Source organism: Comamonas sp. SY3 (assembly GCF_041730275.1).
In the GTDB taxonomy this organism is placed as follows: Bacteria; Pseudomonadota; Gammaproteobacteria; order Burkholderiales; family Burkholderiaceae_C; genus Comamonas; species Comamonas sediminis.
This window is the reverse complement of the sequence record NZ_JBGTYN010000005.1, coordinates 171,444-285,085: the sequence shown is the minus strand read 5'-3', so window position 1 is coordinate 285,085 and position 113,642 is coordinate 171,444. Positions and strand designations below refer to the sequence as shown.

The following is a 113,642-nucleotide window of genomic DNA, read 5'->3' as shown; positions in this document are numbered from 1 at the left end:
TCTTGCATGCACACCCTCCTCAAACTGATTGGACTATTTCTAGACTTGTGCCAGCGGTATGACCCGGTTCTTGGCCATGCGCTCCGCCGCTTTGGTGCGGTCTTTCACATCGCCAGCGAGCTGGCCACAGGCCGCATCGATGTCATCGCCCCGGGTCTTGCGCACGGTGGTCACGACACCGGCATCCGAGAGCATCTTGGCGAATTCGGTCACCCGGTTGGCAGGTGATCGTAACAGACCCGATGCCGGAAAAGGGTTGAATGGAATCAAATTGAACTTGCACCATGCCCCGCCGTTGCCCGCATACTCTCGCACCAGTGCTATCAATTGCTGGGCATGCTCGGGTTGGTCGTTGACGCCATCGAGCATGCAGTACTCAAAGGTGATGAAGTCACGCGGCGCAAACTCCAGGTAGCGGCGGCAGGACTGCATCAGCTCGTCGAGCGGGTATTTCTTGTTCAGCGGCACCAGGGCATCGCGCAGGGGATCGTTGGGCGCATGCAGCGAGACCGCCAGAGCCACCGCACAGTCCTGCGACAGGCGATCCATCATCGGCACCACACCTGAGGTGGAAACGGTGACGCGGCGGCGCGACAGGCCATAGCCATGGTCATCCAGCATCGTGCGCAGCGCGGGCACCAGGGCCGTGTAATTTTGCAGGGGCTCGCCCATGCCCATCATCACCACATTGGAGATGATGCGCTCATCGCGCCCCAGGCGCTTGCGCAGCGCGTGTTCGGCAAACCACAGCTGCGCCATGATTTCGCCGGTGGTCAGGTTGCGGCTGAAGCCCTGGTGCCCTGTCGAGCAAAAGCGGCATCCCACCGCGCAACCTGCCTGCGAAGAGACGCACAAGGTGCCACGGTCATCTTCGGGAATGAATACGGATTCGACGGCATTGCCGTCACCCACGTCGAACAGCCACTTGACCGTTCCGTCGGAGGACACATGCTCGGTAATCACGGGCAAGGCCGTGACATGGGCCGTGCCCTTGAGTTTTTCGCGCAGGGACTTGGCCAGATCGGTCATCTGGTCGAAATCGGCTGCACCGCGCTGGTGGATCCAGCGAAAAAGCTGCGTGGCCCGGAAGCGCTTCTCTCCCAGCCCTTCGCAAAAGGCGGTCAAACCAGCCAAATCAAAATCAAGCAAATTGGTGGTCATGGATATACGCTCGGGCCACTTACCTATGCCACGCGGCCTGAAGGCCGCGCACAAGTCAATTAACGGGAGTAAACGTTCATGCCGGGGAAGAAGAACGCCACTTCCACAGCAGCGGTCTCAGCGGCGTCGGAGCCGTGCACGGCGTTGGCGTCGATGCTGTCAGCGAAGTCAGCGCGGATCGTGCCCTTGTCGGCCTTCTTGGGATCGGTAGCGCCCATCAGCTCACGGTTCTTCAGGATGGCGTTTTCGCCTTCCAGAGCCTGGATCATCACAGGACCGGAGATCATGAAGTCCACCAGATCCTTGAAGAAAGGACGGGCAGCGTGCACAGCATAGAACTGCTCAGCGTCTTGACGCGACAGTTGCACCAGCTTGGCGGCCACGATCTTCAGGCCAGCAGCTTCAAAGCGGGCGTAGATTTGACCGATAACATTCTTAGCCACTGCATCGGGCTTGATGATCGAGAGGGTACGTTCGATTGCCATAATAAATTTCCTGTTGATGGTTTTTTTTGCTCTGAAAGCAAACCTTTGATTGTACGGTGTCCTGGAAGTCAGCGGCGTGACTACGACCTTCCACCGCGCTTGAATCCGCCACCGCTCTTGCGTTGGCCCTGGCGCTGACGCGTCAGGCTGTCATGACCGATGTAGCCCAGCGAGGTCTTCATCGGATCGGGCTGGGTATTGCGCTTCTCGGGTGCCTTGCGCAAGCCGCCACCGCGGGTGTTCTTGGCCGGGCCGACCGATGGGCGCGGGCCGTTGTGCTGGGGACGGTTGTCACTGCGCCCTCCCCGGCCAGCCGCATTCTGCTCACGGGGCTTGCGCTCGACCACACCGCCGGCAGCCACCGTCAGCGCCTGGATGTCGCGCTGATCGAGCTCCACCCAGGAGCCCCGGCGCAAGCCACGCGGCAGCACCATGGCACCGTAGCGGATACGGATCAGGCGGCTGACCGCGTGACCGACCGACTCGAACATGCGGCGCACTTCGCGGTTGCGGCCTTCGGAGATGGTGACCCGGTACCAGCAGTTGGCGCCCTCGCCACCGCCATCGTCGATGGAGCCGAAGCTGGCCACGCCGTCTTCCAGGTTCACACCGGCCAGCAGCAAGGCCTTTTCTTCATTGGTCAGCGCGCCCAGCACGCGCACCGCGTACTCACGCTCCAGACCGAAGCGCGGGTGCATCAGGTTGTTGGCCAGCTCACCGGAGTTGGTGAACAGCAGCAGACCTTCGGTATTCAGATCAAGACGGCCAATGGACTGCCACTTGCCGTGCGAGACGCGCGGCAGCTTGCGGAACACCGTTGGGCGGTTCTGCGGATCGTCATGCGTCACCACCTCGCCCACTGGCTTGTGGTAGGCCAGCACGCGCGCTGGCGGCTGCTCGATGCGGAACGTGATCAGCTTGCCGTTCACACGGATCTTGTCACTGTGCAAAATGCGCTGACCCACGTGGGCCGGCTCATTGTTGACGGAGATGCGGCCTTCCAGAATCAGGCGCTCCATCTCCAGGCGCGAGCCCATGCCGGCCTGCGCCAGCAGCTTGTGCAGCTTGGGCGCTTCCACATGGGGCTGGAGCACGCGCTTGACCGGAGCCGGTGCATCCGAGTCTTCCGCCGCCTCCAGCGCGCCAGCCACCACGTCCTCGAATGCATAGCCTTCCGGCTCGGCATGGCGTTGCGGACGGCCCGCCGGACCACGGCCACGGGCGGCAGGCGCATCGCCTTCTGCGCCCTGCGCATCACGCGGCTGTCCATCACGCTCACGGAAACGGCGAGCCCGGGCCGGGTAACGGCTCACGCGCTGTTCGCCATCACGGCGTGCACGAGGCTCGGCAGCCGGCTGCGCCGACCCTTCACCCTCGCCGTCGTGGGCCGCTGCCGCGTCGGCCGTATCTGCCGGCACGGCTTGCGCCGGCGCGGCACGCTTGCGCGTTGCACGGCGCTTTTCAGACGGCGCGGCACCTTCTTGCAAGACCTTATCTCCATCCTGGGGCGCATTCATATCGCTGGTATCACTCATCATCTTTTTGCTTTTCTACCCCGCCTGCTGCGGAATTATGTGCATCGTCATCACGGACCAAAGGATCCGCATCTTTGTCTTCAACCCCGGCAGTGGCGGCATCTGCACCACCACCTGCCTGCGGGGACTCTGCCGCCCTCACGGCGGCCGCATCTTCCTCATCAGCAGACCCAGCCTCAGGCAAAGTCTGCGCATCCTCTGCGTCTTCCAACGCCTCGCCATCGGCAACCGGCGCTGCCATGGCCATGGCCTCGCCCACCAGCTCGAATGCCTCGGCATCCGCTGGCCCGGCATCCTGCTGCTCGGCCTCGCCTTGCGGCGCCTCCAGCGGCAGGCTGTCAAACATCGCCTGCGTCTGGTTGCTGCTGTCCAGCTCGGGCAACTGGTCCAGCGACTGCAGGCCCAGATCATCCAAAAACTGCCGGGTGGTTGCCAGCAGCGCAGGCCGCCCGACGGTCTCCCGGTAGCCAATCACTTCCACCCAACCCCGGTCTTCCAGCTGCTTGATGATCAAACTGTTGACCGTCACACCCCGGATATCTTCGATATCGCCACGGGTCACCGGCTGCCGATAGGCAATGATGGCCAAGGTCTCCAGAGTCGCACGCGAGTACTTGGGCGGTTTTTCCGGGTGCAGGCGATCGAGGTATTCGCGCATCTCCGGCCGGCTCTGAAAGCGCCAGCCCGATGCCACCTGCACCAGTTCCACCCCCCGGTGCGCCCAGTCCAGTTGCAGCTCCTGCAACAGCACCTTGAGCGTGTCCGTTCCCAGATCATCCGCAAACAATCCCCGCAGCTCACGCACGGTGATGGGCTGGGGCGCGCAGATCAGCGCAGTCTCCAGCACCCGTTTTGCTTCCAAAGTATGCATGCGATAAATCCCTGTTTTCACGCCAGCGCGCAGCTGCGTGTTGAGACAAAGGAATGCGTATCAAGAGGGCCGCGTTTGCATGGCCAAGATCACGGCGCAGGCATAAGCGCCCATAGCCGCCGGCACTGGGCGCCACCGATGCAGTGTGCAAACCGGGTGTTTGCGCTGGCTGAAAAACCAGACCTGCAGGGGCAGCGCTTAGGCCAATTCCGCCAAATTATACCGAAGATCCCAATTTTCCATCGCCGAGGTGATATCGGCGGGCGGCATCGCGAACCAGGACATGCTCTGGCCCGTGACCGGATGGACAAAGGCCAGCCGCAGCGCATGCAGGGCCTGGCGCTCCATGCCAGCCGCAGGCGTGCCGCCATAGAGCGTGTCGGCCAGCAGTGGGTGCTGGAGCGAAGCCATATGCACGCGGATCTGGTGGGTGCGCCCGGTATGCAGGCTGCAGAACACCGCGCAACCTTGCTGGCCATTGACCAGCAGGCGGATATCGGTACGCGCCGGTTTGCCTGGGTGCTGGGCCAGATCGACCGCCGCCATGCGCAGGCGGTTGCGCGGATCGCGGCCAATGGGCAGGCTGACCGAGGTCTGCGCCGCGCCCTGCCAGGGCTTGTGGCCCAGCGCCAGGTAGTTGCGGCGCACATCGCGTGCAGCGATCAGCTTGACCAGCGCGTCCATCGTCTGGCGCTCGCGCGCCACCACCATCAGGCCGCTGGTGTCCTTGTCCAGCCGGTGCACGATGCCTGCGCGCGGCAGCTGAGCCGCCTTCGCGTCGTAGGCCAGCAGCGCATTGAGCAAGGTACCGCTCCAGTTACCCGGCGCCGGGTGCACCACCATGCCGGCAGGCTTGTTGATGATGAGCAGGTGCTCATCCTGGTAGACCACGTCCAGTGGAATATCCTGCGGCAAGAACGCCTGGCTTTGCTGTGTGGGGCGCAGCTCGACCACCGCCTGGTCACCGGCCTTGACCTTGGCACTGGGCTTGAGACCGGATTTGCCATTGACCAGCACCGCGCCTTGCAGCAGCAAGGCCTGCAGATAGCTGCGCGAGAACTCTGGCACCCACAGCGCCAGCGCCTTGTCCAGGCGCATGCCGTGCGCATCCACGCCAGCGGTGACCGTCCGGCTTTCCCAGCTCTGCGACTCGACCTCCGCCGGCTCTTCATCCCCTTCCGGCGACACCAGGGCAGTGTCCTCCAAATGGGAAAAGCCGACATCGTCGGCGGGCGGCGATGTCGGCTTCAATGAAGGACCTGGCATCAGCGGGAAGGCAGGTAGCGCGATGGATCGACCGGCTTGCCCTGGCGGCGCACCTCGAAGTGCAGCTTCACGCGGTCGGCGTCGGAGCTGCCCATCTCGGCAATCTTCTGGCCCTTCTTGACGACCTGGTCGTCCTTGACCAGCAAGGTTTGGTTGTGGGCGTAGGCGGTCAGGTAGGTGTTGTTGTGCTTGATCAGAATCAGGTTGCCGTAGCCGCGCAGGCCGGCCCCCGAGTAGATCACGCGGCCATCGGCGGCTGCCACGACGGGGTCACCCGCCTTGCCACCGATGTCCAGACCCTTGTTGCGCGCGTCGTCAAAGCCCGCAATCACGGCTCCCGACGAGGGCCAGATAAAGCCCAGGTTGCCATCGGCTGCAGCGGGTGCAGACGCTGCAGCAGCAGGCGCCGGGGCCGGTGCAGGCGTCGCCGCTGGCGTGTTGGCGCCGGTTACCGCAGGTGCAGTAGCTGCCGGGGCAGCGGTGGCGGTGGCCGTGACCGGTGGCACCACGCGCAGCACCTGACCCACTTCGATGACATTCGGATTTTCCAGATTGCTCCAGCGCGCGATGTCACGCCAGTTCTGGCCGTTGTCGGCGGCAATGCGCATCAAGGTCTCGCCGGGCTTGACGGTGTAGTAACCAGGCTTGCCCGCGTTTTCGGCACCCGGCAGGGTTGCTGGATCAATGCGGTTCGGGGTGGCCGTGGTCGACGTCGGTGCGCGACCTGCCGACAAGCCCCGATCTTCCACGGGCGCCTGGTTCAGCGATGTACTACCGCATCCTGCCAGCACCATGGCTGCCACCACACTGGCACCCCACGTCAAAACACCACGTGAATCCAACATACCTATCCTTCTTAACCAAGCCCCGATTTTAGGGGCACGAAATGAACATGCTCCAGAACCGTGCGCTGAAACCCATCAGCACTGCGGTCCACGACGAGCAAAACCTGTTGCTGGCCCGGTCCCATCACCGGGGCCACGAGCCGGCCGCCTTCCGCCAGCTGGTCGCACCATGCCTGCGGGACGGAATCCCCACCAGCCGCTGCGATGATCCCGGCGTAAGGCGCACCCTTCTCAAAACCCAGCATGCCATCGCCCAGGATCAGGTGCACATTGGCCAGCCGCAAAGGCCGCAGGTTGACCCGCGCCTTTTCATGCAACGCACGCAGCCGCTCAATGGTATACACCTCCTTGGCCATCAGGCTCAAAACCGCCGCCTGGTAGCCGCAGCCGGTGCCAATCTCCAAAATGCGCCCCAGCCCCATTTTGCCTGCCGGAGATTGCAGCAGCAGCTCGCACATCCGTGCCACCACGCTAGGCTTGGAGATGGTCTGCCCCAATCCTATAGGCAAACTGGTGTCTTCATAGGCTTGAACGGCCAGTGCACTGTCAACAAACTGGTGGCGCAGCACCGAATTCATCACCTTCAGCACCCGGATGTGCTCCACCCCCGATGCGGCCAGGCGCTGCACCATGCGCAAGCGTGCCGATGTGAAATCCACGCTTTCGGGGCCGAGCGATTCACGCACGGCCATCGGCACCGGTGACAGCTCCGCCGGCAGCCTGGCCCATTGCCGGTGCACGCTGCTCGCCTGGGGCTTGGTGCTCACAGGCAGGGCACCACGGGCAGGAAAGCCGGGCTTGCGCAAGGTCACCCTGGCACCTCCAGGTCGTTGCTGCGCAAGGTGGTGGCCGTCTGCGCCCAATAGGCCAGGCTCTCATGGTCGGTCAAATCCACCTTCAGCGGTGTCACCGCCATATGGCCCGCAGCCGTCGCATGGAAGTCGGTGCCCTCTGCATCATCCATGGCCAGGCCGGCATTGCCGATCCAGTACATGGTCTCGCCCCGGGGGCTGGTCTGGGTGATGACTTTCTCTGCCGCATGCCTGCGCCCCAGGCGGCACAGCTTGAGGGGCTTGATCTGCGCAAACGGCAGATTGGGAATATTGATATTGAGCAGCCAGGGCTTGAGCGTGACGAGCTTGGAGGCCTCGAACTGCTGCACCAGCTCGCAGGCCTTTTTGGCGGCTGACTCCAGCTCGCCCCAACCCTTGTCGATCTGGGAGAAGGCCATCGCCGGGATGCCGAACAGATAGCCTTCCATCGCAGCGCCCACGGTGCCCGAGTAGATGGTGTCATCGCCCATATTGGCACCGTTATTGATGCCGGAGATGACCAGATCGGGCCTATAACCTAACAGCCCCGTCAGCGCGATATGCACGCAGTCCGCCGGCGTACCATTGACGTAGCGAAAGCCATTGGCGGCACGCTGCACGTACAACGGCGAATGCAAGGTCAGTGCATTGGATTTGGCACTGTTGTTGTGTTCCGGTGCGACCACCTCGACATCGGCCACTGCCTGCAATGCATCATGCAACGCCACGATGCCGGGCGCTTGATAACCATCGTCGTTACAAAGCAGTATCTTCATGTCATTGAACCAGTTGCACTGCATTGTAGGGGTGCCAACACAGAACCCGAGCGGAGTGTGGCAGCAAAGCGACCTGCAGGCCCTTCGGCGCCCGCAGCCCATGGCGCGCAAGGGCGCCTTGTCAAGCCTCCGCATTGTAGTGAGCGCGGCGGCACTGACTCCGTGCAGCAGTGCATTTGCTACACAAATTTACGATGAAGCGCCTAGGCCAGCGGCTCACCTGCAGCATTCGCAGCCAGTTCGGCCTTTTTGCACACCTCGGTGGCCAGTTCATGCAGCACAGCAGCTGTGCAGCGCAGCAACGGTGTGGCCTTGCGCTTGGCCGATTGGGCCATGAACAAAGGGATCATCACCGCAGGCGTCTCGATCGGTGCCACGACAAGTTGGTCACCCACTTCATGCCCGTCAAGGGCGCTGCGCGTCAACGCAGCATACCCATAGCCGCCGCGCACCAGGTCCAAAATGGCAGGAACACTGGACACCTCCCAGACAACATTGAGTTTGACTTGGGAGAGCCTGGCCTGTGCTTCCATCAGCTTGCGGAAGATTTGGCCGTACTGGGGCATGATCAGCGGAAACGCAGACAGTCCCTCAAAGCCCAGCGTCCCCAGCCCTCCCAGCGCGGAGGCGGGGCCCACCAAACACAGCCGCTCCTGCAGCACTGGCGTGGTTTCAATATGAGGATGGGGCTCCGGTGCATAGACCAGACCCAGATCCATGCGCCCGGAGGCCAGCCATTCGGCCATCTGCACCGAGAAGCCTTCGACGATGGCGATGCGCGCCTTGGGCATCGTGCAGCTGAAGGCATCGATCAGTGGCAAGGTCAAACGCCGGGCCAGGCTCGGGGGCAGGCCCACGACGATGCGGCCTACCGGTTCATTGCGCTCGCAACCCAGATCCTCCTTGGCTTGGGCCACATGCTGCAAGATCGCATGGCTATGTTCGAGCAACCGGCGCCCTGCCTCCGTCAAGGTCACACCCCGCCCGGTACGGATCAGCAGCGTCTCGCGCAGTTCCATCTCGAGCGCCCGCACCTGACGGCTCAGTGCCGGCTGCGCTGAATCGGACAACATCGCCGCTTTGCTGAAACTGCCGGTCTCGGCAACAGCGACAAAAGTTTCGATTTGCTGCAAATTCATAGCCACCCTCTTTAGTGCATTGAATATTAATAATTTTTAGCTATTATTATGCCATTTTGCTATAGCTGCTAGCTATACGGGCACCTAGGTCGTTGGGGACATCTTCCACAGAATGAAGTTTCACATCCCCCACACATAGAGCCAAGGAGACCCTGCATGCCGTTCCCCCCCACCACCGCCTGGCCAGGCATTGCGTCTCCGCGCTGTCTCAGTCGGAGTTGGACGCGCAAACCTGACAGACACCCCTCCCCCCGACAGTGACGGCAGCGTCTTCGGCTGCCCTGCCCCCCGCTCTCCGGTGACCTTCATCAGTCCGGGCTGCATCCGCTTGGCGCCATCGCCAGCCTTGCCCTCTTTCCATTTCCTATTCCGCTATTCAAGGAGCACAACCATGGTCGAAAAAGCCAGCAGCGAGTTTTGGCAAAGCCTCAGCCCCATCGCCAACCCCTTCATGCCCGATGCACTGCCAGAGGTGTACACCCCCAACGCCGTGCCCGAAGACGAACGCCTGTATGTGCCGTTCACCGACACCGTGTTCTCGCGGCCTCTCTGGATCTCGCCATCCCAGAACAAGTGGTGCGACATCCTGATGGCCAAGCAAGCCGGCCTGGTCAACCGCCACTACCACCCCCATGAAGTCTTTGCCTACACGATCTCCGGCAAATGGGGCTATCTGGAGCATGACTGGACAGCGACCAAGGGCGACTTCGTCTACGAGACCCCCGGAGAAGGCCATACCTTGGTGGCGTTCGACCATCCCGAACCCATGCGGGCCTTCTTCATCGTCAAGGGTCCGCTGATCTGGCTGGACGAGCAGGGCAAACCGGACGGCTACTTTGATGTCCATTCCTACATCGCCATGTGCAAGGCCCATTACGAAAAAGTGGGTCTGGGCGCCGAGGCCGTGGAAAAGCTCTTCCGCTAACGGCCACCGACTCTGGAGAACACCATGCACCCAACCCCCTCTCGCTCCTTGTGGACCTACGAGAATCGGCTGTTGCTGATCCTCTTCCTGACCTTTGGCTTTGTCTTCTTTGACCGCCTGGCCCTGTCGTTTCTGTTCCCGTTCATGCAGGATGAGCTCGACCTGAGCCAAACCCAGCTGGGCATGATCTCATCGGCCCTGGCGCTGACTTGGGCCATCTCCGGGGCCATCGCAGGTGCCTGGTCCGATTCGCGCTCCAAGCGCAAGGCGCTGCTGGTGGTGTCCGTGCTGGGGTTTTCCATCTGCTCGGCCATGTCCGGGCTGGTGGGCGGCTTCGTCAGCCTGTTGGTGTTCCGTGCGCTGATGGGCCTGGCTGAAGGGCCGGTGCTGCCCATTGCCCAGTCCTTGATGATCCAAAGCTCCACCCCAGCGCGGCGCGGCCTGAATATGGGTCTGCTGCAAGGCTCGTCTGCAGGTCTGATCGGCGCAATGATTGGGCCGCCCGTCGTCATTGGTCTGGCAACGAATTTCGGCTGGCGCGTTGCCTTCTATGTCACCGTCATCCCCGGCATTCTGATTGCCCTGGCCATCTGGCGCTGGGTGCATGAGCACCCCGGTCAGGCCCCAGCAGTTGCGCAGGCCAAGCCAGCACCCATCAACCGCTGGGCCCTACTGCGCGAACGCAATGTGCTGCTGTGCATGCTGATCAGCTGCTTTTTCCTCACCTGGTTCATCATCATCATCTCGTTTGCGCCCACCTTCCTCGTCAAGTACCGCGAGTTCTCGGCCGCCGACATGGGCTTTGTGATGAGCTGCCTGGGCGCCGCCTGGGTATTCTGGGGCTTTGCGGTGCCAGCCATCTCCGACCGCATCGGACGCAAACCCACCCTGGTCATCTTTGCGCCGATTGCGGCACTGTGCCCCATCGCCTTGATCTACGGTGACTCCGTCCTCGCACTGGGTATGGTGGTGTTCTTCACCTATACCGGCCTGGGCTGTTTCACGCTCTTCATGGCCACCGTCCCCGCAGAAACCGTTCCGCCCCAAGTGCTGACGGGCGCGCTCGGTCTCATCATGGGCGCGGGCGAACTGGTAGGCGGCTTCCTCGCCCCCACGATTGCGGGCTTTGCGGCAGACCATTACGGCCTGCCCGTCGCAATGTGGATGTCGGCAGGCGGCGCATTGATCGCCGGTGCGCTTGCGCTGGGTTTGAAGGAAACCGCACCGCTGGTGCTGCAACGCCGTGCGGCGGCAGGAGCAACGCCATGATGCGCGCACTGCGCTGGCACAGCGCCCAGGACCTGCGCGTGGAGCAGATCCCGACCCCGAAGCCCGGACCTCAGGAAGTACGCATCGCCGTGCAATACTGCGGCATCTGCGGCAGCGATCTGCACGAATACGAATCGGGGCCGCATGCCATCCCCGTTGGCACCCCCCACGCAGTCTCAGGCCGTACCGCGCCACTGACCTTGGGCCACGAGTTCTGTGGCACGGTGGTCGAGCTGGGGAGCGCGGTCAGCAGCCTGCAGGTGGGCGACCGCGTCGCGGTGGAACCCGAATACCGCTGCAGCCACTGCGCCTACTGCCGCAGCGGCGCCTACAACCTCTGCGCCGATATGGGCTTCGCCGGGCTGATGGGCGATGGCGGCATGGCCGACTTTGCCGTGGTGCCCAGTTATATGCTGCACCGCCTGCCCGAAGGGGTAAGCCTGGAGCAGGCTGCCGTGATGGAGCCCGCCGCCGTCGCACTGCATGCGCTGCGCCGCAGCCAGCTGCCGGCTGGCGGCAGCTGCGCCATCTTTGGGCTGGGCCCCATCGGATTGCTGCTGGTCCAGCTCGCCAAACTGCAGGGAGCAGGCACCATCATTGCGGTGGATGTATCGCCGCAGCGCCTTGAAATGGCACGACAGGCAGGTGCCAGCCTGGTCATCGACGGCAAGGGCCTCACCCCTCGCGCGTTGCGGCACACCATTGCCTCGGCCACCGACGGCTTGGGCGTGGACACCAGCTTTGAGGCCGCAGGTCTGCAAGCCACCTTTGAAGGGGCGTTGCGCGCACTGCGCAAAGGCGGAAACATGGTCATGGTCGGCCTGATGTCCGAGGCCCGCCTCGACGCATTCGACGCTGTCAACCGCGAGTTGAGCCTGGTCGCCAGCGTCGGTTACCGCGATGTCTACCAAGAGCTGATGGGCCTCATCGAAGCGGGCCGCTTCGACCCCACCTCGATCATCACGAAGACAGTTCCGCTGGAGCACGCAGTCAGCGAAGGCTTTGCAGCACTGGTGCAGGACCGTTCGCAGATCAAGATTCTGGTCAGCCCGCCGATGGGCCGCAACCACAAGCGTTAGGACACCGCAATGAACAACTCCCAGGAACAAAGAACCATCCTCGTAACTGGAGGCACTTCCGGCATCGGTGCAAGCACGGCGCTGCATTTTGCCGAGGCCGGCGCCTCCGTGCTTGCGCTGGGGCTGGATGCGCAGGGGCGGCATGCCCCGCGCCATCCCCGCATCCGGTGCATCGAGCTGGATGTCTGCGACAGCGGCCAACTGCAGCAGACCATCGCCGCGCTACCCCGACTCGATGCGCTGATCAACGCAGCAGGCATCAGCCGGCATGCGCAGGAGTACGAACCGGAGGCCTTCCTGCAAGTGCTGCACACCAACCTCACTGCGGTCATGCGGGCATCGATGGCCGCAGCCCCGCAGCTGTTGCAAAGCAGCGGCTGCATTGTCAACGTGGCCTCGATGTACAGCTATTTCGGCAGCAAGGACCGCCCCGCTTACAGCGCCAGCAAGGGTGGCATCATGCAACTGACGCGCTCCCTTGCACAAACCTGGGCGCATGAAGGCGTGCGCGTCAATGCGGTAGCGCCCGGCTGGATCGCTACGCCGCTGAGCGAGGGGCTGATGGCCGACCCAGCCGCCTCGGCAACGATTCTGTCCCGCACACCGCTGCAGCGCTGGGGCCAGGCCGCCGAAGTGGCGGCAGTCATCGGGTTTCTGTGCTCGCCAGCGGCATCTTTTGTCAACGGTGCCGTCATCCCCGTCGATGGTGGTTATCTGACCGTGTAACAGCAGTCCAGGATGGGCTACAGGCAGCCAAAGATGGCAGAGCCTGCAGGCAGCGTGATCTGCCTCAGGCTCTGCGTGCGCTACCAGCCGCCTATCAGCCTGGCATCAGCGCTGCTCAAACGCGTATTTCTCGGTATCCACCTCGCGCTGCGAGGCCAGCGCATAGCGGTCACCACGGATCGCCTCGGGTGCGAACAGCGCGTCAAGCTCGGCCAGCAACGCAGCATCCAAGGCCACCCGGCTACCGCGCAGGTTTTCATGCAGGTGATCGATACGGGTGGTGCCTGGCAATGCCACCACATGCTCGCCCTGGTGCAGCACCCAGGCAATGGCCAGTTCGGCCAGGCTGCAGTCTGCGCGCTCCGCAATGGCTTGCATGGGGGCCAGCAGCCGCAGATTCGCTGCATAGGCCTCGGGCTGAAAGCGTGGCATGCCGGCACGGATGTCTCCTGGCACCCAGGTGGTGCCGGCGGGCAATTTGCCCGACAGAAAAGCCCGGCCCATCGGACTGAAGGCCACATAGGCAATGCCCAGTTCGCGGCTGGCCTGCAAGGTGCCCAGCTCGGCATTGCGCGACCACAGCGAATACTCGCTCTGCAAGGCTGCAATCGGGTAAGTGGCATGGGCACGGCGCAAGGTATCGACACCGACTTCTGACAAACCCAGCGCCCGCACCTTGCCCTCCTCCACCAGGCGTGACATTTCACCGACCGACTCCTCGATCGGCACCCGGGGATCCCAGCGGTGCAGGTAATACAGGTCGATGACATCGGTCCCCAGGCGCTTCAGGCTGTCTTCGCAGTTGCGGCGCAATGTTCTGGGATGGCCATCGATCACACGGCGCATGACGCCATCGTCCCCCCGCACGCCTGCCATGCCGCCCTTGCTGGCCAGCGTGATCCGGCTGCGGTGGGGCCTGAGGATCGGCCCCACCAACGACTCATTGGCGCCAAAGCCATACAGCGCTGCGGTATCGAACAGGTCGACGCCAGCATCCAGCGCTGCATGCAGCAGCGCCTGGGATTGCTCGGCCGTGGCCGGGTGGCCATAGGCATGGCTCAGGTTCATGCATCCCAGCGCGACGGGACCAACCTGGAAGGGGCCTATAGAACGCTCACTCATCATCTCTCCTCAAAAACCAAACCGCCCGCTGAAACGTGTGCGGGCGGTCAGCGGCGGCTTGGGTGGATATTACTGCAGCTGCTGCTCCAATGCATGCAGAACCTGGTAGCAAGGCAGTACCTGGGAGATGCTCGAGCGCGGTTGGCGGCCCTCCCGGATCGCCGCAAAAAACTCACGGTCCTGCAGTTCAATGCCATTCATCGATACATCCACCCCGGATACATCGATGGCCTCATCCTTGCCATTGACCAGCCCATCGTAGCGGGCCACATAGGTCCCTGTATCGCCGATATAGCGAAAGAAGGTTCCCAAAGGACCATCGTTGTTGAACGACAGGCTCAACGTGCAGATGGCGCCGTTGGCGGCTTTAAGCACGATGCCCATGTCCATCGCAATGCCCAGCTCCGGGTGCAGCGGCCCCTGCACCGCATGGGCCTGGACAATGGGACTGCCTGCCTGGTGGGCGAACAGATCCACGGTGTGGGCCGCATGGTGCCAAAGCAGATGGTCCGTCCAACTGCGCGGCTGGCCCAACGCATTCATATTGCTGCGCCGGAAGAAGTAGGTCTGCACATCCAATTGCTGGAGCTTGAACCTGCCCGCCTGCACCCGTTGCTGAACCCACTGGTGGCTGGGGTTGAAGCGGCGGGTGTGCCCGCACATGGCCACCAATCCACTGGATTTTTGCAGGGCCACCACGGCCAGCGCATCCTCGAGCCGGTCGGCTAGCGGAATTTCGACCTGCACATGCTTGCCGGCCAGCAGACACTGGCGGGCCTGGCTGGCGTGCATCTGCGTGGGCGTGCACAGAATGACCGCATCCACCTCCGGTCGCGCCAGGCTGTCCTGCAGATTGGTGGCCACATGCCCAATCCCATACTGCTCGGCCAGCTCGCGCGCCTTGGACAGATCCGGGTCGACGAGAGAGACGACTTCCGCCCCGGGGATCTGGCGGATGCCCTCAAGGTGTTTGAGGCCGAAGGCGCCCGCTCCTGCGAGCGCCACTTTGAGCTTGCGAAGTGTCATGACATCCTCCAGAAAGTCTGGGTGCCCCAGAGAGCGCCGGGGCGATACATACCGAAAATCAGCGACATAAGTGTTTTTCAACCGTTCTCTAGAATCAGGTGACCCACAGCGGTGTTGGAGGCCGGCACGTGGTAGAAGCGGTGTTTGACCGTCGGCGTTCTCGCCGGGTCATCGACATCCGCCATGGCACCCCGCGCAATCAGCCACATGACCAGCTCGATGCCTTCCGAGCCTGCTTCACGTACATAGTCGATATGGGGTACCTTGGCCAAGGTCGCAGGGTGATGGACGAGCTGGTCCAGAAAGCAGTTGTCCCATTCCTGGTTGATCAGCCCCGCGCGTGCACCTTGCAGTTGGTGGCTCATGCCTCCCGTCCCCCAGATCTGAACATTGAGGTCCTCGTCAAAGCTCTCCACGGCTTTGCGGATCGAACGGCCCAGGTTGAAGCAGCGTTGGCCCGACGGCACCGGGTACTGCACCACATTCACCGCAAAGGGAATCACCGGACAAGGCCAGGCTCCGTCCACCGGCTGCTCTCCGCACATCAAGGACAGCGGAACCGTCAGCCCATGGTCCACCTCCAGTTGGTTGACGATGGTCAGGTCAAAGTCCTGCTGGATCACCGACTGCGCAATATGGGATGCCAACTGGGGATGCCCCACCACCTTGGGCACGCGGCGCGGCCCCCAGCCTTCATCGGCGGGGAAGTACTCGGCCCCGGTCCCTATCGCAAAGGTGGGAATGAGATCCAGGCTGAAAGCCGTGGCGTGGTCGTTGTAAATCAGAAAAATGACATCGGGCCGGTTATCGCGCATCCACTGGCGCGAGTATTCATAACCTTTGAAAAGCGGCTGCCAATAAGCCTCCTGGGTCTTGCCCTGGTCGATGGCCACGCCAATGGCGGGCACGTGCGACGTAAATACTGATGCGCTGATGCGTGCCATGTCAGACACCCTCCTTGCCGGCGCCTGCGCCTGTGGGCTGGGCGGGTGTGCCCGCTGCCTCATGCATGAACCGGTTCCCCTCCACCGACCGGCCACCGGCCACCATCATCGCGCGGTAGGCCTCCTCGCTCATCCCCGTCATGGATCCGGCCATCTGCTGAAAGCTCTTGCCGTCGGTGGCGCCAATCTTGGCGAGGAAATAGATATTGCCCCCGGTGCGTATGCACCAGTTCAGGTCCCGGGCCATCACCGCCTGCCTTTGCTCCTCGCTCATCTCCCATTCGTCCAGATAGGCGCGCTCGTCCGCTTTGAAACGCGCGCGGTTTTCAGGCTTCATCAAGGACATGCAAAACTGGTTGAGCCAGTACCCTTTGCGTGACTGGTCGGCATCAAAAATAACGGTGCCGGGCACATCGAGATAGGGTTTTTCCAATGCCATATTTATCTTTCCAAGTTTGTTATTGATTCCTGGCCTGCACGGAGGCAGCCAACCCAAGACAAGTGCATCTCTGGATTTACGCGTCCTCGGGCCAATACAAGCGCAGCGGGTTGTCCACCAGCAACTGCTGCCGCAGGGCGGGCGTGGGGGCGATCTGGCTGATGAAATCCACCAGCAGACCGTCATCGGGCATGTGGTCCTTCAGATTGGGATGGGGCCAGTCGGTGCCCCAAAGCACGCGGGTGGGAAAGGCCTCGACCACGCGGCGCGCAAAAGGCACGACATCCTGGTAGGCGCGCTGTTCACCCTGCAGCGCCTGCGGGCCCGTCAGCGACAGCCGCTCCGGGCAGCTGACCTTGCACCAGACGTTGTCATGCGCCTGCATCAGTTGCAGAAACAGACCGAACTCGGGCCCATGCGCGGGCTTGCTGACATCGGGCCGCCCCATGTGGTCGACCACTACAGGGGTGGGCAGGCGGCTGAAGAAGTGCCACAAATCTGGCAGATCTTCCGCTTCAAAATAGACCACCACATGCCAGCCCAGATCAGCGATGCGCTCGGCAATCTCCTGCAACTCATCTTGCGGCGTCACGTCTACCAGCCTTTTGACGAAATTGAAGCGCACGCCCCGCACGCCAGCCAGGTGCAGCGCTTCCAGCTCCCGGTCGCTGACGTCGCGCCTGACCGTGGCCACGCCCCGGGCCCTGCCTTCCGAGGCCTTGCAGGCATCGACCATCGCCCGGTTGTCCGCACCATGGCAGGTGGCTTGCACGATCACATTGCGCGAGAAGCCCAGATGGTCGCGCAACGCAAAAAGCTGCTGCTTGCTCGCGTCGCAAGGGGTGTACTTGCGCTCTGCGGCAAAGGGGAACTCTGCCGCCGGGCCAAACACATGGCAATGCGCATCCACCGCACCTGGCGGCAATACCAAGCGCGGCTTCGCGGGCTTGGGATGCCAGTCCAGCCAGCCGGGGGTTTTAGGGGGGAGTGACTGCATGCTGCGCTCCTCAGTCGATGTAGCGCAAGCCGGAGCCGGCCAGCGGGCCGCGCATCTGGTACAGGTCCAGACCCAGTACCCCGGCAGCGAGCTGGGCCCGTTTGCTGCGCTCGAGCCGCTCACGCTCCAAGCCGGTCTCCAACGTGGTAACGGCCCTGTCCGCAGGGACGCAGACCACCCCATCGTCATCGGCGACAATCACATCCCCAGGGGTCACCCACATGCCGGCACACACAATCGGGATATTGACGGAGCCTAACGTCGCCTTGATCGTGCCCTTGGACGACACGGTACGGCTCCAAACAGGAAAGCCCATGTCCTGCAAGGTCTTGGTATCGCGCACCCCCGCGTCAATGACCAGGCCCCGCGCGCCGCGCGCCTGGAAGCTGGTGGCCAGCAGATCGCCAAAATAGCCATCGCTGCATGGGGAGGTCACCGCCGCTACGACGATGTCGCCAGGCTGGATTTGCTCGGCGGCGACATGCAGCATCCAGTTGTCGCCCGGCTGCAGCAACACGGTGACGGCCGTCCCGGAAACTTGCTGACCCGTTGCGATGGGGCGCAGCGCTGGCTGCAGCAGCCCCACCCGCCCCAAGGCCTCGTGCACGGTAGCCGATCCCAAACAGGCCAGCCCGTCGGCAGCCGCACGATCCGCACGCTGGATATGGCGGTACACAACGCCGAGTTCATACATAAGCATTTCCTTGTCTGTGGGCGGGCGCTTTACCGCCCTTGGTTGCGAAGTACGGCATCCAGACGCGGAAACACGCGGCGCGCGTTGCCCTCGTACACCTGGCGACGGTCTTCCTCACTGAGGTAAGGCGTGGCCTCGATATAGCGTTTGGTGTCGTCGAAGTGGTGGCCGGTCAGCGGATCCATGCCGCGCACCGCGCCGACCATCTCGCTGGCAAACAAGATGTTCTTCGTCGGAATGACACGGGTCAGCAGGTCAATGCCGGCCTGGTGGTAAACGCAGGTATCGAAAAACAGGTTGTTCAGCAGATGGGTCTCCAGCGGTGGCGTGTTCAGCGCCTGCGCCAAACCCCGAAACCGCCCCCAGTGGTAGGGCACGGCCCCGCCGCCATGGGGAATCACGAACCGCAGCGTCGGAAAGTCCTGGAACAGTGCGCTGTTCAGGCACTGCATGAAAGCCGTGGTGTCGGCATTCAGGTAATGGGCGCCAGTGGTGTGAAAGCAGGCGTTGCAACTGGTGGAGACATGCACCATCGCAGGAATGTCGTACTCCACCATCTTTTCGTAGATCGGGTACCAGAAGCGGTCGGACAGCGGCGGGGCCGTCCAGTGCCCGCCGGAGGGATCAGGGTTCAGGTTGATCGCCACATTGCCGTAGTGCTCGACGCAGCGGACCAGCTCGGTGATGCAGCTGCGGGGATCGACGCCGGGGGACTGCGGCAGCATCGCTGCAGGCACGAAGTGCTCGGGGAACAGTTCGCTGACGCGAAAGCACAGCTCATTGCAGACCTCGGCCCAGGCACTTGAAGTGTCGAAATCCCCGATGTGGTGGGCCATGAAGCTGGCACGTGGACTGAAAACGGTCAGGTCCAGCCCCCGCTCCCGCATCAGCCTGAGCTGGTTGTTCTCGATCGTCTCGCGGATTTCGTCGTCGCTGATGCGCAGATCGGTGGCCGCAGGTGCCTTGCGCGGGTCCCGCAGGCCGGCCATCTGCAGATCCCGCCACTGGCCCAAGGCTGCCGGTGCAGTGGTGTAATGGCCATGTACATCAATGATCATGCGGAATGTCTCCTTGCGTGTAGGGGGGTGTAGGCGCGGGCCGTTCGGCGGCGCCCGGTGCGAGCCGCCTCATGCGGGCCCTTTCCAGACGGTGCTGGGCACCATCACCTCGCCGCGCATCAGCACGCGGGCCGTGCGCAGCAGGGCCACCTTCGGCAACGCGGGGTTCTGCGCCGCTGCATCGCTGAGGTTCATCGCCAGCGCCCCGGAGGGATGCTCGATCGACAGCCGCTCGGTGCCTGGGCCTGGACAGCGCACCGCCAGTCCGTCGCAGACCGTACCGGGCAAGGTGATGGCCGTGGCAACGGTAACGGCGGCCAATACGCCAATGCTCTCGTGGCAGACATGGGGAATGAAGCTGCGGGTGGTCAGCGCGCCACCGTGGCGGGGCGGCGCGATCATCGTCATCTTGGGATAGCTCTTGGCGCTCACATCGCCCAGGCCCATCGCGACGGCGGCCTGCAGGCGAAGCGCTTCCACCCGGCGGCGCAGATCCATGTGGGCATCCAGCTCGGCGACCGTCTCATAGCCGGTCGCGCCGACATGGGCAGCCTCGAAGATGACCAGTGGCATGCCGTTGTCGATACAGGTCGCGTCGAGAATGAACGGCGCAAACCCCGCACCCCGGACGTTGAAGCGGTCGCGCGGATTGCCGGTCGGCAGCAAGCGCTTACAGACCGAGCCGGCCGTCTCCAGAAAACGGACCTCGATCGGTGCTGCGCTGCCGGGCACGCCATCGATATGCGCATCACCAAGCTCGGCGAGCTGGCCCTTGTCCAGCGGAACCGTGATCTCTGTACGCATGCCGGTATTGCGGCTCAGCACGCAGTAGGTGGCGCGATCGCCGCGGGGCTGCAGCATGCCGGTCTCCAGCGCAAATGGCACCGCTGCGGCCAGCATATTGCCGCAATTGGGGCGGGTATCGACGGCATCCTGGTCGGGCTGCACCTGGGCAAACAGAAATTCCAGGTCCACCCCGGGCTGCGTCGACAGGCTGACGATGCCGATCTTGCTGCTCAGCGGATGCGCCCCGCCCAGGCCATCGATCTGCCTGCGGTCGGGCGAGCCCAGCGCGGCCAGCAGCACCCGGTCGCGGGTGGCCACATCGTCGGGCAGATGGGCGGCGTTGAAGAACGGCCCCTTGGAGGTGCCGCCTCGCATCAGCAGACATGGAATGGCCGTTGGCATGCATTTCTCCCGGTGTGGTCTCGTGCCATCCATTCTGGAGAGAGACATGCCAAAGAGCCACGTACGCGCCCGCCTAGCAGCTATAACCTCTGAGCATATCTAAGCCAAGTCCCGGGGCCGCGCCAGAACACGCTGCCATCGGCGCCGGCAGGTACTTTGCGGGTCCCGGCTGCGGCGCAGCCATGAATACTGTCCCGTCCTACGGGCGCTGCAAGCGGGCACCTTCAATGCGGTGCAGACCGCGCCGATAGCATCGGAACCATGTTTATCCACCGTTTGAACACCGCCATTTTCCTGAGGGCCGGCACCATGGCGATCACGGCCGCAGCACTGACCACGGCCACCAGCGTCTCGGCGATGAGCGCCGAAGAGGCACGTGCAGAAACCCAGCGCATCGCGTTGCAGTATGAGCAGACGATGGCGCACTGCCGCACGCTGCAGGGCAATATGCGTGAGATATGCGAAGAGGATGCCAAGGGCAGCCGGCGCGTGGCGCAGGCCGAGCGCGATCTGAAGCTGCAAGGGGGCGCCGAGCACGAATACCAGGTGAGGCTCGCCCGGGCCCAGGCGGACTACCGCGTCGCCCATGAACGCTGCAACGACATGCGCGGAGAGGCGGTGAAGGTTTGCAAGCGAGACGCGGAACAGGCCTACCTGCGTGCGCAGCAGGATGCACGCATTCGCCAGGTGGAAGCGCCTCCTGCGGTCTCGACCGACTCCACGTTGGCACCCCTGCAGACACCTCCGCAGGCGCCGCTGGACAGCGCAGCACCGCTGCCGCCGACTGCACGCTGATGTACCGGCCGCGCAGCGGCGATGGTATGGGCGTAATGGATCAGATGACCATGTGAAAGAAAACCAAAAGCCCCTGGCTGATGCACCCCTTGAAGAGGGCACCGGCCAGAGGCCTTTGTTCTACACGCAGGGAAGCGCAATGGCCTCCGTCCGATCACTACGTACCGATCTAGCGCCGGCAGACTGCATAGCCCAGCACCACCCCGATGGCCAGGGCTGCGCCCGCAAACCGCCAGGGCTCATCATGCGCATATTTGTCCGTGCAGGCAGCAGTGTGTTTGGTCTGGGCAATCGCGCGGGCGGCCGAATCCTTGGCGATCCCCATCCCTTCGTCCATGCGCTCACGGATGCGCTTGATTTCAGGGATCGCGTCGAGCTCCTTGACCGACAGCAGCGACCGCACATCGTCAACCAGCTTGTCGACATCGCCCTTCACATCCGACAGGCTGACCTGGTGCTTTTTGAAGAACATGCTTTTTCCTTTCTTGTGCGCACGTCCACAACGTGCTTCGGTCATTACCTTATCCAAAGCCATGCACCGGCCATGTAGGAATGCGGCCCGCCTGCATGTGCTGACCGCAGCACAACGCAGCGCAAGATACAGTTGCCGCATTGCCGTACATGGACTGAGATAGGTTTTCCTACAGGGGAAGGAAGGCTGATGGGCGACGATGGTGGCACAGCGGCTCCGCTGTTGGAGGACCTATGAAAGACAAAGAACTGAAGAACCCCCCGCCCAGTGAAGAGACCCAGATCAACACCACCCGCAAGCAGCATCCCCAGGATCTGGGCGTCCACGCCAAGATGCCCCATGAACGGGACCAGTCGGTTGGAGAGGTGAATCCCGAGCCTTCCCCGCCGATTGAACAGGCGCACCAGGACCTGAAAGACGGTTTGGTGGACACCGATGAGCGGGCTGCTGACGGGCGTCCCCAGGGCAGCAAAAAACCCACTGCCTAGAGTTTCAGAGGAGAGAATGAAGCTCCAAAGAGGCGGCCCTGCGATCAAGCGCATGCGAAAACAGGCATCAAGCGGTAACAATATAGATTTATTGCCAAACCCTATAGGACAATTCCTGCATAACGGTTAACCTGACCATGTTGGTGCCCATGTACGTGGCACTGACAGGAAGGTATGCCGTGTTGCAGCGAAAGCAAGAGGATGCCGCCAGAGACGAGTACCTAGACCAGCTCAAAGCTGAGGGCGCCAGTCTCTTGATGCGCAATCCACAGGAAGGTACGCCCGAGCACGCCAAGATGATGCTGATTGATGCCAAGATTGACCAACTCACCAGTCCCATTACTGTCCCCCATTGGAAGGACACAGGCTCCTGAGACGCCGCCCGCTTCAAGCGGGCTTTTTATTGGCCCGAGCCATCGCAACGCACGGGCACCGCACTGCACAGCCGCCCCCGCAGACCGGGCATGATGGGGCGCCCTCCCGGTCTGCGTCCCTGCCGCCCGGCCTGGCGATGAGAGATCCAGCGCAGGCGCCCGCCGTTCATGCGCCGGTCTGCAGCGTCTCTTGCTGTTCCTGGGCGCTCGGCAGAGTTACCCAGCGGGCCAGCTTGGGCCGCAGCCAGTACTCGAAATCATCCATCACCGCGTAGACCACCGGCACCAGCACCAGTGACAGCGCCGTGGACGACACCAGCCCGCCGATGACAGCGACGGCGAGCGGCTGGCGGAACTCCGAACCGCTGCTCACGCCCAGCGCCGTCGGCAGCATGCCCATGGCCATCGCAATCGTCGTCATGATGATCGGCCGGGTCCGCACATGCGCGGCTTCCAGCAAGGCCTCCGTCTGGCTTTTGCCCATGCGCTCGGCCTCCACCGCATGCTCCACCAGCAGGATCGAGTTCTTGGCCGCCAGGCCCATCAGCATCAGCAAGCCAATCAGCACCGGCAGGTTCAGCTCCCCACCCGTTGCCAGCAAGGCCAGAAAGGCGCCTGCCAGTGACAGCGGCAGCGCCGCCAGGATGACCACCGGTTTGACAAAACTGCGGAACAGCAGGATCAGCACGCCAAAGATCAGCCCCACCCCCGCCATGATGGCCAGGCCAAAGCTGGCAAACAGCTCCTGCATGCCCTCGGCATCGCCATACAGCGGGCGCGATACCCCTGCGGGCAGGTTCTTCAGGAACGGCAGCGCATCCACCGCCGCATTGGCCTGGCCCAGCGACACGCCATTGACCTCCGCCTCCAAGGTGATGCGGCGCTCGCGGTCAAAGCGGTCGATGTGCGACTCGCCCACCTGGAAATGCATGTCCGCCACCGCCGACAGGGGCACCGTGCCGCCCTGCCCCGTGGGTACGCGCAGCGCGCCAATGCTGTCCAGATCGCGCAGCGCATCCTGCGGCAGGCGCACCCGCACCGACAGACGCTGGCGCCCGGTGTTGAATTTGGATGCCGTCGCATCCAGATCGCCCAGGCTGGCCATGCGTGCCACCTCGGCCACCACATCGGGGGTCACGCCCAGGCGGGCGGCTGCATCGGGCTTGAGCCGTATCACCAGCTCGGGGCCGGGGTTGGGCGCCACCTGGTGCACATTGGCCAGCATCGGCAGGCTGCGCAGCTGTCGCTCAGCATCGGCGGCCGTGCGCCGCAGCAGCTCGCCATCGTGGCCGCCCAGGATCACCTGCAGGTTCTGCGTGCCGCCGCCTTCGCTTTCGCTGTAGCTCAGCCGCACATCCGGCACCTGCAGCAGCAAGGGCCGCATATGGTCCTGGAAGGCCTTGGTCGTCATCGAGCGCGACGACTTCAGCTGCACAATCACCGAGCCCTTGCGCGGATCGCCATCGCGCTGGCTGCTGCCCACGCTGACAAACACGTCCTGCACATCACCTTGCTGGCGCAGCAAGCGGGTCAGGCTGGCGGCCGAGGCGCGCATGTCCTCGGTGGTGGCGCCCGGCGGGCCTTGCAGGCTGATCTGCACCGTGCCGCCATCCCCTTTGGGCGCAAAGCCGGTGGGCAGCAGCGAGGCCAGCATCAGCGAGCCGACAAAGATCAGCACACCGGCCGTCAGCGACAACCAGCGGTGCGCCAGCGCCCATTCCAGCAGCCGGCGGTAGCGGCCCACAAAGGGCTTGTGCGGATGGGGCTGCGCCGAGGGCTTGAGCAGATAGGCGCACATCAGCGGCGACAAGAGGCGCGCCACCAGCAGCGAGAACATCACCGACACGGCCACTGTCACCCCGAACTCGCGGAAATACGGCCCGGCATAGCCGCCCATGAATGCCACCGGCAAGAACACCACGGCAATCGCCAATGTGGTGGCCACCACCGCCAGACCAATGGCGTCCGCCCCTTCCATGGCGGCACGCCAGGGCGATGCCCCCGCCTGCACCCGCTTCTGGATGTTCTCCACCTCGACGATGGCGTCATCGACCAGCACCCCGATCACCAGGGTCAGCGCCAACAAGGACAGCATGTTGAGCGAATAGCCCAGCCAATGGATCACCGCAAATGTCGGGATCAGCGAGATCGGCATGGCCACGGCGGCAATCACCGTGGCGCGCCAGTCGCGCAAGAACATGAAGACGACCACCGCCGCCAGCAGCATGCCTTCGAGCAAGGTCGCCACCGTGGCGTCAAAGCTATCGCGGGTGTTCTTGGCGCCCGACGACACCAGCTGGAAGGAGACACCCGGCTGCTCCTTGGCCAGGGCCGCCACCGCCTTGGCCACCGCCCTCTCCACATCCACGTCCGATGCGGCCTTGGTCTTCATCACCTGAAAACCCACCACCGCCTCGCCATTCAAGGCCGCAAAGCCGCGCCGGTCGCTGGCGCCGCTGGCCACCGTGGCCACATCGCCCAGCCGCAGATGGCGGCCATCGCGCGTGGCAATCACCAGCTGCTCGAGCTCCTGCACCGAGGGGGCAGCAGCGAGGATACGCACCTGCTGCTCCTGCGCGCCAATCTGCGTGCGGCCGCCCGATGCATCCAGGTTGTGGGCGCGCAGCGCATCGTTCACGGCCACGGCCGTCAGGCCCAGCGCCTGCAAGCGGGCGGGGTCCAGGGTCACCGTGATATCACGCGCCACACCGCCCACCTGGGTGACCTGGCCCACCCCTGGCTGGGCCACCAGCTTGCGCGCCACCACATCCTCGATGAACCAGTTCAGTTCCACATCGTCCATGCCAGGCGCTGTGACCGCATAGGTCAGCAACGGCAGCGCATCAAAATCCAGCCGCTCCACAATCGGCGGCTCGATGCTGGCTGGCAGGTTGGCACGCACCCGGTCAATGGCGGCCCGCACCTCGTCCACGGCCCGCTGCGGGTCCAGCCCGATCTCGAACTCCACCACGGTCAGGGACATGCCCTGGGTGACGGTAGAGATCACATGCTTGACCCGGGCCACATTGGCCACGCCGTCTTCCACGACCCGGGTGACCTGGGTTTCCACCTCGGTGGCCGCCGCGCTGGGCAAGGCGACGGCCACCTGCACGATCGGAAAGGACACATCCGGGTAGAGCTTGATCGGCATGACCCGGTAGGCCATCAGGCCGGCCACCATGATGGCGATGAACAGCACCACCACGGGGATCGGGTTCTGGATGGACCAGGCGGAGATACGCAGCTTCATGGCTGGCCTCCGGCCCCTGCAGCACTGCCTGCGGCCTGAGCGGCTGGCGCTGCAGCGGGCTTAGCCGCCGGCTCGGCTGCTGTGCTGACCTGTACCCGGTCGCCATCCAGCACAAAGGCGCCGCCGCCCAAGGCCAGGCGGGTGCCCACCGGTGGGCCATCGCGCAAGGCCACCCAGCCCTGGGCGCGGGCGCCCAGGCTCACCGGCAGCTTGCGGATGCGGCTGTCCGCATCAATGGTGGCCAGTTGCGGGCCACCGGCTTCAAAGTGGATGGCTTTTTCCGGCACCGCCGCCACCGGGGCCGCGGCTTGGGCAAAACGCGCCTGCGCAAAGCCGCCCGGGCGCAGATCGGCCCGCACCGGCAGCACCACGCGCACCTGGGCCAGCTTGGTCTTGTCGTCCACGCGGCGCGACAGCAGGCGCACCTTCCCTTCCAGCTCCACGCCTGATGCCAGCGCCACGTCCACCTTGTCGCCGGGCTGGATGCGGTCCACCTGGTCCTCGGGCACCTCGGCGGCCAGCTCCACCATGCCGTCCCGCGCCAGGCGGAACATCGCTTCGCCGCCGGGGCTGGCCACATCGCCACGGCGCACATTGCGCTGCAGCACCACACCGGCCACCGGCGCGCGCAGCACCATGCGCTCGGCCTCCACGCGCAGCCCGGCCAGGTTGGCAGCGGCCACATCGGCATTCGCAGTGGCACTGGCTGCGGCCGTGCGGCGCTGCTGGATCTGCTCGTCCGACAGCACGCCCTGGCCGTCCAGCCCTTCGACCCGCGCCGATTCGGCCTGGGCCTGCTTGGCCTGCGCCCGGGCCTGCACCAGGCTGGCCTGCGCCTGGGCGATCTTGGCCTGCAGCAGGCCATCGTCCAGCCGCGCCAGCGCTTGGCCGGCGCGCACCGTATCGCCCTCATCGGCCAGCAATGCCGCCACGCGGTAGCCACCCAGCTCCGGGCCAATGGCGATCTCCTCGCGCGCCACCAAGAGGCCCGATGCCTGCTGCACCCCGCCCATGGGCCGCAGCTCCACCTGAGCCACGCTCACCGTGCGCACCACCTCGGCCACCGGCTTGGGGGCTTTGTTTGCACTGCCGTCGGAGCAGGCCACCAGCCCCAGCAGCGCGACCGACCCCAGGCCCAGCCTCACACCCACACGCCATCCGCTTTTCATTGATTGCCGCATTGCATCCCTCTCAATTCGTCTTCTGTGTGTCGGCGCCCAGCGCATCCCGGGGCCAACCGCCGCCCAGCGCCTGGAACACCTGCACCGCATGCGCCAGCGCCTCGGCGCGCGCCTGGGTCAGGCCACCGCGTGAGTCGCGGTAGACCTGCTCGGCATCGAGCACCACGACCAGGTCAAAAAAACCGGCCTCATAGCCTTTGCGTGCCGCTTCATAGGAGTTCTGCGCGCGTGCCTCAGCCTGCGCCAGCACCTGCAGCCTTTGCCGGTCCGGCGCCATGCGCAGCAGCGCCTGGTCCGTTTCGGAGAACGCACGCTGCACCACCTGCTCATAGGCGATCACCGCCTGCTCGGCGCGGGCGCCCTGGGCGCGGGCATTGGCCAGCAAACGCGGCCGGTCCAGCACCGGCATGGCCAGGTTGCCAGCCAGCGACCACAGCCCGGTGCTGAGCGACGCGCCCTGCTTTTGCCAGTTCAGCCCCAGCCCGGGGGTCAAAGTGATGCTGGGCAGCAGCGCCAGGCGCGACAGCTCCAGCCCGCCAGCGGCCGCATCCATCTGGGCCTGGGCCTGCAGCACATCGGGGCGCCGTGCCAGCAAATCCGCCGGCAAGGCTTGCGGCAGCGCTGGCGCCTTGGTCTGGCTGTCATCGAGCACCAGCGCGGACAAGGGCTGGTCGCCCTGCCCCACCAGCACCAGCAACGCGCGGCGCGCGGCATCCAGCTGCGACTGCAGCACCAGTGCATTGGCCTGGGCCGCCAGCAGGCTGGCATCGACCCGCGCCACATCGGCCAGCGCCACCAGGCCACGCTCGAGCTTGCGCGCCAGCACCTGCTGCAGCCGCGTCTGGATGGTGATCGTCGCCTGCGCATCGGCCAGCGCGGCGGTCAGGCGCTGCGCCTCAAACAGGCTGCGCGCTACTTCGGCGACCAAGGTGGCGCGCTCGCCATAGGCGCCATAGAGCGCCGCGCCGTAGTCGCCATCAGCCTGGCGCGCCAGCGCATCGCCCCGGCCCAGCACATCCAGTTCCCAGGACACCTGCAAGTCCAGCCCGGCGCTGCTTTGCCGGCCCAGGCCGGCGCCGCCCGCCGCTGCACCGCCCAGGCGCTGCACGTTGCGGTGGTCGCCACTGGCACGCAGCCCCCCTTGGGGCTGGTACTGCGTCAGCGCGGCCTCGCGCAGCGCACGGGCCTCGCGCACCCGCGCCAGGCCCATGCGCACCTCGGTGCTGGCGGCCAAGGCCTGGTCCACCAGGCGGTTGAGCAGCGGCTGCTCGAACAAGGTCCACCAGGTATCGAGTTGCGGCGCAGCCTGCGCAGCCTGCGCAGCCTGCGCAGCCTGGGGGCTGGCCGCAGAAGGCGCGACCGAAAACTGGGCGGCCACCACCGGCGCCGGCGCGCGCGCATCGGGCACCGAGGAGCAGCCCGACAAAGCCGCCAGGCACAGCGGCGCTGCCGCCCATAGAACGTGTTTCATTGCAGGGGCCTCAGTCTTTGGTGGTGCGGCGGGCTGCAGTGCTGCGCGCTTTGCGCGCTTTCGGTGCTGCCCCAGGGGCTGAGGCAGGAGCACCTGCCTTCCGCTTGGCCGGCACCGCTCGGGTGGCCGTCTGCGTTTGCCGATCGGCCAGTTTGCCCAGCAGCTCCTGCAAGGTCTGGGCCGTCACAGCGTGAAAATCCTGCGCCTGCTGCAGGCGCGCGGTGGCCTCGGCGGGCAGCGGGCTGGCTGCCAGCAACTCGTCCACATAGGTCGTAAAGCGCTGGCAATCGGCAATGCTCTGCTCCAGCACAATCAAGAAAGGGTTGGCCCGCAGACTGAAAAAATCCTGCCGCTCACCGCGCATCGCCACCCGCTCAATGATGCCCAGGCGCTCCAGCAGACGGGTATTGGTGCTGACGCTGGCCCGGCTGGCCTGCATGCGCTCGGCCAGTTCGGCAAAGCTGATGGGCCCGCCATCGAGCAAAAAAATGCCGATCAGGCGCCCCGCAATCCGGGGCAGACCGCTGGTCTCCGCCTGGATCGCATTGCGCTCGATGAACAGCTCGCGCGCCTCCAACGCCGCTTTCGCCTTGTCCTGCTGGGTCACAGCCACCATCCTTCATTCATATTGTTCAGTCACCGCTGAACAATATAAACGAATTCGGGTTGACCCTGGTTTTCAAAAGTAACGCTAAATTGGAAAAAGAGGCCGAGGTATACGGCCCTTCCGTTCGGAGAGTCAGGACTGGCGCAAAGCCAGCCGCGCGGTCAGCAGGGTGCGTCCCGGCTCGGAATCGATCTCCAGCACACCGCCGACCCGGCCCATACGCACGGCCATCGAGCGCATGCCAATGCCCAGACCCGAGGCATCCACCGCAGCCACATCAAAGCCTACGCCATCGTCCTCGATCTCCAGCACCAGGTCGTCAGCCTCGGGCTGCAGGAAGGACAGGCGCACATGGCGCGCCTGGCTGTGCTTGATCACATTGGTGAGCGCTTCCTCGACCAGGCGCGTCATCGCCAGGTACTGCAGCGCATCGGGTGGCGTACGCCAGGCGGGCGCGTACTGCCAGTCGCAGCGGATGTCGAGTGCATCGAACAGGTTGGCAAAGCGGTGGCGCAGCGGTGCCAGCCATTCCTGCGGAGAGCCAGGCACGCGCACCTGGGCCGAAGAATTGCTGTCGATGGTCTGGCGCAGGTCATCGCGGATGTGCTTGAGCATGGACAGCACCTGCGGCCGGGTCAGGCCGCCATCGCCGCCCTGCTCCACGGCGGCAATCATGTGTACCAAGGAGCCGCCCAGTCCGTCATGCAGGTCATGGGTCAGGTTCAGGCGCTCCTGCAGGCGCGCATTCGACAGCTTTTGCGCATCCAGCTCGGCGCGCAGTTGCTCGGCCTTCTTCTGCTCGCTGATGTCAAAGGTGAAACCGATCAGCCCCGTGGTCTCGCCCTGCGCATCGCAAAGCACATGCACCACCTCGCGCACCCAGACAAAGTTGCCATCGCTGGTCAATGCCCGGTACTCGGCTTCATGGTCAACCCCTGCCAGACACAGGTCCACGCAGCGGTTGACCGTGGTGTCGCGCTCGTCGGGGTGGATGCGCTCGGCCCAGTCGTTCACCGTCTGCCAGCTGTCCGGGGTCCAGCCCAGCAGCGCCTCGATCTGCGGCCCCACATAGGTGTACTTTTTGCTCGCCCAATCGATGCGGAACGGAATCGCCAAGGTGGACTCCAGCAGCGTCTGGTAGAGACCGTTGTGGGTGTCTGGCTCCAGGGTGCGTAGACGGGGCTGCGTATCGAGCATAGAGGTGTCAGCGTTACTTCAACAAAGGGTGAACCGTCGGCAATGCATTCCAGAACCAGTAGAAGTAGCCACTGTCCTTGGGCAGCAAGGTCAGGGTCTGCACGCTGGTTTGCGTGCCACCCCGCCAACAGGCCAGCGCGGAATTGCGATTGCCGTGCAGATCGATATAGGCCGCATGGGGATTTTTGGGCCTGGGCGGAATGTACAGGGCCATGCCTTGCGGCACCCAAAGATCGGCGAGAAAGATTTTAGCCCGCTGCGGCCAATAGCGCCCGACCGAAATCACCAGCGGGAGCTGGGGATCCACAGAAGAGAACACATGCGGAAAATCATGGTGCTCCAGATCGGTACACACCGTGGGCTGCAGCTGGTTGCGGTGCGCCTCGTCCAGATAGGGGCACTGCTGACCGGCAAACATGCCGTACTCGAACGGGGTGTTCTCCAGGTGGCGGATCGGGCTTTGCATGCGCAGCCCCTGCCCCGGCTCGATCAACGTGATGCCAAAGGCAGCTGCTGCGTCCCGCGTGGCCCACAGCGGCTCGTACACCACCTCGGTGGCGAGGAACTCCAGCTTGGTCTCCTCACCAAATTTTGTCGGCGGCTGGCTATGCGTGCCACTGACCTGGTAACCGCGCCCCCAGGAAGGCTCAAGCGTCCCGGCCACCGGGGTGCCGGCCACCGGAGTGCCGGCCACCGGACTGCCGGCCACAGGCTGCAGCTCCTTGACGCCTGCAGGAAGTGCTTCGTTGAATTGGGGCATGCCATCGATATTGCAGACATAAGGCGTCGTCTGCGTATCGACCCATGTGCCCATGCCGTCTCGAATCAGCAAAGGCGGATCAAAATAAGTGTGGGGCACGGTCAGTCACTCCAGATCGGATGGGCGGGCGATTACGGGGACAGCGAGACAGGGGTGCGCGCTGCGCGGCTCAATCCACCAGGCGGCGCCGGCGCGCTTCCTGCGCCGCCTGGGTGCGCGAGGACACCGACAGCTTGCGGTAGACATTCTTGATGTGCGACTCCACCGTGTAGCGCGACAAAAACAGCCGCTCGGCAATCTCGCGGTTGCTCAGGCCTTCGACCACCAGGTGCAGGATGGTGTGCTCACGGGCGCTCAAGCCGGGGTCATCTGCCGCCTGCACGGCAGGCGGGGCCTGTAGCGGCAGCTCCTCAATGATGCGCCGCGCAATAAAGGGGTCGATGGGCGCGCCGCCGCGCAGCACGCTGCGCAAGGCCATGGCCATTTCCATGTCATCGCGCTCCTTGAGCACATAACCCACGGCGCCAGCGCGCAACGCAGCCCAGATCATCTCCTGCGTGCTCCAGGCCGATACCACCAGCATCGGCAGGTTGGGCGCCTGGGCATGCAGCTCTTCGATCAGCTCCACACCACTGCCATCGGGCAGGCCCAGGTCCACCAGCACCAGCGATACCGTGTGCGCCTCGCCCGCCAGGTAAGCGCGCGCTTCGGCCAGCGATCCGGTCATCACCAGCGCATCGCTGCTGTAGCCCAGCTGCTGCAGCAGGCCCTGGAGCCGGTTGCGCACCAGCGGGTTGTCCTCCACCACCAGTACCGGTGCGGGCAGTGCGAGATCGGCGGTGAGCATCTGGGTGGGCATGGGGTCCGTTCATATTCCAAGTGCTGCAATTATTCCGCAAGCCCAGGCCCTTGCCCCTCACTGAAAATGGTGAATTTCAGCGCCATGACAGTTTCACGACCACCGCATGGCAGCGGGCAGCATGGAGCTATCAGGTAAAGCGCTTCTCCAGCGCATCCCAGGCGGGCTTGCCCACCAGGCGCTGGCGCTCGGCAAAGGTCGCCACCCAACCGCTGGACTCCTGCACCGCCTTCTGGTCGCGCAGCACGGTCAAGGTGTTCTGCATGCCGGCCACAGCGCCCTGCAGCGCCGCATTGGCATAGAGCACGATGCCGTAGCCCAGTTCGCCCAGCTGCTCCGCATCAAAAATGGGGGTCTTGCCGCCAATCACCATGTTCATCAGCTGCGGGGTGGCCAGCCGGGCCGGCAGTGCGCGGATCTCTTCGGCCGTGGTGACGGCCTCCACAAACAGAATATCGGCCCCGGCTTCGGCAAAGCGCTGGGCACGCTCCACGGCCGCCTCAAAACCATGGGTGGCCGCCGCGTCGGTGCGCGCCATGACCAACAGGTTCGGATCGCGCCGGGCATCAACGGCGGCCTTGATCTTGCTCACCGCCTCGTCGGTGGAGACCACCTCCTTGCCGTTGAAATGCCCGCAGCGCTTAGGCGCCACCTGATCCTCCAGCTGGATGCAATCCGCACCGGCGCGCTCCAGGGTGCGCACCGTGTGGTAGACATTGAGCGCATTGCCAAAGCCGGTATCGGCATCCACCAGCAAGGGCAGGCTGACGGCGTCGCGGATGCGCGCCGTGTGGTCGGCGATCTCGGCCAGCCCCATAAAGCCCTGGTCCGGCAGGCCCAACCACATATTGGTCACGCCCGCGCCGGTCACATAGATGGCCTCAAAGCCCAGGTCCTCGATTACCTTGGCCGACAGCGCATTGAAGGCCCCCGGCACCAGCACGCCCCGGCGGGCCGCCACCATGTCTTTCAGCCGTTGCTTGGTATCCATTCCACAGTCCCCCGTTCAAAAACAATCGCCCGGCACCCGCACAGTGCCTTCCATCAGAATGCGTGCGCTGCGGCTCATCAGCGCCTTGGCCACCACCCACTGGCCATCCTGCAGACGTGCCTCGGCGCCCACCCGCAGGCTGCCCGAAGGGTGGCCAAAGCGCACCGCGCTGCGCTCGCCCCCGCCGGCGGCCAGGTTGACCAGGGTGCCCGGCACCGCCGCTGCGGTGCCAATCGCCACCGCTGCCGTGCCCATCATCGCGTGGTGCAGCTGGCCCATCGACAGCGCACGCACCAGCAAGTCCACATCTTGGGCCTCCACCGCCTTGCCGCTTGATGCCGTGTAGCTGGCCGGCGGCGCCACAAAGGCAATCTTCGGTGTGTGCTGGCGGCTGGCGGCCTCGCTCAGGTCCTGGATCAGGCCCATCTTCAGCGCACCATGGGCACGAATGGTCTCCAGCCGCGCCAAGGCCTGGGCATCGCCGTTGATATCGCCCTGCAGCTCCCGGCCGCTGTAGCCCAGGTCGTGCGCGCTCAGAAAGATCGTCGGAATGCCCGCATTGATCAAGGTTGCGGCAAAACTGCCTACCCCGGGCACATCGAGCTGGTCCACCAGCTGGCCCGTGGGGAACATCGCACCACCATCCTCGCCCTCGTCGGCGGGGTCGATAAAGGCCAGCTGCACCTCGGCGGCCGGAAAGCCCACGCCGTCCAGCGCAAAGTCGCCGGTCTCCTGCACCTGTCCGTTGTGGATGGGCACCTGTGCAATGATGGTCTTGCCAATATTGGCTTGCCAGATGCGCACCGTGCAAATGCCGTCCTGCGGGATGCGGGCCGGGTCGACCAGGCCCATCGCGATGGCGCAAGGGCCCACCGCTGCCGACAGGTTGCCGCAGTTGCCACTCCAGTCCACAAAGGGCTTGTCGATAGCGACCTGGCCAAAGAGGTAGTCCACATCATGGTCACGCTGCGTGCTCCTGGCCAGCAGCACCGCCTTGCTGGTGCTGGACGACGCATTGCCCATGCCATCGATCTGCTTGCCATAGGGATCGGGGCTGCCCAGGGTGCGCAGCAAGATGGCATCGCGCGCCGCGCCGGGCTGCTGCGCGGGCAGCGGCAAATCCGGCACATGGAAGAACACCCCCTTGCTGGTGCCACCGCGCATATAGATGGCGGGGATCTTGATCTGGGGAGGATGGGCGGTCAGGGTTGTCATGGTCGTTCAGAAAAAGCGGGGGCAGTCACACCGGAGCAGCTTGCGCAGCGCGCGATGCCAGAAAGTCCTGCGCAAAGCGCTGCAGCACACCGCCTGCCTCGTAGACAGACACCTCCTCGCCGGTATCCAGGCGGCAGGTCACCGGCACGCGGTCGATCTGGCCATTGCGGCGCCGGGCCACCAGGCTCAGCGTGGCCAGCGGTGTGCGTTCACCTTCCACATCATAGGTCTCCGTGCCATCCAGTTGCAGCGTCTTGCGCGTGGTGCCGGGCCTGAACTCCAAAGGCAGCACGCCCATGCCGATCAGGTTGGTGCGGTGGATGCGCTCAAAGCCCTCGGCCACCACCGTCTCCACCCCGGCCAGGCGCACGCCCTTGGCGGCCCAGTCGCGGCTGGAGCCCTGGCCGTAGTCGGCGCCAGCAATGATGATCAGCGGCTGGCGGCGCGCCAGATAGGTCTCCATCGCCTCCCACATGCGCACCACCCGGCCCTCGGGCTCGATGCGGGCCAGCGAACCCTTTTGCACCTGGCCATCAACCACGGCCATCTCGTTGACGAGCTGGGGGTTGGCAAAGGTAGCGCGCATCGCCGTCAGGTGGTCGCCCCGGTGGGTGGCGTACGAGTTGAAGTCCTCCTCGGGCAGGCCCATCTTGGCCAGGTACTCCCCAGCGGCCGAGCTGGCCAAAATCGCGTTGGATGGCGACAGGTGGTCGGTGGTGATGTTGTCCGGCAACAGCGCCAGCGGCCGCATGCCCTGCAGGCTGCGCGGGTGGGCGGCTAGCGCGCCCACGCCTTCGGTGTCCCAGTAAGGCGGCCGGCGGATATAGGTGGACTCGGCGCGCCAGGCATACTGCGCCTCGGCCTGCTCGCCATCGTCCACGCGCAGCGCAAACATCGGCTCGTAGACCGCGCGGTACTGCGCTGGCTTCACAGCCTGGGCCACGACGGCATCGATCTCCGCATCGCTGGGCCAGAGGTCTTGCAGACGGATCTCCCGCCCATCGACGATGCCCAGCACATCCTTCTCGATATCAAAACGCACCGTGCCCGCAATCGCATAGGCCACCACCAGCGGGGGCGATGCCAGAAACGCCTGCTTGGCATAGGGGTGGATGCGGCCGTCGAAATTGCGGTTGCCCGAGAGCACGGCCGTGGCATACAGGTCGCGATCGATGATCTCCTGCTGAATCCGGGGATCGAGCGCGCCACTCATGCCATTGCAGGTGGTGCAGGCAAAGGCGACGATGCCAAAACCCAGCGCCTCCAGGTCCTCCAGCAGCCCCGCCTCTTGCAGGTACAGCTCCACCGCCTTGGAGCCGGGCGCGAGCGAGGTCTTCACCCAGGGCTTGCGCACCAGACCCAGGCGCCGGGCATTGCGCGCCAGCAGCGCTGCGGCCATCACATTGCGCGGGTTGCTGGTGTTGGTGCAGCTGGTGATGGCGGCGATGATGACGGCGCCATCGGGCAGCAGGCCCTGCGCCTCTTGGGCGCGCGCCAGCGCCAGGGGCTCGGCGCCGGCAATGCCGCGCTCGGCCAGCTGCGAAGTCGGCAGGCGGCGGTGCGGGTTGGAGGGGCCGGCCATATTGCGCACCACGGTCGACAGGTCAAACTGCAGCACCCGTTCATAGCTCACCTGGGCCAGGCTGTCGGCCCAGAAGCCGGCGGTCTTGGCATAGGTCTCGACCAGCTGCACCTGCTTTTCATCGCGGCCCGTCAGCCGCAGGTAGGCCAAGGTCTGCTCATCCACCGCAAACAGCGCGGCAGTGGCGCCGTACTCCGGGCACATATTGGCGATGGTGGCGCGGTCGCCAATCGAGAGGCTGCGCGCACCCTCGCCATAAAACTCCACATAAGCGCCCACCACCTTTTGCTGGCGCAAAAACTCCGTCAGCGCCAGCACGATGTCGGTCGCGGTGATGCCCGGCTGGGGCCGGCCGCTCAAGGCCACGCCGACAATGTCGGGCAAGCGCATCCACGAGGCCCGTCCCAGCATCACGTTCTCGGCCTCCAGGCCGCCCACGCCCACCGCAATCACGCCCAGCGCATCCACATGCGGGGTATGGCTGTCCGTGCCCACGCAGGTATCAGGAAAGGCCACACCATGCTGCACATAGACGACGGGCGACATCTTCTCCAGATTGATCTGGTGCATGATGCCGTTGCCCGCCGGGATCACGTCCACGTTCGCAAAGGCCTTCTTGCTCCATTCGATGAAATGGAAGCGGTCCTCGTTGCGGCGGTCTTCGATCGCACGGTTCTTCTCAAAGGCCTGGGGGTCAAACCCGCCGCATTCCACGGCCAGCGAATGGTCCACGATCAGCTGCACCGGCACCACCGGGTTGACGGCGGCCGGGTCACCGCCGGCCTGGGCAATCGCATCGCGCAGGCCGGCCAGGTCCACCAAGGCGGTCTGGCCCAGGATGTCATGGCAGACCACGCGCACCGGAAACCACGGAAAGTCGGTATCGCGCCTGCGCTCGATCAGCTGGCGCAGGTAGTCCGGCAACTGGGCCGGGTCGGCGCGGCGCACCAGGTTTTCGGCATGCACCCGCGCCGTGTACGACAGCCGGGCCCAGGCGCCAGGCGCCAGCGCATCGACCGCCGCCTGCGCATCAAAATAATCCAGGCCGGTGCCGGCCAGTGCTTGTCTGTAATCGGTGTTCATGGGGCAGTGCCAACCGGCGGGCAGGCCGCCCGCACGGTGTTGCTATTTCTATAGGGATCGGGAGAAGTCGGATCAGCCGGCAGTTGATCATCCGCGCTGGTCGATGGGCTGGAACACCTGGTCTTCCGGCCCCGTGTAATGCGCGCTGGGGCGGATGATCTTGTTGTCCACGCGCTGCTCGATCACATGCGCAGCCCAGCCGCTGGTGCGCGCAATCACAAACAGCGGCGTGAACATCGCAGTGGGCACGCCCATCATGTGGTAGCTCACAGCGCTGAACCAGTCGAGGTTGGGGAACATCTTCTTGACCTCCCACATCACCGTCTCCAGGCGCTCGGCAATGTCGTACATCTTCGTGGATCCGGCCTGCAGCGACAGCTCCTTGGCGACACCCTTGATGACGACGTTGCGCGGGTCGCTGACGGTGTAGACGGGGTGGCCAAAGCCGATCACCACCTCCTTGTTCTCCACCCGGCGGCGGATATCGGCCTCGGCAGCATCGGCGCTGTCGTAGCGCTTCTGAATCTCGAAGGCCACCTCGTTGGCACCGCCGTGCTTGGGGCCGCGCAGCGCGCCAATCGCGCCGGTGATCGACGAATACATGTCGCTGCCGGTACCGGCCACCACACGGGCGGTGAAGGTCGAGGCATTGAACTCGTGCTCGGCATACAGGTTGAGCGAGGTGTGCATGGCCCGCTCCCACAGCGCGCTGGGCTTCTTGCCATGCAGCAGGTGCAGAAAATGCGCGCCGATGGAATCGTCATCGGTCTCCACATTGATGCACTTGCCCGAGGTGCTGAAGTGGTACCAGTACAGCAGCATCGAGCCCAGCGAGGCCATCAGCCGGTCGGCAATGTCGCGGGCGCCGGGCAGGTTGTGGTCGTCCTTCTCAGGCAGGGTGCAGCCCAGCACCGATACGCCCGTGCGCATCACATCCATCGGGTGGCTGGCCGCCGGCAGCTGCTCCAGCGCCTGCTTGACGCTGGCGGGCAGGCCGCGCAGCGCCTTGAGCTTGTCCTTGTAGGCCCGCAGTTCTGCGCGGTTAGGCAGCTTGCCGTGTACCAGCAGGTGGGCAATTTCCTCAAACTCGCAGACCTGGGCCATGTCCAGAATGTCATAGCCCCGGTAGCGCAGGTCATTGCCGCTGCGGCCCACAGTGCACAACGCCGTGTTGCCCGCCGTCACGCCAGCGAGCGCTACCGATTTCTTGGGTTTGAAGGTCGAAGGCGTGCTGGGCGCAGTGGCCTCGGTGGTCGTGGTGGTCATAGCGGGATTTCCTGGTTCAAATATGCGCAATCAAGAGAGACGGGCCGGCCTTTGGCATCGACGACCACCATTTCAAACAAACCTTCAAGGACCTTCTGCTGAGCCCTCGCCGAATGGGATGGATGCGGATCGGGATGAGGCGCAAGGCGTCTTTCGCAGTCAATAGCCGTGGCTATTGACAAGGAAGACAACGCAGCGGATCGCCCGAGACCGCATTCAGAACACGGCAGGGAGCTCTGCAGAGGGTCCTTATGCACCTCTTCGGGCGGTGTACCGGGCAGGTCCGCCAGGCCGGTGACGCAGACGGTCATCGAGCTGCGCCCCACCCGGCTGACCCAGGCACGCAAGGTCAGCCCATGGCCTACCGGTGCCGGTGCCACAAAGTCCACCCGGCTGACTGCCGCCATCACCACCTCACGTTGCGCGAGGCTGCGGGCCGCCAGAAACGCGGCCTTGGCCATCAACTGCAGACCCTGGCCCGCAAACAGCGTGCCGTGGTGGTTGGCCAGCGCCGGCAGTACCAGTTCCTGCAGTTCAACAATGCCGATGGGTTGTGTCATGCTTCGCAATTTACGCAAAATGCCAGGCCGTGGATAGCACTGAAATGGCGAATTTCTGCGAATGAAAATAGCCATTTTGCGAATTTTGCGAATTGATAGAATCCGCAAAATTGGCAAACCCTCGCCGCGACTACTACCCCCGGATGAAACAAGAGATCTGGCTATGAAAAAAACCTTCATGGGCGTGAAGCTGCGCAAGCTGCGTGCCGAGCGCAACCTGTCGCAGATTGCGCTGGCCCATACGCTGGGCCTGTCGCCCAGCTACCTCAACCAGCTGGAGCAAAACCAGCGGCCCTTGACGGTGTCGGTGCTGCTCAAGCTGCACCGCAGCCTGGGGGTGGACATCCAGCAGTTTTCAGAAGACGAGGAAGCACGCCTGGTTGCGGGGCTGCGCGAAGCCCTGGCCGATGCACCCGAGGCCATCGCACTGCCCGAGTTGCAAGAGGTGGCTGCGCAAATGCCGGCGCTGGGCGCGGCGGTGGTGGCGCTGTACCGCCGCCATCTGGACACGATGGAGCGGCTCGAAGCGCTGTCGCTGCAGCTGGTCGACGACCGCAGCGATGAGCGCGCGCATGCCAAAGGGCCGGCCGCGATGCCGTTCGAGGTGGTGCGCGATTTCTTCTTCTCGCACCAGAACTATTTCGATGCGGTGGACCGCGCGGCCGAAGACCTGGCGATGCAGGCGCAGGCCCAGGGCGGCCCCTTGGTCGACTGGCTGGTGCAGCGCCTGGAGCGCCAGCACCAGGTCCAGGTGCAGCAGGTGCAAAGCGCAGGCGCCAGCAAGCGGCAGTTTGACCCAGCCTCGCGCCTGTTGCAGCTGTCATCCACGCTGGCGCCGGCGCAGCAGGCCTTCCAACTGGCCACGCAGCTGGCGCTGCTGGAGATCGGCCCCCAACTCGACAGCCTCATCCGCGTGCCCGCGCTGGAGGACGACCGGGCGGCGCAGCGCCTGGCACGCCTGGGCCTGGCCAACTACTTTGCCGGTGCGCTGCTGCTGCCCTATGGCCCGTTTTTGCAGGCCGCCCACGCGCTGCGCTACGACATCGACCTGCTGGGCCAGCGCTTTGCCGTCGGCTTTGAGACCGTCTGCCACCGGCTCAGCACCTTGCAGCGGCCCGGCAACCCCGGCGTGCCTTTTTTCTTGGTGCGCGTGGACCGGGCCGGCAATATCTCCAAGCGCCAGTCGGCCACGCATTTCCATTTCAGCCGCACCGGGGGCACCTGCCCGCTGTGGAATGTCTACGAGGCCTTTGGCCAGCCCGGCCAGGTACTCGCGCAGCTGGCTGCCATGCCCGATGGCCGGCGCTATCTGTGGATCGCCCGCAGCGTCTCCGGCGGGCAGCGCGGCTATGGCGCCCCCCGCAAAACCTTTTCCATCGGCCTGGGCTGCGACCTGCGCCATGCCTCCCAGCTGGTCTATGCCAAGGGCATCGCGCTGGAAGACCCGGAGGCCGCCACCCCCATCGGCATGGGCTGCAAGGTTTGCGAGCGCACGCAGTGTCCGCAGCGGGCTTTTCCGTATCTGGGCACCAAGCTGGCAGTCGATGAAAACACCAGCCACTCCACGCCCTACGGCTCGCACTAAATGGCCGCCAACAGCTGGCCAAAGCGCGCTTCCACATACTTCGCTGTCGGGCTGCGCTGCGCGCCCTGGCGCCAGAGCATGCGCACCGACAGCCGGGGCAGCGCCAGCGCCGGGCAAGGCACTTCACGCAGCGCCTGGCGGTTGCCCTCGTAGTGCGCAATATTGACCGGTAGCACCGCCCAGCCCAGGTTGTCGGCCACCATGTCTGCGATGTTGTAGAAGCTGTCCGAGCGCCAGACGCGCGGGCTGTAGGCGCGCTCATGCACGTCCTCAGTGTGCATCAGCAGCTGCCGGTGCTGGGCCAGCGCCTGCAGGCTCACGGCCTGGCCATCGGCCAGCGGGTGGTCGGCGGCCACAAACACGCCCTGGGCCACGGTGCCCAGGTGGCGCTGCTCAAAATGGTGCAGCACGGGCCCCCGGTCGATGTGGATGGCGATGCCGGCGCGCCCCTGGGCCACATAGTCGGCCACCTCGGTGGCGGTGCCGTTGAGCAGCAGCAACTCCAGGCTCGGAAACCGCTGCGCCATCTCGCGCAGCATGGTCGCCACGGCGGTATAGGGCAGCGCCTCGTCAATCGCCAGTGCCAGCTCGGCATCGGCCCCGCCGCTGAGCGCCTGCGCGCGCTGGTCCAGTTGCTCGGCCTGGCGCAGCAGCTCGCGCGCCTCCAGCAGCAGCACCCGGCCCGCATCGGTCAGTTGGGCATTGCGGTGCGAGCGGTCAAACAGCACCACGCCCAGGTCGACCTCCAGCATGCCCACCGCGGTGCTGACAGCAGATTGCGCCTTGCCCAGGCTGCGTGCAGCGGCTGAGAAAGAGCCGCTGTCGGCGGTGGCCACAAACTGCCGCAATTGTTCAATGGTCCATTCCATAGCCTGGCACTGTAACGCATCCATCTGTTTTATTGATGGATTCCAACTTTATCAATCTATTTTTATGGCGCAATATCCAGGCTATGCAATCGATCAACAAACAAGCACCCGCCCTGACGATGGCCTGGTGCCACGACCCCGCACAGTCGCCAGCGATCCTGGCGCTGTTCATGGGCCAGCTCAGTCCCCATTACATCTCCCATGGCGAGCTGCAGTCTCCGCGCGCCATCGCACCGGGCCAATGGAGCCCCCATCTCGCCGACAGCATGGCCCTGCAGATTGAGGCCACCCTCGCCGCGCCTGAGGCCAACGCGATGCAGCGCATCGCCACCGCCCACCAGGGCAGCGCGCTGGTTGGCATCGCCTTTGTCTCGCTCGACGAGGAGCAGCGCGCGCCCACCCCGTTTGCCACCCTGGATGACCTGGTCGTCAGCCCCGCCGCACGCGGCCAGGGCCTGGGCCAGGCGCTGTTTGGCTGGGTCTGCACGCAGCTGCAGGCCAAAGGGGTACAACGCCTGTTTCTGGAGAGCGGTATCGGCAACCAGGGCGCGCACCGGCTGTTCGAGCGCCTGGGCTGCCAGCCCGTGTCCGTCACGATGATGAAAGAACTGGGAGTCTGACCATGGCACTGCATTCCAGAAGATGGCTGGTGCTGGCCATCGTATCCATGGCCCTGCTGCTGATCGTCGTCGACATGACGGTGCTCTACACCGCCCTGCCCACACTCACCCATGACCTGGCCGCCTCCACCTCGATGAAGCTGTGGATCGTCAACGCCTATGCGCTGGTGGTGGCTGGCCTGCTGCTGAGCACCGGCGCCTTGGGCGACCGCCTGGGCTACCGGCGCATGTTCATGCTCGGCCTGGTCGTTTTTGGCATTGCCTCGCTGGCGGCCGCCTATTCGCCCAATGCAGGCATGTTGATTGCCGCCCGCGCGCTGCTGGGCGTGGGCGCGGCCATCATGATGCCCGCGACCCTGGCCATCATCCGCATGAGCTTTCCCGACCAGCGCGAGCGCTCAGTGGCCATTGGCATCTGGGCCTCGGTCGCCTCGGGCGGCGCAGCGCTGGGCCCCGTGGTCGGCGGCGTGCTGCTGGAGTACTTCTGGTGGGGCTCGGTGTTTCTGGTCAATGTGCCCATCGTGGCGCTGGCTCTGGTGCTGACCGTGTGGCTGATTCCCGTAGACCGCCTCCAGCACAAGGCCAGCCTGGCCGGCTGGGACTACACCAGCTCGCTGCAGGCCATGGTGGCCATGGTCAGCCTGGTGCTGAGCATCAAGGAGCTGGCCAAGCCTGCGCCATCACTGGGCTTTGCCGCGCTGATGGGCGTCCTCAGCGCCGTGGTGCTGGCCGTCTTTATCCGCCGCCAGCTCAGCCGTCCCCAGCCGCTGATCGAGCTGCGCCTGTTCCGCATTCCCACATTCTCGGGCGGTGTGATTGCCGCCGTGGTGGCCGCCGTCGCCTTGGTGGGCGTGGAGCTGGTGTTCAGCCAGCGCCTGCAACTGGTGCTGGGGCTGAGCCCGCTGCAAGCGGGGCTGGCGATCCTGCCGATCCCGGTGGCGGCCTTTGTGGCCGGCCCCATCGCCGGCTGGGCACTGTCGCGCCTGGGCACGCACCGGCTGATTCTGGCGGGGCTGTTGGTCAGCGCAGTGGCACTGTGTGCATTGACGATGAGCCTCAACACGGGCGCCCACAGCCTGCAGAAAATCGCCGTGCTGGCCGTCCTGGGCCTGGGCGTGGGCGCCACCATCACCGCCGCCTCCAATGCGGTGATGAACAGCGCGCCGCCCGAGCACGCGGGCATGGCCGCCTCGGTCGAAGAGGTCTCCTACGAGTTTGGCGGCGTGCTGGGCGTGGCGCTGTTGGGCAGTGTGCTGTCCTGGCGCTATACCAGCAGCCTGGTGCTGCCGGCCCAGCTGCAGGCCACCGGCGCCAGCGATGGCATCGACGCCGCGTTGCTGGCTGCAGAAAAGTTGCCGCCCGAGGCAGCGGCCCAGCTGCTGGGCCTGGCCCACGCAGCGTTTGACCAGGGCTTTATGGCGGTGATGGCCACTGCCGTGGTGCTGGTGTTGGCCGCAGCGCTGGCGGTGGCGCTGCTGCGCAGCCGTGGTCAGCAACAGGCCACCGTGGGGCACCGCAGCGGCGCGGTGGCCAGCGAAGGGCACTGACCTAGAAAAAGTCCTTGTCGGGCAGCGGCTCGCCATGCACGACCAGCTTGCCCAGCGCCAGCGCCTTGTACAGCGCCGGATTGTGCGATGCCACGGTGCGGGCATTGCGCCAGTGGCGGTCCAGGTTCTGCGTGCGCAACGTGGAGGAGGCGCCGCCCAGGTCAAACACTGCCGTGCCGGCCTGCAGCACCAGGCCATCGACGATGAGCTTGGCCTTGGCAGCCAGCACGGCGGCATGGTGGGCAGTGTCTTTCAGCGCGGGGTCGCCCTCCGCCGTGGCCAGCGAGGCATCCTGCGCATGGCTGGCCGCAGCCACCACTGCCTCAGCGGCAAACAGCTGGGCCGACAGATCGCCGACGATCTTCAGCAGCAACGGGTCTTCTGCCGGGGTATCGGCAGCGGCAAAGAAAAAGCCCTTGCGCGACCGCTTGTGCAGCATCGCCGACGCATCACGCACAATGGCCCGCAAGATGCCGGTGTTCACCGCCGTCAGGAACAGCTGGGGCAAGGTGCTTTTGTAGGGCCGGCTGTAGCCGGTGCCGGCGCTGTCCACGATGATCTCCTCGGGCTCCACCCGCACGCTGTCGAACAAGGTGGTGCCGCTGCCGGTCATGCGCTGGCCCATGGCATCCCAGTCATCGACCAGGTTCACGCCTTCGCGCCGCGTGGGGATGATGGCAGTGACATCGCGCTCCTGCGCGTCGCGTGCCCGCACGATGACGAAATCCGCATACAGGCTGCCGGTGCTGTAGAACTTGGCGCCGGTCATGCGAAAGTGGGCGCCGTCGGGCACCAGGCGTGTGAAGGTCTTCTCGCCGCTTCTGGCCTGTGCCAGCTCGGTGTTGGCGAGGCCGAAGATCGCCCCCTGGGCCACCTGATCGCGCCAGAAATGCGCCTGCGCACTGACCGGGTTGCGCGCGAAGCGCTCCACAAAGACAAAGTGGTTGCGCAAGATATGCGCAACGTTGGAATCGGCTGCGCCCAGCGCTATCACCTGCTCCATCAGCCCCGCCATGCTGGCCCCCGTGCCGCCATCGGCCACCGGCAGGCGGTAGGCGCCAAAGCGCTGGTCCTTCAAGACCTGGATCTGCGCAAACGGCAGAATGCGCTTTTCCTCGCGCTCGGCCGAGCCGGCGGCGATCTCGTCAAACAGCGCTTGCCAGTCGGTGCGGGCGGTTCCGCTGGCCGCGCTCTGTGCTGCGGGGGTCAGGGTCTGGGGAGGGTCGATTTTCATAAACGGTTCTGCAAAAAGCGCCGGGCTGGCCCGGCGGGTAGGTATGAAGAGGAGATCAAGCCGCAGCCAGCCCCAGGTTGCCGCGCAAAGTGCTGGCGTTATAGGTTTCGCGGTAGACCCCTGCCTTGCGCAGCAGCGGCACCACCTGGTCGACAAAGTCCTCCAGCCCCGAGGGCAGCACGTCATGCATCAGGTTGAAGCCATCGATGGCGCCACTGCGGAACCAGGTCAGCATGTAGTCAGCCACCTGCTCTGGCGTGCCGACGATGGTGTTGTGGTTGCTGCCGCCGCCGTTTTGCGCGCGGATCAGCTCGCGCACCGTCCAGCCATGGCTGCGCGCCTTGTCCAGCACATTCTTCGCAAAGGTGGTCATGCCGTTGCCTGGCAGTTGCAGGTCAGCGGGCAGCGGCTGGTCCAGGTCGGCATGGCCAAAGCGGGTCTGCAGCAGGTCGGACAGGTAGTTGAGCCCCTGCTCGATGGGCACCAGGTCGGCCAGCGCTTGGGCGCGCTGCTGCGCGGCCTGCTCGGTGCCGCCCAGCACGGTGACCAGGCCGGGGAACACCTTGACGGCGCTGGTGGCACGGCCCAGCGCCTTCAGCCGGGTATCCAGCGCCTGGCGGTAGCCTTGCGCCTGCGCCAGCGACGGCGCCAATGTAAACACCGCATCGGCATGCTGGGCGGCCAGGTCCAGGCCGGCATCCGAGCCGCCGGCCTGCACCACCAGCGGCCGGCCTTGCGGGCTGGGCGGCACGTTGATGGGCCCTTCGACCGAGAAGAACTCGCCGTGGTGGGCGATCGGACGGATCTGCGCCGGGTCAAAGTACTGGCCCGTTGCGCGGTCAGCCACAATGCCGCCGGGCCCCCAGCTGGCCCACAGGTCCTTGAGCACCTGGCTGAACTCCGCTGCGCGCCGGTAGCGGTCGGCATGCGCCAGCGGCGCGCTGCGGCCAAAGTTGCGCGCAGCCTCGACATCGGCCGAGGTGACGATGTTCACCCCCGAGCGCCCGCCACTGACCAGATCCAGCGATGCAAAGCGCCGCGCAATGTTGAAGGGCTCGTTGTACGACGAAGACACCGTCGCCAACAGGCCGATGTGCTGGGTCTTCGCGGCGATGAGGGTCAGCAGGATGCTGGGCTCGATGGCCGGAAACGGGCGGTGCAGACTGTTGCCGGGGAAGGCCGCGCGGTCCGAGAAGAACACCGCGTCAAAGCCGCCCCGCTCTGCCGTCTGGGCCAGGCGGACAAAATAGTCGGGCGTCACCGGCCACAGCGGGTCGTTCTGCGGCCACAGCCAGGCAGCGGCATGGGCGCCTGCACCATAGATATTGAGGTTGAGATGAAGTTGGGTGGGCAGGCTCATCGTGTTCTACACACTGTGGGAATCAAAAAGAAATCGGCGCAAGCACGGCGCGGCATCAGGCCACCCGGGCCAGCGCGGCGCCGGCCGGCGCAGCCGGGCGGTTCTTGAAGCGGCTGCGCGCCGGGTCGATGTCGAGCATCGCATCGAGCAGGCTGCGGGTGTAGGCGTGGCGCGGCGCGCCAAAGATCTGGTCACGAGGGCCGGCTTCCACCACCCGGCCCTTTTCCAGCACCACGATGTCGTCCGAGATCGCGTAGACGCTCTCAAGCCCATGGGCGATGAACACCATACTCAGCTGCAGCTCCTTCTTGAGCCGCTGCAGCAGCGCCAGGATTTCGGCCTGCACCGAGACATCGAGTGCGGAGACGGGCTCGTCGCAGACCAGCAACTGGGGCTTCACGCTCAGCGCCCGCGCAATGCAGACGCGCTGGCGCTGACCGCCCGACAGCTCATGGGCAAAGCGGTCCAGGGCCGAGGCCGGCAGGCCCACCATCTCCAGCAACCGGGCCGCTTGCGCACGCAGCTGCGCTGCGGTCCAGCCCGGTTGCTCGGCCAGCGGCTCGGTGATCAACTGGCCAATGCGCATGCGCGGGTTCAGCGATGCATACGGGTCCTGGAACACCATCTGGATACTGGCGCCTGCGCGCACTGCCGGGTCGCTCAGATCGGCGCCCTCAAAGCGAAGCTGCCCGCCATCGGCGTGCGCCAGGCCGGCAATGATGCGTGCCAACGATGACTTGCCGCTGCCCGACTCTCCCACCAGGCCCAGGGTGCGCCCCCGTTGCAACGAGAACGACACCTGGTCCAAGGCCAGGTGCTTGTGCGCCTTGAAGTGCCAGGCGCGGGGCTGTTGGTAGTACTTGCTCACGGCATCAAGTTGCAGAATCGCTGGCGCTTGCTGCGCAGCCTGCGGCGCTAGCAAGCCGGCCTCTGCCAGCGGCTGGCGCACCACCGCAGGGATGCGCGGCGCCAGCGCCAGCAACTGGCGCGTATAGGCGGCCTGCGGCCGGGCAAACAGCTGCTGCACCGGCGCAGACTCGACCATCTCGCCGTGGCGCATCACATGCACCTGGTCGGCCACCTGGGCGACGACCGACAGGTCATGGGTGATCAGCAGCACCCCCACATCGGACTGCTCGGCGGTGCGCACCATCAGCTCCAGCACCTGGGCCTGGACGGTGTTGTCCAGCGCGGTGGTGGGCTCGTCGGCAATCAGCAAGGCCGGCTCGCCCGCCATCGCAATGGCCAGCATCACACGCTGGCGCATGCCGCCCGAGAGCTGGAACGGGTAATCCTGCAGCAGCTGCGCCGGCCGGGGCAGGCCCATGCGCGCCAGCAGGTCAATGGCCTCGGCCCGGCGCTGGCGGCGCGTGAGCTGGCGCTTGTAGTACAGCACCTCTTCGATCTGGTCGCCGATGGTCAGCACCGGGTTCAGTGACGACAGCGGCTCCTGGAACACCATGCCCACGTCGGCCCCGCGCAGGCGGCGCCAATCGGCCTTGCCCAGCTGGCGCAGATCACGGCCATTGAGCAGGGCCTCATCCGCACTGAAGCGGGCATTGCCCGGCAACAGGCCCAGCACGCTCAAGGCCGTCAAGGTCTTGCCAGAGCCGCTCTCGCCCACCAGTGCCACCACCTGGCTGCGTTGAACTTCCAGGTCCACGCCGCGCACCAGGCGCAGCGGCTCGCCGCCATCGTGGGGTTGCAGCGTGACACCGGCATTGCGGTAGCGCAGAACCGTATCTGCCCGGCGGGTCTGCAGCACGGCAAGGCTGGGGGCGTTGGCCGCAGGGGCGAGGCTTGGGGCAGCAGTCATGGCAGGCGGGGGTCCAGGTAGTCTCTGAGCCAATCGCCCAGCAAGATGATGCTAAAGACGGTGGCTGTCAGCGCCACACCGGGAAAGGTGCTGATCCACCAGCTGGTCGCCAGCTGCTGGCGTCCGTCGGCCAGCATCTGGCCCCAGGAGATATCGGGCGGCTGGATGCCAAAGCCCAGAAAGCTCAGCGAGGACTCCGTCAGGATGACGGTGCCGATGTTCAAGGTGGCCACGACGACCAGGGCCGGCAGGATATTGGGCAGGATGTGGCGCAGCAGCAGGCGCGAGCTGCGCACACGGCTGACCCGCGCCGCCGCCACGAACTCCAGCTCCTTGACGCGCAGCACCTCGGCCCGCGCAATGCGGGTGTAGATCACCCAGTTGGTGAGCGCTGTCACCACAATCAGCGGCGCCAGGCCCGCGCCGGCCACCAGGGCAACCACCAGCATGAACAGCATGGCCGGAATGGCCAGGGTCGCATCGACCACACGCATCAGCACCTGGTCCAGCCAGCCGCCGCGCAGCCCTGCCAGCACGCCGATGGCCACCCCGATGGCGCCCGAGAGCGCGACCGCCGCCAGCCCCACCACCACCGAGCTGCGCGCGCCATAGATGATGCGCGCCAGCATGTCGCGGCCCTGGCCATCGGTGCCCAGCGGATAGGCCCACTGGCCCTTGTCCAGCCAGACGGGCGGCAGGTAGCGCAGCGACAGATGGCGTTTGACCGGGTCGGCCAGCGGCAGCAGATCGGCGCCCAAGGTGGCCAGCAGGATCAGCAGCAGCAAGAGGGCGCCAAAGCGGCCACTGCGGCTGCGCCACAGCGCGCGCAAAAAGTGCCGCAGGCGCGATGGCTGGGCCGCCACTGCGGGCGCATCGGCCTGCAGGGCCGTGCCGGTGTTCAGAACCACGCCGCTCATAGTTTCATCCTCGGATCAATCAGGCGGTAGACCACATCGGTAAGAAAGTTCACCAGCAAGGTCATCGCGGTGATCACCAGCACGCTGATCTGGATCACCGCCATGTCCTTGGTGTTGATCGCCTGCACGATCAACTGGCCCAGGCCCGGCCAGGCAAAAATGGTCTCGGTCACCAGCGCCCCGCCCAGCAGCGCCACGACGTGCAGCGAGGTCATCGTCACCGTCGGAATCGCGGCATTGCGCAGCGCATGCTTGCCAATCACCAGCCAGTCGGGGATGCCTTTGGCATAGGCGGTGCGCATGTAGTCCTGGCTCAAGGTCTCAAGCATGCTGGCCCGCACCAGCTTGGCCAGGTCCCCGGCAAAGGCGGTGCCCAGGGTCAATGCCGGCATCACCAGGTGCGCCCAGGTACCACTGCCCGATACCGGCAGCCAGCGCAGGCTGACGCCAAACACCAGGATCAGCATGATGGCGACCCAGAAATTGGGCATGGCCTTGCCCAGCACGGCCACGCCGGAGACCGCATGGTCGACCCAGCTGCCGCGCCGCAAGGCCGCTGCCATACCGGCCGGCACCGCGATCAGCACGGCCACCAGCATCGATGCAGCGGCCAGCAGCAACGTGGCGGGCAGGCGTTCGAGCACGATGGGCAGCGCCGAGCTGCCATAGCGGTAGGAGGTCCCAAAATCGCCATGCAGCAGGTTGCGCATGTAGTTGAAGTACTGCATGTGCACCGGCTGGTCCAGCCCCCAGGCGGCGACCATGGCCAGGCGGTCCGCCTCCGAGGCCTGATCCGGGATCATCATCACGGTCGGGTCGCCGGCCAGAAACACCAGCGCAAACACGATCAGGGTGACCGTGAACAGCACCGGCACCGCCTGGAGCAGCAAGCGCCACAAGGCCGAGAAAATCATGCGCGCCGCACTTGTTCAGCGGGGATCATCTCGTCAAAGCGGCCGGCAAACTGCACCCGCTTGTTGACGCTGTAGATCGCCTTGGGGTAGAGCACGCCGATGCGGGCACGGTCCTGCGTGATGATCTCCTGCGCACGCCAGATGATGGCCTGGCGCTCCTTCTCGCCGGTGGTGGCAGGCAACTCGGCGGCCAGGCGCTCGAACTCGGCGTTCTTCCAGTGCGGATTGAAGCGCTTGAGCGAGCCCATGTTCAGAATGAAGGAGGCATCGGTGTACGAGCCCATGCCCCAGAAGTAGATCTCGCCATGCGAGTCACTGCCCACGCGCGCGTTGTAGATGCTCCACTCCTGCACTTCGAGCTGCGCATTGAGCCCCACATCCTGCAGGTAGCCGACGATGGCCTCGGAGACCTCGCGGTCCTTGATGTAGCGGCCACTGGGCGAGCCAAAGCGGATCTTCGCCCCCTTGGCGCCGGCCGCCTGGATCAGCTGGCGGGCCTTGTCGGGGTTGAAGGAGTTGGTTGCCGTCAGGCGTGTGTTGGCATTGGGGATCTCGGGCGGGAACAGGCCGCGCGTGGCGGTGGCGTAGCCATCGGCCACCACATCGGCCAGCTCCTGGCGGTTGATCGCCAGGTCGATCGCCTCACGCACCCGCGCATCGTGGGTGACCACACCGGGCTCGGTACGCAGGTGCAAACCAAAGTTGCGCGCAATATTGAAGGCGACGATGCCGGTATCGGCATTGGACTTGAGGCGGCCGATATCCTCGGGCGGAATGTTCACCGCCAGGTCCACCCCGCCAGACAGCGCCTCGGCCACCCGCGTCGCCGTCTCCGGGATCGCACGGATCACGACCCGTTCCCAATGCGGCGCCCCACCCCACCACTGCGGGTTGCGCGCCAGCACCAGGCGGTCCGCCTTTTTCCACTCGACAAACCGGTAGGGACCGGTGCCGATGGGCTTGGCAAAGAAGGCCTCTTCGCTGCCTGCGGCCTGGAAGGCATGCTGGGGCAGGATCGAGCCGCCATTGCCGACAAAGTTGTGCAGGAACAGCGGATCGGGCTTGCTGGTAACCAGGCGCACCCGGTGCGGTCCCAGCACCTCGACCTTCTCGACCGAGCGGAACTTCTCCACCGCGCTGAGCAGCTTGGGGTTGCCCTTCATGCGCTCGACGGTGAACTTCACATCGTCGGCAGTGAACGGTTTGCCGTCATGCCAGCGCACATCGCTGCGCAGCTCAAACACCCAGGTGCGCGGGTCTTCCTGCTTCCAGGACTGGGCCAGTGCTGGCGTGAACACCATCTTGCCGTTCGGAAACTCCTTGTTGACCAGGTATTCGTAGAGGTTGACCAGCGCCGACTGCGTGCTGTTGTTCTCGTGGTTGGCGGGGTCGAGCGACAGGATGTCGTTGCTCTGTGCAATGGTCAACGTGGTGGACCCTGCGGCAAAGGCGATCTGCGGCAGCGCAAAGGGCAGCGCGGCTACGCTGGCGGAGGCGGCGGCGTTTTTCAGAAAGATACGGCGGCTGGTAGGCATGGAGTGTTCGAATCAAAAAGAGAGGGAGAAAGAGGCTGCCAACGGCCGCGCTACGGCCCCTGGCGAATGCAGGCAATGGAAGGCGCGGATCAGCGCAAACAGAACAGCGCCCGTTCCTGCGCATCGATCTGCGCGAGCAGGCCGGTTTCCCATTCCAGGTAGGCCCGTGCGGCCGCCTTGTTGCCGCTGTGGCGGTCATGCACAAAAAACAGGTAGTCGATGCGCTCGGCGTCGCTGGGCACATCGGCGCTGGCCACCACCTCCAGACCCGCATGCCGCCACTGCGCGGGCCCCTCGGTCAGCACCAGCGCGTTGCCGCCCACATCGCGTGCTGCGGCGGCCGCCAGCGCTGACTCCGCCGTGATGAACACCGTGGGACGGGCACCATCGTTGCGCTGCAGCAGCGGCCGGATGGACCAGCGCGCGCCCGCAATATGGCCAGCGCGGTAGCTGGCGCTGTCGCGCAGATCGACCAGGTCATAGGCGCCAAGGTCAGCAGCCAGATCGGCACTGCGGATGCGGGGCAACGCCGCTGCGGCCGGCTGCACTGCGGGGATGGCAGGCAGCGCATCGGGCGTGGCCAGATAGGCCTCATGCCCCAGGCGGCGCAGCCAGACCGCCGTCATCGGCGCGCGCAGGCCGTCGGTATCCACCAGCACCAGGCGCGCATTGCGCGTTCCCAGGTACTGGTCGGTGGCCTGCACCAGCTGGCCGCCGGGCGCATGGGCCACCCCGGCGATCGGGCTGGCAGCAAATTCTTCGGGCGAGCGCACATCCAGCAGATAGGTGGTGCGTTCCGGCTCGGCCAGCCAGGCAGCCAAGCCAGCCGCGCCGATCCGCTCCACCCCATGCTCGGCGCTCAGCTCGGCAAGACGGGCCGCTACCTCGGGTGCCGGTGCACGGCGGTGTTCGGGGTAGCTGCGGCTTTGGCCATGGTCGAGCGGCAGGTCGTTCAGATACCAGCCCTGGGTGCCGTTTTCCAGCGCATAAATGGGGTTGGGCAGGCCCAGATCGCGCAGGGTCTGCGCGCCCACAATGGAGCGGGTGCGGCCTGCGCAGTTGACCACCACCGTGGTTTGCGCATCGGGTATCAGGTCTGCATGGCGCAGCGCCAGCTCCCCATTGGGACAGCTGATCGCGCCGGGAATGCTCATCTTGTTGAACTCAGCCAGCGGCCTGCCATCCAGTACCACCAGCGGGTGGCCAGATGCCTGCCATTGCTGCAGCTGCCGCGCGCTGATATGGGGCGTGCCCAGCGCGGCCTCGGCCAGCTCACCAAAGGTTTTGGAAGGCAGGTTGACCCCCTTAAACAGCACCAGGCCAGCGGCCTGCCAAGCAGCCACCCCGCCCTCGGTGATGGACAGATCGCTGTAACCCCATGCGGCCAGGGCCTCTGCAGCGCGGCGGGCAACGCCGTTGCCGCCATCGATCAGGATGATGCGGGTGGACCGCCTGGGCACGAGGCGGTCGATATCGGCTTCGAGCCGGCTATAGGCCAGCGGAATCGCCAGGAACGGATGCCCCTCCCCAAACTCACCGGCTTCGCGCACATCCAGAAACGCGAACTCTTTGCCGTCCGCCAACAGGGCTTTCACGGACAGGGGACTCAGTGCTTGCATAAAAACCATCATCTCTCGGACACAGCCCCGGACGCAAAGGCGCCCGGGGGAGAGCTGCGATTGTGCGCAGGGGCCCACGCCGCGAAAACGAATTAATCTACTTAGCATATTTGCTCAGTGACTATGGAGGTATTGCCAGCGTGTCCGGGTGCCGTCAAGAGGCTGCGTGCATAGTTGCCACGCCGCGTGATGCTTAACAACTTTCTGACACTTGGTTTTTGACACTGCACACACCGTTTATTCCCAGGAACCTGTGCGTGCCAAGACCTTTTACCTCCATACGATTGAACCCGGTGCAGCTCAGCTGGGTCGCCGCTCTTTTCTTTACCACGTTGGGAAACCTGGTGCTGTGGCAAACCTTGTTCGCGAAGGTGGAAGTCAACAGCCTGCACAGCCTGCTGTTCTTCTTCAGCCTGCCAGTTTTCCTTTTCTGCTTTTTGAATCTATTGCTCTCGCCTGTGCTGGCGCTGCCCTATGTGCGCAAGCCCATCCTGGTGTGCTTGGTGGTGGTCAGCGCAAGCTGTAGTTACTTCATGTACCACTACCAGGTGCTCATCGACCGCAGCATGGTTCAGAACTTCTTTGAGACCAACCAGGCGGAGTTCGCCTCCTATTTCTCCATTTCCCTGATGCTCACCATCGTTGTACTCGGCGTACTGCCCGCAGCACTGATGGTGTCGATCCCGAGCAAAAGCCTGCCCAGTTCCTGGCACACTGCCTTTTGGTGGCTGGGCAATGTGGTGGTGGCAGCCACCATGCTGGCAACGCTGGCCATGCTGTTCTACAAAGACTACGCATCACTGCTTCGCAACAACCAGGAAATCCGAAGCCAGGTCCTCTTCTTCAACTTCGTCCACAACACCAACAGCTACCTCAAGCGCAAGCACCAGGCACGCTCCCAACCGATCCGGACCGTGGCAGAGGATGCACGGCGCACACAAAGCGCCGCCGACAGCCGACCCAAGCTCGTCATTGCCGTCATCGGCGAGACAGCGCGCGCGCAGAACTTCCAGCTCAACGGCTACCCGCGCGCGACAAACCCTGAGCTCTCTCAAAGAGATGACATCATCAGCTTCAAAAATGTGTCTTCCTGCGGCACGTCCACCGCCGTGTCGCTGCCTTGCATGTTTTCGCGCCTGAGCCGGCAGCAGTTCGACCAGGTCCGCGCAGCGACCGAAGAGAACCTGCTCGATGTGCTGCAACGCACCGGCGTGGAAGTTTTATGGCGCAACAACAACAACGGTGGTTGCAAAGGGGTCTGCGCGCGCGTGCCCACCGACAACATGCCCAAAGTGAAGGTGGCCGGGCTTTGCGTCAACAAGGATGGCACCTGCTATGACGATGTGCTGCTGCACGAGCTGGACGCCCGCATCCAAGCGCTGCAAGGAGATGCGCTGATCGTGCTGCACCAGCTGGGCAGCCATGGCCCGACGTATTTTGAACGCTTCCCTGCAGAAACCGCCAGCTTTCATCCTGTCTGCAATAGCAATCAGATTCAGAATTGCAGCAACGAAGCGCTTACCAACACCTACGACAACACACTGGTCTACACCGACCGCAAACTGAGCAAGGCGATTGCACTGCTGCAACGGCATGCGATGGTGCGCGATGTGGCGATGGTCTACCTCTCGGACCATGGTGAATCACTGGGAGAAAAGGGCATGTATTTGCACGGCACTCCTTACATCATTGCCCCTAAAGAGCAGACCCATGTGCCGCTGGTGATGTGGCTCTCACCAGAATTCGCCAAGAGCAGCCAAGTGGATGTCTCCTGCCTGCGCCAGAATGCGGACAGCGCGCACTACAGCCAGGACCATTTCTACCACTCCATGCTGGGGCTCTTCAACATCGAAACCAGTGTCTACCAGCCGCATCTCGACCTGTTCTCGCCTTGCCGTGTGGCTGCCAACGCTCCCAGCTTTTGAGGGCTGTGAGCCCAAGCACGCCCTCTACCACTCCAGACCAAAGCGACAACCTCGGCTGCTGCTGTGCACCACCATACGCCAGCCCAGGTGGCCCACCATGCGTTGCGCGATCGACAGACCCAGTCCTTGCCCACGGGCGCTTGCGCTGGGCGCAAAACGCTCAAAATGCTGCGTGTCCATACCTGCAGGCAAGCCTGGCCCGGTGTCGGAGACCACCAGGCTGCGCGCACTGAGGGTAATACGCACTTCTCCACAGCTGGTGTATTGGCAAGCATTGCGCACCAAATTCCAGACCACGCTGCGCACCAATTCAGCGTTGGCGCTGGTTCGCGCCTCCGCCAATACATCCAGTACCAACAAGACAGGTTTATCGGCCACCCAGGGCTGGCAGCGGTCTACGCAATCTTGCACTAAGGGAAGCAGAGGGAGGACAGTGCGCGACAGCTTTTGCGGCTCCCGAGATAGCAGCAAATAGCTCTCCAGCTGCAACTCCATCTCTTGCGCCGTGCGCACAATGCGCGCAGCGCTGGCAGTCAGGGCACTGTCCTGAGGCAGTTGGTACACGAGTGTCTCCGCGGCACAAGCAACAATCGCCAGCGACGTGCGCAACTCATGGCTGGCATCACTCACAAAGCACTGCTCACGCTGTAGAAACTGTTCGGCCTCCTGCTGGCGTTGTGCAATGGCGCGCGCCAGCACCCCAATTTCATGGGTTTCATGGAGAAACGGAAACGACTTTTGCTTGCGCTGCAGGGCATAAACCAGATCGCTGATGGGCGCCATCGCTCGCTTGGATACCCAATAGCCTGCCCAAGCTGCGCCCAGCAGGCACAGCAGGATAGCCAGCAAGGCATATCCTGCAATAACGCGCTCAAAATAGCTGCGCCGAGCATCGGTATGAACGAGGAAGTACAGCTGCCCCTGGATGTCAAATACCAACAGGTGCCAGCGGCTTCCGTCAACTTTGTGGTAACCCACGCCATAGTGCCTGAATGACTCTGCCACGTTGCGCATGTCATAGAGCTGGTAGTCATCGGCCATGACGGGAGACTTGCCCTGCTGCATCGCACGCTGGATACGGTCCTTCTCCTGGTGCAAATGCTCCGAGATGATGCATTCTTTCCGCGCCTCTGCATCCAGCCACTCCGCAGCGGCGATCAGGGCCAGTGCCGCCAACATCAACAGGACAAAGCCGCATGTGATGCGCACTTTTAGCGTCATCTGGTTGGCGAAACGCATCATGCTGACCACCTCCTCGGCAATCGATCAGGGCTATGCCGCGTCCTGGCCCCGGTCCAGGCTCCAGCCGATGCCGTGCACGGTTTTGATAAGAGCCGATGAGAAGTTCCTGCCAATCTGCTGGCGCAGATCATGGATATGGGTGCGCAAGGCATCACTTGCGGGGGGCTCATCACCCCAAAGCAGGTAGACCATCTCCTGCTTTCGGACCACAGCCGGTGCCGCGCGCATCAGGCAGAGCAGCAGCTTATGGGTCGTTGGCGTCAGGCTGATGTGCTGGCCCTGCCGCCAGGCTTGCGGCAATTGGGTGTCCACCGTCAAATCCTCCCAGACCAAGCTGCCTTGCACCAGCCGGCACTGGGCGCGGCGCACTATGGCCTGGATACGCGCATGCAGCTCTTGCAAAGAGAAGGGTTTGACGAGGTAGTCATCGGCCCCTTGTGCCAAGCCGCGCACGCGGTCATCGACGCTGGCCTGCGCCGTGAGCATCAGCACCGGAACCGGGTTTTGGAACTCTTGGCGCAACCTTCGGCACAGCGCAAGACCGTCGAGTTGCGGCAGCGTCACATCCAGCAAGACAGCGTCGTAGTCATTCTGGGTCGCCGTCCTGAGCCCTGTCAGCCCATCGCGGGCATCGTCCAGCACATAGCCCAGCGGCTCCAAAAAGGCATACAGACAGCCCACCAGCTCGGGGTTGTCTTCCACAATCAGCACTCGGGTCATAGTCAATAGGCATTTGAAATTGCTTGAATGATCTAGTCCCGGCAGACTGGGGAAGATGATTGAAGCTATTAAATCAATAGCAGCACAGAGGGTCTCGGTTACGTTTTAAAAAGAATCTGAAGTTATAGAGAATCCCGAAACTAGCGGCATTGCGCTGCAAGACATGACTCTAATCTTTATTTATCGTTAATTTCTATTCGTTTTTGATTATTGATAAATTTAATGAAATTAGTTCAACTTGGGCTCACTGGGCTCTGCGTTGGTAGAGGCCTTGCTTGTTGACTCTGCACCACGCCGGGCCATCGCCGGGCCCAGGATCAGCAACAGCGCCAATGCAGCCCAAGCCGTTGCCAGCCAATGATTGGCCTGCAGACCCCCGCCATGCACCACCTGCCCTCGCCCCCAGGCGCGCAGTGCAATGCCGGTGTTGAGCATCCCGACATACAGCGCTGCCGCGGCCTCCATCATCCAGCTCATCTAGTCAACGCCCCCGCCAACGATGATGGACGTCGCCAGCCCACCGCCGCTGCTAGCACCAAGTGCGTCGCCAATCCACCCGCTACCGCCCCAGCCCCCCATGCACAAACTCAGCAGGACGTGGGCGGACAGCATGCAATCCTAGCTTGTTACCAAGGCCGATGAAACGCAGCGCTGCTGTCTGACCAGACAGTCAAACCGCCGGGCGCTGCGTTGACGGCAGCGCACCGCCGGCCACTACAGCCTTGCAAGCAACCCGACTACAGTCCCCAGGGCTTGGCAGCCTTAACCTGACAGGGCAGCGAAACAGATGCTGTGATTCCACTTTCAGGAGACCCCGAATGACCTACCAGCAGCAACCCAACCAGAACCCCAATGGCCAACAACCTGCAGAAAAGCAGCAGGACCAGCAAAACCAGCAACGCCCTGCGCAGCAGCAGCAACAAGGCCGCGAACAGAACCAGCGCCAGCAAGAGCAGTCGCAGCAGCAATAACGCCTGTGCGGCAGCCTGTCTCAGGCACGCATGAAAAAGCCCGCAAACGCGGGCTTTATGTCGTGTCGCTTAGCGGCGAAATTGCGCTTGGTAATGCTTCAGTGCCAATTCCACATCCTGCAGACGATCATATTGCGGCGAGCCCAACAGGGGCTCCAGGTCCCGCAAACCAATCACTTCCAGTTCCAAACGCTCGTACTGCGCCTGTGTAGTCACAAGCAGGTCCTGTGCTTGTCGCATCAGACCCCCTTTCCACCCGAGCATAAACGGTGCAAAAGTGTTTATATATTCAGGTTATTCACCTTAACGCTTTTCAAGCAGATTGCAAAGTTCTTTTACATATACCCACGCTGGCCACCGGTGCCTGGCACCGGTGCCCGGCTTACTCGTCGGGCAGCTTCCAGCTGCCGGCGGTAATCGGCCGGGTCAGCTGCTCGATTTTGGCGTCGATCAGCGACAGGCGGGCGTGTTCAATCGTGCCTTCGGCCGGCAACTCTGCCAGCAGCTCCGCACCCTGGGCTTTCAGCGTGTCCAGATAGGCATCTTTTTCCTGGTCGTTTCCGGTTTGCGTAGACATCTCTGGCCTCCAATGCTTTATGGTGCAGAAACTGTAACAAAACTACCAAGAATTTCTAGTCAGAAAACACTAAATTACAGAGAGAACCCATAAATTCCTACAGGCCCATCGGAAAGCGCTGCGCAGTTATTTGACTGACGGATAGCCATTTCAATATCCATTCAACAGCCGAAAGACCGGCTGCTCGGCGCGCGCTGGCATCGTTAGCGCTGGGCTGCGGAATGCTCGGCCGAATAGCCGAGCTGCTTCATCGCTGCGGTGATCGATACGGCTGCGGCGCTGTAGCCATCCCAGGGTGCATTGCCCTTGCGAAAACGCTCTTCCACCGAGGTGATGGACCAGTGCGCGCCGCTCGAGACCCGATCCAGCTCGGCCCATTCGATAGGTACCGACACCCCCATCCCTGACCGCGCCCGTGCCGACCAGGCGCTGACCGTGGTCGCGCCCCAGCCATTGCGCAGGTAGTCAACAAAGATTTTGCCTTTGCGGTTGCTGGGCCCGCTTTTCGCGACAAAGCGCTGCGCGATGGTCTCGGCCAGATGCTGCACGATCGCCTTGGAGAAACCCTTGACGGTGTCCCAGTCATGGCGCCGCTGGATCGGAACCACCACATGCAGGCCCTTGCCGCCGCTGGTCTTCAAGAAAGCAGGCAGCCCCAGCTCCTGCAGCAGCACCCGCACCAGTTCGGCGCCCTCCTGCACCGCAGACCAGGGCACGCCCTCGCCGGGGTCCAGATCAAAGGTCATGCGGTCAGGCCGCAAGATCTTGTCGCGCTGGGCATTCCAGGTGTGAAACTCGACCACATTGAACTGTGCCGCCTGCAGCAGGCCCTGGATGCTGGCAATGCTCAGCAGCGGCGGATGCTCCGGATCCAGCGAGTGGGGCAGCTGAACGATTCCCTCCATCTCGCGCGTCTGCAGATGCTTTTGGAAGAAATGCTCGCCCGCCACGCCGTCGGGCGTGCGCATCAGCGACGTGGGCCGGCCTTTGAGGTGCGGCATCATCAGCGAGCCGACCCGCTCGTAATAGCGCACCAGGTCCAGCTTGGTCACGCCGGTGGAGGCGTCCATCACGCGCTCCGGGTGGCTGACCTCGATCGCTGCAGCGGGCGCAGGCTTTGCTTTTTGCGTTGGGGGCATCGTCGCACTCTCCTCCCTGGTGATCTGGCGCGCAGGCTTGTCCTGCCGCAAGCCATGGAAAACTGCCTGGCGCACCCGGCCTTGTGCCGTCCACCCGGCAAACGCGACTTCGGCGACCAGCATAGGCTTGACCCACTGCGCCTGGTAGTCAATGCGCTCAGGATCTGCAAAGGGGCAGACGCGCACCTGGATGCGCTCGAGCTGCCGGGTCAGCTCGCGCAGGCTGGCCTCATTGAAGCCGGTGCCGACGTTGCCCGCATAGACCAGCCGCCCTTGGCCATCATGCACACCCAGCAACAGCGAGCCCAGCCCGGTGCGCGATCCTTTGGGACTGGTGTAGCCGCCAATGACGAACTCCTGCCGCTTCTGGCATTTGAGCTTGATCCAGTCGGCCGTGCGTCCCGCGTGGTAGGCGGCATCCTTGCGTTTGCCGATGATGCCCTCCATGCCCAACGCGCAGGACGAGGCCAGCAGCTGCGCCGCATCCCCTGCGAAAGCCTCACTGAGGCGAATCGCGTCGCCCAGCCCCTCGCTGGACTGCAGCGCCGCCTGCAAGGTCTCGCGCCGCGCCTGCCAGGGCTGGCCGCGCAGATCCTGGCTATCGGCAAAGGCCAGGTCAAACAGGTAGTAGACCAGCGGGGTCTGGGCGCTGCCATCGAACGCATTTTGCAGCAGCTGAAAATCGGGCAGCCCCTGGGCATTGAGTGCCACCACTTCCCCATCCAGCCAGGCATCGGCGAGGGGCAGCCGGCCCAGCGCTTGCGCCAGGCCGGGCATCTTCGCCGTCCAGTCCTTGCCATTGCGCGTCCATAGCTGAACCTGCGCACCCTTTTTCCGCGCCACCATGCGGTAGCCGTCAAACTTGAGCTCCCAGGCCCAATGCTCGGCGTCGGCAGGCGGGGCATCAACCAGCACGGCCAGCTGGGGTTCCAAGGTCTTGGGCAGCGGCGATGTCTTGGTCCTGGTACTCGCCTTCGCCTTCACCTTGGCCTTGGGCTTTGCCGGAGCGGCGGGCGCTGCACGCCCTGGGGCCTGGGCAGACGACAGCGGCGGCGCCAGGCCTGCCACGCTGTCAGGCTGGGCCTCGACCACCTCGAACTCCTCTGCACTGCGGGCAAAGTCGTCCGCCTCCTTGATCAGCAGCCAGGGCGGCTGCCGGTCGCTCTCCTTGCCCTTCATGCGCACGAGGGTCCAGCGGCCTTGCAGCTTGTGGCCCTGCAACTCAAAGTGCAGCTTGCCTTTGCGGTAGCCCTCCAGCGGGTCGGCCAGCGGCGTCCACAGGCCCTTGTCCCAGACGATGACCTTGCCTGCGCCATAGTTGCCTGCGGGAATCTGGCCTTCAAAACGGTTGTAGGAGATTGGGTGGTCTTCCACCTGTACAGCCATACGCTTGTGGCTGGGATCGAGGCTTGGCCCCTTGGGCACCGCCCAGCTTTTCATCACGCCGTCGAGCTCCAGCCGCAGGTCGTAGTGCAAATGGCTGGCCCAGTGTTTCTGGATGACGAACTGCAGCTGGCCGGCGACCGGTTCACCGCCCTCGGCCGGCTCGGGCGTGACCGCGAAATTGCGCTTGCTCTGGTATTTGGACAAGGAGCTGGGCATGCTGAAATCCTCCTGCCAGCAGCTCAGGCGCTGCGGCGCCTTGGCGCAGCCTTGGCCGTCTTGGAAGTCTTGGACGCCTTCGCAGTGCCGGCCCGGCTTTTGCTTGCAGCACTGGCGGACTGAGTGGCCGTGGCTGCCTTCTTCTTCGCGGGCGCCGCCTTGGGTTTGGACGCCGCCGGCGCAGGCTTGGCATCCCCGGCGGTCTTGGCGCCCGCTCCACCGGCCAGGCTGCGCTTGAGCAAGGCCGTCAGGTCCAGAATCTCGGCGCCTGCCGACAGCTCGGACTTCTGCTCCACCTTGGCGACCTCTTCGACATCGCCCGATTTGACCTTGGCGTCGATCAGCTTGTGGATCTCCTCCGAGAACGAGTTGCGGAAGTCATCGGCATTCCAGGGCTGGGCCTTGTCCTCGATCAACGCGACCGCCATGTCCATCTCGGCGCTGGAAATGCCCGCCGCCTTGGCAGTCATCGGCGGCAGATCGAGCTGTTCGAACGAGCGGATATCGCCGCCCCAGCGCAGCAGGTTCAACACCAGCGCCCGCCCGCAGGGCACCAGCACCGCCAGGTGCTGCTTGGTCTGGATCACCACCTTGGCCACCCCCACCTTGTTGGTCTTGCGCAGCGCTTCGCGCAACAGCGCGTAGACCTTCTCGCCGCGCTTGAGCGGCGCCGTGTAATAGGGCCGCTCCAGGTAGATCAGCGGAATCTCGTCAGCATCGACAAAGGCCTCGATCTCGATGGTCTGCGTCGTCTTCGGAAACGCCGCGCTGATCTCCTCAGCGCTCAGGATCACATAGCGTCCGTCCTCATACTCGACGCCCTTGACGATATCGCTGCTGGCGATCTCCTTGCCGGTTCGCTTGTTGATGCGTTTGTAGCCCACCGGCTCCATCGAGCGCTTGTCGAGCCAGTCAAAGTCGATGCCCGAGTCGCGCGTGGCCGTGTACAGGCCGATCGGCACATGCACCAGCCCAAAGCTGATGGCGCCTTTCCAGATGGTGCGTGTCGATGTTGGAGCGTTCCCTTGCTGGTCCTTCATGCCTGCCTCCTGTGGTTCGCTCCAGTGTGAACGTCTGGCCCCGGACCCTGTGAGAGGAAATGACAACTTGCGCAGCAGACGCGGGACGACGGGCCTGCCGGAGAGGTCCCACAAGCCGTACGAGGCCATCACAGCCACCACGCTGCACGGCGCAGTAACGCGTCCGCAGGACTCCAAGCGCGGGCGCACAAATCCTACAGACCTGCGGCGCTGGCCGGGTCAATCTACAGGACATGCGGTCCCCGCCCGTGGCGGCGCTGACCGTTGGACCATCCACCCTTGATTTGAGGAGCGCACCATGGCCACTGCCCAACCCGCCGGCGAACCCCGGAATTTCCCCGAAGACGAATCGATGGACCCCGTCGGCGAACCGTATCCCGAGCAGGAGCCGCTGACGCCCGAGCCCGGCGATGACCCGCCCCACCCGCCCTTCTCCCCGGACAACGAGCCCGACATTCCGCAGGACCCTGAATCGGAGCGGGTCGTGAGCCCCGAGCCATTGGATCCCTGATATCCCCTCGCTCCGTTTCTGAACCTGTTGCAAAAGGCTGTGATGCCCACTGACCCGCTGATGCCGCCCTATCCGCAGCCGGATATGGCGCTTTTCCTTGACTTCGATGGCACCTTGGTACCGCTGGCTGCGACGCCCGACAGCATCATCGTGCCGCCGGGTCTGGTGCCGTTGCTGCAGCAGTTGCAGACCGTGCTCGGGGGCGCTGTGGCGGTCATCTCCGGCCGCGAGATTGCCGCCGTTGACCGGTATGTCCATCCGCTGCGCCTGCCCTGCGCAGGCAGCCATGGTGCCGAGCGCAGACGGGCAGATGGGCAGCAAAGCCAACTATTGGGCGATGGTCTGGAGCACATCGCTACTGCCTGTTGGCAACTGGCCGCCCGCCACCCTGCGTTGTTGGTGGAGTCCAAACCCAGCGGTGTGGCGCTGCACTACCGCCGCGATCCGACCCTCGAGCCGCAATGCCTGCGGGTGCTGGAGGGAGCCGTCGCAGGCCGCCCCGACTGGGTGCTGGTGCGTGGCAAATGCGTGATCGAGGCACTGCCGGCAGGCATCAACAAAGGCGCCGCCATTGCGGCGTTCATGCAAGAGGCACCATTTGCAGGCCGCACGGCCTGCTTTGCAGGAGATGATGTGACGGATGAAACCGGTTTTTCAGTGGTCCAGCAGCAGCAAGGGGTGGCCATCAAGGTCGGGCCCGGCGCCAGCTGCGCCCGCTATCGGCTCGGCGGCGTACCCCAGGTCCATGCCTGGCTGCATACCGCCTGTGCGCAGCTCACTGCGCGGCGCAGCCTGGAGGCGCGCGTATGAGCCGCCTGGTCATTGTCTCCAACCGCGTCGCAGACCCGCATGACACTGCGCCGGGCGGGCTCGCGGTGGCGCTGGAAGAGGCGCTGCAGCGCCACGGCGGCCTCTGGTTTGGGTGGAGCGGTGCCGTCACCGACAGCGACACGCCGCAGATGCACTGCGAACAGTGGCATGACGTGACCCGGGTCACCACCGAGCTGCGCCGCCAGGACCATGACAGCCACTACGCCGGTTACTGCAACAACATGCTCTGGCCGGTGTTCCACAACCGGCTCGATCTGGCGGCCTTCGACGCGGGCTACTGGGATGGCTACCGCCGCGTCAACCAGCAGTTCGCCCGGCAGCTGCTGCCGCTGCTTCAGGAGGACGACGTGGTCTGGGTGCATGACTACCACCTGATCGGCCTGGCAGCGGAGTTGCGGGCGCTCGGATGCCGCCAGCGGATCGGCTTCTTTTTGCACATTCCGTTTCCGCCCCCGGTCATCTTCATGGCGCTGCCGCAGCACGAGGCGCTGATGCAGTCCCTGATGACCTATGACCTGGTGGGGCTGCAGAGCAAACAGGACCTGCGGCATTTCAGCAGCTATGTGGTTGACCAGGCGCGCGGCCAGGCACGGCCTGGCGGCCACTTCCAGGCTTTTGGCAAACGCACCCGGTGCGAGTCGTTCCCGATCGGCATCGATGCCCAGGCCTTTGCGTCGCTGACCACGACCAGCGAGGCGATGCAGGTCCATGCGACGATGCAACGCGAATACAGCCAGCGCCGGCTGGTGCTCGGCATCGACCGGCTCGACTACTCCAAGGGCCTGCCCGAGCGCATCTGCGCCTTCCGCGATCTGCTGGCCCGCCATCCCCAGCACCGGCGCAGTGCCACGCTGGTGCAGATCGGCTCGCCCACCCGCGAAAGCGTGCAGGCCTATGCGGAGATAAGGGCACGGCTCGAGACCTTGTGCGGGGCCATCAATGGCGACTTCGGTGAGCTCGACTGGATGCCGGTACGCTACATCCACCAGGTGCTGACCCGCGCCCACCTGGCGGGTCTGTGCCGCGCCGCCGCTGTCGGCCTGGTCACCCCGTTGCGCGACGGCATGAACCTGGTCGCCAAGGAGTTTGTCGCCGCCCAGGATCCGGACGACCCCGGTGTGCTGGTGCTGTCCCGCTTTGCCGGGGCGGCTGAGCAGCTGCAGGAAGCGCTGCTCGTCAACCCCTACGACATTCATACGACGGCCAACACCATCGACCAGGCGCTGCAGATGCCGCTGGACGAACGCCTTGACCGCCACCGGCGGCTGCTGGCGCGCATCCAGGCCCAGGATGTGCATTGGTGGTGCAAGCGTTTTTTGGCAGCGCTTTCGCGGCCCACGACGTTCGGCATGCCGCCTCCCGCGCGCTACGCCTTCGAGCGCCATTCCACCGCGGTCAGCCGGCACTGACAAGGAGTCGGTGGGCCGTCCTTCCACGTCCACGCGGTATGCCATGCAGGATACATGGATGTGCATGTTTCCAGCCCCCGCCCCCGCTGTGCGCCCCTGTCCGGTGCCGCAAGGGGTGGCCTCACAATGATTGATTCCGACGATATCTCCGACCTCTTGGACCGCATGCCCCAGGCGGAACCCATGGCCCAGCTGCGTGCGCTGATCGACCATCAGCTGGACCAGTTGCCGCTGCCCGGCCATGGCCAGACACTGAGCCGCTGGCAAGCGCTGGCGAGCGTAGCCGCCTGCAATTTGAGCCTGGCCAAACTCTATGAAGGCCATACCGATGCGCTGGCGATTCTCGCTGAACTGGGCGCCACGGCCCTGGCGGGCAACCAGACCTGGGCCGTATGGGGCGCAGAGCCGCCCGGCAACCAGGTGCAAGCAACGCCGCTGAACACTGTGCATCGCCTCGATCCCGGAAGCCCGGTCCAGTTGTCGGGCACCAAGGCCTGGTGCTCCGGCGCACGCAGTGTGGACCATGCGTTGATCACCGCCTGGCTTCCCGGCGCGAAACGCTGCCTGGTGGCGGTGGCGCTGGACCAGCCGGGGGTCGAGGTTACCGGCGATGGCTGGGAGGCCGTCGGCATGGCCGCCAGCGCCAGCGTCGATGTGCGCTTGAAGAACGCATCCGGCACGCTGGTCGGCAAGCCCGGCGACTACCTGGCCCGCCCCGGTTTCACCCATGGGGGCGCCGGCGTTGCGGCCTGCTGGTATGGCGCCAGCACCCGCATCGCCGACTACCTGCTTGCCAGCGCCTGCACCAGCGAAGACCCGCATGCGCTGGCGCACCTCGGTGCGGTCGATGTCGCACTCAGCAGTACCGCTGCGCTGCTGCGCGCCACTGCCGCCCGCATCGACACCCGTCCTGACCAGGGCTGGCACCTGGAGGTCAATCGCAGCCGTCTGGCGGCCGAGTCGGCGGCGCAGCAGGTGTTGCGGCGTGTGCCACGCGCGCTGGGCCCGGGGCCGCTGTGCAAGGACCGCCAGCTGGCGCTGCTGCTTGCCGATCTGCCGATCTTCATCCGCCAAAGCCATGCCGAGCGCGATCTGGCAGCGCTGGGCCAATCCATTACCGAACAGAAAGACACCCTTCCATGGAAGCTCTGATATCCCGTGAGATTTTCGGCGAAGGCACACCTGAACTGCAGTGGCAGCCCTGGCTGGCCCAGGCACCGCTGGCCGACGATCCCTTGTCCGGTCTGCTGCAAGGCTGCCAGCGGGTGGTCATCGTCTCCCCCCATCCCGATGATGAAATCCTGGCGACCGCCGGCATCATGCAGCACTGTGCCGATAGCGGATTGCCCTGCACGGTGATCGCCGTCACCTCCGGCGAGGCCAGCCACCCAGGTTCGCGCCTGTGGACGCCCGACCAGCTGGCCCAGGCCCGCGAGCGGGAAAGCGCGCAGGCACTGGCGCTGCTATGCCCCGGCAGCCAGATCATCCACCTGCGCATTCCCGACGGCCAGGTGCAGGACCACCAGCCCCAGCTCGAGTCGCGCCTGCAGCAACTGCTGCGGCCGACCGATGCGGTGTTCTGCCCCTGGCGCTACGACGGCCACCCTGACCACGAGGCGACCGGCGAGGCCTGCGCTGCGGCGGCCCAGGAAGTCGGCAGCCGCCGGTTCGAGGTGCCGATCTGGACCTGGCACTGGGCCAGCCCTGGCGATGTGCGGGTGCCCTGGCAGCAGGCCGTGCGTATTCCGCTCAGCGCTGAGCAGCTGGACCGTAAATGTCTGGCCGTGTCCTGCTTCCGCACCCAGCTTCTGCCCGATCCGTCGACCGGCCGGCCTGCCATCCTGCCCCGCTGGGCCACGGCGCGCCTGCTGCGCAACTTCGAGGTGGTACTGCGATGAGCCAGCGCCAGCATTTTGAGGCGTTGTACCAGGCCTGTGCGGATCCCTGGAACGTGCAAACCGCGTGGTACGAGCGGCGCAAACGGCAGTTGCTGCTGGCTGCGCTTCCGCGCGAGCGCTACCGCCACGCGTTCGAGCCAGGCTGCGGCAATGGTGAAATGACGATAGCGCTGCTGGAGCGCTGCGACCAGCTGGTCGCCGCCGACTTCTCCGAGTCCGCGATCCTGCTGTGCAATGCGCGCATCCAGCGCGAAAGCCGGCGGGACCTGCATCTGCAAAAGCTGGAGGTGCCCCGGCAGTGGCCGCAGGTGCCAGAAGGCGGCTTTGACCTGCTGGTGGTGTCCGAACTGGCTTATTACCTCAGCGACTCGGAGCTGGGGCTTTTCAGCGAGCGCTGCCTGCAATCGCTGGCGCCCGGTGGCCATTGGCTGATGTGCCACTGGCGCCACGAGGCCGCTGACCTGTTACAGGCCGCAGACACGCTGCATGCGCAGATGGGCGCCAATACCGCGCTGCGCAGCCTGGTTGAGCACCGTGAACCCGATTTCTTGCTGGACGTCTGGGAAAAACTCTAGAGGGCACACCATGATTGGCATCTGTATACCTGCACATGACGAAGAGGACCTGGTGGAGGCCTGCCTGCACAGCGTCCTGACGGCGGCCGCGCACCCCGACCTGGGCGGCGAGGCCGTCAAGGTGGTGGTCGTGCTCGACAGCTGCACGGACGGCACCGCTGCGCTGGTGGCGAAATGGCCGGTCGTCGCCTTGTCGGTGGACGCACACAACGTCGGCGGTGCCCGGGCCGCAGGCGCCCGCCATCTGCTGCACCACCAGGCCCGCTGGCTGGCGTTCACCGACGCGGACACCTGTGTCGCACCCGACTGGCTCGCAGCGCAACTTTCGCTGGGCGCCGATGTCGTCTGCGGCACGGTCGAGGTCGACAGCTGGGCCGCCCATGGGCTGCAGGCCCAGGCCGCGCGCAGCCGCTTCGAAGCCAGCTACCAGGACCGCGAAGGGCACCGGCATGTGCACGGCGCCAATCTCGCGCTGTCTGCCAGCTGTTACCTGCAGGCCGGGGGTTTTGATGCCCGCGAATGCGGCGAAGACCAGGCGCTGGTGGACAGGCTGGAAGCACTGGGCGCCCATATCGCCTGGACGGCACGGCCGCGCGTTCTGACGAGCGGCCGTCCTTTCTCGCGCGTCGAACATGGCTTTGCCGGTGCCATCCGGCTCCATCCGGCGCAGGCGCTGCGCTGAACGCGCCAGCCTGCCCTTTTGAACCTGCCGCCCCAGGCACCAGCGACGCGCTGAAAACAAGAAGCAGACATCAACAGGCCACCTCTACGGTGGCCTGCTGTTTTTTAGCTCTTTCCGCCTTCTGGCGGGACTGGCGCCCAGTGCCAGGCCAGGCGCCAGGCCCAGCGATATCAGCGCCGCCTGGCTCGGGCGGGCAGTTGGGTCCAGCCCCCTGCCAGCAAAAGCAGCGCCAGCAGCACCAGGGCCGCGTCTGAACCCAGAGGCACCGGGATCACCTCACCAGAGACGATGGCATCGCTGTCGGTGGCCGTACAGGGGGCATCCACCGTGCAGCGGCCACCCTCCAGCACGGCACTGTTGGCGGCAGTGCCACCGGCGGCGCCGTTGACCTTGGCGCGCACGGTATAGCTCACCTGGCCACCGGCAGCCACGCTGATGGCACTGCAGGTCAGGCCCGTGCAGGCGCCCGGGTCGGAGCCCTTGTCATCACCCGTTTGCCCGGTGACCGCCACATCGCTCAGTCCGCTGCCCGGGGTGTCCGACCAGCGCAATCCACTGACCGCCACACTGCCGGGGTTCGAAATACTGACGGTATAGGTCACCGTGCTGCCCGCGGTCACGCTGCTCGCGTTGTTGGTCTTGCGCAGCACCAGCCCCGGCTGGGCGCTGACGGCTGTCGTGGCGCTGGCGCAGTTCGCTCCCGCGCAGCCAGGACCCGGCACGGCCGGCGTGCCGCCAGCAGGGTCCACCGAGGCGTAGTTGGTCAGATTGCCTTCCACATCGGGCGCAGTGGCAGTCAGCACTATCGCTGCGGTGCCACCGTTGGCCGCCACCGGGCTGCCCACGGCGCAGCTGAGCAAGGCACCAGCGCTGCCCAACGGTGTGCAGACGCCGCCGGTGGCCGCCGTAGCCACCATGCCCGCTGGCAGCTGGTCATAAACCAGCACGCCTGCAGCAGCGTCGGTCTGGCCACTGTTGGTCACCGTCAAGGTGTAGCTGAGGCTTTCACCACCGACCACCGACCCGGCACTGGTCTTGCTCAGTGCCAACGCAGGCGGTGTCAGGCTGACGTTCACCCCCGTGGAGGCGGTATTGTTGCTGCTGTCGGGGTCATAGCTGTTGCTCCGGCCAGCGGTGGTGATGCTCACCACGCCGGGACTTGCCGGCGTGAAGGTGGTCGTGCAGCTGATGGCCGCGCCACTTGCCAGATTGGCCACCGGGGTGGTCACTGGCGTGCCGTCGACCGTGCATACCGTGCTCACATTGGTGGCATCAGCGGGCACGCCAGAGACCACGCAGTCCGCATTGCGCGCCGCCGCAGGGCCTTGGTTGGTACAGCTGCTGACAACGGTGACAGGGCTGCCCACGGCCACAGTGACCGGCGGCTGCGTCGCTACCACCACATTGGCAGAGGCCGCGGAGGTGCTCACCGTGCAGTCCGCCCCGCAAGCGCCTGGCAGATCGCTGGTAATGGCATTGCTGATCGCCGCCTGCGCCAGTGGCGTATCCACCAGTACCGTGAAGCCCACCACGGCACTCGATGCGGCTGCCACCTGGACCGTTTGCGTGCAGCTGGTGCCTGCGGTCGTGCATTCGCCCGCGCTCCAGCCTTCTGCCGTACCGGTATAGCTGGTGCCCGCCGAGACCGTCTCTGTCAATGTGACCTGCCCCGGCGTACCGCCACTGTTGGTCACGGTGATGGTGTAGGTAAGGGTATCGCCGGGCTGCGCCTGGTAGCCGGCGGGCGATGCTGCGCCATTGACCTGGGTCAGCGCCTTCGCGATGCTGAGCGCTGCAGCGGTGCTGACGGAAGTGAGCTTGCTGGTGCAATGCGATGCATCCGTGCAGGCGGCACCCGGCTGCGGTGCTGCTCCGCCGTTGTACGGATCGCCACCACCGGCTGCCGACGCGTGGTTGGTGACACCGCCCGTCGCACCACCGATGGCTGCAGCTGTCACGGTGACAGGCAGGTTGACCGCATCGCTGGCGCCGCCGGCAATGCTGGCCGCGCTGGTGCAGCTCACCTCCTGGCCGCTGACGGTGCAGACCCAGTTGCCGTAGGTGCCCGCTGCCGGGGTGATGCCCGCTGGCATGCTGTCGCGCACGGTGATGGGGCCCACCGTGCCCACGCTGGCGTTGGTGTTGGCAACGGTCAACGTGTACTGGGCGCCTGCCTGGCCAACCACCCAGGGGCCGTTGTCGGTCTTGCTCAGCTGCAGGCTGGGCGCATCGACGGCCGTGGTGTTGGTGACCTTGCAGTTGTCCGTCGTGGGGCAAGTGGGGTCACCGCCGCCTTGCACGCTCGCTGAGTTGCTCACGCTCGGTGATGCGCTCGCCTGGGGGGTGACGGGCAGCACAAAGCTGATGCTCGATCCGGCCGCCAGGCTCGCGGCGCTCACGCAGTTCACTTGCTGGCCGGCGGCGGTGCAGCCTGCGGGCAAGGTGCCCAGGGTCATGCTCGATGGCACCAGGTCGGTCACCGTGATGGGCGCGTTGGTGGGCGCGGTACCGGTGTTGGTCACCGTCAAGGTGTAGCTCGAAGGGACACCGACCGACAGGCTACCGGCCGTTTTGGCCAGCGTGAGCTGGGGCGCATCCACTGCGGTGGTGGACTGGGGCTTGCAGCGTGCGGGCAGGTCAGCCGCAGCTGTGCCTGCTGCGCACAGCGGATCGCCGCCGCCGGTAGCGGTCGCCTGGTTGCTGACCGATTGGCCGTTGACTGCGTTTTGCGCCGTCACACCGATGGTGAAGCTGGTGCTGGCACCGCTGGCCAAGCCGGCCGCTGCCGTGCAGACCAGCGTTTGGCTGCCCGCTGGCGCTTGCGTGCAAGCGGCAGGAAGGCTGGCCGTATCGATGGTCAGCCCCGCCGGCATGGTGTCGGTCACCACCGCTGCCTCTGTGGTGGCAGCCGTGCCGGTGTTGCTCAAGGTCAGCACGTACTGGGCAGGCACACCAACGGTGAAGGCACCGACGGAGCTTTGCTTGGTCAAGCTCAGCTGCGGGGCGGTGACGGGGTTGTCGGTGGTGCCGCTGCAGTGCGCCTCAGCCGGGCAGCTGGGGTCGCCGGTATTGGCATCGGCCTGCGCGGTGTTGACCAGGCTTTGGCCAATGGCACTGGGCTGGGGCGTCACGGGAATCGTGAAGCTGACCGCGCCGCCGGTGGCAATGCCAGCAGGGACCTGGCAAGTCACGGTCTGGCCTGCGGCCGTGCAGGCTGCAGGCAGGTTGCCGATGGCCAAGCCGGCCGGGATATCGTCGGTGATGGTGCCGGCCAAGGTGGGTGCCTGGCCGTTGTTGGTGGCCGTGATCACATACTGGCTGGCAACGCCCACGACAAACGGGCTGCTGAGGGTTTTGACGACATCCAGTCGGGGCGTGTTGACGCTGGTATTGACCGTGCTTTGGCAACCAGTCGTACAACTGGCGCCACCGCCGGAGACAGTCGCAGAATTGCTGACCAAAGCGGATGTGCCATTGGCCACGCTGACCGGTGCATTGATGACCGGGGCGTTGGAGCCCGGCAGCAACACCGCATTGGTGGTACAGGCCAATTGGCTGGACGAGCTGGCACTGCAATCCCAGCCCGTTGCGGTAACAGGCAGGTTGATGCTTACACCGGCGGGCATCGTGTCATTGACGGTGATGGGGCCCACCGTGCTGCTGGTGCCGCTATTGCCCACCAGAATCGAGTAGGTGCCGGGCTGGCCAACGGCAAAGGCCGCAGGGGTTGCCGATTTCTGGATACGTAGCGCTGGCGCGCCGCTGTTGGTGTTGGTGGTGGTGCTCGTCTTCGCGCAAGGCAGCACGCTGCAGCCCACCCCGGCCGGGGGCGTGACCGAGGCGCTGTTGACGATGTCACCGGTGGCGCTCAGCTGCGCCACGCCGCTGACATTCACCGTCACGCTCTGGCCGCTGGCCAGGTTGACGCCCGTCAAGCTGATGGCGTTGCCGGTGCCGCTGCTGCTGGCTCCGCAGTTGGCCACCGGCGTGCAGCTCCAGCTGCTGACTGCCACATTGGCCGGCACATTGTCGGTCACCGTGACGCCATTGGCATCGCTGGGGCCGGCGTTGCTGACGACGATCTGGTAGTTGAGGGCTTGCCCGGGCAGATAGCTGCCACTGGGACTGGCCGATTTGGTGATGCCCAGATCGGCCTGCACGGCCACTGCCGTACTGGTGCTGGCGCAGCGTGGATCGCCGGCGCTGCAACTGCCGGGTTCCGGCGCATTGCCGCCGTTGGCCGGGTCTCCGCCGCCGCCCACGGTGGCACTGTTGGCCACACCGGGCACCGCGGCGGCGCCCACCGTCACCGGCAGGGCAATCGCAGAGACCGCACCAACCGCAATCGGCGCGCTGCTGGTGCAGCTGACCGCCTGGCCGCTGACCGCACAGTTCCAGCCGCCGTAGGTGCCTGCAGTCGCAGAAATACCTGCTGGCAGGCTGTCACGCACGGTCACCAGGCCCGAGGTGGGCGCCGTTCCGGTGTTGCTGACGCTCAATGTATAAAGCGCCCCGCTCTGCTGCACGGCCCAGGGCCCGTTGCTGGATTTCGCCAGGCCCAGCCGGGGCGCCGGCGTCACCGTGATGATGATGTTGGCATTCGCCGTCAGTCCGGCTGCATCGGTGATTTGGTACGGTACGGTGACCACCCCCGTGAAGCCAGCCGCTGGTACAAAGCCGTAGTCGCCCGCCGCGCTGACCGACAGCGTTCCGCCCGCCAGATTGCGCACACAGGGAAAGGCGGTGCAGGCAGCGCCGTTCAGACCGACCAAGGCCACATTGGTCCCGGTATCGTTGGCGAAGATCGAAGCCGTCCCGTTGACTGGCACATCCATCAAGGTGGTCTGGGTGTCGTCCGCTGCGAGCAGCAGCGAATTGGCCATCTGGCAACTGATGTTGGCAGCGGGATGGAGCACGCTGGCTGGCAGGGAAATGGTATTGCCTGTGCGGCTGCCCAACAGGCCGGTGTTGCCGGTGATGGCGCTGTTGGCATCGGTGCAGGATGCCGTTGCCAGGCGCCAACCCGGTGGAGACGCGGGCAGCGTTTCCGCGATGCTGACCGGCAATGTGGGATTGGGAACGTAAGCGGGGGCGCTGGTGACGGGCGTGTTGACAGCCGTGGTCGTCAGCGACGCTGTGGGCGACGAGAGGTTGGTATGGGCAAACGCAAAATTGCCGGTTGCCCCGTAGCTCACTTTGCTTGTCGTGACGCAGGTCGGTATCGAGGCCAATCCATAACCTACCAGATCACCGTTGGCCAGGCCGGAAGTCGTCAGTGTCAGGCTGGAGACGAGACTGCTGGAGTTACCGACAACGGCACCCGATTCTCTGACGGTCGGCGACGGGTTGCCTCGCGAGATCACACCCGTTGCGGGGTTGTAATTGAAGACATCATACGGTGCACCACCACCGGCCGACATCGTCGACAAGGAGAAATGGCTGGGGCTGGCCCCGCCGGTCACGGCCAGAGTCATGCTCGGCGTATAGGTGGGTGTCGACGCAATGCCGATGTCAAAAATGAACAGCGCTATGCGATTGGCAGGCACCGGAGGGGAAAACGTATAGCTGAGCACCGTGTTGCCGGTGGCTCGCAAAAAGGCCGGTGTCGTGACCGATCTCTCCAGGCCCTGGATATTTTGAAATGTCACGGTGCCGCCGTTGTTGAACGTGGAGGCCGTGCTCATCGTCACCGATGCGGTGCTGTTATAGCCCACGAGTGGAAACGTCTGCCCCGAGGCAGCGCTGTTGCCGCCCAGGTCACAGGTCTGCGCCCGTGCAGACCATGCACAAACCAGCAATACCCATAGCACCAGCCATCTCGACCCTAAAGGCACATTAAAAACACCAATAGTTCTTTTCATCGGAAACCTCAAATGGTTAGAAGTCACTCACCGAAAAATCAAATGGCAGCGTGCCTTTGCACGCACATGCGGCGCTAATCATTTAAAACATCTATCAATTTTGATGTTTAAATAATTAATGGGCATTATTAATATTCTAACCAGCCTGGCTCCAAATACAATTCATTTAACGGTCTTGTAGCAGGAATACTGCAAATGCTATGGAAAAATAGGTGTAAACCATGGGATCGGCCGCAGGCCTCACGGCATTTCTCGGCTGAAACTTGAAAAAGGTATTGACAAAATATACAAACGTATAGGTCGCGCGCAGCGCACTGAAAATACCTTCGCGGTATTCGGGCGCAGGCCAGGCATTAACGCCGGGCATTCACCATCGCTGCGCCCACTTTGCGCGGTATCGCCAGTTACAGGGCGTTGGCGCCGGGTACCAAGCATCCTGGTCCACGGCTGCTTCTGTTGAGCGATGAGAGAACAGCATTTGTTGCCAGAACAAAAATCCACACCCGTCGGCAGGCATTTGGAAACGGACCGCAGGTAACCACCAACACCCCGCTCCGTACGGTCCCATACGCCTTCATTGAAACGCCAGCTGGATCGCGGTTCGCTCTAGGGAGCGCTGCCGAAACAGGGCAAGCTTCGATAGTTCGCCGTTAAATCGTATCTATAAGTAAATTTATTGAATAAAGGGCGCCGTCGTTCAATTCCCAAACGCACCCTCACCAGTAATGAGCGTTGGTATGCCTTCTCCGCCCCTCGAACGCCTACGACTACACAAGACATGCCCTACAAACCGGGATGGTCAGGAGCCATAAATTGGAATGACCGACCGAGCGGTCGACAACAGGAGCACACCGATGAGCACCAGGTATTTTGACAAGCAGGGACATGGCCGGGATGACCCCCATGGAGGATCTGACATCAGGCACTCGGACGGCGATAGTGGATATGCGGATCCCAGCCAGGGCCGACATGGCACCGCGACAAACGATAGCGGCGACGCCGAGCGCGGCAGCTTTGGGCCTTATAGGTCCAGCCAGGCACAGGACCGCAGCTACCGGGAGCAAGGCTGGGGCGACAACCGGGGCTGGAATGCCGAGTATGAAAGGCGGGAGAACGGGGGGCGATTCTCAGCATCGCCGGACTGGCGCAGCGGGGCCGCTGATCCTTCCATCGCGCAGCCCGACGATGTCTATCCCCAATATGGCATGCGCCGCAGCTCCGGCGAGGGCAGCAGCGACGAAGGCAGCTTCTCCGGGAGCCGCCATCTATCTGGGGCCCACTCGGCCTACGGCCCAGGCCAGGACGCGCCAGGCCGGCAGTATTCCCAGCATGACCAGGATTATCACCAGTGGCGCCAGGAGCAGATCGCGAATCTGGACAGCGATTATGAAGCCTGGCGTGGTGAGCGTTATCAGACATTTTCCGATGACTTCAACCGCTGGCGCGGCAGCCGCAACCGCAGCAGCACCACCACCACAGACGCCACTGCTGTTTCCGACAATAAAAGCAAGCCCTCCCAGTAAATGACCTATCGCCGGCCCCGACAGCGCCGGCTTTTTTGAGCCACTGCCGACAGCGCCTGGGCTATGGCCATCCGAGCCCGCTCGCTACAAAATTCTCCGTGGTTATTTAAAAAATAAAACATGCTATTAACCCGCCGATTCAAATAAGGTACCGCAACGCCGGCCGGACCTTTTCGGGACCTGCCTCTTCAGGCGGCTTTATGCACTGGAGTCGGCCTATCGCGCCTACTCCCTTCGCCATGCGCCAGGGAGTCTGCAAAATCCTCGCCCCCTGCGAAGGACGCAGACCGGCATGGCAGGCAACGCGTCTTTTGCAGTCCATAGCCGGTCATTGACAACAGAGACCACCTGGCGATTACCTGAGGCCGCGCGGCCCGGGCAGGGAAATATGCAGAGGGTCCCTCGATGGCCATCGCCTGCCATCGGCTTAGAGGGGCTGCGCATCTGACATTATTGCAGATCGCCGATAAGGCGCACGCCGTGCGCGCCGTGGCAAGGCATCCATTGCCGGCCATTTCCCCGCGCCTGCGTTACACGTGCCTCCACCCCGCTTTTCACAGCGTTGGGAACTGCGCTACCATTTCTTCCGCACTAATTACAGGGCCTATCACCTTATTCATCCAACCACTGCTATGAGCTTGTACGACACGATTGAATCGGCTTTCCTTCAGGTCTTGAAAAGCGGGCGCACTCCTCACCGGCTCCATCTCACCGAGGCAGGCCTTCAAACGCTGATCAACGACCCAACGTTGGGAGCATCCTGGACACCCAGCATCCCGGATTTCTGGGAACAACGGGTATTGGGGATGCCGTTGCAAAAATCCTTGGCGCATAACGCCATCGAAGTGGACGGCGAACTCGTGCTGCTGGACAGGCAGCCTCCTTCACCTAGCGCAAAGTGACTGAGGGCGGCTGTGCGGACAGCCCATCCCGCATGCACGCAGGGAGTTGAGGAAGTTGAGGCAGTTGCGGCGCATTCGCCGCACTACGACCATGCGAGAACAGCGACTACACCGCGCAGTCCCCTTCGCGCCTAAGCTGGTCTTGCAGCCTTGACAGCTGCGTGTACCGATGAGGAGATCAGCGATGACCAACCGACAGCAAGGATTCCAAAGCCCCAATGGCGAAAAGCCCGAGGATGAAGCCAAGATGCAGGACAAACTGAGGCTCCCCCCCGAGCACCAGGAGCGCGAGCACCAGGACGGGGGCGATGCCGAACGCGAGCGCCAGCGCCAGCAGTCGCAGCAGTGATGGCTCGGCATTCCTCTTCCTGCACGCCCGCTCATGCGGGCGTTTTTTTGCTCACCGTAGACCAGACACTGGCGGTAACCGGGACGGCCGCGATGGCTGCAATGGCAAAAGCACTACAGGCAGTCAGCTAAAACCTTTTGACATTCCTCAGACGAGGCCTACACTGCGCCCCCGTTTGAGCGCAGATGATGGAGCCATCGAAGAAAGGAGTTCGTCATGCAACACCAGCCATCATTTCCGATGCTGACCATGCCAACCCGACCCTTAGTCGCGCAGCGTGGTGAGAAGCAAAACCGCTATGTTCCCGCCGTGTCCACGGACATCAGCAAGACCTTCGAAAAATACCGCCGTCTGGCCGCCCTCCAGAACGCCAAGCAGTTGGCAACGTAGACGCGCTCGCAGACCTGCGCACTGCGCGATGCAGATAAAGCATTGGCTATGCGCAGTTTGGCCTGTAGCGCACGGCCCTGAGATGTTCGTGCGCTGAACGTCTGCGTGAGGTTCTCCAACCTCCCCTTCCGTTTCCTGCCGAGTTCATGCATTCCCCTCCATCCGGTTCAAGTTGGCATGAACGGCTTCTCGCAAGCATCGGCTTTCTTATCGCAATGAGCTGACAATCCTCTGCGTTGTCTGAAGCCCGCTGGCCCTGCCAGCGGGCTTTCGCGTTGCACGCCGTGCTCTACACCGTACCCATGACCATGTCCAGCCCGGGAGCCGCCTAGGTGACTCCTACGCCGTATAGAGCCACCGGCTGACTCACAATTGTTCATATTGTGCGGACAATGGGTGACCGTCCTTACTGCCGCCATGGCCCACGGAATTAGCACTCCCCTGTTCTCCATGCCTTTGTAGCGATTCCCTCGTACGGCCCCACCGTACCTATTTGGAGAACCCCGTGGATTCATCATTTCAACTGGCCCAGCAGATGGCGCAGCTCGACATGGAGCAAAGGCAGGCGCTGCTGATGATCGCCTCAGGCGCACCAATGGCCACGTGCCTGGATGCGCTGACCGAGTCCGTGGGGCGCCTGGCTCCGGGCACACGGGCCTGCGTGCTGCTGGCCAACCATGACCGCAGCGAGATGGCCGGTGGCTATTCCTCGCATTTTCCGCCATCTTTTTCAGAGTCGGTCCGGGGTCTGCCGATCGGCGAAGCCCTGATCGGCACCTGTGGCACCGCGATCTACGCCGGCGAGCCGGTCACCTGCGCCGACGTTGAGAATTCATCGCAATGGTCCTCCGCTTGGCGGCGGCTGTGCCTGGAAAACGGAATTCGCGCGTGCCACTCCCACCCGGCCCAAGGCCATGGCTCCAAGCCTGTCGGCTCTTTCTTTCTGTGTCTGGGCGAGGCACGTGAGCCCAATGCCTGGGAGCGCCGCGTGGCCGAATTCGGTGCGTTGGCGACCGGCATCGTCGTCGAACGCGAACGCGCTGCAGCGCATCTGCGCAAGGAGCTCGATTCGCTGGCCCGCCTGCAGGAGTTGAGTGCCGAGCTGGTCGGGCCGGGCCAGTTCGAGCTGCTGCTGAAAAAGATTCTGGCGGCGGCGGCCGATATCTCGGGCACCGATAAGGGCAATATCCAGATCTGGGATCCTGCCAAACGCAGCCTGCGTATCGTCGTGCACCAGGGCTTGGGCGAGCGCCTCGTCGCACACTTTCTTGAAGATGGCTGGGATGCCAGTTGCGGTGAGGCAGCGCGGCACATACAGCGCCTGGTCGTTCCCGATGTTCTGGAACTCGAAGCACTGCGCGGCACCGTCGGGCTGGAGATCGTCGTGGAAGATGACATCCGGGCTATCCAGTGCACCCCTTTGCTGAGCCGCGATGGGCGGCTGCTGGGCATGCTCAACAACCATTACCGCCAGCCCGGGGGGCCCTCCCCCGATGCGCTGCGCTACATCGATCTGCTGGCGCGCCAGGCAGCCGAACTCATTGAGCGGCACCAAAGCGAATCGGAGTTGGCACAGGAGCGCCAGCACAAGGACGAATTCTTGGCGATGCTCGCCCATGAGCTGCGCAACCCGCTGGCACCGATGCGCAACATGCTGGAGGTGCAGAGGCGCTCGCGCGGCAACTGGCAGCAGGTGATGGAGGCCAATGAAGTCATGGAGCGCCAGCTGCTGCAGCTGGTGCGCCTGGTGGACGACCTGCTCGATGTCAACCGCATCAACCGCGGCAAGCTGGAGCTGCGCATGGAGAACGTCGCGGTGGAAGCCGCCGTTCGGCAAGCCGTTGAAATGTGCCGCCCCGCGCTGGACGCACGGGGCCACCAACTGCAGTTGACACTGCCTTCGCAACCCGTGGCGGTCAATGGCGACTCTGCCCGGTTGACGCAGATCCTGGGCAATTTGCTGACCAACGCGGCCAAATACACGGCCCCGGGCGGGCTCATCCAGTTGCAGGTGGAGAGCAGTGGTCCTCGCGTTCTGATCACCGTCCAGGACAACGGCTCGGGCATCCCCCAGGACCAACTCGACCATATCTTTGAAATGTTCAGCCAGGTGGACCGCAGCCTGGAGCGTTCACAGGGTGGGCTGGGCATAGGCCTGATGCTCGTCAAGCGGCTGGTGGAGATGCACGGAGGAAGCGTCCAGGCGCACAGTGAAGGCCTGGGCAGGGGAAGCCGCTTCTGCGTCGCTTTGCCGCAGGCTGAGCTGGAAACCCCGCCGCTGCCGCTGCCACTCGCTCCACGCGACAGCATCCCGCGCCGCGTGCTGATTGCCGACGACAATGCCGACGCAGCGATGTCGCTGGCCACGATACTCAAAATGGAGGGCCACCATGTGCAAACCGCCTGCAGTGGTGCCCAGGCGCTGAGCCAGGGCCAGGTCCTGCAGCCTGAAGTGGTGCTGCTGGACATTGGCATGCCCGACATGAATGGCCTGGAAGTCTGCCGCCGCATGCGCCAGCTGCCCTGGGGCCGGGCCATCACCATCATCGCGTTGACCGGTCTGGGCCAGCAAGAAGACAGGCGCCAGTCCGAGGAAGCAGGCTTTGACGCCCACCTGGTCAAGCCCGTCAATATCAAGCTGCTCACCGACATGCTCAGCACGTTGCCAATGCAAAAGCTGATGGCATCGTTTGGTACCGGCATGTGAGCCCCGTGTCAGCCCGTCCGGCAAAGCGGGCAGCAGACCTGCGCTGCTGCAATGCCGTACGCTGGGCAATTGCTACGGCCTGGGGCGGCACTGCCTATTGACCCTGGTTCTTTTTCATGCCCAGCGCATGTGCGCGGTGGGCCTGGAGGGCCGGCAAGGTCTTGGCGGCAAAGGCCCGCACCTGGGCATCATCTGCGGACCTGCTGGCCTTCTCGAAAAGCCCGATGTCGTGCGCATGGTCGTTCAACCCCACCTCATCGATAAAGGTCTGGTCGAAGTTTTTCGCTTGCGCCACATTGGCCAGGCGCTGGGTTTTGTCATTCGGCAGCGTTGTCGGTAAACGCACGCCCTTGCTGCTGGCGAGTGCCTTGAGTTCCGCGTTGGCCGCCGTGTGGTCCTTGACCAGCGTCGAGCCGAACGACTGGACCGCCGAGCTGGTGCCCTTTTGCTGCGCCAGATGGCCTGCCTGGACCTCGTACAGCCCCCCGGCAGCGGCCTGCTGCAGGAAGGCCTCGTCCTGCTTGCTGACGTCGGCTTGCGCCGAGGCCGCCCATGCCAGACCGCAGAGAATCGCTGAAAGACGGGTGATGGTTGTCATGGCTGCTCCTTTGAAATACACGGAAAGGGGAACGTCGGTTGCCTGGGATGGAATGGCCTGTGCGGGCTCAGTGGTCGCCACCACCGGCAGGCGCACTGTGGGCGGAGCCGTCGGGCACTGCACCGCTGCCCCCGGGCGCAGCCCCACCGGAGGCTGCGTTGTCGCTCGGCGCAGCGCTGCTTGCAGGCGGCGCGCTGGCCGGACCTGGGCCGGCCGTACCTGAGCCGGCCGCACCCGCTCCCGCGCCACCGCTGGCGCCTCCAGCGCCGGAATCGGGCGCTTTCGGCGTCACGCCCAGGTCCGGGTCCTTGCCGGTGATCGTGGCGCCATGGCCCTGGGCATCCACCCGCGCGGCATTGCTGCCACTTTCCGGGCTGCCGGCACCCGGGTAGGTCGCGCCCGGTCCGCCAGGCTCTGCAGGCGGTGGCGGCACCTTCGGGACGGGAAACGCGGAGTCTGCCTTGTCGCGGTCACAGGCGCTCAGCGCCAGCATGCTGGCCAGGGCTAACGCCAGCCCCGGCAATACCCGCCGGGCCCGGCTGGGCGATTTGTCTGCATTCATCTCAGTCTCCTGGTTGCTGGGCTGTTGGCGGCTGTGGACACAAGGTCACCGCCGCTCAGCCCTCGATTGAAAAAGCGCATCCCGGTCATGCCTTTGGCAGCGAATCGGCCATCCAGGCCCGCATGCGCTCGAGCAGATCGACCCGGTGCGATGGCTTGCCGGACACCGCGAACGAATGGCTGCCTCCCGGATACAGCACCATCTCGGTTCTGGCCTGACCCAGGTAGGCCAGCTTCACATACAGCTCTTCGGTCTGCGAACGCGGGCAACGCTGGTCTTCCAGCCCCTGAATGAACAAGGTCGGTGCCGTCGCATGTTCGATCGAAAAGGTCGGCGACAGGCGGTAGACCGTGCGGCGGAAATCTTCCTGCGGCACGTCCATCGAATAGGTATCCGAGTAGTACCCGCTGTCCGACGTGCCGAAATGGGATTCGATATTCGCGACAGGCGCACTGACAACGGCGGCTTTCAAGCTGCTCTCATGCGCGATGCTGTAGGCCGCCATGAATCCGCCATAGGAGTTGCCGGTCACTGCCACATGCGCGTCCACCAGATCGTCCGCTTGGAGCTGACGGACAATATCCAGGTGCTGGGGCAGGTCCAGCTCGCCCCATTTGCCGCGCAGGCGGCCACAAAACGCTCTGCCGTAGCTGCTCGATCCCACCGCGTTCGCCGACACCACCGTCCAGCCCTGGGATGCCAGCATCTGCCAGTAAGCGTGCGATGCAAATGTCAGGTCCACATAGCTGGCAGGGCCGCCGTGAAAATCGAGCAGCAAGGGCCTGGTGGACGGAGCAAAACACCCCGATGCCTTGTCCGGACGCAATATCCAGGCATCCACAGGCTCCTTGCCTCCATTGCCATCGGGCACCTGAAAACGGCGGTATTCAGCCACCAGCGCGTGCCGGTCATTCCGCCAGTCGTTGAAATGGCTGATAGCGCGTTCCTGCGCATCGCCAGGCCCTTGGAAATAGACTTCCTGCGGATGCACCAGGTCTTCCCGCGTGTACGCCAGGCCATCGGCCTGAACCAGCGCGCCGACATGGAAATCTCCGCCCCGCAATATCCGGACCTCGCCCGCAGGTATGGCTATCGAGGCGGCGCACTGCAGACCGTTCTTGACCTGCGCAAAGCCCAGTGACCGCGAATCCTTGGACCAGCACAGATCGCCGGCCAGCACCTCCAGCGATGCGGACCCGAGGCCGCTGACCTTCTTGCTGTGCAGATCGATCAGCCACAGCCGGTTCTGGGCATCGCCGGCCTGCTCGGCCCCCATGAAGGCAATCCAGCGGCCATCGGGTGACCAGCTCGGCGAGGCGCTGTTACTTTGCGCCACACTGAGGCGCTCGGACTGCGCGACCTGGCCGTCCTGCAAGTGCAGCAACCAGATATCGGTGCAGTGGTATTCGTTGTCTGCCTCACGCGTCCTGGCAATGCAGATGCTGTTGCCGTCCGGGCTCCAGGCGGCCGCGCGCACATCGTAGTCACCTGCGGTCAGCTGCGTGGTCTGGCCGCCGGGCACCGCCACCAAAAACAGGTGGTTGCGGGTATGCAGCGTGTAGTCCCTGCCATCCATCTTGTACGGCAGCCGCCAGCAGCGCTGCGGCGCATTCAGATCCGGGGCTGCCCGGTGGGCGCCGTCGCGTTGGCGCGCACCTTCGCGGCCCGCGTCGGGGTCCACGGTGACATTGCCCAGCGCCAGCAGTGCTTGGCCATCGGGGCGCCAGCGGATATCGTTGGCGCCACGGGCCAGGTTGGTGATCTGCCGGGCCTCACCGCCCTCACCCGGCATCAGGTACAGCTGCGCGGTGCCATCACGCCGGTCCGACAGAAACGCGATCTGCCGGCCGTCCGGAGACCAGCGCGCCGCCGTATTCTTGGACGGCTCAGCCGTCAACTTCCGCGGTGCTGCCCCCGGTTCGGTGGGAAGCAGCCATATATCGGAGAGATAATCATCTTTGTCCTTGTCCGCATATTGGACTGTGCACAGCACCTGGTTATCTTGGGACATATCCAAGCCGGAGATAACCTGGTCAAGAAAAACATCATCGGGCGTGAAAGCATCGGGCATGGGATAGAACCTGGAAGCGATGAGGTCATCAAAAAGCGGCTTGGTAATGGCTACCAAGCCGCAGGCCGCTTAGCGCTGCTGACTGCCTTTGTTGGCGTCGTTCTTGCTGCCTTCGCTCTTGTTGCCTTGCTGGTCTTGCTTGCGCTGGCTGCTGTCCTGGTTCTGCTGCTGCGCGCCGCCGCGTTGCTGCTCGGACTTGGCGTTGTTGTCCTGCTTCTGGTTCGTATCATTGCGATGTTGCTGGGTCATGATTCTCTCCTGGAGGAATTACCGAAAAGAGCTTCGGCACACCGATTAATGCAGGATCCATGCCATGGGAACACGTCGAGGGAAACGCCGTTGTGCCGGGCTTTACTCCCGCAGCGGAGAGAAAGATTTGCAGAAACAATTGCAGGCTTGCGCATGAAACCACCATGCCCCGGCAGTGCCTGCCCGCATCAGGGCGTCAATATCACCTTGCGGCAATGGTCCTGCTGCTTGTCGAAAATCTCATAGCCCTTGACGATATCGGCCAAGGCCATGCGGTGGGAAATGATCACCTCGGGGTGCATCGCGCCGCTGAGGATATGGCCCAGCAGCTCCGGCAGGTACTTTTGCACATGGGTCTGGCCCATCTCGAAACACAGCCCCTTTTCAAACGCATCGCCGAACAGGAAGCCGTGGATGAACCCGGCATAGACCCCGGGAACGCTGACCACGCCGCCCCGGCGCGTGGCGGCAATGCACTGGCGCAGCGCCTTGCCGCTGGAGCCTTCGATCCTCAGGTTCGTCAGCAAGGTCTCGACCGCGCTGCCCTTGGCCTCAAAGCCCACGGCGTCGATCGTCGCGTCCACCCCCCGGCCCTTGGTCAGTTCGAGGATGAAGTCGGCCGGGTCGTCGATCTTGTCGAAATTGATCGGAGTGACTCCATAGGTCTGCCGCGCGAAATCGAGGCGCTCATCGTTGTCGTCGACCATGAAGATCCGCTCCGCACCGAGAAAACGGGCACACAGCGCCGCCATCAAGCCCACCGGCCCGGCGCCAAAAATGGCCAGCGATGAGCCCGGGCTCACGCGCGCGTTCAGCGCCGCCTGGTAACCGGTCGGCAAAATATCGGACAGAAACAGCACCTGCTCATCGCTGAGGGCCGCCGGCATCACGATGGGCCCGGTATTGGCCTTGGGCACCCGCGCATATTCCGCCTGGCCGCCGGAATAGCCGCCGTAGAGGTGGCTGTAGCCGAACATGCCCGCGCCCGGCCGGAGTTTTTTCTTGTTGAGAATCGCCCCCCGCCCGGGGTTGGTCTCTTCGCAGGCGGCAAACAAGGCCTTGTCACAGAAAAAGCACTCGCCACAGGCGATGACAAACGGCACCACCACGCGGTCGCCTCTCTGGACATGGCGCACTGCGGGCCCGACCTCCTGCACCACGCCCATGAATTCGTGGCCCAGAATGTCCCCGGACTCCATGTCCGGAATCTTGCCCCGGTAGATATGCAGGTCCGAGCCGCAGATCGCCGTGGCGGTGACCTGGATGATGATGTCCTCATCGTCGCGAAGAACGGGGTCGGGCATCGTTTCGTAGCGCACATCCTTGGCAGCGTGGTAGGTCAAGGCTTTCATAGGGAGTTTCCTTCGGTGTCGAGGTTCTTGGGGGCCGGGTTTCAGCGGACGGGGGCAGGCACAGGGGTCCGTCCGGGAGCGGGTCGGTCAGGCGGTGCGCCGGGGGCACCGTTGGCCGCAGGAGCAGCAGGTGCCGTGGACGCATCCGGTATGCCATCGCGGTCTGGCTGCGGCACAGCCAGGCGCCCCGATGCGTCGTGGTCCGGGCGCGTGTCATGCCGCCTGTCGCCATCGGGAAGCGTCTGGCGGCTGCCATCGGGTTCCGGATCGGTGCTGCGGGGTGCCGGAACGTCAGTACGCCCCGGCACCCGGCGCTCGGGCGTCCGGTCGATGATCGCGCCATGCGACGCATCCGCGTCGGGGGCCGCAGCCGCTTGGGCATACCCCAGCGGTGGCAGCAGCGCCGCTGCCAGTCCCAGCACGGCAGCGAGGAAGGGTGCACGGTCATAAGAAGGGGTCATAGGGCTCTCCTGGGTGATGCAGGGCATATGCCCCGGCAGGGCATAGGTCCGCCGACATGCCACCGGCAATTGGCGTGCCTGGCCGCGCGGGGACGGGTTCTGCCTTCGTTTCTGCCGCCGCAGGCCCGCAGGCACGGCATTTGCCCTGTGTGGGGAGCCGTCCGTTGCCGCAAGCCTCTTGCGGCATGCGGTACAGGCAGATGCCTACCAGGCCGAAGGCGCCGTCGCGCTCTGTGACCCGCTCGCGGGCCTGCTCTTCCCTCCCCCATGAAAAGGTGTTCCATGCCCAAAACCACTGATTCCGTGTCCAGCCCCAGCACCCAAGCCGCACCTGCGCGCAATACGGACAGCGGGCCGGCTGCCAGCGGGGCGGCCGATCTGCTGTCGCTCAAAGCAGCGCAAACCGAGGAACTGGCCGCAGCCCGCCCCTACAACCCCAACAAGGCGGGCGAGCACGGCTTCGACAGCGGCCTCAACCCGGCGCCCGGCGCGCATGCCGATGCGCCATCCCGGCTGCCCACCGCCAGCACGCTGTCGGAGCTGGAAACCTCGGCCAAGACCGGCAGCATCGCGCCCGCTGGCACGAACGCGACCATCGGCACCCTCGACCGGGTGCGCGTGGACTCCGAGGGCCAGGTCCTGACCACCAACCAGGGGGTGCCGGTTGCTGACAACCAGAACTCGCTCAAATATGGCGAGCGAGGGCCTGCGCTGCTGGAAGACTTCATCCTGCGCGAGAAGATCACGCACTTCGACCATGAGCGCATTCCTGAGCGCATCGTCCATGCACGAGGCTCTGGGGCCCATGGCTATTTCGAATGCTACGAGCCGCTGACCGACCTGACGCGCGCGGCGCCTTTTCAGAAGGCCGGCAAGGTCACCCCGGTCTTCGTGCGCTTTTCAACGGTGCAGGGTGAACGCGGCTCCAAGGACACGGCCCGCGATGTGCGAGGCTTTGCCGTCAAGTTCTATACCAACGAAGGCAACTGGGACCTGGTCGGCAACAACATGCCGGTGTTCTTCATCCAGGATGCGATGAAGTTTCCCGACCTGGTCCATGCCGTCAAGCCCGAGCCCCACCACCAGATGCCCCAGGCCGCCAGTGCGCACGACACGTTCTGGGACTTTGTGTCGCTGATGCCCGAGTCCACCCACATGCTGATGTGGCTGATGTCGGACCGGGCGATACCGCGCAGCTATGCGACGATGCAGGGCTTCGGGGTGCACACCTTCCGTCTGGTCAATGCCGAAGGGCAATCGGTGTTTGTCAAATTCCACTGGACGCCGATGGCCGGCACGCATTCTCTGGTGTGGGACGAAGCACTGAAGATCTCCGGCGCCGATCCCGACTACCACCGCCGCGATCTGTGGGAGCGCATCGAGGCCGGCGCCTACCCCGAGTACGAACTGGGCGTGCAGGTCTTCACCGAGGAAGAAGCCGATGGCTTCAGCTTCGACATCCTGGATGCCACCAAGATCATCCCGGAAGAGCTGGTGCCTGTGCGCCCCGTCGGGCGCATGGTGCTCAACCGCAACCCGGACAACTTCTTTGCCGAGACCGAACAGGTCGCGTTCTGCGCCGCCCATGTGATCCCGGGCATCGACTTCTCCAACGACCCGCTGTTGGCCGGCCGCATCCACTCCTATGTGGACACCCAGATATCTCGGCTGGGCGGCCCCAATTTCCATGAAATCCCGATCAATGCACCGGTCGTGCAGGTGCACAACAACCAGCGCGATGGCATGCACCGGCAGGCCATTGCGCGGGGCAAGGTCGCCTATGAGCCCAATTCGCTGGCCGGTGGCTGCCCGTTCCAGGCGGGCGCCGCGCAGGGCTTTGTCTCGGTGCCAGCGCGCATGCAGGCGCAGGAGGCCCAAGGCAAGGTGCGCGCCAAACCGGAGAAGTTTGCCGACCACTACACACAGGCCAAGCTGTTCTTCGATAGCCAAAGCCCGGTCGAGCAGGCCCATATTGCTGCCGCCTTCCGTTTCGAGCTGAGCAAGGTGACGGTGCCCGCCATCCGCGAGCGCATGGTCTCGTCGCTGCGCAATGTCTCCGACGCGCTGGCCATGCAGGTCGCCCAGGGGTTGGGCATTGCGGCGCTGCCCGAGGCCATGCCGCTGGCGCTGGTGCAACCTGCCACGCCCGAGGTGTTGCAGTCGCCCGCGCTGTCGCTGGTCTCGCGCCCCGGCGAGATGCATATCCAAGGCCGCAAGGTCGCCATCCTGGTGGCGGACGGCTCCGATGGAGAGAGTGCCGTCGCATTGCACCAGGCGCTGTTTGCGCAGGGCGCGGTGCCCCGCTTTGTCGCGCCCCGCATCGGCCCGGTGGCAACCGCTGACGGCGTCGCGATCGATGCCGATGCATCGCTGGAAAACGAGCCGAGCTTTCTGTTCGACGCGCTGGCGCTGGCCAATGGGGATGCAGGGGTGCAGGCGCTGGCCGCCAATGGCTATACCGCCGAGTACATCCTGAACCAGTACCGCCATTGCAAGCCCATCCTGGTGATGCCCGATGCCTCGGCGCTGATGCAGATGGCCAAGATTCCGACGTCGCTGCCCAGCGGCGAGCAGGACCCTGGGGTGGTGATGGGTGCGACGGCCTCCGATTTCGAGGACTTCGTCAGCGCGATCACCCAGCATCGCCATTTCGAACGCGAGAGCGATCCACCGCGTGTGTAAGCGCCGGGCAGGCTGGCCGGCGGGCCCGGCCGGCCTGCGCCCTGCGCTGGCGCACGCCCCCCATCGAACCGGATGTTCCGCTTTGACAGGCATTTTTGCAGGAGCACATGATGACTTATCTCCCTCTTGATGGCTATCCATCCGGCTTCCTGCCTTCCCGCGCGGCGCAGCCCGTTCTCGTCGTGGGCGATGGCATGCTTGACCGCTACTGGGACGGCCAGGTAGACCGCATCTCCCCAGAGGCGCCGGTGCCGGTCCTGTCGATGCACCATGAGTGGCAACGCGCAGGGGGCGCGGCGAATGTGGCTGCCAATCTGGCGTCGCTCGGCAGTGTCTCCACCCTGGTCACCTGGCTGGGTGGCGATGCAGCGGGTGACCAGTTGAGCGGCCTCATTGAGGCCGCCGGGGTGACCCTGAAGGCCGTACGCAGCCCGCAGGCGACGACGACCCAGAAGATCCGGGCCGTCTGCAGCCACCACCAGCTGCTGCGCGTCGACATCGAGCAGCCCATTCCGCCAGACGCGCTGCAGGCGCTGTGCGCGCTGGTGGCCGAGCTGCTGCCGCAACACCCCTGGGTGGTGCTGAGCGATTACCACAAAGGCGTGCTGGCCCAGTGCGACCAGCTGCTGCAACAGGCCCGGCAACAGGGCTGCCAGGTGCTGGTGGACCCCAAGGGCAGCTGCTTTGACCAGTATGCCGGTGCCTGGTTGCTCAAACCCAACGAAAAGGAAGCGGCTGCCGTCACCGGCAGCTGGAGCGATGACACCGAGTTCGCCTCTCTGATGGAAGCGCTGCGGGCGCGGCTGCGCCTGGAGCATCTGCTCGTTACCCGGGGGAGCCGGGGCATGTCACTGTTCAGCGCTGGCCAGCCTGCGGTGCACATCGCGTCGGCAGCGCATGAGGTGTTCGATGTCAGCGGCGCGGGCGACACGGTGCTGGCCGCGCTGGCGGCCTGCCTGGCGGCAGGCGAGCCGTTGCACGATGCCGTGCGGGGCGCCAATGCCGCTGCCGGCTTGGCCGTGGCCAAGTTCGGTACCGCCGTAGTGACAGAAGCGGAGCTGCTGCAGGCGCGGGCCCAAACTGCCCGCAAGGCGCGGTTGCCGGCGCACTGACGCCACCCCTAACGCCCGCGCAGCACATGCCGTGGGAACCTGGCAGTGGGATGGCATGGCATTCACGACGCGCAATGGCGCCGTGCCGACCCGACAGCAGCCACACTATCGGTCGGCTGCCTATGTAGCTATAAACAATCGTTATAGATTTTACGAATAAAAATACCTAGCGCCATCACAGCCGCCTGCCCCAGGGTCTTCGCCTGCCAGCACACCATGCGATAGCGCCTCCTGTAGCCAGCGTCAGTTGCGGGACAGGATTCTCCAGATTTCTCCTACCAGGCAAATAGCATCTTCACCTAAATTGACACTTTTTCACACAGTCTGTCGCCGCCTTCGGTGCCATCATGACAGTGTTGATTGTCTGTGGGGGTCGTGGAGGAACGAGGGTTATGAAGCATGTATTGATCGTCGATGACGATACCGACTCGGCAGCCAGTATGCGGGCCTTGATCGCCGACGATGATTTTTCGGTCGCCGTGGCGCACAGCTTGCGCGACGCGCGGCGCCAGATGGCGCTGCAGCAACCGGCGCTGGTATTGCTGGATATCCAGCTGCCTGACGGCAGTGGTATGGACCTGCTCAAGGACGCCGACGTCGTCGGCGATGCGTTGGTGGTGCTGGTGACCGGTCATGCCAGCCTGGATACCTCGATCGCGGCCCTGCGCCATGGCGCTACCGATTACCTGGTCAAGCCGGTGCAGTTTCCCCGGTTGAAAAAAATTCTGGCGCAGCTGACCGCGTTGTCACCCGCGTCCCGCCCGCTGAGCGCCGAAGCGCGCGATGCGGCACTGGCGCCCACGATGACCGCGCAGGGCCAGTTTGGGCGGCTGTGGGGCCGGGCGCCTGTGATGCAGCGCATCTATGCGCAGATTGCCCGCGTGGCTCCCACGTCCATCACGGTCTTCATCACCGGCGAGAGTGGGACCGGCAAGGAGATGGCGGCGCAGACCCTGCATGACAGGAGTGCCCGTAGCGCCAAGCCGTTTGTCGCCGTCAATTGCGGCGCGATTTCTCCGAACCTGATGGAGAGTGAATTCTTCGGCCACGAAAAAGGCAGTTTCACCGGCGCCGACCGGCAACACCAGGGCTTTTTCGAGCGCGCCGCCGGCGGCACCCTGTTTTTGGACGAAGTGACCGAAATGCCGCTGGACCTGCAGGTCAAGCTGCTGCGGGTGCTGGAGACCAGCACTTTCCATCGCGTCGGCTCGGCCCAGAGCCTGCAGGCCGATGTCCGTATCATTGCCGCCTCCAACCGCTGCCCTTTCGAAGCGGTCAAGGAAGGCCGGCTGCGCGAGGACCTGCTCTACCGCCTCAATGTGTTTCCGCTGCAGATGCCGCCGTTGCGCGAGCGGCTCAGCGATGTGCCCCTGCTTGCCGAGCATTTTCTGCGTGCCATATCGGCCCAGGAAGGCGAGCCCAAGAAGCTCGGCGCAGCCGCCATCGCGCAGATCACCAGCTACCGCTGGCCGGGCAATGTGCGCGAGTTGCGCAATGCCATCCAGCGGGCATATGTCATGGCCGAGGGCGGCGTCATTGACGAGGAATGGTTGCCCAAGACCGGAACCGGCGCGCCGCTGGCGGTGATGGACGTCCAGGAGCCGGCACAGATCCGCCCGCTGGCGGCAACCGCCGCCGGGGACCCCGACACGCTGCAGCCGCCGGCAGCCGAGGCCACCTTGCAGCTTCCGGTAGGTATCTCGATGGCGACCGCGGAGCGCCAGCTGATCGAGGCGACGCTGAAGGAATGCCTCTACCAGAAGGAGCGCACGGCCGCCGTGCTGGGCATCAGTCTCAAGACCCTGTACAACCGCCTCAAGGGCTACACCAGTCCCCAGTGAGCGCGCTGCACAGGGCGGATGGCCTGTCCGCGTGGCCCGGGTAACCGCCCCCTGGTCGTGCGGTCACTTCCTCCAACACCCGGCTCCAGTCGCTGGCAAAGCGTTCGATCGCAAAGCGCTCGCGCGCCAGCCGGCGGCCCTGGCTGCCCCACTCCGCCGCCAGGCCACGGTCAAGCAGCAGGAGCTGCATGGTCTCGACCAGGCGGTCCATCCGGTTGTCGATAAAGCCGTTCTTGCCACTGGTGATGACTGTGGCCAGCTCGGTGGTCGCCAGCCCGACGACCGGCAAGCCCATCATCATCGCCTCGATGACGGCCAAGCCCAGGCTGGTGTAGCGCACGGGATGGAAGAAGAAGCGGTGGCGCGCCATGAGCTCGGGCAAGGCCTGCTGCGCCACCTCGCCAGCGCCTCCCACTTCCTTGCTGCCCATGCCCACCAGACACAAGGGCACCTGCGCTGCGGCCTGCTGCCATACATCCAGCCCCAACCGCCTGCCGCGCCGCCCGATGTTGTTGACCACCACCAGCCCCTGGGCCAGCTCGCCGCTCCAGACATGCTCGGCCAGCGGCTGGACGCCGTGCTCCACCACCCGGAAAGGCGTGACGCCGTTGTCCCACATCAGCGCATTGAAATGGGTCACATGGACCAGCAAGGCCTGCGGATCCTGGCACCAGTGCAGCGTGTTGGTAGGGCTGTCCTGCGGCGGGTCATGCTCCAGCACGATGCGGGGCAGGCGCTGCTGGGCGGCGCTCAGCAGATGGCGGTCCGTCTCCCAGGCCTGCCTGGACTGGTACAGCACCAGGTCGAACTCCATCGACTGGATCTGCGCCAGCGGCGCTTCATGGACATCCGGCCCCCAGGGCAAGCTGCCACTGCGGCCACTGTGGTGGGTGCTGCGCGCCGTATCGGTGACGAGCCAGAACGCGTGCGGCACCTGCGTCAGGTTGTAGAGATAGTTGCCGTGGACGTGCCAGGTCAGCACCCGCAGTTTTCTGCGCGGCTGCAGCAGTACGGGCACGGTCCGCTCAGCGGAGAGTTGCATGCTCATGATGTTCCTTGTAAGGCCAGGCGGGCACTTGCGGTGCGCCTGACGAGGGGCCGGTGTGCCATCGGCCGGTGGTGAGCAGCTCCAGGGCGGCCCGCGCCACCGTATCGGCCGACAGCCCCCAGGCACAGGGATGGCCGATGGGACAGACCCGGTGCGCACAGGGCCGGCACTCGAGCGCATGGGCCAGCACCCGATGGCGCGAACGGTCCAGCGGCGCCCAGCGGCCGGTGTCACTGCCGCAGGCCGCCACGACGCTGGGCGTCTGCAGTGCAGCGGCGATATGGGAGACGCCGGTGTCATTGCAGACCAGCAGCGCGGCGCTGTCGATCAACGCGCCCAGGGTCCACAGATCGGTCTGGCCGCAGAGGTTGGTGCAAGGCGCACGCATCAGCGAGACCACCGAGGCAACCAGCTCGCGCTCGGCCGCAGTACCGGTCAGTACCACCGGCCAGCCCGCCTCGGCCAGGCGGTCGGCCACCTCGGCAAAATAGCCGGCCGGCCAGCGGCGCGACGGCAGTTGCGAGCCCACATGCACGATCACGTAGCGGCGGTTGCGCGGCACCAGCGCATGGGCGCGCTGGTAGTCTGCCGCGTGCAGCGGGAAATCCAGGTCGCTGCTGGTGGCGGGCAGGCCCAGGTGCCGAGTCAGCGCCAGCAGGCGCTGCAGCTCATGGCCCTGGGCCGGCCAGCGCAAAAAAAGGGCTGCATCCGGGGCATCCGGCGCATCCCGCCCGCCCGGGCAGGCCCCCTCTTCGCAGAATCCGGCCAAGCGGCCGGCCTGCCACTGGGCCAGCATCGCATTGACGATGCCGCCCGAGCCGTGCAGTTGCAGCACCAGGTCAAAATGGCGCGCGCGCATGCGCTGCAGGAACCGCTCGCGCTGCTGCAGCGTGGGCTCAGCCACTTCGGGCAGACCGGGCCAACCGGCAAAGGGCTCAAAACGATCGATGCTGTCCAGCCGGTCGGCCAGCGCCTCGGCCCAGGGCAGCCCCACCAGGGTGATTTCCGCCTGCGGCCAGGCCGCGCGGACAGCGCGCAATGCAGGGGTCGCCACCAGCATGTCCCCCAGCATCAGCGCCCGGAACACCGCCACCCGGCGTGGCGCCAGTGCGCCAGAGGCCGAGGTCATGCGGGCTCCAGAATGATGCGGACGACCTCTTCCCACGCCGTGCAGCGCGCCGAAGGCGCGCGCCCGGGTCCTGGCTTCCAGACGGTCTCCCCGCCGGAGTCGTAAAGGATGGTGCGGCAACCGGCGCCCCTGCCCGCTTCGACATCGTCCAAGGTATCTCCGATCATCCAGGAACGCGCCAGGTCGATGTCGTAGAGATCACCGGCCTCCTCGATCATGCCGGGCAGAGGTTTGCGGCACACACAGACCGGCGCCCCATCCGGGCTGGCCTGGTGGGGGCAGAACTGGAAACCACGCAGCTGCACACCGGCCTCCTCGCGCAGACGCCGGGCCAGCGCATCGCGCAGCACGAGCAGCTCTGCTTCCGAGAAATAGCCGCGGGCCACGCCGCTCTGGTTGGTCACCACCACCAGCTCATAACCCTGCTGCGCCAAGTCGGCCATGGCCTGCAATGCCCCCGGGCGGAACTGCAGCAGCTCGGGGTTGACGTTGTAGGGCACGTTTTCGACCAGGGTGCCGTCCTTGTCGACAAAAATCGCGGGCTTGCGGCCGGTCATCGCTGCCACCCCGCATAGCCCCCCTGCCCCAGCGCGGAAGTTTGCCAGGGCGGCGCAGACAGCGCGTTCCAGGGGCCCGGCGATGCCGGGGCTGCAGCCCCCAGGCGCCCGCCGGCGGACGACAGGCGCTGGAACACAGCAGCGAGGTCGCGCGCAATCTGGCCCCAGGTGAAATGCTTGTGCACGCGCTGCATCCCGGCCAGCCCCATCGCCCGGGCCAGGCGCGGCTGCGCATGGAGCTTCTGCAGGGCCTGCGCCAGCGCCTGCGGTTGCTTGGGCTCGACGAGGTAGCCCGTCACCCCGTCACAGACGGTATAGGCAATGCCGCCCACCTTGCTGCCGATCACCGGGGTGCCGCATGCCATCGCCTCCAGCGGCGTGATGCCGAACGGCTCGTACCAGGGCGTGGTGACGAATACATCGGCCGCCAGGTACCAGTCACGCAGCTCCTCACGATCGCGGCGGCCGGCAAAGCTCACCCGTTCGCTGATACCCAGCGAATGCGACAGGCCCATCAACCGGTCCAGCTCAGGGCAGGTCTCGGGGTCCGGAATGCGCTGCTCGCCACCGACCACCACCAGCCGGGCGGGCACTGTGCGCGGCAACAGCGCCAGTGCGCGGATCACGTTGTCAATGCCCTTGCGTGGCACCATGCGCCCCAGCTGCAGCACGATGAATTCATCCTGCACCAGTCCGAGCCGCGCCCTCGCCTCGCTGCGCGAGCCGGGACGGAACAGCTGGGTGTCGACCCCGCAGGCCACCGTGTCGATATGCGACGGCATTGCGCCATAGAGCCGGATCAGGTCGCTGCGGTCCTGCGGGCATTCGGCAATCAGCCGGTCCGAGCCATGGACCAGCGCCCGCTCGATGGTCTCGCGCTCATTCGGAAACCCGTCGGCCGCGCCCTGGTGTTCGCGCCGGACCAGCCCCAGCGCATGGAAGGTCGTCACCAACGGCGCACGCAGCGCACTGCGCAGGGCCATGCCCACCCAACCGGACATGAAAAAGTTCGCATGGATCGCGTCATAACGGCGGCGGGGCTCCAGCAAGCTGCGCGCTTGCTGCGCAAAATCAGGCATCCACTGCAGCAATTTTTCCTTGGGAATGTGGTGTGCAGGGCCTGCATCGATATGCAGCACCCGCACGCCAGGCGCCATCTCAACCTCGGCCGGCAGATCGGGGTCGTCGCGGCGCGTCAGCACATCCACCTGGTGGCCCATCTCCCCCAGGCAGCGGGCGACGCTGTCCACATAGACATTCTGGCCCCCGGCATCGGTGCTGCCGGTCAACGCAAGGGGCGAGGCATGCTCGCTGATCATTGCAATGTTCAAACGCTTGTCGTCATCCATCACTCGCTCCTTGCTGTTGGATCGCTGTACCGGTTCAAGACTTCACTGCCAGCACCCCGGCAATTTCCATACCCGTGGAGCGGTCCAGCGCAATCGCACGCAAGTGGGCCGCCACCATCAGCGAGCAGGCCTCGTCCCAGCTGGACAGGGCGCCACTGGCCGCGACCACCAGGCCGTCCAGCCAGACGCCGCCCCAGAGCAGGGAGTCGTCATGGGCCAAACGGTGGGGCTCCATCAGGATCAGCTGGCGGCCCCCCATGCGGTGGCGCCAGCACAGCCGCGCCTTGTCGCGGGCAAACTGGGCGTAGTCGGCATCCCAGTGCGCGCGCGGACCCACCGAATGCTCGTAGAGCACCGCTTCGTCAAACGGGCAGCTGCCATGGGGGCGGCCGGGGTCGAGCACCACCAGATGCAGCACATGGCAGGCGCTGACGCCGGGGCATTGCAGCAGTTTCTCGATGGACGGCAGCGCCAGCGCAACGGCCGCGCGGGCCGCATCGTGGTCTACAAAATGGCTATGGGGTTTCATGGCCGGTCTCGGGCAATCGGCATTCCTGCGGGCCACGCGCGGCGGCATCGGCACAGCATTTGCCCTGCCAGCGCCACCCCCCAGCGAAGGAATTCGTATGCAACCACCGCCACAGCGGCGAACCGCCGGCGCTCTGCGCTGCTGTGCAGCGCAGGTGCTGTTGCCCGTTCTGGTACTGCTGGTGCCCACCAGCCAAGCGCAGGTGGCGCAGCCCTCAGCCGAGGCGGCCAGCATGCAGCACTGGATTGTGCGGACCGGCGACCACCGCGCGCGCCCGTTCGTGATCGTCGACAAGCGCGAGGCCCGGCTGTGGATCTACGATGCGCGCGGCCAGTTGGTCGAGAGCACGGCGGTGCTGCTGGGAAGTGCCAGAGGTGATGCCTCAGCACCCGGCATCGGCCAGCGCCCGCTCGGCCAGATTCGCGCTGATGAACGCACGACACCGGCCGGGCGCTTCTGGCTGGAGCCGGGGCGCAATCTGGCGGGGGAAGACATCTTGTGGCTGGACTATGGTGCGGCCGTCTCGCTGCACCGGGTACGGCCCGGCGGACCGCAGGATCGCCGGCTGCCGCGGCTGATGACCCGCTCGGCCGCCGACAACCGTATCTCCTACGGCTGCATCAACGTGCCGATCGCCGTTTACAACCGCAGCCTGCACGCTGCATTTTCCAGCGGCGGTGGCTACGCCTATGTGCTGCCGGAGGTGCAAACCTTGCGGCAGGCCTTTCCGTTCGTGCAGCCCTTGGCAGCGCGGGCTGCGGCTGCCAGGGCGCAGGGGGGCGTGGGGGGCGCTCAGCCCCGGTCGGCGCGTGCAGGACGCGTGTTGCCCATGGCGCCATTGCCGCTGCTGCTGCCACCGGTGGCACCGCTGGCGTTGCCATTGGTGCCGCCGGTGCCCGCGCCTCCGGTGGACTGACGGTCCGTTGCGGTACTGCCTGCACCGCTCGTGCCGCCTGCATTGGCGGGCGAACTCGGAGAGCCAGGGCGGTTGGAGTAATCCCCTACCGGTGGCGTCGCCGTGCCGCTGCTGCCGGTGGCGCCGCTCGTGCTGCCGCTGGCGTTGCTGCCACCTTGGCCAGTGGCGTTGGCGCCGGATGACGCGGGCTGGGTCTGCTGGGCGTCGGCATTGCCGGACATGCCCGTCGAGGGCGTTTGCGCATGGCTGGCGGCCAGAGGCATGAGGATGCAGGCGGAGATGGCTACCAGGGCCGAGGTGTGGAACGAGTGCATGGTGTGCTCCTGTGACTGTGGTGACGGTCAAAGGCGACCGCCTCCCGGTCCGGCAAGGTCCATGCCCAGCGGCCGTGGGACAAGGGCTTAAGTGGCTGCCCGCAGCGGGCTCAGCGCCTGGGGCAGCAGTACCCACAGCGCCACCCGTCCACCGGGCTCCTCGCGCAGCCGCGCATGCCCCCCTTCGAGCGTCACCACCTGGCCGAGCAACTGCATGCCGGCGTCGTCCGCTTGCTGGGCAGGCACCCATTGCGCATCAGGCCCGGGGCCCTCGCCCACCGCGCCGGGCGGCACCACACAGAGCATTTGCAAATGCAGGCCCACATAGGCGCCGGGCGGGATCGGCCAGCCTTCTGCGGTCTCCAGCTGGTGCACGCTCAGGCCGACACGGCTGCCAGGTTCCAGCTTGGGCCCTATGCCGGACAGCAGGCTCGCCATCGCCAGCTCCAGCGCATCTGGATCGATGCAGATCTGCAGGTCTGCAGGCGCGGCATGCAGGTCGAGGCTGGCACGTTTGCCCAGCGCCAGCGCCATCACATCCTGCAGGCTGGGCAGCCAATGGCTGATGTCCATGGTCTGCCCCGGCCTGCCCGGGCTGCTGCTGAGCCGGTACAGGTGAAAGCCCAGCTTGCTCGCACAGTCGGCCGCACGCAGCATGGCCTGCACCGGCATGTCCAGCCGGGGGTCCTGCGAGCGCCGCTCGATCAGGTAGGCGCTGTTGCTCATGATGCCCAGCTGGTTGTTCAGCTCATGGGAAAAGCGGTCGGCGACCTGGCGGTAAGCGGCTGCCCGCAATCCCGGGTCTACTGCCGTGGGCCGGCTGGCAGTTGCCGCAGCCCGCCAGCGCCAGCCCAGCAGCACGCCCAACGCCACGGCCAGCCACAGTGCCAGCCAGCCGGCCGCAGCGCGGCTGGATGTGCCTGCACCCCAGCGGTCCACCAGGGCCATCGCCGCCGCCGCACCGGCAGCGGCGGCGACGACCAGCAGACAGACGAGCCCCGGTTTCAATGTGCTGTCCATGCTGTGTCCTGCCCGCTTTTGCCGCCGCAGTGGGTGCCGCTGCAGCTATCGCCCGTTCTTGCCGGGCCTGGCCCGCTGCTGTTGTGCATGTCTGTACCTCTTCCTAGCTTTGCTGCGCTGGCAGAAATTGCCGATGGAACCGCCATCAGACGGAAAGATTTTCTGCAAATACGGGCATCCGGATCTGCGCTGCGGGCCGTTTTCGCCGCAACCACCGCGCCGGTCCCCACTGCCTTTGCAGTTTGCGCTCCCGGCGGCATGCAGGCCCGCCCCCACTGCGCCACTGGGCATGATCATTGCATTGACGGCTGTGTTTAGCTTCACCACAAGGAATGCACATGGGCTCCATGCTATTGCGCGCCGACACGCACCAGTCCCAGACCCTGTCACCACGGCTGCAGCGGGCGGTGCAGATGCTGCAGATGTCTTCGCTCGAATTTTCGGCGCTGCTGCGGCACAAGATCGACGAAAACCCGTTTCTCGAAGAGCCCGATGACAGCGAGGAACAGGAGCCCAGTGTGGTGCTGCATGATGCGGCGGCCGACGACCGGCTGATGTGGACCGCTGAGCCGGGCCTGGGCGCCCAGGTCAGTGCCGGGCTCGAGCCGTCGGCGATGGATCTGGCCGCCAGCCCGGTCAGCCTGGCCATGCACCTGCACAGCCAGCTCAACGTGATGCCATTGAATCCCAGAGACCTGTGTGCGGCGCGCGCCATTGTCGAGTCGCTGGACGATGACGGCTATCTTCGCACGCCGCTGGAGGACCTGCTGGCGCTGCTGCCCGCCAGCCCTGCACTCGAGATGGACGAGCTGCTGGTGGCGCTGCGCCTCGTGCAATCGCTGGAGCCCGCCGGCACGGCCGCCCGCAATGTTGGCGAATGCCTGGCGCTGCAGTGCGAGACGATTGCCGATCCGGAAGTACGCGCGCTGGCGCTGGCCATGGTGCAGGACCATCTGCGCGCGCTGGCGTCCCATGATGTGGCCAAACTGTCCCGGCAGCTGAAAAAGGGCCGCTGTGACATCGAGCGGGCGATGGATGCCATCAAGCGCTTCAACCCGCATCCCGGGTGGGCCTATGGCGCCCAGCAGGTGGACTACATCGTGCCCGATGTGATCGTGCAGCGCAGCGGTGCGCACTGGCATGTGCAGCTCAACCCCGCAGCGATGCCCCGGGTGCGGATGAACCGGGTCTATGAAAGCCTGTTCCAGCGCCACCGGCAACGCGGCCATGCCGATCTGGGCGAGCATCTGCAGGACGCCCGCTGGACCTTGCGCAACGTGGAGCAGCGCTGCGCGACGATCCTCGATGTTGCGCAGGCGCTGGTGCGGCGCCAGCACCGCTTTCTGGAGTTTGGCGCGATGGCGATGAAGCCGCTGATGCTGCGCGAAATTGCGCAGGAGCTGGGCATCCATGAATCCACCGTCTCGCGTGTCACCAACAACAAGTACATCGCCACGCCCCAGGGCGTGTTCGAGCTCAAGCATTTTTTCTCTCGCCCGTTGCTGAGCGCCAGTGGCAAGACCTGTTCGGCCACCGCGATCCGCGAGGTGATTGCCGAGTTGATCGCTGCAGAAACCCGTTGCAGCCGCTGTCGGATTCCGACATCACCCGCCAATTGGCCGCGCAAGGCCTGGTCGTGGCCCGCCGTACGGTGACCAAGTACCGGCAGCTGCTGCGGCTGGAGCCAGTGGAAAAGCGCCGGCGCCACAGCTGAAGCGGCAATAGGAATGGCAATGCCCCCGCCCATCACAGGCGGGGGCAGCGTTCAGACCACGAAACCGGGTTTACTTGCTGGTCTTGCCGCCGGACGCCGAGCCGCTCTGGCCGGTCGACAAGGTACCGCTGTCCTTGCCACTGCTCGTGCTGCCACCGGCACTGCTGCCGGCGCCAGAGTCCGCACTGCCACTGGCGCCCGCGCTGGAGCCGCCACCGGTGCTGGCGCTGGTGTTGCCGGCAGTGCTGCCGCTGCCGGTACTGCCACCCCGTTGGCCGCCCTGGCCTCCGCGCTGGCTGCGCCACTGGGAGAACTCATCGGAGAACTTCTTGTAGCGGTCGTTGCGCCAGGAGCGGTAATCCTCGTCGAGGGCGTGGAGTTGCTCATCGCGCCACTGGTGGTAGTCGGGGTCGTAGTGCTCTTGCTGGTGGCGCCCACCTTGCTGTCCCTGGCGGGAGTAGGTCTGCCCGCCCTGACCCTGGCTGTCGTAGCTGCGGCCAAAGTCCTGCGGGCCACCGCCGGGAAAACCGCCCTGGTAGCTGCCCTGCGAGCCCCCTTGGTAGCCGCCCTGCGACCCCTGGTAGTTCCCCTGGTAGCCACCCTGGCCCTGACCACCCTGGCGCCCGCCGCGTGAGAAGTCCTGGTCGTCATAGAAGCCACGCTGGCCGGAGCTGGAGCCATAGCCTTGCGAATAGCCACCGCCGCCCGTACTGCCCTGGTAGCCTCCACCCCAGGCCTCGCCGCCTTGACCGCGCCCTGGCTGGCCGCGCCCCTGCGGACCGCGTCCATAGCCACGGTCATAATCGTCCTGGTAGCCGCCTGAAGCGCCGCGTCCATAGCCGCCCTCACCGCCGTAGCTGCCGCCTTGCTGCTCGCCCCGGTAGCCGCCTTGCTGTTCGCCCCGGTAGCCGCCTTGCTGCTCGTTCTGGTAGCCGCCTTGCTGTTGCTCGGACCGCCAGTCACCCTGGCCGCTGCCACCGGATGGGCGGCGGTAGTCTTCCTGGCTGCGCCCACCGCCTTGCTGCCGGTCTTCCATGTCCTGCTGCATCTGGCGGCGTGCACTTTGGCGGCCGTTGTCGTCATGCTGTGTCATTGCTGAGTCCTTTCATGTGACATCAGGCCTCGGAGCGGGCCTGCCTGGTTCATCGGGCAATCCGCGTGCCTGCGCGGTCCCGGTGAGCTGGGCCAGCATCGGCACCAGCGCAGTAGGCAGCGCCGCCTTGGGCAGATGCGTCTGAAAGCCGGACATCAGCGCCACCAGCCGTTCGCTGGGCAGGTCTGCGCCGGTCAGGGCCACGGCGAACATGCGCTGCTCCAACGGCAGGCCGCGCTCCTCCTCCAACGCCCGAATTTGCCGCAATACCTGCCGTCCATCCTCCTCGCCCAGCGATATATCGCAGAGCAGTGCCTGCGGCCAAGGCGCGCCATGGCCCCCTCCCCGGCCCTGCAGCCAGGCGAGCGCTTGCGTGCCGTCGGCAAACAACGCGGCTTCCGCGCCCTCCTGGCCGAGCAGCTGCGCCAGTGATGCGCGGGCACTGCCGCTGTCATCGACAACCATCACCTGCAGCGCCGCCAGGCGCTGGCCGGGCTGCTGCTGCGCCTGGGGTGCGGCATCGGGGGCTTCCTCCGGCGCCCGCAGTGGCAGTTCGACCAGGTAACGCGCCCCACGCAGCGCCGTGGGCAGCTGTATCTCGAAGCGCCCGCCCTGGCGCTCAAGGGCCGAGGCCAGCACCAGCGGGTCCAGCCTGGCCTGCCCGGGGGTCGGGGTTTGGGACGGCGCTGGCGCGCGGTGGCTGCTGTCGCTCAACAGGATGCGCGCACGCTGCTGCACACGCTCCAGCCGGATTTCGATACGCCCGCCCGGCGGGCTCGCCTGGATGGCGTGCAGCGCAATGTCGGTCAGCGCCTGCGACAGCACCGCCGGGTCGCCACTGACATACAGCGGCTCGGACGCCAGATGGGTGTACAGCTGCACCCCGCGGGCGTCGAGCGGAGCGCGAATGCCATCGACGACATTGGCCAGCAGCACCGCCAGCTGGAGCGACTGGCGCAGCAGGCGCCGCTCAGCCCGGTCGAACTCCTGCTTTTGCAGCTGCAGCTCCCACAGCTGCGCATACAGGCCGCGTTGCGCCAGCAGCTCGTCGTGGCGCCCCTGCTCGACGATGCGGCCCTTGTCCAGCACCAGGATCTGGTCGGCATCGACGATGGTCGAGAGCCGGTGCGCGATCACCAGCGTGGTGCGCTGCGCCGAGAGCCGGTCCAGCTGCACCTGGATGGCCTTTTCCGAGCGGGTGTCGAGCGCCGAGGTTGCCTCGTCCAGGATCATGACCGGCGCATTTTTCAGGAACGCCCGCGCAATGGCGATGCGCTGCTTTTCGCCGCCCGAGAGTTTCATGCCACGCTCGCCCACCGGCGTGTCGTACTGCTGCGGCAGCGCGCGGATCAGCGCATCGATCTGGGCCGCCTGTGCGGCCTGGACGATATCGGCCATGCCCGCGCCCGGGCGGCCATAGGCGATGTTGTAGGCCACGCTGTCGTTGAACAGGCTGCTGTCCTGCGGAACAATGCCGACGGCCTGGCGCAGACTCGCCAAGGTGGCCGTGCGGATATCGGTGCCATCGACCAGCACCCTGCCCTGCTGCGGATCGTAGACACGCAGCAGCAGCCGTGCCAGCGTGGACTTGCCCGAGCCGCTGCCGCCGACCACCGCCAGGGTCTCCCCCGCAGCGATGCGAAAGCTCACATCCCAGAGCACCTGCCGGCCGGGTTCATAGGAGAAATCCACATGCTCAAACACCACCTCGCCATGCGAGACCGACAGTGGCTGCGCCTGGGGACCGTCCTGCACCTCGGGCGGCCAGGCCAGCAATTGCCGCAAGGTCTCCAGATGGGTCTGCGCGTCTCTCGCCTCGCGGAACAGAAAGCCCAGCGCATTGAGCGGCAGGCAGATCTGGATCACATAGGCATTGAGCAGCACCAGGTCGCCCACCGTGATGTGCCCCTGCAGCGCCTGCAGCCCGGCAAACACCATGACCGCGCCGACACCGGCGGCGATAATCGCACCCTGGCCCAGGTGCAGGGCCGACAGCGCCTTCTGGCTCTCGACGCTTTGCGCCACCCACTGCAGCCGCGCGCTCCCGTAGCGTGCCACTTCCTGCGCTTCATGCGCATGGTTGCGCACGGCCTCCTGGTTCACCAGGCTGTCCAGCAGCAGGCCGCTGGCCCGGGAGTCCATCGCATTGACCTGGCGCTGGCGCGCCACGCGGCGCCGCGTCATGATCGCGGTGTAGGCCGCATAGGCAACAAAGGTGGCGCCAATGATCGCGGTGAACCAGGCGCTGTAGGCCATCGCCAGAATCGCCACCACCGCAGCGATCTCCACCACTGTGGGCAGCAAGGTGAACAGCGCCGCCGCCAGCAAGAAACCGGCCGCTGCCGTGCCCCGCTCCACATCGCGGATCAGCGCGCCAGTCTGCATCTGCAGGTGAAAGCGCGGCCCCATGCGGTGCAGATGCGCCAGCGCGCGCTGCGCAAAATCGGCCACCGTCACCAGCGTCACCCGCGCAAAGCACAGGTCACGCAGCTCGGTGAACAAGGTGCTGCAAAAGCGCAGCAGCGCGTAGCCGGCCAGCAGCAGCAATGGCAGCACCAGCACATGGCCGCCGCCGGGCAACAACGGCGAGGTGCCGGGCACCACGTCGCTGACCAGGCTGCCCGGGGTGCTGAACAGGTCGATGATCTTCTTGAACACCAGCGGCACCGCCACGCTGGCGAGCTTGGCCAGCACCAGCAGCAGCACGGCCAGCACGGTGCGGCCCCGAAAACGCCAGGCGGCCTGCCACAGCTGCGCCGCCAGCGCCCAGCGCTGCGGCGGCGGCGCCTCAGCGGCAGCAGCCGGGCCTGGCGTTGCGGCCTCAACCATGTGCCGCCTCCAGGCGCGGCACGTGCTCGGCGAAAGCCGCCGCCAGCTCGCTGGACAGCTGCTCGCGGCTGGTCGATTCGGGCCAGTACCAGGCGGTCAGCTCCCACTGCGGGCTGCCGCCCGGGTTGCGCAGCAGCAGCGCGGGCGCAGGCTCGGCCAGCACCTTTGCATGGGCGCTTGCCACCTGGCGCCACAGTTGCAGCAGCGCAGCCCGGTCCGTGGCCGGCGGCACACCGGCAGTCAGCCGCAGGCGTACCGGCTCGCCCAGGTACGCGGCATTGCTGACATTCTCGACAATGAAGCGCTGGTTCGGTATCAGCACCGCGATGTTGTCCGCCGTGACAATCGTCGTGCGCCGGGCCGATATCTCGCGCACCACGCCCTCGACGGCGCCCACTTCGACCCTGTCGCCGACCTTGATCGGACGCTCCAGCATCACGATCAGCCCGCTGATGAAGTTGCTGACGATGTTCTGCAGACCAAAACCCACGCCGACACCCACGGCCCCGGCGACAACGCCCAGCGCCGACAGCTTGATGCCGACGTTCTGCAGGATCAGCACCATGCCCAGCACCAGCACCAGGTAGCGCAGCACCGACTCAATCGCGATGCGGGTGCCCTCGTCCACATGCCAGCGCTGCGGCATATGGCGCACCAGCCAGCGCTGCATCGCGCCGGCAAACCATACCAGCAGGGTGACCAGCAGCAGCAGTTTGGCAAGGGTGCCGACGGTGACCCGGAGGTCGCCCATCTGCACCAGCACAAAGCCGAAGATCCTGGAAAGCCAGGCCGATTGGGAAGTCAGGGTGTCCAAGAGCATGCCAACCGGGGGCAAGCGGCGTACCTGCCAGCCACGCCGCGCCGGGGGTGCTGGACGATGCTGCGGCAGCATTTACCGATGGCATGGCAGCGTTGCGGCATCGCTTACCCGCAGCCCACCCGGCGCTGCGGCAGCAATGGGCAGCATGCGGGCATGGCGATTGCCCAGGGATGGGAAGACTATCGATGGGAACCGAACATGCATCCTCTGCACAACAAGATTGCGCTGGTCACCGGAGCGGCCAGCGGCCTGGGCGCTGCCATCGCCAAGCAGCTGGTGGGCGCTGGTGCCCGCGTTGCGCTGGCCGATCTGCCCTCGGGCCAGGGCGGCAAAGTCGGCAAGGTGGCGCTGTGCTCCGACGGCTGGGGCACCGCAACGATGTCCTTGCACTTCGACGTCAGCAAGCCCGCCGAAGTGGCCGAGGCCATGGCCGCGTTGCAGGCGCAATGGGGCGGCCTCGATATCCTGGTGAACAACGCCGGCACCGACCATACGGCATCGATTGACGAGATCGGCGAGCAGGAATGGCGCCGCGTGGTGGACACCAACCTCTACGGGCCGTTTTTGCTGACCAAGGCGGCGCTGCCGCTGCTGCGCCAATCGGACGCGGGCCGGGGCGGGCACATCGTCAACGTCGCGTCGACAGCCTCCTTGCGGGCCTGGCCCAATGCCAGCGCCTACCACGCCAGCAAATGGGGCCTGCGGGGCCTGAGTGAAGCGATGCATACCGAGCTGCGCGCGCTGGGCATCCGGGTGACCACGCTGTTTGCTGGCGGCATGCGCACCCCTTTTCTGCTGGAGCGCTTTCCGGATATCGACCAGACGCTGCTGCAGGACCCGGACAATGTGGCCAGCATGGTGCAGTTTCTGCTGGGCATGCCGCGCGGCTCGGTCGTGGCCGAAGTGATGGTGCTGCCCGACCAGGAGACCTCATGGCCATGAACAGCCGCTGGGCCCAGGCCCGCAACATCCTGGCGGTGCGCCTGGACAACATGGGCGATGTGCTGATGACCTCGCCGGCACTGCGTGCGCTGCACAGCGGCCACCCCCAGGCACGCGTCACCTTGCTGACCTCGGCCGCCGGCGCGCAGGCGGCCCGCCGCATCAAGGCGGTCGACCGGACCCTCATCTATGACGCGCCCTGGTCTGGCGGTCCTGGCAGCCAAAGCCGCTCGGCGCAGACCGATCTGCGCCTGATCGAGACCTTGGCCCGGCACCAGTTCGATGCGGCCGTGGTGTTCACGGTCTGTACGCAAAGCGCGCTGCCGGCCGCGCTGACCTGCAGGCTCGCGGGCATTCCGCTGCGGCTGGCCCATGCGCGTGAGAACCCCTATGCGCTGCTGAGCGACTGGGTGCCGGAGACCGACACGGCGATCGCGGTGGCACGCCATGAGGTGCAACGGCAGCTGGACCTGGTGCGCCATGTGGGCTTCGAGACCCGCGACGAGCGCCTGCAGCTGCAGTACAGCGCGCAGGATGTGCAGCGCATGCGTGAGACGATGGCCGCCTTTGGCGGCGATGCCAGCCGCCCCTATCTGGTGGTGCACCCAGGTGCCAGCGCCGCATCCCGGCGCTATCCGGCGGCGGCCTTTGGGCGTGCAGCTGCGCAGTTGCAGGCACACACGGGCATGCAGATCATCTTCAGCGGCGCGCGCGATGAGATCGGCCTGGCCCTCGAGGCCACGGCCCAGATGCCGCAGATGCCGGTCAACCTGATGGGCCATCTGAGCCTGGGTGAGCTGGCCGCGCTGATTGCCGGTGCGCGCGCCCTGGTCTGCAACAACACCGGCCCGGCGCACATTGCAGCGGCGCTGCAGACGCCGGTGGTCGTGCTCTATGCGTTGACCAACCCGCAGCACACGCCATGGCAAGCCCCCTCGCGGGTGCTGAGCCACGACGTGCCTTGCAGGAACTGCCTCAAGAGCCTGTGCCCGCAGCTGCACCACCACTGCCTGGAGCTGATCGAGCCGCAACGCGTGGTGCACGCCGTACTCGACCTGCTGGGACTGCCGGTGCCAGCGCCCATGTCCTCCGTGGCGCAGCCGTTGCCCTCGCGCGCCCATGCCCCCCTGATCACCACCCCGATGCCAGCGCTGCTGCGCGGCATTCCCTGACCACCACAGGCCACGCATCCTATGTACACCGACAAAATCTGCCCCCGCCCCGATATGCCGCAACGTGCCCGGGCGCTGCCCCGACCGCTGGTGTTCACCAATGGCGTGTTCGACCTGCTGCACCTGGGCCATGTCGAATGCCTGGAAGCGGCACAGCAGCAGGGCGCGTCGCTGGTGGTCGGCATCAATACCGACCGTTCGGTCCAGATGCTGGCCAAGGGCCCCGGCCGGCCGCTGAACCCGGAAGCCGAGCGTGCCGCACTGATTGCCGCACTGGAGTGCGTGTCCCTGGTGGTGCTGTTTGACGAGAAAACCCCGCTGGCCCTGATCGAAGCGCTGCGGCCAGACATCTACGTCAAGGGCGGCGACTACCACGAAAGCACCTTGCAGGAAGCGCGCCTGATGGAGCAATGGGGCGGCATCACCGCCATCCTCGACTACCTGCCCGGCCACTCGACCACCGCGCTGATACGCCGCGCCCACCATATCCAAACCATGGGGATTTCCACATGAGAGCCTTCAAGAACCTGCCCGTCCCGCCGCTTCCGCTCAGCGCCGAAGAGCCGCGCTCCTATGCGGTGGCACTGCGCGAGCACCTGAGCCTGTTTGACACCTTGGACAGCCTGCAGGCCGACGTGCAGAACGCCGCCGCGATGGTGGTGCGCACCCTGAGCAGCGGCGGCAAGCTGATGCTCTGCGGCAATGGCGGATCGGCCGCCGACAGCCAGCACATTGCCGCCGAGCTGACCGGCCGCTTTGTGCAGGACCGCCGTCCCCTGGCGGCCATCGCGCTGACCACCGACAGCTCGGCGCTGACCTGTATTGGCAACGACTACGATTTCAGCGAGGTGTTCTCCCGCCAGGTCATCGGCCTGGGGCGCCCCGGTGACTGCCTGTTGGCCATCTCCACCTCGGGTACTTCGGCGAATGTCGTCAAGGCGGTCGAGGCCGCCCAGCGCCTGCAGATCAGCACCGTCGCGCTGTCCGGCCGCGACGGCGGGCGCCTGCGCAGCCTGTGCGATGCGGCGATCGTCGTGCCTTCCGCGACCACGGCCCGCATCCAGGAAGCGCATATCTTTGTCGGCCACGCGCTGTGCGCGCTCATTGAAGAGGGCCTGTACAAAAACGGCCAACTCAGCACCACCGCGCCGCTGCACTGAGCCGGGGCACCGGGCGGCGCCTTACCGGGGAGCGGTCGCCGGGCTCCCGCAATGCCGCTCGGTGTAGCCATCGGGGTTGTCGCGCTGCCAGCGCCAGCTGTCCACACACATGTCGTGCAGGCTGCGGGTGGCACGCCAGCCCAGCAACTGCCTGGCGCGCGTTGCGTCGGCAAAGTAGGCCGGCACATCGCCCGGCCGCCGCGCCTCGATCCGGAACGGAATGCGCAGGCCGTTGGCGGCTTCAAAGGCGCGCACCATCTCCAGCACCGAATAGCCCCGGCCGGTGCCCAGGTTGACGGTGACCATCCCCCCTTGGCGCTGGCCACGCAGGTACTGCAACGCAGCCATATGGCCCTCCACCAGGTCCATCACATGGAGGTAGTCGCGCACACAGGTGCCATCGGCCGTGGGGTAATCCGCCCCAAAGATGGACAGCTGGGCGCGGCGCCCACTGGCGACCTGGCTGATGAACGGCATCAGGTTGTTGGGAACGCCGATCGGGTGCTCCCCCAGCCGCCCGCTGGCATGCGCGCCGACCGGGTTGAAATAGCGCAGGCAGGCGATACGCCAGTCCGGCGACGCCGCCTGCAGATCGGCCAGGCAGCGCTCCACCATCCATTTGCTGCTCGCATAGGGGTTCTGCGTGTTGCCGCAGGGGGCCGATTCGGTCAGCGGCAGGTGCTGGGGCAGCGGCGCGCCGTAGACGGTGGCCGACGACGAAAACACCAGGGTCTGCACACCCTGGGCCTGCATCGCTTCCAGCAGCTGCAAGCTCCCGGCGACATTGTTGGCGTAATAGTGCACCGGCAGGGCCACCGAGGCGCCTGCGGCCTTCAGTCCGGCAAAATGCAGCACTGCATCCACCTTGTGTGGGCCCGTCAACGCCTGCTGCAATGCGCTGCCATCACGCACGTCGCCGACCACCAGGCGCAATTTGCGCCCTGCCATCTGCTGCACGCGGCGCAGCGCCTCTGGGGCGCTGTTGCAGAGGTTGTCGATGACCGTGACGTCATCGCCGTGTTCGAGCAGGCGCAGGCACATATGCGATCCGATATAGCCTGCGCCGCCAGTCACCAGCAGTTGCATGCGCGCTCTCCGTGGGCCTCGCTCCCCGGGATGGAGGTCAGCGCGCACCTGCAGCACGGCAGGTGCCCCTGACATGGAGCGATACCAGCCCCGGCGGCAATCGCCATGCCTGCATGGGCATGGCGGGGCGGTGTGGCATGGGGGCAGTGCCTTGCACCGCAGCGGCGCCCGGGTCCGCGCGGCCGCGTCAGCGGTTGCTGCGTCAGCGTTCGCTGCGCGCGGACGGGATTTTTTGCACCGTGATCAGGCCATCGGCCTCCAGAAACATCGACTGCACCTGGTCCATCTCGCAGTCGCATGCCCGCAAGGCGGTGTTGATCTCGTTGCGGGAGATGCGGTGGCGCTTTCTGACGGCGTCGAACAGCACCCCGTCGCGGCCCAGCAGCACCGCCTCTCCCTCCAGAATGCGCTCGGCCGCGCCGAAGTGGGTCGTCACCAAGGCCACCAGGGCGTTGACCAGCAGCAGCACTGCACAAACGATCAGCCCGCCCCACAGCGACTGGTCCTTGCCGACCATCGAGGGCCCCGCCGCCTCGCTCAGCAGCATCACCACCAGCAGATCAAACGGCGTGAACTGGCCGACCGTACGCTTGCCGCTCATCCGCATCAGCAGCAGCAACACGACATAGACCACCGCGCCTCTGGCGATGAGCTCCCACACATCCAGATCCATTTCGAACATGAACACCTCTTGGGACGTTTCAGCGGCCTTTGGCCGTGGAGCAGCCAAACGCGGTTTTCAGCTGCGCGAGTGCGGCGGACTTGCGCTCCGCCGTCACGCTGGCGGTGCAGTCGGACGGCACCGCCACCTGGTAGCCCAGCATGCAGGCATCGGTCGCCGTCGTGAACACGCACATATCGGTGATGAAGCCGACGACGACGACCTTCTTGACCCCCATCTTGGACAGCAGATGCTGCAAAGGGGTGGAATGGAAGCCTGAATGCTGGGGTTTGAGAACGCGCAGGTCCTGCGCGTGCGGTGCCAGCATTTGCGCAACATCGCCGCGCAGCCCCGGCAACGCCTGGCAGTTGCCCAGCACATCGCTGAACTCACTGTGCCAGGTGCCGTAGTTGTCGTTGGCATAGACGGCGATGGCCCCGCGCTGGCGCATGCGGCGCTTGAGCTGCGCGATGGCGCGTGCTGCCTCCAGAATGTCCGGCAGCATGCGGTCGGCTCCGGGGAACTGGAACGGGTTGATCACATCCACCAACAGCATCGCCACCTGGCTGCGAGGCAGCCGCGTGGGCTGCAAGGACGGCTGGGCAGGCATGGGCAGACGCCCTCCTCAGAGCATGCGCTCGCGCTGCTGCTCGGCCCGGGAGGCACCAATCGCCGTCTCGACGTTCTTCACTTCTTCAGGCGGTGGCAGCACCGCTGGCATGCCCATGCGCGCGATCGACAGCTCACGGCACCAGCCCTGGGTGTGGTAGAGGTGGTGGTCCTCGTCCTTCTCCACCTGGGTATGTGCTTCCTTCAATGCCTTGGCCGCGTCGCCCTTGGCCACGTCTGCCACCTTGCCAAGCAGCTCCCAGTTCGCATGGTCCTTGGTTTCAGCATGGACCACGCATTCGCAGGCGACCACTTCGGCTGCCCGGGGATCGCCGCCGGCCTGGGCCAGCTGCATCGCCTTGACCAGCGACAGGCCAATGTGCTTGACGACCTGGCGCGACGGGGCCGCCTCATCGGCGTTGATGCCCAGCCTTTCACAGGTGGCGCGCACGATTTTCTGGTGGGTCAGGGTTTCGTCGAGGTATTCCTGCCATTCCTTCTTGAGGTCTTCGTTGACCGCGCAGTCCAGCGCAGCGCGGTAGACCTGCTCACCCCCGAGTTCGGTCTCCATCATCTGCAGCAGCAGGTCTTTCAGGGCGGCTTCGTCATAGCGTGGTTTGGTCATCGTGGACTCCTGTGGGTGGAAAAGATGCCCTTGATGGTGGCCTTCCTCCTCGCAGGTTCCAAGTAGGAGTTTGCGTATAGCGCTGTAGCCGCCGATCCAAAAAACCAAAATTGAACTTTTTTACATGGATTCATGGGCTTGAAGGGCGTGCCGGGCACGCTGTTTGCCATGCCTTCCTCCGGTGCGCGGACACACATTCTGGCGGCTGGCCTGGGGCCTGGCGCGATCTCATCGGGAGAAGCGCGAACGCCTGTCTGGCAAGGGAGACCCATCCCCCACAGCCCTGCCCGTTGTGTAGGCCAAGGCGCCGACATGCAGGCAGAACCCTGCTGACGGGGCCAGCCACAGTGGCGCTGCACCATAATTCTTACAGGTGTAAACATATTGACGTTCACAAAGGGGTTGCCGTGCGCACTCATCAGCAGTTATTGGTCGGGTTGTTGGAGCGCGAGAAATCCGCGCTGGTCGATTCTTGGGTGCTGGCTGCCAGCGGTCCGCAGGCCCCGGAAAAAGCGCGAACCGAGGCCGCAGAAATCCTGACGGCCTTGCTGCCCGCGGTGGCCTCCGGTGATCTGCAGAACTCCGGCTCTGCCGCATGGCAGCCGGTCAAGGCAGCGTTGGAGCGCCTGTCCGCCTCGCGCGCGGCGCAGGGCAGCACGGCAGGCAGCACCAGTGCCTTTGTGCTGGCGCTCAAGCAACCGATCTTCGAAGCCTTGCAGCGGGAGCTGGCCACGGACTCGCATGCGCTGGTCGAGGCGATTGCACAGGTGACGCGGTACGTCGATGCACTGGCGCAATGGACGATGGACGCTTACCAGCGCACCCGCGAGCAACTCATCTCCCGCCAGCAGGAGGAACTGCTGGAGCTGTCCACCCCGGTCATCAAGCTGTGGGAGGGTGTGCTGGCGGTACCGATGATCGGCACGCTCGATTCGAGCCGGACGCAGCTGGTGATGGAGTCGCTGCTCCAGCGCATCGTGGAGACCGAGTCGGCCTTGGCCATCATTGACATCACCGGCGTGCCGACGGTAGACACCCTGGTGGCCCAGCACCTGCTCAAGACCGTGACCGCCATCCGCCTGATGGGAGCCGATTGCATTATTTGCGGCATCCGTCCGCAAATTGCACAAACCATTGTGCATCTGGGCATCGACCTGCAGTCGGTGACGACCAAGGCGACCTTGGCCGATGCGCTGGCGCTGGCGCTCAAGCGCAACGGCTATACCTTCACGAAGACCAAGTAGGCCACGCAGCATGTACCGCATTCCTATTTTGCGCATGGGGCAGACCTTGCTCGTCACCATCCAGATCGATATGGAAGACCAGACTGCGATGGCGCTGCAGGATGACCTGGCCGAGCAGATCTCGAAGACGGGCGCCAGCGGCGTGCTGATCGACATCTCCGCCCTGGAAATCGTCGATTCCTTCGTGGGCCGCATGCTGGCCGCGATATCGGGCATCGGCCAGATTCTGGATGCCACCACGGTGGTTGTCGGCATGCAGCCGGCGGTCGCCATCACGCTGGTAGAGCTGGGCATGTCGCTCGACGGTGTCAAAACCGCACTGAATGTGAGCCGCGGGATGGCGCTTTTGCAAGCCTGCGCTGATGGAGATGACTTTGTCGCATGAAACCCAGGGCTCCGTACCCTTGCGCAGTGAGGCTGACATCGTCGCCAGCCGCCAGATGGTGCGCAAGCTGGCCGTTCAGCTGAAGTTCTCGCTGGTCGACCAGACCAAGATGATCACGGCTGCCAGCGAATTGTCGCGCAACACGGTGGTCTACGGCGGGGGCGGTGACATGGAATGGGAGCTGCTGGCCGATGGCCTGCGCCAGGGGCTTCGCCTGCGCTTTCGGGACCAGGGGCCGGGTATCCCGGACCTGGGCCTGGCCCTCAAAGATGGCTGGACCTCGGGCAACGGCATGGGGCTGGGACTGTCGGGCAGCAAGCGGCTGGTCCATGACTTCGAGCTGGAATCAACGGTGGGGGTTGGCACCTGCGTCAGCGTGACCCGATGGAAATAATTCAGGGCACGACCCACCGCGCCTTTCCCGTCTCCGACCCCAGTTGCGTGGGCGAAGCCAGGCGCCATGTCGCCCACCTGTCGCGCACGCTGGGCTTTGACGAGGTGCTGGCTGGCCAGGCGGCGATTGTCGTCAACGAGCTGGGCAACAACCTTTGCCGGCATGCGCAGCGGGGGCAGCTGTGGATCGCCACCCGCAGTGGCGATGCGCCCGAGCTGGAGATCCTGTCGGTCGATGAGGGTCCCGGCATTGCCGATCTGCCGCAGGCGATGCGCGACGGGTACTCGACGGGAGGCACGCCGGGCACAGGCCTGGGCGCCGTTGAGCGCCTGTCGGCGGATTTCGACATCCACTCCGAGCCTGGCAAGGGCACCGTGGTGCTGGCGCGCTTTCGGCCCGCGACCACGCAATCCGCGCAGCAGCGGGCGTTTCGCGTGTCGGTGATGGCTGTGCCGGCGCCGGGCGAAACCGTCTGCGGCGATGCCTGGGCGCTGGCACTGGATGGCCAGCGTGCGGCACTGCTGGTCGCCGATGGCTTGGGCCATGGTGTGCGTGCGGCCGAAGCCTCACAGGCGGCAGTCGAGGTGTTTTTGAAGCAGCCGTTTGGCGATATCAAGGCTGGCCTTGAAGATGCCCATGCCGCTTTGCGGATGACACGCGGCGCTGCGGTGACCTGCGTGCAGCTCGATGGCGAGGCCGGCACGCTGCTGGCTGCCGGTGCCGGCAATGTCGCCATACGGCTGGTGAGCGGCGTGTACAACCGGTCGGTCTTGGTGCAACACGGCACCGTCGGGGTACAGATGCGCCAGGTGCAGGACATTCGCATGGACTGGCCCGCGCATGCGATGGTGGTGTGCCACAGCGACGGCCTGCAATCGCGCTGGCCCCCAGAGGCGGTGACCGCGCTGCTCGGCCGTGACCCGGGCCTGGCCGTTGCGGTACTGGTACGTGACTACGGACGCGGGCGCGACGATGTGACCGTGCTTATCGTGCGCCGCACAGAATGAAAGACGCCATGAACCACGTGACCCCACCGCCTAGCGGCGCAGCGGGCCCTGCAGCCCCCGCTGCGATGCCCGCGGACGAGATGGCCCGGACGCTGGCCACCACCCAGGCCGAGCTGGAGGCCCTGCGTGCCGAGCTCGACGAGACCAACCGCGGCGTGTTGGCGCTCTACGCCGAGCTCGATGCCCAGGCCGAGAACCTGCGCCAGGCGACCGAGTTGAAAAGCCGTTTTCTGGCCTATATGAGCCACGAATTCCGCACGCCGATTGGCGCGATACAGAGCATTGCGCGCATTCTGCAGGACCGGGTGGACGGCCCGCTCACCGACGAGCAGGAAAAGCAGGTGCGTTTCATCCAGACCACGTCGGCCGAGTTTGCCGACATGGTCAACGACCTGCTGGACCTGGCCAAGGTGGAGGCCGGCCGCATCGAGGTGTCGCCGGGCTGGTTCGAGATGGTCGATGTGTTCTCCGCGCTGCGCGGCATGTTCAAACCGGTGATCACCAATCCCGACGTGGTGCTGATCTTTGAAGAGCCGCATGGCGTGCCCAAGCTGTTCTCGGACGACCGCAAGCTCGCACAGATCCTGCGCAATTTCATCAGCAACGCGTTGAAATTTACCCAGCACGGCGAGATCCGCGTCAGCGCGAAGCGGGTGTCGGACCAGGCCGTGCAGTTTGCCGTGGCCGACACGGGCATCGGGATTGCCCCGGAGTTCCACCACGCGATCTTCCA

101 protein-coding genes and 2 pseudogenes (1 of these 103 only partly in view) are annotated in these 113,642 nt (G+C 65.1%); 38 read left to right on the top strand and 65 right to left on the bottom strand.

The window, feature by feature from the left end; all coding sequences use genetic code 11:
* Positions 1-39: 39 nt before the first annotated feature.
* From rlmN to ACCQ08_RS09490, 9 genes are all read right to left on the bottom strand, one after another.
* On the bottom strand, positions 40-1,161 hold the full coding sequence (gene rlmN, locus ACCQ08_RS09530; RefSeq protein WP_239812402.1) for a 23S rRNA (adenine(2503)-C(2))-methyltransferase RlmN: 1,122 nt from the start codon (positions 1,159-1,161) through the stop codon (positions 40-42).
* A 59-nt stretch (positions 1,162-1,220) separates the two neighbouring features.
* Positions 1,221-1,646: a nucleoside-diphosphate kinase gene (gene ndk, locus ACCQ08_RS09525; protein ID WP_021027513.1), complete on the bottom strand. Its 426-nt coding sequence runs from the start codon at positions 1,644-1,646 to the stop codon at positions 1,221-1,223.
* Between the two features lie 80 nt (positions 1,647-1,726).
* The gene (locus ACCQ08_RS09520) at positions 1,727-3,181 is read right to left on the bottom strand and encodes a pseudouridine synthase (protein WP_373449627.1); all 1,455 of its coding nucleotides are present in this window, start codon (positions 3,179-3,181) and stop codon (positions 1,727-1,729) included.
* Entirely contained in the window at positions 3,174-4,052 is an 879-nt protein-coding gene (gene scpB, locus ACCQ08_RS09515; RefSeq protein ID WP_373449626.1) for an SMC-Scp complex subunit ScpB, read from the bottom strand. Before scpB ends, ACCQ08_RS09520 begins: the two co-directional genes overlap by 8 nt.
* A 198-nt stretch (positions 4,053-4,250) precedes the next feature.
* Complete coding sequence (locus ACCQ08_RS09510; protein ID WP_373449625.1) at positions 4,251-5,318, bottom strand: RluA family pseudouridine synthase; 1,068 nt, start codon at positions 5,316-5,318, stop codon at positions 4,251-4,253.
* Entirely contained in the window at positions 5,318-6,163 is an 846-nt protein-coding gene (locus tag ACCQ08_RS09505; RefSeq protein ID WP_239812405.1) for a peptidoglycan DD-metalloendopeptidase family protein, read from the bottom strand. Before ACCQ08_RS09505 ends, ACCQ08_RS09510 begins: the two co-directional genes overlap by 1 nt.
* Positions 6,164-6,174: 11 nt before the next feature.
* Positions 6,175-6,975, bottom strand: a complete 801-nt coding sequence (locus ACCQ08_RS09500; RefSeq protein ID WP_373449624.1) for a protein-L-isoaspartate(D-aspartate) O-methyltransferase — start codon at positions 6,973-6,975, stop codon at positions 6,175-6,177.
* The gene (gene surE, locus ACCQ08_RS09495; RefSeq protein ID WP_312461927.1) at positions 6,972-7,751 is read right to left on the bottom strand and encodes a 5'/3'-nucleotidase SurE; all 780 of its coding nucleotides are present in this window, start codon (positions 7,749-7,751) and stop codon (positions 6,972-6,974) included. Before surE ends, ACCQ08_RS09500 begins: the two co-directional genes overlap by 4 nt.
* A gap of 203 nt (positions 7,752-7,954) precedes the next feature.
* Entirely contained in the window at positions 7,955-8,890 is a 936-nt protein-coding gene (locus tag ACCQ08_RS09490) for a LysR family transcriptional regulator (RefSeq protein WP_373449623.1), read from the bottom strand.
* A 391-nt stretch (positions 8,891-9,281) separates the two neighbouring features.
* Here ACCQ08_RS09490 and ACCQ08_RS09485 point away from each other — a divergent pair, with 391 nt between their 5' ends.
* Genes ACCQ08_RS09485 through ACCQ08_RS09470 form a run of 4 tightly spaced genes read left to right on the top strand, consistent with a single transcriptional unit; the run spans position 9,282 to position 12,889 of the window.
* Complete coding sequence (locus ACCQ08_RS09485; RefSeq protein WP_239812408.1) at positions 9,282-9,815, top strand: 2,4'-dihydroxyacetophenone dioxygenase family protein; 534 nt, start codon at positions 9,282-9,284, stop codon at positions 9,813-9,815.
* Between the two features lie 24 nt (positions 9,816-9,839).
* Positions 9,840-11,084 (top strand): MFS transporter, encoded by a 1,245-nt coding sequence (locus tag ACCQ08_RS09480; protein WP_312416014.1) that lies wholly within the window; start codon positions 9,840-9,842, stop codon positions 11,082-11,084.
* Positions 11,084-12,163, top strand: coding sequence for a 2,3-butanediol dehydrogenase (locus ACCQ08_RS09475; protein ID WP_373449637.1), 1,080 nt, complete (start codon positions 11,084-11,086; stop codon positions 12,161-12,163). The genes ACCQ08_RS09480 and ACCQ08_RS09475 overlap by 1 nt, the downstream gene beginning before the upstream one ends.
* 9 nt (positions 12,164-12,172) lie before the next feature.
* Entirely contained in the window at positions 12,173-12,889 is a 717-nt protein-coding gene (locus ACCQ08_RS09470; RefSeq protein WP_373449622.1) for an SDR family NAD(P)-dependent oxidoreductase, read from the top strand.
* A 105-nt stretch (positions 12,890-12,994) separates the two neighbouring features.
* Here the strand turns inward: ACCQ08_RS09470 and ACCQ08_RS09465 are convergent, their stop codons facing one another.
* The 8 genes from ACCQ08_RS09465 to ACCQ08_RS09430 all read right to left on the bottom strand — a co-directional run bounded on the left by ACCQ08_RS09465 (position 12,995) and on the right by ACCQ08_RS09430 (position 20,357).
* On the bottom strand, positions 12,995-14,011 hold the full coding sequence (locus ACCQ08_RS09465) for an aldo/keto reductase (protein ID WP_312461923.1): 1,017 nt from the start codon (positions 14,009-14,011) through the stop codon (positions 12,995-12,997).
* A gap of 69 nt (positions 14,012-14,080) precedes the next feature.
* On the bottom strand, positions 14,081-15,037 hold the full coding sequence (locus ACCQ08_RS09460) for a Gfo/Idh/MocA family oxidoreductase (RefSeq protein WP_373449621.1): 957 nt from the start codon (positions 15,035-15,037) through the stop codon (positions 14,081-14,083).
* 77 nt (positions 15,038-15,114) lie between these two features.
* A complete protein-coding gene (locus ACCQ08_RS09455) occupies positions 15,115-15,981 on the bottom strand; it encodes a class III extradiol dioxygenase subunit beta (protein WP_312416007.1) in 867 nt (288 codons plus the stop codon).
* 1 nt (position 15,982) lies between these two features.
* Complete coding sequence (ligA, locus tag ACCQ08_RS09450) at positions 15,983-16,420, bottom strand: protocatechuate 4,5-dioxygenase subunit alpha (RefSeq protein ID WP_312526671.1); 438 nt, start codon at positions 16,418-16,420, stop codon at positions 15,983-15,985.
* Between the two features lie 76 nt (positions 16,421-16,496).
* Positions 16,497-17,417, bottom strand: coding sequence for an amidohydrolase family protein (locus ACCQ08_RS09445; protein WP_312416004.1), 921 nt, complete (start codon positions 17,415-17,417; stop codon positions 16,497-16,499).
* A 10-nt stretch (positions 17,418-17,427) separates the two neighbouring features.
* Positions 17,428-18,111, bottom strand: a complete 684-nt coding sequence (ligK, locus tag ACCQ08_RS09440; protein ID WP_239812416.1) for a 4-carboxy-4-hydroxy-2-oxoadipate aldolase/oxaloacetate decarboxylase — start codon at positions 18,109-18,111, stop codon at positions 17,428-17,430.
* Between the two features lie 29 nt (positions 18,112-18,140).
* Positions 18,141-19,169, bottom strand: a complete 1,029-nt coding sequence (locus ACCQ08_RS09435; protein ID WP_239812417.1) for an amidohydrolase family protein — start codon at positions 19,167-19,169, stop codon at positions 18,141-18,143.
* A gap of 69 nt (positions 19,170-19,238) precedes the next feature.
* Entirely contained in the window at positions 19,239-20,357 is a 1,119-nt protein-coding gene (locus ACCQ08_RS09430; protein ID WP_312461919.1) for a 4-oxalomesaconate tautomerase, read from the bottom strand.
* A 261-nt stretch (positions 20,358-20,618) separates the two neighbouring features.
* Here ACCQ08_RS09430 and ACCQ08_RS09425 point away from each other — a divergent pair, with 261 nt between their 5' ends.
* Positions 20,619-21,152 carry a hypothetical protein gene (locus tag ACCQ08_RS09425; RefSeq protein WP_373449620.1) on the top strand — a complete coding sequence of 178 codons (534 nt, stop codon included), beginning with the start codon at positions 20,619-20,621 and terminating at the stop codon, positions 21,150-21,152.
* A 169-nt stretch (positions 21,153-21,321) separates the two neighbouring features.
* On the opposite strand, the gene ACCQ08_RS09420 is transcribed toward ACCQ08_RS09425, so the two are convergent.
* The gene (locus ACCQ08_RS09420) at positions 21,322-21,624 is read right to left on the bottom strand and encodes a YqjD family protein (RefSeq protein WP_239812420.1); all 303 of its coding nucleotides are present in this window, start codon (positions 21,622-21,624) and stop codon (positions 21,322-21,324) included.
* A gap of 233 nt (positions 21,625-21,857) precedes the next feature.
* On the opposite strand from ACCQ08_RS09420, the gene ACCQ08_RS09415 reads away from it, so the two are divergent.
* Positions 21,858-22,112, top strand: coding sequence for a hypothetical protein (locus tag ACCQ08_RS09415; protein ID WP_373449619.1), 255 nt, complete (start codon positions 21,858-21,860; stop codon positions 22,110-22,112).
* Positions 22,113-22,261: 149 nt separating this feature from the next.
* Positions 22,262-22,486, top strand: coding sequence for a hypothetical protein (locus ACCQ08_RS09410; protein ID WP_312835483.1), 225 nt, complete (start codon positions 22,262-22,264; stop codon positions 22,484-22,486).
* 166 nt (positions 22,487-22,652) lie between these two features.
* On the opposite strand, the gene ACCQ08_RS09405 is transcribed toward ACCQ08_RS09410, so the two are convergent.
* The 12 genes and pseudogenes from ACCQ08_RS09405 to ACCQ08_RS09350 form a co-directional block, all read right to left on the bottom strand.
* Complete coding sequence (locus tag ACCQ08_RS09405) at positions 22,653-25,736, bottom strand: efflux RND transporter permease subunit (RefSeq protein WP_373449618.1); 3,084 nt, start codon at positions 25,734-25,736, stop codon at positions 22,653-22,655.
* Positions 25,733-26,905 (bottom strand): efflux RND transporter periplasmic adaptor subunit, encoded by a 1,173-nt coding sequence (locus tag ACCQ08_RS09400; protein WP_373449617.1) that lies wholly within the window; start codon positions 26,903-26,905, stop codon positions 25,733-25,735. Before ACCQ08_RS09400 ends, ACCQ08_RS09405 begins: the two co-directional genes overlap by 4 nt.
* A gap of 22 nt (positions 26,906-26,927) precedes the next feature.
* Complete coding sequence (locus ACCQ08_RS09395; RefSeq protein ID WP_373449616.1) at positions 26,928-28,388, bottom strand: efflux transporter outer membrane subunit; 1,461 nt, start codon at positions 28,386-28,388, stop codon at positions 26,928-26,930.
* Positions 28,389-28,398: 10 nt separating this feature from the next.
* The gene (locus ACCQ08_RS09390; protein WP_312835487.1) at positions 28,399-28,995 is read right to left on the bottom strand and encodes a MarR family transcriptional regulator; all 597 of its coding nucleotides are present in this window, start codon (positions 28,993-28,995) and stop codon (positions 28,399-28,401) included.
* A gap of 132 nt (positions 28,996-29,127) precedes the next feature.
* Positions 29,128-30,192 carry a PAS domain-containing protein gene (locus ACCQ08_RS09385; RefSeq protein WP_373449615.1) on the bottom strand — a complete coding sequence of 355 codons (1,065 nt, stop codon included), beginning with the start codon at positions 30,190-30,192 and terminating at the stop codon, positions 29,128-29,130.
* Between the two features lie 13 nt (positions 30,193-30,205).
* Positions 30,206-31,051: a hypothetical protein gene (locus ACCQ08_RS09380; RefSeq protein ID WP_313336436.1), complete on the bottom strand. Its 846-nt coding sequence runs from the start codon at positions 31,049-31,051 to the stop codon at positions 30,206-30,208.
* A 70-nt stretch (positions 31,052-31,121) separates the two neighbouring features.
* Entirely contained in the window at positions 31,122-31,811 is a 690-nt protein-coding gene (locus tag ACCQ08_RS09375) for a response regulator transcription factor (RefSeq protein WP_239812429.1), read from the bottom strand.
* A 130-nt stretch (positions 31,812-31,941) separates the two neighbouring features.
* Positions 31,942-32,802 carry an oxaloacetate decarboxylase gene (locus ACCQ08_RS09370; protein WP_373449614.1) on the bottom strand — a complete coding sequence of 287 codons (861 nt, stop codon included), beginning with the start codon at positions 32,800-32,802 and terminating at the stop codon, positions 31,942-31,944.
* Between the two features lie 15 nt (positions 32,803-32,817).
* The gene (prpF, locus tag ACCQ08_RS09365; RefSeq protein WP_373449613.1) at positions 32,818-34,017 is read right to left on the bottom strand and encodes a 2-methylaconitate cis-trans isomerase PrpF; all 1,200 of its coding nucleotides are present in this window, start codon (positions 34,015-34,017) and stop codon (positions 32,818-32,820) included.
* A 25-nt stretch (positions 34,018-34,042) separates the two neighbouring features.
* On the bottom strand, positions 34,043-36,682 hold the full coding sequence (acnD, locus tag ACCQ08_RS09360) for a Fe/S-dependent 2-methylisocitrate dehydratase AcnD (RefSeq protein ID WP_373449612.1): 2,640 nt from the start codon (positions 36,680-36,682) through the stop codon (positions 34,043-34,045).
* A gap of 87 nt (positions 36,683-36,769) precedes the next feature.
* A complete protein-coding gene (gene prpC / locus ACCQ08_RS09355; RefSeq protein ID WP_373449611.1) occupies positions 36,770-37,948 on the bottom strand; it encodes a 2-methylcitrate synthase in 1,179 nt (392 codons plus the stop codon).
* 266 nt (positions 37,949-38,214) lie between these two features.
* Positions 38,215-38,508: pseudogene (locus tag ACCQ08_RS09350) on the bottom strand (acyl-CoA thioesterase); the annotation flags it as partial.
* Positions 38,509-38,671: 163 nt separating this feature from the next.
* Here ACCQ08_RS09350 and ACCQ08_RS09345 point away from each other — a divergent pair.
* Positions 38,672-40,093 (top strand): short-chain fatty acyl-CoA regulator family protein, encoded by a 1,422-nt coding sequence (locus ACCQ08_RS09345; RefSeq protein ID WP_373449610.1) that lies wholly within the window; start codon positions 38,672-38,674, stop codon positions 40,091-40,093.
* On the opposite strand, the gene ACCQ08_RS09340 is transcribed toward ACCQ08_RS09345, so the two are convergent.
* Positions 40,090-40,962, bottom strand: coding sequence for a LysR family transcriptional regulator (locus ACCQ08_RS09340; RefSeq protein ID WP_369460101.1), 873 nt, complete (start codon positions 40,960-40,962; stop codon positions 40,090-40,092). The two genes, ACCQ08_RS09345 and ACCQ08_RS09340, sit on opposite strands and share 4 nt — an antisense overlap.
* 83 nt (positions 40,963-41,045) lie before the next feature.
* On the opposite strand from ACCQ08_RS09340, the gene ACCQ08_RS09335 reads away from it, so the two are divergent.
* The gene (locus ACCQ08_RS09335; protein ID WP_373449609.1) at positions 41,046-41,582 is read left to right on the top strand and encodes a GNAT family N-acetyltransferase; all 537 of its coding nucleotides are present in this window, start codon (positions 41,046-41,048) and stop codon (positions 41,580-41,582) included.
* Between the two features lie 2 nt (positions 41,583-41,584).
* Entirely contained in the window at positions 41,585-43,129 is a 1,545-nt protein-coding gene (locus tag ACCQ08_RS09330; RefSeq protein WP_373449608.1) for an MFS transporter, read from the top strand.
* A 1-nt stretch (position 43,130) separates the two neighbouring features.
* Here the strand turns inward: ACCQ08_RS09330 and ACCQ08_RS09325 are convergent, their stop codons facing one another.
* The 7 genes from ACCQ08_RS09325 to ACCQ08_RS09295 all read right to left on the bottom strand — a co-directional run bounded on the left by ACCQ08_RS09325 (position 43,131) and on the right by ACCQ08_RS09295 (position 52,524).
* Positions 43,131-44,363 carry an acyl-CoA dehydrogenase gene (locus ACCQ08_RS09325; protein WP_373449607.1) on the bottom strand — a complete coding sequence of 411 codons (1,233 nt, stop codon included), beginning with the start codon at positions 44,361-44,363 and terminating at the stop codon, positions 43,131-43,133.
* A 55-nt stretch (positions 44,364-44,418) separates the two neighbouring features.
* Positions 44,419-45,723 carry an NtaA/DmoA family FMN-dependent monooxygenase gene (locus ACCQ08_RS09320; RefSeq protein ID WP_312461902.1) on the bottom strand — a complete coding sequence of 435 codons (1,305 nt, stop codon included), beginning with the start codon at positions 45,721-45,723 and terminating at the stop codon, positions 44,419-44,421.
* Between the two features lie 55 nt (positions 45,724-45,778).
* Positions 45,779-47,539, bottom strand: a complete 1,761-nt coding sequence (locus tag ACCQ08_RS09315; RefSeq protein ID WP_373449606.1) for a dipeptide ABC transporter ATP-binding protein — start codon at positions 47,537-47,539, stop codon at positions 45,779-45,781.
* A complete protein-coding gene (locus ACCQ08_RS09310) occupies positions 47,536-48,456 on the bottom strand; it encodes an ABC transporter permease (RefSeq protein ID WP_373449605.1) in 921 nt (306 codons plus the stop codon). Before ACCQ08_RS09310 ends, ACCQ08_RS09315 begins: the two co-directional genes overlap by 4 nt.
* Positions 48,453-49,370: an ABC transporter permease gene (locus tag ACCQ08_RS09305; RefSeq protein WP_239812443.1), complete on the bottom strand. Its 918-nt coding sequence runs from the start codon at positions 49,368-49,370 to the stop codon at positions 48,453-48,455. The genes ACCQ08_RS09310 and ACCQ08_RS09305 overlap by 4 nt, the downstream gene beginning before the upstream one ends.
* Entirely contained in the window at positions 49,367-50,905 is a 1,539-nt protein-coding gene (locus ACCQ08_RS09300) for an ABC transporter substrate-binding protein (protein WP_239812444.1), read from the bottom strand. The genes ACCQ08_RS09305 and ACCQ08_RS09300 overlap by 4 nt, the downstream gene beginning before the upstream one ends.
* Before the next feature lie 89 nt (positions 50,906-50,994).
* Positions 50,995-52,524: a rhodanese-like domain-containing protein gene (locus tag ACCQ08_RS09295; protein ID WP_373449604.1), complete on the bottom strand. Its 1,530-nt coding sequence runs from the start codon at positions 52,522-52,524 to the stop codon at positions 50,995-50,997.
* A gap of 257 nt (positions 52,525-52,781) precedes the next feature.
* Here ACCQ08_RS09295 and ACCQ08_RS09290 point away from each other — a divergent pair, with 257 nt between their 5' ends.
* Positions 52,782-54,449 carry a phosphoethanolamine transferase gene (locus tag ACCQ08_RS09290; protein WP_373449603.1) on the top strand — a complete coding sequence of 556 codons (1,668 nt, stop codon included), beginning with the start codon at positions 52,782-52,784 and terminating at the stop codon, positions 54,447-54,449.
* Positions 54,450-54,473: 24 nt separating this feature from the next.
* Here the strand turns inward: ACCQ08_RS09290 and ACCQ08_RS09285 are convergent, their stop codons facing one another.
* The 3 genes from ACCQ08_RS09285 to ACCQ08_RS09275 all read right to left on the bottom strand — a co-directional run bounded on the left by ACCQ08_RS09285 (position 54,474) and on the right by ACCQ08_RS09275 (position 56,888).
* Entirely contained in the window at positions 54,474-55,691 is a 1,218-nt protein-coding gene (locus tag ACCQ08_RS09285; RefSeq protein ID WP_373449602.1) for a sensor histidine kinase, read from the bottom strand.
* Between the two features lie 30 nt (positions 55,692-55,721).
* Positions 55,722-56,411, bottom strand: a complete 690-nt coding sequence (locus ACCQ08_RS09280; RefSeq protein WP_373449601.1) for a response regulator transcription factor — start codon at positions 56,409-56,411, stop codon at positions 55,722-55,724.
* Between the two features lie 228 nt (positions 56,412-56,639).
* Complete coding sequence (locus tag ACCQ08_RS09275; RefSeq protein WP_373449600.1) at positions 56,640-56,888, bottom strand: hypothetical protein; 249 nt, start codon at positions 56,886-56,888, stop codon at positions 56,640-56,642.
* 341 nt (positions 56,889-57,229) lie between these two features.
* Here ACCQ08_RS09275 and ACCQ08_RS09270 point away from each other — a divergent pair, with 341 nt between their 5' ends.
* Positions 57,230-57,382, top strand: coding sequence for a hypothetical protein (locus ACCQ08_RS09270; protein ID WP_239812449.1), 153 nt, complete (start codon positions 57,230-57,232; stop codon positions 57,380-57,382).
* 69 nt (positions 57,383-57,451) lie between these two features.
* Here ACCQ08_RS09270 and ACCQ08_RS09265 read toward each other — a convergent pair whose 3' ends face one another.
* The 4 genes from ACCQ08_RS09265 to ACCQ08_RS09250 all read right to left on the bottom strand — a co-directional run bounded on the left by ACCQ08_RS09265 (position 57,452) and on the right by ACCQ08_RS09250 (position 61,740).
* Entirely contained in the window at positions 57,452-57,622 is a 171-nt protein-coding gene (locus ACCQ08_RS09265; RefSeq protein ID WP_239812450.1) for a hypothetical protein, read from the bottom strand.
* 142 nt (positions 57,623-57,764) lie between these two features.
* Positions 57,765-57,959 carry a hypothetical protein gene (locus ACCQ08_RS09260; protein WP_239812451.1) on the bottom strand — a complete coding sequence of 65 codons (195 nt, stop codon included), beginning with the start codon at positions 57,957-57,959 and terminating at the stop codon, positions 57,765-57,767.
* 203 nt (positions 57,960-58,162) lie between these two features.
* Positions 58,163-60,700: a DNA ligase D gene (gene ligD / locus ACCQ08_RS09255; protein ID WP_373449599.1), complete on the bottom strand. Its 2,538-nt coding sequence runs from the start codon at positions 60,698-60,700 to the stop codon at positions 58,163-58,165.
* Between the two features lie 23 nt (positions 60,701-60,723).
* Positions 60,724-61,740: a Ku protein gene (locus ACCQ08_RS09250; RefSeq protein ID WP_373449598.1), complete on the bottom strand. Its 1,017-nt coding sequence runs from the start codon at positions 61,738-61,740 to the stop codon at positions 60,724-60,726.
* A gap of 298 nt (positions 61,741-62,038) precedes the next feature.
* Between ACCQ08_RS09250 and ACCQ08_RS09245 the strand changes: the two genes are divergently transcribed.
* The 7 genes from ACCQ08_RS09245 to ACCQ08_RS09215 all read left to right on the top strand — a co-directional run bounded on the left by ACCQ08_RS09245 (position 62,039) and on the right by ACCQ08_RS09215 (position 67,646).
* Positions 62,039-62,251: a hypothetical protein gene (locus ACCQ08_RS09245; protein ID WP_373449597.1), complete on the top strand. Its 213-nt coding sequence runs from the start codon at positions 62,039-62,041 to the stop codon at positions 62,249-62,251.
* A gap of 42 nt (positions 62,252-62,293) precedes the next feature.
* The gene (gene otsB / locus ACCQ08_RS09240) at positions 62,294-63,061 is read left to right on the top strand and encodes a trehalose-phosphatase (RefSeq protein WP_373449596.1); all 768 of its coding nucleotides are present in this window, start codon (positions 62,294-62,296) and stop codon (positions 63,059-63,061) included.
* Complete coding sequence (locus ACCQ08_RS09235) at positions 63,058-64,491, top strand: trehalose-6-phosphate synthase (RefSeq protein WP_373449595.1); 1,434 nt, start codon at positions 63,058-63,060, stop codon at positions 64,489-64,491. Before otsB ends, ACCQ08_RS09235 begins: the two co-directional genes overlap by 4 nt.
* Before the next feature lie 126 nt (positions 64,492-64,617).
* Positions 64,618-65,643 (top strand): acyl-CoA dehydrogenase, encoded by a 1,026-nt coding sequence (locus tag ACCQ08_RS09230; RefSeq protein WP_373449594.1) that lies wholly within the window; start codon positions 64,618-64,620, stop codon positions 65,641-65,643.
* Positions 65,631-66,389, top strand: coding sequence for a PIG-L deacetylase family protein (locus ACCQ08_RS09225; RefSeq protein ID WP_239812458.1), 759 nt, complete (start codon positions 65,631-65,633; stop codon positions 66,387-66,389). Before ACCQ08_RS09230 ends, ACCQ08_RS09225 begins: the two co-directional genes overlap by 13 nt.
* Entirely contained in the window at positions 66,386-66,964 is a 579-nt protein-coding gene (locus tag ACCQ08_RS09220; RefSeq protein ID WP_312526755.1) for a class I SAM-dependent methyltransferase, read from the top strand. The genes ACCQ08_RS09225 and ACCQ08_RS09220 overlap by 4 nt, the downstream gene beginning before the upstream one ends.
* Before the next feature lie 10 nt (positions 66,965-66,974).
* A complete protein-coding gene (locus tag ACCQ08_RS09215) occupies positions 66,975-67,646 on the top strand; it encodes a glycosyltransferase family 2 protein (protein ID WP_373449593.1) in 672 nt (223 codons plus the stop codon).
* A gap of 170 nt (positions 67,647-67,816) precedes the next feature.
* Here ACCQ08_RS09215 and ACCQ08_RS09210 read toward each other — a convergent pair whose 3' ends face one another.
* Positions 67,817-73,330, bottom strand: coding sequence for an Ig-like domain-containing protein (locus ACCQ08_RS09210; RefSeq protein WP_373449592.1), 5,514 nt, complete (start codon positions 73,328-73,330; stop codon positions 67,817-67,819).
* Positions 73,331-74,325: 995 nt separating this feature from the next.
* Here ACCQ08_RS09210 and ACCQ08_RS09205 point away from each other — a divergent pair.
* From ACCQ08_RS09205 to ACCQ08_RS09185, 5 genes are all read left to right on the top strand, one after another.
* Positions 74,326-75,030 (top strand): hypothetical protein, encoded by a 705-nt coding sequence (locus ACCQ08_RS09205; protein WP_373449591.1) that lies wholly within the window; start codon positions 74,326-74,328, stop codon positions 75,028-75,030.
* Positions 75,031-75,662: 632 nt separating this feature from the next.
* Positions 75,663-75,932: a hypothetical protein gene (locus tag ACCQ08_RS09200; protein ID WP_239812464.1), complete on the top strand. Its 270-nt coding sequence runs from the start codon at positions 75,663-75,665 to the stop codon at positions 75,930-75,932.
* Positions 75,933-76,116: 184 nt separating this feature from the next.
* Positions 76,117-76,281: a hypothetical protein gene (locus ACCQ08_RS09195; RefSeq protein WP_312462310.1), complete on the top strand. Its 165-nt coding sequence runs from the start codon at positions 76,117-76,119 to the stop codon at positions 76,279-76,281.
* Positions 76,282-76,497: 216 nt separating this feature from the next.
* The gene (locus tag ACCQ08_RS09190) at positions 76,498-76,671 is read left to right on the top strand and encodes a hypothetical protein (protein WP_158400602.1); all 174 of its coding nucleotides are present in this window, start codon (positions 76,498-76,500) and stop codon (positions 76,669-76,671) included.
* A gap of 505 nt (positions 76,672-77,176) precedes the next feature.
* Positions 77,177-79,378: an ATP-binding protein gene (locus ACCQ08_RS09185; protein ID WP_373449590.1), complete on the top strand. Its 2,202-nt coding sequence runs from the start codon at positions 77,177-77,179 to the stop codon at positions 79,376-79,378.
* Positions 79,379-79,472: 94 nt separating this feature from the next.
* On the opposite strand, the gene ACCQ08_RS09180 is transcribed toward ACCQ08_RS09185, so the two are convergent.
* From ACCQ08_RS09180 to ACCQ08_RS09155, 6 genes are all read right to left on the bottom strand, one after another.
* Entirely contained in the window at positions 79,473-79,976 is a 504-nt protein-coding gene (locus tag ACCQ08_RS09180; RefSeq protein ID WP_373449589.1) for a DUF4142 domain-containing protein, read from the bottom strand.
* Between the two features lie 67 nt (positions 79,977-80,043).
* A complete protein-coding gene (locus ACCQ08_RS09175) occupies positions 80,044-80,538 on the bottom strand; it encodes a hypothetical protein (RefSeq protein ID WP_373449588.1) in 495 nt (164 codons plus the stop codon).
* An 85-nt stretch (positions 80,539-80,623) separates the two neighbouring features.
* On the bottom strand, positions 80,624-82,435 hold the full coding sequence (locus ACCQ08_RS09170) for a prolyl oligopeptidase family serine peptidase (protein ID WP_373449587.1): 1,812 nt from the start codon (positions 82,433-82,435) through the stop codon (positions 80,624-80,626).
* A 243-nt stretch (positions 82,436-82,678) separates the two neighbouring features.
* Positions 82,679-82,858: a hypothetical protein gene (locus ACCQ08_RS09165; RefSeq protein ID WP_312462305.1), complete on the bottom strand. Its 180-nt coding sequence runs from the start codon at positions 82,856-82,858 to the stop codon at positions 82,679-82,681.
* 188 nt (positions 82,859-83,046) lie between these two features.
* Positions 83,047-84,210, bottom strand: a complete 1,164-nt coding sequence (locus ACCQ08_RS09160; RefSeq protein WP_373449586.1) for a zinc-dependent alcohol dehydrogenase — start codon at positions 84,208-84,210, stop codon at positions 83,047-83,049.
* Positions 84,211-84,251: 41 nt separating this feature from the next.
* Complete coding sequence (locus ACCQ08_RS09155) at positions 84,252-84,671, bottom strand: hypothetical protein (RefSeq protein WP_312835519.1); 420 nt, start codon at positions 84,669-84,671, stop codon at positions 84,252-84,254.
* A gap of 282 nt (positions 84,672-84,953) precedes the next feature.
* Here ACCQ08_RS09155 and ACCQ08_RS09150 point away from each other — a divergent pair, with 282 nt between their 5' ends.
* The 3 genes from ACCQ08_RS09150 (at position 84,954) to ACCQ08_RS09140 (ending at position 90,306) form a co-directional block, all read left to right on the top strand.
* A complete protein-coding gene (locus ACCQ08_RS09150) occupies positions 84,954-87,353 on the top strand; it encodes a catalase (RefSeq protein WP_373449585.1) in 2,400 nt (799 codons plus the stop codon).
* Positions 87,354-87,463: 110 nt separating this feature from the next.
* Entirely contained in the window at positions 87,464-88,465 is a 1,002-nt protein-coding gene (locus tag ACCQ08_RS09145; protein WP_239812474.1) for a bifunctional heptose 7-phosphate kinase/heptose 1-phosphate adenyltransferase, read from the top strand.
* 392 nt (positions 88,466-88,857) lie between these two features.
* A complete protein-coding gene (locus ACCQ08_RS09140; protein WP_373449584.1) occupies positions 88,858-90,306 on the top strand; it encodes a sigma-54-dependent transcriptional regulator in 1,449 nt (482 codons plus the stop codon).
* On the opposite strand, the gene ACCQ08_RS09135 is transcribed toward ACCQ08_RS09140, so the two are convergent.
* From ACCQ08_RS09135 to ACCQ08_RS09115, 5 genes are read right to left on the bottom strand one after another with little or no spacing between them, the layout of a single operon-like run.
* Positions 90,281-91,354 carry a glycosyltransferase family 4 protein gene (locus ACCQ08_RS09135; RefSeq protein WP_373449583.1) on the bottom strand — a complete coding sequence of 358 codons (1,074 nt, stop codon included), beginning with the start codon at positions 91,352-91,354 and terminating at the stop codon, positions 90,281-90,283. The genes ACCQ08_RS09140 and ACCQ08_RS09135 overlap by 26 nt on opposite strands.
* Positions 91,332-92,483 carry a glycosyltransferase family 9 protein gene (locus tag ACCQ08_RS09130; RefSeq protein ID WP_373449582.1) on the bottom strand — a complete coding sequence of 384 codons (1,152 nt, stop codon included), beginning with the start codon at positions 92,481-92,483 and terminating at the stop codon, positions 91,332-91,334. Before ACCQ08_RS09130 ends, ACCQ08_RS09135 begins: the two co-directional genes overlap by 23 nt.
* The gene (locus ACCQ08_RS09125; RefSeq protein WP_373449581.1) at positions 92,480-93,040 is read right to left on the bottom strand and encodes a D-glycero-alpha-D-manno-heptose-1,7-bisphosphate 7-phosphatase; all 561 of its coding nucleotides are present in this window, start codon (positions 93,038-93,040) and stop codon (positions 92,480-92,482) included. Before ACCQ08_RS09125 ends, ACCQ08_RS09130 begins: the two co-directional genes overlap by 4 nt.
* Positions 93,037-94,389, bottom strand: coding sequence for a glycosyltransferase family 4 protein (locus ACCQ08_RS09120; protein ID WP_373449580.1), 1,353 nt, complete (start codon positions 94,387-94,389; stop codon positions 93,037-93,039). Before ACCQ08_RS09120 ends, ACCQ08_RS09125 begins: the two co-directional genes overlap by 4 nt.
* 34 nt (positions 94,390-94,423) lie before the next feature.
* Complete coding sequence (locus tag ACCQ08_RS09115; RefSeq protein WP_239812480.1) at positions 94,424-94,918, bottom strand: hypothetical protein; 495 nt, start codon at positions 94,916-94,918, stop codon at positions 94,424-94,426.
* Positions 94,919-95,015: 97 nt separating this feature from the next.
* On the opposite strand from ACCQ08_RS09115, the gene ACCQ08_RS09110 reads away from it, so the two are divergent.
* The gene (locus tag ACCQ08_RS09110) at positions 95,016-95,834 is read left to right on the top strand and encodes a L,D-transpeptidase (protein ID WP_373449579.1); all 819 of its coding nucleotides are present in this window, start codon (positions 95,016-95,018) and stop codon (positions 95,832-95,834) included.
* 401 nt (positions 95,835-96,235) lie between these two features.
* Here ACCQ08_RS09110 and ACCQ08_RS09105 read toward each other — a convergent pair whose 3' ends face one another.
* Positions 96,236-97,168 carry a hypothetical protein gene (locus tag ACCQ08_RS09105; protein WP_373449578.1) on the bottom strand — a complete coding sequence of 311 codons (933 nt, stop codon included), beginning with the start codon at positions 97,166-97,168 and terminating at the stop codon, positions 96,236-96,238.
* Positions 97,169-97,500: 332 nt separating this feature from the next.
* On the opposite strand from ACCQ08_RS09105, the pseudogene rpoN reads away from it, so the two are divergent.
* Positions 97,501-98,882, top strand: a pseudogene (gene rpoN / locus ACCQ08_RS09100) (RNA polymerase factor sigma-54).
* A gap of 70 nt (positions 98,883-98,952) precedes the next feature.
* On the opposite strand, the gene ACCQ08_RS09095 reads toward rpoN, so the two are convergent.
* Genes ACCQ08_RS09095 through ACCQ08_RS09085 form a run of 3 tightly spaced genes read right to left on the bottom strand, consistent with a single transcriptional unit; the run spans position 98,953 to position 103,624 of the window.
* A complete protein-coding gene (locus ACCQ08_RS09095) occupies positions 98,953-99,975 on the bottom strand; it encodes a hypothetical protein (RefSeq protein WP_373449577.1) in 1,023 nt (340 codons plus the stop codon).
* Between the two features lie 12 nt (positions 99,976-99,987).
* Positions 99,988-102,804 (bottom strand): ATP-binding cassette domain-containing protein, encoded by a 2,817-nt coding sequence (locus tag ACCQ08_RS09090; protein ID WP_373449576.1) that lies wholly within the window; start codon positions 102,802-102,804, stop codon positions 99,988-99,990.
* Complete coding sequence (locus tag ACCQ08_RS09085; protein WP_373449575.1) at positions 102,797-103,624, bottom strand: mechanosensitive ion channel family protein; 828 nt, start codon at positions 103,622-103,624, stop codon at positions 102,797-102,799. The genes ACCQ08_RS09090 and ACCQ08_RS09085 overlap by 8 nt, the downstream gene beginning before the upstream one ends.
* A gap of 153 nt (positions 103,625-103,777) precedes the next feature.
* Between ACCQ08_RS09085 and ACCQ08_RS09080 the strand changes: the two genes are divergently transcribed.
* From ACCQ08_RS09080 to ACCQ08_RS09065, 4 genes are read left to right on the top strand one after another with little or no spacing between them, the layout of a single operon-like run.
* Positions 103,778-104,566, top strand: a complete 789-nt coding sequence (locus ACCQ08_RS09080) for an SDR family oxidoreductase (RefSeq protein ID WP_373449636.1) — start codon at positions 103,778-103,780, stop codon at positions 104,564-104,566.
* Positions 104,557-105,738, top strand: a complete 1,182-nt coding sequence (waaF, locus tag ACCQ08_RS09075) for a lipopolysaccharide heptosyltransferase II (protein ID WP_373449574.1) — start codon at positions 104,557-104,559, stop codon at positions 105,736-105,738. Before ACCQ08_RS09080 ends, waaF begins: the two co-directional genes overlap by 10 nt.
* 21 nt (positions 105,739-105,759) lie before the next feature.
* The gene (locus tag ACCQ08_RS09070) at positions 105,760-106,251 is read left to right on the top strand and encodes an adenylyltransferase/cytidyltransferase family protein (protein WP_239812489.1); all 492 of its coding nucleotides are present in this window, start codon (positions 105,760-105,762) and stop codon (positions 106,249-106,251) included.
* On the top strand, positions 106,248-106,898 hold the full coding sequence (locus ACCQ08_RS09065; protein WP_312526805.1) for a D-sedoheptulose 7-phosphate isomerase: 651 nt from the start codon (positions 106,248-106,250) through the stop codon (positions 106,896-106,898). The genes ACCQ08_RS09070 and ACCQ08_RS09065 overlap by 4 nt, the downstream gene beginning before the upstream one ends.
* Positions 106,899-106,919: 21 nt before the next feature.
* Here the strand turns inward: ACCQ08_RS09065 and galE are convergent, their stop codons facing one another.
* The 4 genes from galE to ACCQ08_RS09045 form a co-directional block, all read right to left on the bottom strand.
* On the bottom strand, positions 106,920-107,984 hold the full coding sequence (gene galE, locus ACCQ08_RS09060) for a UDP-glucose 4-epimerase GalE (protein WP_373449573.1): 1,065 nt from the start codon (positions 107,982-107,984) through the stop codon (positions 106,920-106,922).
* Between the two features lie 202 nt (positions 107,985-108,186).
* A complete protein-coding gene (locus ACCQ08_RS09055; RefSeq protein WP_373449572.1) occupies positions 108,187-108,666 on the bottom strand; it encodes a DUF421 domain-containing protein in 480 nt (159 codons plus the stop codon).
* Positions 108,667-108,685: 19 nt separating this feature from the next.
* Entirely contained in the window at positions 108,686-109,255 is a 570-nt protein-coding gene (locus ACCQ08_RS09050) for an isochorismatase family cysteine hydrolase (RefSeq protein ID WP_313336393.1), read from the bottom strand.
* A 15-nt stretch (positions 109,256-109,270) separates the two neighbouring features.
* Positions 109,271-109,879 carry a hypothetical protein gene (locus ACCQ08_RS09045; RefSeq protein ID WP_373449571.1) on the bottom strand — a complete coding sequence of 203 codons (609 nt, stop codon included), beginning with the start codon at positions 109,877-109,879 and terminating at the stop codon, positions 109,271-109,273.
* Positions 109,880-110,286: 407 nt separating this feature from the next.
* Here ACCQ08_RS09045 and ACCQ08_RS09040 point away from each other — a divergent pair, with 407 nt between their 5' ends.
* From ACCQ08_RS09040 to ACCQ08_RS09020, 5 genes are all read left to right on the top strand, one after another.
* Positions 110,287-111,123 (top strand): STAS domain-containing protein, encoded by an 837-nt coding sequence (locus ACCQ08_RS09040; RefSeq protein WP_373449570.1) that lies wholly within the window; start codon positions 110,287-110,289, stop codon positions 111,121-111,123.
* A gap of 10 nt (positions 111,124-111,133) precedes the next feature.
* On the top strand, positions 111,134-111,508 hold the full coding sequence (locus ACCQ08_RS09035; RefSeq protein WP_312526815.1) for an STAS domain-containing protein: 375 nt from the start codon (positions 111,134-111,136) through the stop codon (positions 111,506-111,508).
* Positions 111,492-111,902 carry an anti-sigma regulatory factor gene (locus ACCQ08_RS09030; protein WP_373449635.1) on the top strand — a complete coding sequence of 137 codons (411 nt, stop codon included), beginning with the start codon at positions 111,492-111,494 and terminating at the stop codon, positions 111,900-111,902. Before ACCQ08_RS09035 ends, ACCQ08_RS09030 begins: the two co-directional genes overlap by 17 nt.
* On the top strand, positions 111,893-112,909 hold the full coding sequence (locus ACCQ08_RS09025; protein WP_373449569.1) for an ATP-binding protein: 1,017 nt from the start codon (positions 111,893-111,895) through the stop codon (positions 112,907-112,909). The genes ACCQ08_RS09030 and ACCQ08_RS09025 overlap by 10 nt, the downstream gene beginning before the upstream one ends.
* 65 nt (positions 112,910-112,974) lie before the next feature.
* A protein-coding gene (locus ACCQ08_RS09020; RefSeq protein WP_373449634.1) for a sensor histidine kinase crosses the window boundary here: on the top strand, positions 112,975-113,642 show its 5' portion. The gene runs 208 nt beyond the window's last position; the window shows 668 of its 876 coding nt (coding positions 1-668); the start codon lies at positions 112,975-112,977; the stop codon falls past the right edge of the window.

Coding starts and splice junctions, on each gene's coding strand:
- rlmN (WP_239812402.1), bottom strand. CDS start 1,161: ATGACCACCAATTTGCTTGATTTTGATTTGGCTGGTTTGACCGCCTTT.
- ndk (WP_021027513.1), bottom strand. CDS start 1,646: ATGGCAATCGAACGTACCCTCTCGATCATCAAGCCCGATGCAGTGGCT.
- ACCQ08_RS09520 (WP_373449627.1), bottom strand. CDS start 3,181: ATGAGTGATACCAGCGATATGAATGCGCCCCAGGATGGAGATAAGGTC.
- scpB (WP_373449626.1), bottom strand. CDS start 4,052: ATGCATACTTTGGAAGCAAAACGGGTGCTGGAGACTGCGCTGATCTGC.
- ACCQ08_RS09510 (WP_373449625.1), bottom strand. CDS start 5,318: ATGCCAGGTCCTTCATTGAAGCCGACATCGCCGCCCGCCGACGATGTC.
- ACCQ08_RS09505 (WP_239812405.1), bottom strand. CDS start 6,163: ATGTTGGATTCACGTGGTGTTTTGACGTGGGGTGCCAGTGTGGTGGCA.
- surE (WP_312461927.1), bottom strand. CDS start 7,751: ATGAAGATACTGCTTTGTAACGACGATGGTTATCAAGCGCCCGGCATC.
- ACCQ08_RS09490 (WP_373449623.1), bottom strand. CDS start 8,890: ATGAATTTGCAGCAAATCGAAACTTTTGTCGCTGTTGCCGAGACCGGC.
- ACCQ08_RS09485 (WP_239812408.1), top strand. CDS start 9,282: ATGGTCGAAAAAGCCAGCAGCGAGTTTTGGCAAAGCCTCAGCCCCATC.
- ACCQ08_RS09480 (WP_312416014.1), top strand. CDS start 9,840: ATGCACCCAACCCCCTCTCGCTCCTTGTGGACCTACGAGAATCGGCTG.
- ACCQ08_RS09475 (WP_373449637.1), top strand. CDS start 11,084: ATGCGCGCACTGCGCTGGCACAGCGCCCAGGACCTGCGCGTGGAGCAG.
- ACCQ08_RS09470 (WP_373449622.1), top strand. CDS start 12,173: ATGAACAACTCCCAGGAACAAAGAACCATCCTCGTAACTGGAGGCACT.
- ACCQ08_RS09465 (WP_312461923.1), bottom strand. CDS start 14,011: ATGAGTGAGCGTTCTATAGGCCCCTTCCAGGTTGGTCCCGTCGCGCTG.
- ACCQ08_RS09460 (WP_373449621.1), bottom strand. CDS start 15,037: ATGACACTTCGCAAGCTCAAAGTGGCGCTCGCAGGAGCGGGCGCCTTC.
- ACCQ08_RS09455 (WP_312416007.1), bottom strand. CDS start 15,981: ATGGCACGCATCAGCGCATCAGTATTTACGTCGCACGTGCCCGCCATT.
- ligA (WP_312526671.1), bottom strand. CDS start 16,420: ATGGCATTGGAAAAACCCTATCTCGATGTGCCCGGCACCGTTATTTTT.
- ACCQ08_RS09445 (WP_312416004.1), bottom strand. CDS start 17,417: ATGCAGTCACTCCCCCCTAAAACCCCCGGCTGGCTGGACTGGCATCCC.
- ligK (WP_239812416.1), bottom strand. CDS start 18,111: ATGTATGAACTCGGCGTTGTGTACCGCCATATCCAGCGTGCGGATCGT.
- ACCQ08_RS09435 (WP_239812417.1), bottom strand. CDS start 19,169: ATGATCATTGATGTACATGGCCATTACACCACTGCACCGGCAGCCTTG.
- ACCQ08_RS09430 (WP_312461919.1), bottom strand. CDS start 20,357: ATGCCAACGGCCATTCCATGTCTGCTGATGCGAGGCGGCACCTCCAAG.
- ACCQ08_RS09425 (WP_373449620.1), top strand. CDS start 20,619: ATGTTTATCCACCGTTTGAACACCGCCATTTTCCTGAGGGCCGGCACC.
- ACCQ08_RS09420 (WP_239812420.1), bottom strand. CDS start 21,624: ATGTTCTTCAAAAAGCACCAGGTCAGCCTGTCGGATGTGAAGGGCGAT.
- ACCQ08_RS09415 (WP_373449619.1), top strand. CDS start 21,858: ATGAAAGACAAAGAACTGAAGAACCCCCCGCCCAGTGAAGAGACCCAG.
- ACCQ08_RS09410 (WP_312835483.1), top strand. CDS start 22,262: ATGTACGTGGCACTGACAGGAAGGTATGCCGTGTTGCAGCGAAAGCAA.
- ACCQ08_RS09405 (WP_373449618.1), bottom strand. CDS start 25,736: ATGAAGCTGCGTATCTCCGCCTGGTCCATCCAGAACCCGATCCCCGTG.
- ACCQ08_RS09400 (WP_373449617.1), bottom strand. CDS start 26,905: ATGAAAAGCGGATGGCGTGTGGGTGTGAGGCTGGGCCTGGGGTCGGTC.
- ACCQ08_RS09395 (WP_373449616.1), bottom strand. CDS start 28,388: ATGAAACACGTTCTATGGGCGGCAGCGCCGCTGTGCCTGGCGGCTTTG.
- ACCQ08_RS09385 (WP_373449615.1), bottom strand. CDS start 30,192: ATGCTCGATACGCAGCCCCGTCTACGCACCCTGGAGCCAGACACCCAC.
- ACCQ08_RS09375 (WP_239812429.1), bottom strand. CDS start 31,811: ATGCCCACCCAGATGCTCACCGCCGATCTCGCACTGCCCGCACCGGTA.
- ACCQ08_RS09370 (WP_373449614.1), bottom strand. CDS start 32,802: ATGGATACCAAGCAACGGCTGAAAGACATGGTGGCGGCCCGCCGGGGC.
- prpF (WP_373449613.1), bottom strand. CDS start 34,017: ATGACAACCCTGACCGCCCATCCTCCCCAGATCAAGATCCCCGCCATC.
- acnD (WP_373449612.1), bottom strand. CDS start 36,682: ATGAACACCGATTACAGACAAGCACTGGCCGGCACCGGCCTGGATTAT.
- prpC (WP_373449611.1), bottom strand. CDS start 37,948: ATGACCACCACGACCACCGAGGCCACTGCGCCCAGCACGCCTTCGACC.
- ACCQ08_RS09345 (WP_373449610.1), top strand. CDS start 38,672: ATGAAAAAAACCTTCATGGGCGTGAAGCTGCGCAAGCTGCGTGCCGAG.
- ACCQ08_RS09340 (WP_369460101.1), bottom strand. CDS start 40,962: ATGGAATGGACCATTGAACAATTGCGGCAGTTTGTGGCCACCGCCGAC.
- ACCQ08_RS09335 (WP_373449609.1), top strand. CDS start 41,046: ATGCAATCGATCAACAAACAAGCACCCGCCCTGACGATGGCCTGGTGC.
- ACCQ08_RS09330 (WP_373449608.1), top strand. CDS start 41,585: ATGGCACTGCATTCCAGAAGATGGCTGGTGCTGGCCATCGTATCCATG.
- ACCQ08_RS09325 (WP_373449607.1), bottom strand. CDS start 44,363: ATGAAAATCGACCCTCCCCAGACCCTGACCCCCGCAGCACAGAGCGCG.
- ACCQ08_RS09320 (WP_312461902.1), bottom strand. CDS start 45,723: ATGAGCCTGCCCACCCAACTTCATCTCAACCTCAATATCTATGGTGCA.
- ACCQ08_RS09315 (WP_373449606.1), bottom strand. CDS start 47,539: ATGACTGCTGCCCCAAGCCTCGCCCCTGCGGCCAACGCCCCCAGCCTT.
- ACCQ08_RS09310 (WP_373449605.1), bottom strand. CDS start 48,456: ATGAGCGGCGTGGTTCTGAACACCGGCACGGCCCTGCAGGCCGATGCG.
- ACCQ08_RS09305 (WP_239812443.1), bottom strand. CDS start 49,370: ATGATTTTCTCGGCCTTGTGGCGCTTGCTGCTCCAGGCGGTGCCGGTG.
- ACCQ08_RS09300 (WP_239812444.1), bottom strand. CDS start 50,905: ATGCCTACCAGCCGCCGTATCTTTCTGAAAAACGCCGCCGCCTCCGCC.
- ACCQ08_RS09295 (WP_373449604.1), bottom strand. CDS start 52,524: ATGCAAGCACTGAGTCCCCTGTCCGTGAAAGCCCTGTTGGCGGACGGC.
- ACCQ08_RS09285 (WP_373449602.1), bottom strand. CDS start 55,691: ATGATGCGTTTCGCCAACCAGATGACGCTAAAAGTGCGCATCACATGC.
- ACCQ08_RS09280 (WP_373449601.1), bottom strand. CDS start 56,411: ATGACCCGAGTGCTGATTGTGGAAGACAACCCCGAGCTGGTGGGCTGT.
- ACCQ08_RS09275 (WP_373449600.1), bottom strand. CDS start 56,888: ATGAGCTGGATGATGGAGGCCGCGGCAGCGCTGTATGTCGGGATGCTC.
- ACCQ08_RS09270 (WP_239812449.1), top strand. CDS start 57,230: ATGACCTACCAGCAGCAACCCAACCAGAACCCCAATGGCCAACAACCT.
- ACCQ08_RS09265 (WP_239812450.1), bottom strand. CDS start 57,622: ATGCGACAAGCACAGGACCTGCTTGTGACTACACAGGCGCAGTACGAG.
- ACCQ08_RS09260 (WP_239812451.1), bottom strand. CDS start 57,959: ATGTCTACGCAAACCGGAAACGACCAGGAAAAAGATGCCTATCTGGAC.
- ligD (WP_373449599.1), bottom strand. CDS start 60,700: ATGCCCAGCTCCTTGTCCAAATACCAGAGCAAGCGCAATTTCGCGGTC.
- ACCQ08_RS09250 (WP_373449598.1), bottom strand. CDS start 61,740: ATGAAGGACCAGCAAGGGAACGCTCCAACATCGACACGCACCATCTGG.
- ACCQ08_RS09245 (WP_373449597.1), top strand. CDS start 62,039: ATGGCCACTGCCCAACCCGCCGGCGAACCCCGGAATTTCCCCGAAGAC.
- otsB (WP_373449596.1), top strand. CDS start 62,294: ATGCCCACTGACCCGCTGATGCCGCCCTATCCGCAGCCGGATATGGCG.
- ACCQ08_RS09235 (WP_373449595.1), top strand. CDS start 63,058: ATGAGCCGCCTGGTCATTGTCTCCAACCGCGTCGCAGACCCGCATGAC.
- ACCQ08_RS09230 (WP_373449594.1), top strand. CDS start 64,618: ATGATTGATTCCGACGATATCTCCGACCTCTTGGACCGCATGCCCCAG.
- ACCQ08_RS09225 (WP_239812458.1), top strand. CDS start 65,631: ATGGAAGCTCTGATATCCCGTGAGATTTTCGGCGAAGGCACACCTGAA.
- ACCQ08_RS09220 (WP_312526755.1), top strand. CDS start 66,386: ATGAGCCAGCGCCAGCATTTTGAGGCGTTGTACCAGGCCTGTGCGGAT.
- ACCQ08_RS09215 (WP_373449593.1), top strand. CDS start 66,975: ATGATTGGCATCTGTATACCTGCACATGACGAAGAGGACCTGGTGGAG.
- ACCQ08_RS09210 (WP_373449592.1), bottom strand. CDS start 73,330: ATGAGCACGGCCTCCACGTTCAACAACGGCGGCACCGTGACATTTCAA.
- ACCQ08_RS09205 (WP_373449591.1), top strand. CDS start 74,326: ATGACCGACCGAGCGGTCGACAACAGGAGCACACCGATGAGCACCAGG.
- ACCQ08_RS09200 (WP_239812464.1), top strand. CDS start 75,663: ATGAGCTTGTACGACACGATTGAATCGGCTTTCCTTCAGGTCTTGAAA.
- ACCQ08_RS09195 (WP_312462310.1), top strand. CDS start 76,117: ATGACCAACCGACAGCAAGGATTCCAAAGCCCCAATGGCGAAAAGCCC.
- ACCQ08_RS09190 (WP_158400602.1), top strand. CDS start 76,498: ATGCAACACCAGCCATCATTTCCGATGCTGACCATGCCAACCCGACCC.
- ACCQ08_RS09180 (WP_373449589.1), bottom strand. CDS start 79,976: ATGACAACCATCACCCGTCTTTCAGCGATTCTCTGCGGTCTGGCATGG.
- ACCQ08_RS09175 (WP_373449588.1), bottom strand. CDS start 80,538: ATGAATGCAGACAAATCGCCCAGCCGGGCCCGGCGGGTATTGCCGGGG.
- ACCQ08_RS09165 (WP_312462305.1), bottom strand. CDS start 82,858: ATGACCCAGCAACATCGCAATGATACGAACCAGAAGCAGGACAACAAC.
- ACCQ08_RS09160 (WP_373449586.1), bottom strand. CDS start 84,210: ATGAAAGCCTTGACCTACCACGCTGCCAAGGATGTGCGCTACGAAACG.
- ACCQ08_RS09155 (WP_312835519.1), bottom strand. CDS start 84,671: ATGACCCCTTCTTATGACCGTGCACCCTTCCTCGCTGCCGTGCTGGGA.
- ACCQ08_RS09150 (WP_373449585.1), top strand. CDS start 84,954: ATGCCCAAAACCACTGATTCCGTGTCCAGCCCCAGCACCCAAGCCGCA.
- ACCQ08_RS09145 (WP_239812474.1), top strand. CDS start 87,464: ATGACTTATCTCCCTCTTGATGGCTATCCATCCGGCTTCCTGCCTTCC.
- ACCQ08_RS09140 (WP_373449584.1), top strand. CDS start 88,858: ATGAAGCATGTATTGATCGTCGATGACGATACCGACTCGGCAGCCAGT.
- ACCQ08_RS09135 (WP_373449583.1), bottom strand. CDS start 91,354: ATGAGCATGCAACTCTCCGCTGAGCGGACCGTGCCCGTACTGCTGCAG.
- ACCQ08_RS09130 (WP_373449582.1), bottom strand. CDS start 92,483: ATGACCTCGGCCTCTGGCGCACTGGCGCCACGCCGGGTGGCGGTGTTC.
- ACCQ08_RS09125 (WP_373449581.1), bottom strand. CDS start 93,040: ATGACCGGCCGCAAGCCCGCGATTTTTGTCGACAAGGACGGCACCCTG.
- ACCQ08_RS09120 (WP_373449580.1), bottom strand. CDS start 94,389: ATGGATGACGACAAGCGTTTGAACATTGCAATGATCAGCGAGCATGCC.
- ACCQ08_RS09115 (WP_239812480.1), bottom strand. CDS start 94,918: ATGAAACCCCATAGCCATTTTGTAGACCACGATGCGGCCCGCGCGGCC.
- ACCQ08_RS09110 (WP_373449579.1), top strand. CDS start 95,016: ATGCAACCACCGCCACAGCGGCGAACCGCCGGCGCTCTGCGCTGCTGT.
- ACCQ08_RS09105 (WP_373449578.1), bottom strand. CDS start 97,168: ATGGACAGCACATTGAAACCGGGGCTCGTCTGTCTGCTGGTCGTCGCC.
- ACCQ08_RS09095 (WP_373449577.1), bottom strand. CDS start 99,975: ATGACACAGCATGACGACAACGGCCGCCAAAGTGCACGCCGCCAGATG.
- ACCQ08_RS09090 (WP_373449576.1), bottom strand. CDS start 102,804: ATGGTTGAGGCCGCAACGCCAGGCCCGGCTGCTGCCGCTGAGGCGCCG.
- ACCQ08_RS09085 (WP_373449575.1), bottom strand. CDS start 103,624: ATGCTCTTGGACACCCTGACTTCCCAATCGGCCTGGCTTTCCAGGATC.
- ACCQ08_RS09080 (WP_373449636.1), top strand. CDS start 103,778: ATGGCGATTGCCCAGGGATGGGAAGACTATCGATGGGAACCGAACATG.
- waaF (WP_373449574.1), top strand. CDS start 104,557: ATGGCCATGAACAGCCGCTGGGCCCAGGCCCGCAACATCCTGGCGGTG.
- ACCQ08_RS09070 (WP_239812489.1), top strand. CDS start 105,760: ATGTACACCGACAAAATCTGCCCCCGCCCCGATATGCCGCAACGTGCC.
- ACCQ08_RS09065 (WP_312526805.1), top strand. CDS start 106,248: ATGAGAGCCTTCAAGAACCTGCCCGTCCCGCCGCTTCCGCTCAGCGCC.
- galE (WP_373449573.1), bottom strand. CDS start 107,984: ATGCAACTGCTGGTGACTGGCGGCGCAGGCTATATCGGATCGCATATG.
- ACCQ08_RS09055 (WP_373449572.1), bottom strand. CDS start 108,666: ATGTTCGAAATGGATCTGGATGTGTGGGAGCTCATCGCCAGAGGCGCG.
- ACCQ08_RS09050 (WP_313336393.1), bottom strand. CDS start 109,255: ATGCCTGCCCAGCCGTCCTTGCAGCCCACGCGGCTGCCTCGCAGCCAG.
- ACCQ08_RS09045 (WP_373449571.1), bottom strand. CDS start 109,879: ATGACCAAACCACGCTATGACGAAGCCGCCCTGAAAGACCTGCTGCTG.
- ACCQ08_RS09035 (WP_312526815.1), top strand. CDS start 111,134: ATGTACCGCATTCCTATTTTGCGCATGGGGCAGACCTTGCTCGTCACC.
- ACCQ08_RS09030 (WP_373449635.1), top strand. CDS start 111,492: ATGACTTTGTCGCATGAAACCCAGGGCTCCGTACCCTTGCGCAGTGAG.
- ACCQ08_RS09025 (WP_373449569.1), top strand. CDS start 111,893: ATGGAAATAATTCAGGGCACGACCCACCGCGCCTTTCCCGTCTCCGAC.